At 61.2% G+C, this 112,408-nt stretch carries 107 protein-coding genes, 2 tRNA genes and 1 pseudogene (2 of these 110 only partly in view); 58 read left to right on the forward strand and 52 right to left on the reverse strand.

Going from position 1 to position 112,408, the window contains the following annotated elements; all coding sequences use genetic code 11:
* From ACFWXH_RS03470 to ACFWXH_RS03490, 5 genes are all read left to right on the forward strand, one after another.
* Positions 1-336, forward strand: partial view of a PaaI family thioesterase gene (locus ACFWXH_RS03470; RefSeq protein WP_379117544.1) — the 3' portion only. It extends 183 nt beyond the left edge of the window; 336 of the gene's 519 nt are visible here — the last part of the coding sequence; its start codon lies beyond the left edge, outside the window; it ends in the stop codon at positions 334-336.
* Between the two features lie 45 nt (positions 337-381).
* Positions 382-3,111, forward strand: coding sequence for a DUF2339 domain-containing protein (locus tag ACFWXH_RS03475; protein WP_379117546.1), 2,730 nt, complete (start codon positions 382-384; stop codon positions 3,109-3,111).
* A 239-nt stretch (positions 3,112-3,350) separates the two neighbouring features.
* The gene (locus tag ACFWXH_RS03480; protein ID WP_379117548.1) at positions 3,351-3,974 is read left to right on the forward strand and encodes an outer membrane protein; all 624 of its coding nucleotides are present in this window, start codon (positions 3,351-3,353) and stop codon (positions 3,972-3,974) included.
* 210 nt (positions 3,975-4,184) lie between these two features.
* The gene (locus ACFWXH_RS03485; protein WP_054308786.1) at positions 4,185-4,703 is read left to right on the forward strand and encodes an RNA polymerase sigma factor; all 519 of its coding nucleotides are present in this window, start codon (positions 4,185-4,187) and stop codon (positions 4,701-4,703) included.
* The gene (locus tag ACFWXH_RS03490) at positions 4,700-5,491 is read left to right on the forward strand and encodes an anti-sigma factor family protein (RefSeq protein WP_379117551.1); all 792 of its coding nucleotides are present in this window, start codon (positions 4,700-4,702) and stop codon (positions 5,489-5,491) included. Before ACFWXH_RS03485 ends, ACFWXH_RS03490 begins: the two co-directional genes overlap by 4 nt.
* Before the next feature lie 23 nt (positions 5,492-5,514).
* On the opposite strand, the gene ACFWXH_RS03495 is transcribed toward ACFWXH_RS03490, so the two are convergent.
* Positions 5,515-5,916: a hypothetical protein gene (locus ACFWXH_RS03495; RefSeq protein WP_379117553.1), complete on the reverse strand. Its 402-nt coding sequence runs from the start codon at positions 5,914-5,916 to the stop codon at positions 5,515-5,517.
* A 261-nt stretch (positions 5,917-6,177) separates the two neighbouring features.
* On the opposite strand from ACFWXH_RS03495, the gene ACFWXH_RS03500 reads away from it, so the two are divergent.
* Positions 6,178-7,284, forward strand: a complete 1,107-nt coding sequence (locus ACFWXH_RS03500; RefSeq protein WP_379117555.1) for a peptidase C39 family protein — start codon at positions 6,178-6,180, stop codon at positions 7,282-7,284.
* Positions 7,281-8,744, forward strand: coding sequence for a RimK family protein (locus tag ACFWXH_RS03505; RefSeq protein WP_379117557.1), 1,464 nt, complete (start codon positions 7,281-7,283; stop codon positions 8,742-8,744). The genes ACFWXH_RS03500 and ACFWXH_RS03505 overlap by 4 nt, the downstream gene beginning before the upstream one ends.
* Positions 8,745-8,841: 97 nt before the next feature.
* Here ACFWXH_RS03505 and ACFWXH_RS03510 read toward each other — a convergent pair whose 3' ends face one another.
* A complete protein-coding gene (locus ACFWXH_RS03510; protein WP_379117559.1) occupies positions 8,842-9,213 on the reverse strand; it encodes a winged helix-turn-helix transcriptional regulator in 372 nt (123 codons plus the stop codon).
* A gap of 92 nt (positions 9,214-9,305) precedes the next feature.
* Between ACFWXH_RS03510 and ACFWXH_RS03515 the strand changes: the two genes are divergently transcribed.
* Positions 9,306-9,623 carry a DMT family transporter gene (locus ACFWXH_RS03515; RefSeq protein WP_379117561.1) on the forward strand — a complete coding sequence of 106 codons (318 nt, stop codon included), beginning with the start codon at positions 9,306-9,308 and terminating at the stop codon, positions 9,621-9,623.
* 96 nt (positions 9,624-9,719) lie between these two features.
* Here the strand turns inward: ACFWXH_RS03515 and ACFWXH_RS03520 are convergent, their stop codons facing one another.
* Together ACFWXH_RS03520 and ACFWXH_RS03525 are read right to left on the reverse strand one after the other, a co-directional pair.
* Entirely contained in the window at positions 9,720-10,331 is a 612-nt protein-coding gene (locus ACFWXH_RS03520; protein ID WP_379118946.1) for a hydrolase, read from the reverse strand.
* On the reverse strand, positions 10,328-11,191 hold the full coding sequence (locus ACFWXH_RS03525) for a YgfZ/GcvT domain-containing protein (protein ID WP_379117563.1): 864 nt from the start codon (positions 11,189-11,191) through the stop codon (positions 10,328-10,330). The genes ACFWXH_RS03520 and ACFWXH_RS03525 overlap by 4 nt, the downstream gene beginning before the upstream one ends.
* Positions 11,192-11,261: 70 nt before the next feature.
* Here ACFWXH_RS03525 and ACFWXH_RS03530 point away from each other — a divergent pair, with 70 nt between their 5' ends.
* Positions 11,262-12,593 carry a dihydroorotase gene (locus tag ACFWXH_RS03530; protein ID WP_379117565.1) on the forward strand — a complete coding sequence of 444 codons (1,332 nt, stop codon included), beginning with the start codon at positions 11,262-11,264 and terminating at the stop codon, positions 12,591-12,593.
* 96 nt (positions 12,594-12,689) lie between these two features.
* On the opposite strand, the gene ACFWXH_RS03535 is transcribed toward ACFWXH_RS03530, so the two are convergent.
* The 4 genes from ACFWXH_RS03535 to ACFWXH_RS03550 all read right to left on the reverse strand — a co-directional run bounded on the left by ACFWXH_RS03535 (position 12,690) and on the right by ACFWXH_RS03550 (position 14,838).
* Entirely contained in the window at positions 12,690-13,499 is an 810-nt protein-coding gene (locus ACFWXH_RS03535) for a hypothetical protein (RefSeq protein ID WP_379117567.1), read from the reverse strand.
* Positions 13,500-13,590: 91 nt separating this feature from the next.
* Positions 13,591-13,848, reverse strand: a complete 258-nt coding sequence (locus ACFWXH_RS03540; RefSeq protein ID WP_379117569.1) for a hypothetical protein — start codon at positions 13,846-13,848, stop codon at positions 13,591-13,593.
* A 139-nt stretch (positions 13,849-13,987) separates the two neighbouring features.
* On the reverse strand, positions 13,988-14,365 hold the full coding sequence (locus ACFWXH_RS03545) for a TIGR02301 family protein (RefSeq protein WP_379117571.1): 378 nt from the start codon (positions 14,363-14,365) through the stop codon (positions 13,988-13,990).
* Positions 14,366-14,412: 47 nt separating this feature from the next.
* A complete protein-coding gene (locus tag ACFWXH_RS03550) occupies positions 14,413-14,838 on the reverse strand; it encodes an NUDIX hydrolase (protein WP_379117573.1) in 426 nt (141 codons plus the stop codon).
* 130 nt (positions 14,839-14,968) lie between these two features.
* Between ACFWXH_RS03550 and ACFWXH_RS03555 the strand changes: the two genes are divergently transcribed.
* Positions 14,969-15,754 (forward strand): SOS response-associated peptidase, encoded by a 786-nt coding sequence (locus tag ACFWXH_RS03555; protein WP_379117575.1) that lies wholly within the window; start codon positions 14,969-14,971, stop codon positions 15,752-15,754.
* A gap of 59 nt (positions 15,755-15,813) precedes the next feature.
* On the opposite strand, the gene ACFWXH_RS03560 is transcribed toward ACFWXH_RS03555, so the two are convergent.
* Complete coding sequence (locus ACFWXH_RS03560) at positions 15,814-15,969, reverse strand: hypothetical protein (protein ID WP_152979711.1); 156 nt, start codon at positions 15,967-15,969, stop codon at positions 15,814-15,816.
* A 387-nt stretch (positions 15,970-16,356) separates the two neighbouring features.
* On the opposite strand from ACFWXH_RS03560, the gene cysS reads away from it, so the two are divergent.
* The 7 genes from cysS (at position 16,357) to rarD (ending at position 22,747) form a co-directional block, all read left to right on the forward strand.
* Positions 16,357-17,793: a cysteine--tRNA ligase gene (gene cysS, locus ACFWXH_RS03565; protein WP_379117577.1), complete on the forward strand. Its 1,437-nt coding sequence runs from the start codon at positions 16,357-16,359 to the stop codon at positions 17,791-17,793.
* Entirely contained in the window at positions 17,790-18,173 is a 384-nt protein-coding gene (locus ACFWXH_RS03570) for a VOC family protein (protein ID WP_054308771.1), read from the forward strand. Before cysS ends, ACFWXH_RS03570 begins: the two co-directional genes overlap by 4 nt.
* A complete protein-coding gene (locus tag ACFWXH_RS03575; RefSeq protein WP_379117580.1) occupies positions 18,173-18,664 on the forward strand; it encodes a GFA family protein in 492 nt (163 codons plus the stop codon). Before ACFWXH_RS03570 ends, ACFWXH_RS03575 begins: the two co-directional genes overlap by 1 nt.
* Complete coding sequence (locus tag ACFWXH_RS03580; RefSeq protein WP_379117583.1) at positions 18,661-19,137, forward strand: GFA family protein; 477 nt, start codon at positions 18,661-18,663, stop codon at positions 19,135-19,137. Before ACFWXH_RS03575 ends, ACFWXH_RS03580 begins: the two co-directional genes overlap by 4 nt.
* The gene (pip, locus tag ACFWXH_RS03585) at positions 19,134-20,090 is read left to right on the forward strand and encodes a prolyl aminopeptidase (RefSeq protein WP_379117585.1); all 957 of its coding nucleotides are present in this window, start codon (positions 19,134-19,136) and stop codon (positions 20,088-20,090) included. The genes ACFWXH_RS03580 and pip overlap by 4 nt, the downstream gene beginning before the upstream one ends.
* On the forward strand, positions 20,087-21,709 hold the full coding sequence (gene cimA, locus ACFWXH_RS03590; protein ID WP_379117587.1) for a citramalate synthase: 1,623 nt from the start codon (positions 20,087-20,089) through the stop codon (positions 21,707-21,709). Before pip ends, cimA begins: the two co-directional genes overlap by 4 nt.
* Positions 21,710-21,838: 129 nt before the next feature.
* Positions 21,839-22,747: an EamA family transporter RarD gene (gene rarD, locus ACFWXH_RS03595; protein WP_379117589.1), complete on the forward strand. Its 909-nt coding sequence runs from the start codon at positions 21,839-21,841 to the stop codon at positions 22,745-22,747.
* 15 nt (positions 22,748-22,762) lie between these two features.
* On the opposite strand, the gene ACFWXH_RS03600 is transcribed toward rarD, so the two are convergent.
* A complete protein-coding gene (locus tag ACFWXH_RS03600) occupies positions 22,763-23,374 on the reverse strand; it encodes a TIGR00730 family Rossman fold protein (protein ID WP_054309430.1) in 612 nt (203 codons plus the stop codon).
* A 116-nt stretch (positions 23,375-23,490) separates the two neighbouring features.
* On the opposite strand from ACFWXH_RS03600, the gene ACFWXH_RS03605 reads away from it, so the two are divergent.
* The 6 genes from ACFWXH_RS03605 (at position 23,491) to pssA (ending at position 29,256) form a co-directional block, all read left to right on the forward strand.
* A complete protein-coding gene (locus tag ACFWXH_RS03605) occupies positions 23,491-24,771 on the forward strand; it encodes an Ig-like domain-containing protein (protein WP_379117592.1) in 1,281 nt (426 codons plus the stop codon).
* A 63-nt stretch (positions 24,772-24,834) separates the two neighbouring features.
* A complete protein-coding gene (locus tag ACFWXH_RS03610; protein WP_379117594.1) occupies positions 24,835-25,179 on the forward strand; it encodes an ArsR/SmtB family transcription factor in 345 nt (114 codons plus the stop codon).
* Between the two features lie 10 nt (positions 25,180-25,189).
* Positions 25,190-27,079: an ABCB family ABC transporter ATP-binding protein/permease gene (locus ACFWXH_RS03615; RefSeq protein WP_379117596.1), complete on the forward strand. Its 1,890-nt coding sequence runs from the start codon at positions 25,190-25,192 to the stop codon at positions 27,077-27,079.
* 88 nt (positions 27,080-27,167) lie between these two features.
* On the forward strand, positions 27,168-27,557 hold the full coding sequence (locus ACFWXH_RS03620) for a YciI family protein (protein WP_379117598.1): 390 nt from the start codon (positions 27,168-27,170) through the stop codon (positions 27,555-27,557).
* A 129-nt stretch (positions 27,558-27,686) separates the two neighbouring features.
* Positions 27,687-28,412 (forward strand): phosphatidylserine decarboxylase, encoded by a 726-nt coding sequence (locus tag ACFWXH_RS03625; RefSeq protein WP_379118948.1) that lies wholly within the window; start codon positions 27,687-27,689, stop codon positions 28,410-28,412.
* Positions 28,413-28,422: 10 nt separating this feature from the next.
* A complete protein-coding gene (gene pssA / locus ACFWXH_RS03630; RefSeq protein WP_379117600.1) occupies positions 28,423-29,256 on the forward strand; it encodes a CDP-diacylglycerol--serine O-phosphatidyltransferase in 834 nt (277 codons plus the stop codon).
* Positions 29,257-29,286: 30 nt separating this feature from the next.
* Here the strand turns inward: pssA and ACFWXH_RS03635 are convergent, their stop codons facing one another.
* The 6 genes from ACFWXH_RS03635 to ACFWXH_RS03660 all read right to left on the reverse strand — a co-directional run bounded on the left by ACFWXH_RS03635 (position 29,287) and on the right by ACFWXH_RS03660 (position 35,705).
* Positions 29,287-31,503, reverse strand: coding sequence for an AMP-binding protein (locus ACFWXH_RS03635; RefSeq protein WP_379117602.1), 2,217 nt, complete (start codon positions 31,501-31,503; stop codon positions 29,287-29,289).
* A 259-nt stretch (positions 31,504-31,762) separates the two neighbouring features.
* Positions 31,763-32,671 carry a DMT family transporter gene (locus ACFWXH_RS03640; protein WP_379117604.1) on the reverse strand — a complete coding sequence of 303 codons (909 nt, stop codon included), beginning with the start codon at positions 32,669-32,671 and terminating at the stop codon, positions 31,763-31,765.
* Between the two features lie 66 nt (positions 32,672-32,737).
* Positions 32,738-33,628, reverse strand: a complete 891-nt coding sequence (locus tag ACFWXH_RS03645) for a DMT family transporter (protein ID WP_379117606.1) — start codon at positions 33,626-33,628, stop codon at positions 32,738-32,740.
* A gap of 151 nt (positions 33,629-33,779) precedes the next feature.
* On the reverse strand, positions 33,780-34,031 hold the full coding sequence (locus ACFWXH_RS03650; protein ID WP_379117608.1) for a hypothetical protein: 252 nt from the start codon (positions 34,029-34,031) through the stop codon (positions 33,780-33,782).
* Positions 34,032-34,229: 198 nt separating this feature from the next.
* The gene (locus tag ACFWXH_RS03655; protein ID WP_379117610.1) at positions 34,230-34,859 is read right to left on the reverse strand and encodes a hypothetical protein; all 630 of its coding nucleotides are present in this window, start codon (positions 34,857-34,859) and stop codon (positions 34,230-34,232) included.
* Between the two features lie 84 nt (positions 34,860-34,943).
* Positions 34,944-35,705, reverse strand: a complete 762-nt coding sequence (locus ACFWXH_RS03660; RefSeq protein WP_379117612.1) for an SDR family NAD(P)-dependent oxidoreductase — start codon at positions 35,703-35,705, stop codon at positions 34,944-34,946.
* A 187-nt stretch (positions 35,706-35,892) separates the two neighbouring features.
* On the opposite strand from ACFWXH_RS03660, the gene ACFWXH_RS03665 reads away from it, so the two are divergent.
* The gene (locus ACFWXH_RS03665) at positions 35,893-36,315 is read left to right on the forward strand and encodes a DoxX family protein (protein ID WP_379117614.1); all 423 of its coding nucleotides are present in this window, start codon (positions 35,893-35,895) and stop codon (positions 36,313-36,315) included.
* 21 nt (positions 36,316-36,336) lie between these two features.
* Here ACFWXH_RS03665 and purF read toward each other — a convergent pair whose 3' ends face one another.
* The 10 genes from purF to rpsF form a co-directional block, all read right to left on the reverse strand.
* The gene (gene purF / locus ACFWXH_RS03670) at positions 36,337-37,806 is read right to left on the reverse strand and encodes an amidophosphoribosyltransferase (protein WP_054308753.1); all 1,470 of its coding nucleotides are present in this window, start codon (positions 37,804-37,806) and stop codon (positions 36,337-36,339) included.
* A gap of 86 nt (positions 37,807-37,892) precedes the next feature.
* Positions 37,893-38,579: a CvpA family protein gene (locus ACFWXH_RS03675; protein WP_379117616.1), complete on the reverse strand. Its 687-nt coding sequence runs from the start codon at positions 38,577-38,579 to the stop codon at positions 37,893-37,895.
* Between the two features lie 132 nt (positions 38,580-38,711).
* A complete protein-coding gene (gene radA / locus ACFWXH_RS03680; RefSeq protein WP_379117618.1) occupies positions 38,712-40,112 on the reverse strand; it encodes a DNA repair protein RadA in 1,401 nt (466 codons plus the stop codon).
* 38 nt (positions 40,113-40,150) lie between these two features.
* The gene (locus ACFWXH_RS03685) at positions 40,151-41,638 is read right to left on the reverse strand and encodes a replicative DNA helicase (RefSeq protein ID WP_379117620.1); all 1,488 of its coding nucleotides are present in this window, start codon (positions 41,636-41,638) and stop codon (positions 40,151-40,153) included.
* Positions 41,639-41,845: 207 nt separating this feature from the next.
* Positions 41,846-42,826: a small ribosomal subunit Rsm22 family protein gene (locus ACFWXH_RS03690; RefSeq protein WP_379117622.1), complete on the reverse strand. Its 981-nt coding sequence runs from the start codon at positions 42,824-42,826 to the stop codon at positions 41,846-41,848.
* 2 nt (positions 42,827-42,828) lie between these two features.
* Positions 42,829-43,152 (reverse strand): YnfA family protein, encoded by a 324-nt coding sequence (locus ACFWXH_RS03695; RefSeq protein ID WP_379117624.1) that lies wholly within the window; start codon positions 43,150-43,152, stop codon positions 42,829-42,831.
* Positions 43,153-43,224: 72 nt separating this feature from the next.
* A complete protein-coding gene (locus ACFWXH_RS03700; protein ID WP_054308747.1) occupies positions 43,225-44,502 on the reverse strand; it encodes a cyclopropane-fatty-acyl-phospholipid synthase family protein in 1,278 nt (425 codons plus the stop codon).
* Between the two features lie 258 nt (positions 44,503-44,760).
* Positions 44,761-45,345, reverse strand: a complete 585-nt coding sequence (gene rplI / locus ACFWXH_RS03705; RefSeq protein WP_054308746.1) for a 50S ribosomal protein L9 — start codon at positions 45,343-45,345, stop codon at positions 44,761-44,763.
* A 196-nt stretch (positions 45,346-45,541) separates the two neighbouring features.
* The gene (gene rpsR / locus ACFWXH_RS03710) at positions 45,542-45,790 is read right to left on the reverse strand and encodes a 30S ribosomal protein S18 (RefSeq protein ID WP_024923879.1); all 249 of its coding nucleotides are present in this window, start codon (positions 45,788-45,790) and stop codon (positions 45,542-45,544) included.
* Positions 45,790-46,275 carry a 30S ribosomal protein S6 gene (gene rpsF / locus ACFWXH_RS03715; RefSeq protein WP_379117627.1) on the reverse strand — a complete coding sequence of 162 codons (486 nt, stop codon included), beginning with the start codon at positions 46,273-46,275 and terminating at the stop codon, positions 45,790-45,792. Before rpsF ends, rpsR begins: the two co-directional genes overlap by 1 nt.
* 372 nt (positions 46,276-46,647) lie before the next feature.
* Here rpsF and ACFWXH_RS03720 point away from each other — a divergent pair, with 372 nt between their 5' ends.
* Both ACFWXH_RS03720 and ACFWXH_RS03725 read left to right on the forward strand, forming a co-directional pair.
* Positions 46,648-46,875 (forward strand): DUF4287 domain-containing protein, encoded by a 228-nt coding sequence (locus ACFWXH_RS03720; RefSeq protein ID WP_379117629.1) that lies wholly within the window; start codon positions 46,648-46,650, stop codon positions 46,873-46,875.
* 157 nt (positions 46,876-47,032) lie between these two features.
* Entirely contained in the window at positions 47,033-47,764 is a 732-nt protein-coding gene (locus tag ACFWXH_RS03725) for a class I SAM-dependent methyltransferase (RefSeq protein ID WP_379117631.1), read from the forward strand.
* A gap of 6 nt (positions 47,765-47,770) precedes the next feature.
* Here the strand turns inward: ACFWXH_RS03725 and ACFWXH_RS03730 are convergent, their stop codons facing one another.
* From ACFWXH_RS03730 to topA, 5 genes are all read right to left on the reverse strand, one after another.
* Positions 47,771-48,955 carry an MFS transporter gene (locus ACFWXH_RS03730; protein WP_379117634.1) on the reverse strand — a complete coding sequence of 395 codons (1,185 nt, stop codon included), beginning with the start codon at positions 48,953-48,955 and terminating at the stop codon, positions 47,771-47,773.
* Between the two features lie 25 nt (positions 48,956-48,980).
* Positions 48,981-49,718, reverse strand: coding sequence for an NUDIX hydrolase (locus ACFWXH_RS03735; protein ID WP_379117636.1), 738 nt, complete (start codon positions 49,716-49,718; stop codon positions 48,981-48,983).
* 73 nt (positions 49,719-49,791) lie between these two features.
* The gene (locus ACFWXH_RS03740; RefSeq protein WP_054308740.1) at positions 49,792-50,229 is read right to left on the reverse strand and encodes a DUF983 domain-containing protein; all 438 of its coding nucleotides are present in this window, start codon (positions 50,227-50,229) and stop codon (positions 49,792-49,794) included.
* Positions 50,229-52,529, reverse strand: coding sequence for a ribonuclease R (rnr, locus tag ACFWXH_RS03745; RefSeq protein ID WP_379117638.1), 2,301 nt, complete (start codon positions 52,527-52,529; stop codon positions 50,229-50,231). Before rnr ends, ACFWXH_RS03740 begins: the two co-directional genes overlap by 1 nt.
* A gap of 4 nt (positions 52,530-52,533) precedes the next feature.
* Complete coding sequence (gene topA, locus ACFWXH_RS03750; protein ID WP_379117640.1) at positions 52,534-55,095, reverse strand: type I DNA topoisomerase; 2,562 nt, start codon at positions 55,093-55,095, stop codon at positions 52,534-52,536.
* A 504-nt stretch (positions 55,096-55,599) separates the two neighbouring features.
* Between topA and ACFWXH_RS03755 the strand changes: the two genes are divergently transcribed.
* The 4 genes from ACFWXH_RS03755 to ACFWXH_RS03770 all read left to right on the forward strand — a co-directional run bounded on the left by ACFWXH_RS03755 (position 55,600) and on the right by ACFWXH_RS03770 (position 60,654).
* Complete coding sequence (locus tag ACFWXH_RS03755; RefSeq protein WP_379117642.1) at positions 55,600-56,346, forward strand: cytochrome c biogenesis CcdA family protein; 747 nt, start codon at positions 55,600-55,602, stop codon at positions 56,344-56,346.
* An 81-nt stretch (positions 56,347-56,427) separates the two neighbouring features.
* Complete coding sequence (gene glmU, locus ACFWXH_RS03760; RefSeq protein ID WP_379117644.1) at positions 56,428-57,777, forward strand: bifunctional UDP-N-acetylglucosamine diphosphorylase/glucosamine-1-phosphate N-acetyltransferase GlmU; 1,350 nt, start codon at positions 56,428-56,430, stop codon at positions 57,775-57,777.
* 157 nt (positions 57,778-57,934) lie between these two features.
* The gene (glmS, locus tag ACFWXH_RS03765) at positions 57,935-59,758 is read left to right on the forward strand and encodes a glutamine--fructose-6-phosphate transaminase (isomerizing) (RefSeq protein ID WP_054308735.1); all 1,824 of its coding nucleotides are present in this window, start codon (positions 57,935-57,937) and stop codon (positions 59,756-59,758) included.
* A gap of 143 nt (positions 59,759-59,901) precedes the next feature.
* Positions 59,902-60,654 (forward strand): DUF502 domain-containing protein, encoded by a 753-nt coding sequence (locus tag ACFWXH_RS03770; RefSeq protein WP_379117647.1) that lies wholly within the window; start codon positions 59,902-59,904, stop codon positions 60,652-60,654.
* Here ACFWXH_RS03770 and recG read toward each other — a convergent pair.
* Complete coding sequence (recG, locus tag ACFWXH_RS03775; RefSeq protein ID WP_379117649.1) at positions 60,606-62,714, reverse strand: ATP-dependent DNA helicase RecG; 2,109 nt, start codon at positions 62,712-62,714, stop codon at positions 60,606-60,608. The genes ACFWXH_RS03770 and recG overlap by 49 nt on opposite strands.
* Before the next feature lie 93 nt (positions 62,715-62,807).
* Between recG and ACFWXH_RS03780 the strand changes: the two genes are divergently transcribed.
* Complete coding sequence (locus tag ACFWXH_RS03780; RefSeq protein WP_379117651.1) at positions 62,808-63,125, forward strand: succinate dehydrogenase assembly factor 2; 318 nt, start codon at positions 62,808-62,810, stop codon at positions 63,123-63,125.
* 7 nt (positions 63,126-63,132) lie between these two features.
* The gene (gene mfd / locus ACFWXH_RS03785; RefSeq protein ID WP_379117653.1) at positions 63,133-66,621 is read left to right on the forward strand and encodes a transcription-repair coupling factor; all 3,489 of its coding nucleotides are present in this window, start codon (positions 63,133-63,135) and stop codon (positions 66,619-66,621) included.
* A gap of 8 nt (positions 66,622-66,629) precedes the next feature.
* On the opposite strand, the gene ACFWXH_RS03790 is transcribed toward mfd, so the two are convergent.
* Both ACFWXH_RS03790 and ACFWXH_RS03795 read right to left on the reverse strand, forming a co-directional pair.
* Positions 66,630-67,304 carry a DsbA family oxidoreductase gene (locus tag ACFWXH_RS03790; RefSeq protein WP_379117655.1) on the reverse strand — a complete coding sequence of 225 codons (675 nt, stop codon included), beginning with the start codon at positions 67,302-67,304 and terminating at the stop codon, positions 66,630-66,632.
* Positions 67,305-67,426: 122 nt separating this feature from the next.
* Positions 67,427-69,241 carry an extracellular solute-binding protein gene (locus tag ACFWXH_RS03795; protein WP_379117657.1) on the reverse strand — a complete coding sequence of 605 codons (1,815 nt, stop codon included), beginning with the start codon at positions 69,239-69,241 and terminating at the stop codon, positions 67,427-67,429.
* Positions 69,242-69,460: 219 nt separating this feature from the next.
* On the opposite strand from ACFWXH_RS03795, the gene ACFWXH_RS03800 reads away from it, so the two are divergent.
* The 3 genes from ACFWXH_RS03800 to ACFWXH_RS03810 all read left to right on the forward strand — a co-directional run bounded on the left by ACFWXH_RS03800 (position 69,461) and on the right by ACFWXH_RS03810 (position 71,890).
* Positions 69,461-70,084: an invasion associated locus B family protein gene (locus ACFWXH_RS03800; RefSeq protein WP_379117659.1), complete on the forward strand. Its 624-nt coding sequence runs from the start codon at positions 69,461-69,463 to the stop codon at positions 70,082-70,084.
* 169 nt (positions 70,085-70,253) lie between these two features.
* Entirely contained in the window at positions 70,254-70,643 is a 390-nt protein-coding gene (locus ACFWXH_RS03805; protein WP_379117662.1) for a hypothetical protein, read from the forward strand.
* A 194-nt stretch (positions 70,644-70,837) separates the two neighbouring features.
* Positions 70,838-71,890: a glycerophosphodiester phosphodiesterase family protein gene (locus tag ACFWXH_RS03810; protein WP_379117664.1), complete on the forward strand. Its 1,053-nt coding sequence runs from the start codon at positions 70,838-70,840 to the stop codon at positions 71,888-71,890.
* A 97-nt stretch (positions 71,891-71,987) separates the two neighbouring features.
* Here ACFWXH_RS03810 and rpsI read toward each other — a convergent pair whose 3' ends face one another.
* The 3 genes from rpsI to ACFWXH_RS03825 form a co-directional block, all read right to left on the reverse strand.
* Positions 71,988-72,464, reverse strand: coding sequence for a 30S ribosomal protein S9 (rpsI, locus tag ACFWXH_RS03815; RefSeq protein ID WP_054308725.1), 477 nt, complete (start codon positions 72,462-72,464; stop codon positions 71,988-71,990).
* A 2-nt stretch (positions 72,465-72,466) separates the two neighbouring features.
* A complete protein-coding gene (gene rplM / locus ACFWXH_RS03820) occupies positions 72,467-72,928 on the reverse strand; it encodes a 50S ribosomal protein L13 (RefSeq protein ID WP_054308724.1) in 462 nt (153 codons plus the stop codon).
* Positions 72,929-73,344: 416 nt separating this feature from the next.
* Complete coding sequence (locus ACFWXH_RS03825; RefSeq protein ID WP_054308723.1) at positions 73,345-73,803, reverse strand: carboxymuconolactone decarboxylase family protein; 459 nt, start codon at positions 73,801-73,803, stop codon at positions 73,345-73,347.
* A gap of 113 nt (positions 73,804-73,916) precedes the next feature.
* On the opposite strand from ACFWXH_RS03825, the gene ACFWXH_RS03830 reads away from it, so the two are divergent.
* On the forward strand, positions 73,917-74,792 hold the full coding sequence (locus ACFWXH_RS03830; protein ID WP_379117668.1) for a sigma-70 family RNA polymerase sigma factor: 876 nt from the start codon (positions 73,917-73,919) through the stop codon (positions 74,790-74,792).
* Between the two features lie 6 nt (positions 74,793-74,798).
* Here the strand turns inward: ACFWXH_RS03830 and ACFWXH_RS03835 are convergent, their stop codons facing one another.
* Entirely contained in the window at positions 74,799-75,245 is a 447-nt protein-coding gene (locus ACFWXH_RS03835; protein ID WP_379117671.1) for a PaaI family thioesterase, read from the reverse strand.
* 173 nt (positions 75,246-75,418) lie between these two features.
* Between ACFWXH_RS03835 and ACFWXH_RS03840 the strand changes: the two genes are divergently transcribed.
* From ACFWXH_RS03840 to ACFWXH_RS03860, 5 genes are all read left to right on the forward strand, one after another.
* Positions 75,419-76,240, forward strand: coding sequence for an enoyl-CoA hydratase (locus tag ACFWXH_RS03840; RefSeq protein WP_379117673.1), 822 nt, complete (start codon positions 75,419-75,421; stop codon positions 76,238-76,240).
* 52 nt (positions 76,241-76,292) lie between these two features.
* Complete coding sequence (locus ACFWXH_RS03845) at positions 76,293-77,057, forward strand: GNAT family N-acetyltransferase (RefSeq protein ID WP_379117676.1); 765 nt, start codon at positions 76,293-76,295, stop codon at positions 77,055-77,057.
* Positions 77,054-77,575: a CoA-binding protein gene (locus ACFWXH_RS03850; RefSeq protein ID WP_379117678.1), complete on the forward strand. Its 522-nt coding sequence runs from the start codon at positions 77,054-77,056 to the stop codon at positions 77,573-77,575. The genes ACFWXH_RS03845 and ACFWXH_RS03850 overlap by 4 nt, the downstream gene beginning before the upstream one ends.
* Before the next feature lie 145 nt (positions 77,576-77,720).
* Positions 77,721-79,004, forward strand: a complete 1,284-nt coding sequence (locus tag ACFWXH_RS03855; protein WP_379117680.1) for an O-acetylhomoserine aminocarboxypropyltransferase — start codon at positions 77,721-77,723, stop codon at positions 79,002-79,004.
* Positions 79,005-79,048: 44 nt separating this feature from the next.
* Positions 79,049-79,399 carry a cupin domain-containing protein gene (locus ACFWXH_RS03860; RefSeq protein WP_379117682.1) on the forward strand — a complete coding sequence of 117 codons (351 nt, stop codon included), beginning with the start codon at positions 79,049-79,051 and terminating at the stop codon, positions 79,397-79,399.
* 9 nt (positions 79,400-79,408) lie between these two features.
* Here the strand turns inward: ACFWXH_RS03860 and ACFWXH_RS03865 are convergent, their stop codons facing one another.
* The 3 genes from ACFWXH_RS03865 to ACFWXH_RS03875 form a co-directional block, all read right to left on the reverse strand.
* Entirely contained in the window at positions 79,409-80,221 is an 813-nt protein-coding gene (locus ACFWXH_RS03865; RefSeq protein WP_379117685.1) for a methyltransferase domain-containing protein, read from the reverse strand.
* 120 nt (positions 80,222-80,341) lie between these two features.
* Positions 80,342-81,589 (reverse strand): cytochrome P450, encoded by a 1,248-nt coding sequence (locus tag ACFWXH_RS03870; RefSeq protein WP_379117688.1) that lies wholly within the window; start codon positions 81,587-81,589, stop codon positions 80,342-80,344.
* Between the two features lie 9 nt (positions 81,590-81,598).
* Positions 81,599-81,928 carry a barstar family protein gene (locus ACFWXH_RS03875; RefSeq protein WP_379117690.1) on the reverse strand — a complete coding sequence of 110 codons (330 nt, stop codon included), beginning with the start codon at positions 81,926-81,928 and terminating at the stop codon, positions 81,599-81,601.
* A gap of 59 nt (positions 81,929-81,987) precedes the next feature.
* On the opposite strand from ACFWXH_RS03875, the gene ACFWXH_RS03880 reads away from it, so the two are divergent.
* Positions 81,988-83,091, forward strand: a complete 1,104-nt coding sequence (locus ACFWXH_RS03880) for an NAD(P)/FAD-dependent oxidoreductase (RefSeq protein ID WP_379117692.1) — start codon at positions 81,988-81,990, stop codon at positions 83,089-83,091.
* 177 nt (positions 83,092-83,268) lie between these two features.
* Here the strand turns inward: ACFWXH_RS03880 and ACFWXH_RS03885 are convergent, their stop codons facing one another.
* Entirely contained in the window at positions 83,269-84,024 is a 756-nt protein-coding gene (locus ACFWXH_RS03885; RefSeq protein WP_379117694.1) for an SDR family oxidoreductase, read from the reverse strand.
* A 296-nt stretch (positions 84,025-84,320) separates the two neighbouring features.
* Entirely contained in the window at positions 84,321-84,896 is a 576-nt protein-coding gene (locus ACFWXH_RS03890; RefSeq protein WP_379117695.1) for a TetR/AcrR family transcriptional regulator, read from the reverse strand.
* Between the two features lie 58 nt (positions 84,897-84,954).
* Between ACFWXH_RS03890 and ACFWXH_RS03895 the strand changes: the two genes are divergently transcribed.
* Positions 84,955-85,644 carry a DUF4336 domain-containing protein gene (locus ACFWXH_RS03895; RefSeq protein ID WP_379118950.1) on the forward strand — a complete coding sequence of 230 codons (690 nt, stop codon included), beginning with the start codon at positions 84,955-84,957 and terminating at the stop codon, positions 85,642-85,644.
* A gap of 68 nt (positions 85,645-85,712) precedes the next feature.
* Here the strand turns inward: ACFWXH_RS03895 and ACFWXH_RS03900 are convergent, their stop codons facing one another.
* Positions 85,713-86,303 (reverse strand): hypothetical protein, encoded by a 591-nt coding sequence (locus tag ACFWXH_RS03900; RefSeq protein WP_379117697.1) that lies wholly within the window; start codon positions 86,301-86,303, stop codon positions 85,713-85,715.
* Positions 86,304-86,543: 240 nt separating this feature from the next.
* Here ACFWXH_RS03900 and clpP point away from each other — a divergent pair, with 240 nt between their 5' ends.
* The 4 genes from clpP to hupB all read left to right on the forward strand — a co-directional run bounded on the left by clpP (position 86,544) and on the right by hupB (position 91,897).
* A complete protein-coding gene (gene clpP / locus ACFWXH_RS03905) occupies positions 86,544-87,173 on the forward strand; it encodes an ATP-dependent Clp endopeptidase proteolytic subunit ClpP (RefSeq protein WP_379117699.1) in 630 nt (209 codons plus the stop codon).
* Between the two features lie 303 nt (positions 87,174-87,476).
* A complete protein-coding gene (gene clpX / locus ACFWXH_RS03910; RefSeq protein ID WP_054308708.1) occupies positions 87,477-88,751 on the forward strand; it encodes an ATP-dependent Clp protease ATP-binding subunit ClpX in 1,275 nt (424 codons plus the stop codon).
* 270 nt (positions 88,752-89,021) lie between these two features.
* Positions 89,022-91,430, forward strand: coding sequence for an endopeptidase La (lon, locus tag ACFWXH_RS03915; protein ID WP_054308707.1), 2,409 nt, complete (start codon positions 89,022-89,024; stop codon positions 91,428-91,430).
* A gap of 194 nt (positions 91,431-91,624) precedes the next feature.
* Positions 91,625-91,897 carry a DNA-binding protein HupB gene (gene hupB / locus ACFWXH_RS03920; protein WP_054308706.1) on the forward strand — a complete coding sequence of 91 codons (273 nt, stop codon included), beginning with the start codon at positions 91,625-91,627 and terminating at the stop codon, positions 91,895-91,897.
* Positions 91,898-91,990: 93 nt separating this feature from the next.
* Here the strand turns inward: hupB and ACFWXH_RS03925 are convergent, their stop codons facing one another.
* Both ACFWXH_RS03925 and ACFWXH_RS03930 read right to left on the reverse strand, forming a co-directional pair.
* Positions 91,991-94,075, reverse strand: coding sequence for an O-antigen ligase family protein (locus ACFWXH_RS03925; protein WP_379117701.1), 2,085 nt, complete (start codon positions 94,073-94,075; stop codon positions 91,991-91,993).
* A 264-nt stretch (positions 94,076-94,339) separates the two neighbouring features.
* Positions 94,340-94,415 (reverse strand) — tRNA-Val (locus ACFWXH_RS03930).
* Between the two features lie 214 nt (positions 94,416-94,629).
* Between ACFWXH_RS03930 and ACFWXH_RS03935 the strand changes: the two genes are divergently transcribed.
* Positions 94,630-94,706: transfer RNA gene (locus tag ACFWXH_RS03935), tRNA-Asp, on the forward strand.
* A gap of 87 nt (positions 94,707-94,793) precedes the next feature.
* Here ACFWXH_RS03935 and ACFWXH_RS03940 read toward each other — a convergent pair.
* Together ACFWXH_RS03940 and bcp are read right to left on the reverse strand one after the other, a co-directional pair.
* Positions 94,794-96,104: a M23 family metallopeptidase gene (locus tag ACFWXH_RS03940; RefSeq protein WP_379117703.1), complete on the reverse strand. Its 1,311-nt coding sequence runs from the start codon at positions 96,102-96,104 to the stop codon at positions 94,794-94,796.
* A gap of 142 nt (positions 96,105-96,246) precedes the next feature.
* Positions 96,247-96,714, reverse strand: a complete 468-nt coding sequence (gene bcp / locus ACFWXH_RS03945) for a thioredoxin-dependent thiol peroxidase (RefSeq protein WP_054313990.1) — start codon at positions 96,712-96,714, stop codon at positions 96,247-96,249.
* 203 nt (positions 96,715-96,917) lie between these two features.
* On the opposite strand from bcp, the gene ACFWXH_RS03950 reads away from it, so the two are divergent.
* Positions 96,918-100,316 carry a DUF3971 domain-containing protein gene (locus ACFWXH_RS03950; protein ID WP_379117705.1) on the forward strand — a complete coding sequence of 1,133 codons (3,399 nt, stop codon included), beginning with the start codon at positions 96,918-96,920 and terminating at the stop codon, positions 100,314-100,316.
* 11 nt (positions 100,317-100,327) lie between these two features.
* Here the strand turns inward: ACFWXH_RS03950 and tyrS are convergent, their stop codons facing one another.
* A complete protein-coding gene (gene tyrS, locus ACFWXH_RS03955; protein WP_054313992.1) occupies positions 100,328-101,578 on the reverse strand; it encodes a tyrosine--tRNA ligase in 1,251 nt (416 codons plus the stop codon).
* Positions 101,579-101,936: 358 nt separating this feature from the next.
* Here tyrS and ACFWXH_RS03960 point away from each other — a divergent pair, with 358 nt between their 5' ends.
* From ACFWXH_RS03960 to ACFWXH_RS03975, 4 genes are all read left to right on the forward strand, one after another.
* Positions 101,937-102,671, forward strand: a complete 735-nt coding sequence (locus ACFWXH_RS03960; RefSeq protein WP_054313993.1) for a glycosyltransferase family 2 protein — start codon at positions 101,937-101,939, stop codon at positions 102,669-102,671.
* Positions 102,664-102,996, forward strand: a complete 333-nt coding sequence (locus ACFWXH_RS03965) for a lipid-A-disaccharide synthase N-terminal domain-containing protein (RefSeq protein ID WP_379117709.1) — start codon at positions 102,664-102,666, stop codon at positions 102,994-102,996. Before ACFWXH_RS03960 ends, ACFWXH_RS03965 begins: the two co-directional genes overlap by 8 nt.
* Positions 102,997-103,058: 62 nt before the next feature.
* A complete protein-coding gene (locus ACFWXH_RS03970) occupies positions 103,059-104,699 on the forward strand; it encodes an ArnT family glycosyltransferase (RefSeq protein WP_379117711.1) in 1,641 nt (546 codons plus the stop codon).
* 97 nt (positions 104,700-104,796) lie between these two features.
* Entirely contained in the window at positions 104,797-105,654 is an 858-nt protein-coding gene (locus ACFWXH_RS03975; protein ID WP_379117713.1) for a phosphatase PAP2 family protein, read from the forward strand.
* A gap of 100 nt (positions 105,655-105,754) precedes the next feature.
* On the opposite strand, the pseudogene ACFWXH_RS03980 reads toward ACFWXH_RS03975, so the two are convergent.
* The 3 genes and pseudogenes from ACFWXH_RS03980 to ACFWXH_RS03990 form a co-directional block, all read right to left on the reverse strand.
* Positions 105,755-105,868: pseudogene (locus tag ACFWXH_RS03980) on the reverse strand (FMN-binding negative transcriptional regulator); the annotation flags it as partial.
* 81 nt (positions 105,869-105,949) lie between these two features.
* On the reverse strand, positions 105,950-106,387 hold the full coding sequence (locus ACFWXH_RS03985) for an acetyltransferase (RefSeq protein WP_379117715.1): 438 nt from the start codon (positions 106,385-106,387) through the stop codon (positions 105,950-105,952).
* Between the two features lie 33 nt (positions 106,388-106,420).
* Positions 106,421-107,095: an alpha/beta hydrolase gene (locus tag ACFWXH_RS03990; protein ID WP_054313999.1), complete on the reverse strand. Its 675-nt coding sequence runs from the start codon at positions 107,093-107,095 to the stop codon at positions 106,421-106,423.
* Positions 107,096-107,339: 244 nt separating this feature from the next.
* On the opposite strand from ACFWXH_RS03990, the gene ACFWXH_RS03995 reads away from it, so the two are divergent.
* The 5 genes from ACFWXH_RS03995 to ACFWXH_RS04015 all read left to right on the forward strand — a co-directional run.
* Positions 107,340-108,500, forward strand: a complete 1,161-nt coding sequence (locus ACFWXH_RS03995; protein WP_379117717.1) for a cysteine desulfurase family protein — start codon at positions 107,340-107,342, stop codon at positions 108,498-108,500.
* Between the two features lie 178 nt (positions 108,501-108,678).
* Positions 108,679-110,208, forward strand: a complete 1,530-nt coding sequence (gene sufB, locus ACFWXH_RS04000) for a Fe-S cluster assembly protein SufB (protein ID WP_379117719.1) — start codon at positions 108,679-108,681, stop codon at positions 110,206-110,208.
* 27 nt (positions 110,209-110,235) lie between these two features.
* A complete protein-coding gene (sufC, locus tag ACFWXH_RS04005) occupies positions 110,236-110,991 on the forward strand; it encodes a Fe-S cluster assembly ATPase SufC (RefSeq protein ID WP_379117721.1) in 756 nt (251 codons plus the stop codon).
* Between the two features lie 10 nt (positions 110,992-111,001).
* Positions 111,002-112,270 carry a Fe-S cluster assembly protein SufD gene (sufD, locus tag ACFWXH_RS04010; protein ID WP_379117723.1) on the forward strand — a complete coding sequence of 423 codons (1,269 nt, stop codon included), beginning with the start codon at positions 111,002-111,004 and terminating at the stop codon, positions 112,268-112,270.
* A gap of 72 nt (positions 112,271-112,342) precedes the next feature.
* Positions 112,343-112,408, forward strand: the 5' end (the start) of a protein-coding gene (locus ACFWXH_RS04015; RefSeq protein ID WP_379117725.1) for a cysteine desulfurase. It continues 1,179 nt past the right edge of the window; the window shows 66 of its 1,245 coding nt (coding positions 1-66); the start codon lies at positions 112,343-112,345; the stop codon falls past the right edge of the window.

Consider the following 112,408-nt stretch of genomic DNA (forward strand, 5'->3'; position numbering starts at 1 on the left):
GTCGTCTTTCGCGGCATGCCCAACGAAAAGCACCTCAACCCGATGGGCGGAGTCCATGGCGGCTGGGCGGCGACCTTGCTCGATTCGGCGCTCGGCTGCGTGGTGCAGACTTTGCTTGCCAAAGGCGAGGCTTACGCGACGGCGGAATTCAAGGTCAATCTCATGCGCCCGATTACGCCGAACACCGGCGAGGTGGTATGCGAGGGCAAGATCATGCACAAGGGCCGTACACTGGCCGTATCGGAAGCGACCATGAAGGACAGCGCCGGCAGGCTGCTGGCCTTCGGTACCGAGACCTGTTCGATCTTTTCGGTGGCCAATCTGGCTGCCCGATAGGCGTATTCGAGCGACAGGATAACGCGGCCTCAGGGGGATGCCACGGTGGATATTTTCAGCATTGTCGGTTTTGTCGTGCTGCTTGTCATCGTGGCTCGCCAGCGTTCACAGCTTGCCAAGATTGAGCGCGAGCTCGGCGAGCTGCGCAAGCTGGTTGTGCCGGGGAATGCAGAATCTGCGTTGAAACCGGCCGAGACGCTTGCGGCTGAGCCATCGCCATTGACCTCGAGTGAGGCTTTGCTCGAGGGCAGGCCGGACGGTGGTCCTCAGACCTCCGAACCGGAAGATGTGCAGGAAAGTGCGGCATCTGGTCCGTGGGGAAGCCCAGCTGCAATTCGGGACGAGGAAACGGTTTCCGAGCCGACGGGAGAAGACGGCGCCGCGAACCCGGAAGAACAGACAAAGAAACCGGACATCGAAACTGCGCTCGGCACACGCTGGGCAGTATGGGTCGGTGGCGTCGCACTCGCCTTGGGCGGCCTTTTTCTGGTGCGTTACAGCATCGAGGCGGGCATATTCGGGCCGGGTGTGCGGCTCGCGATGGCAGCAATCCTTGGCCTTGTTCTGACCGGCGGCGGCGAATTCATCCGCCGCACCGGCTTCAAGGTGCCGATAGAAGGCGCCGCAGGTGCCTTTATCCCGGCGATTCTCACTGCGGCCGGTGCCTTCACACTGTTCGGCACCGTCTATGCCGCACATGGCATCTACGGCTTCATCGGCCCTGCGGCGGCTTTCATACTGCTTGGATTGATCGGCATCGCGACGATCGCTGCCGCACTCGTACATGGCCAGGCGCTTGCCGGCATCGGACTGCTCGGCGCCTTGGCGACGCCGATATTGGTCTCCTCCCAATCGCCCAACCCATGGGCTCTTTTTGGCTATCTGGCGATCGTTCTGGCTGCGACTGGCTTCATTGCGCGCGTCCGCCGGTGGTCGCTGCTGATGGCGGCCGCCTTTGCCGGTGTCGGTTTGTGGATCGTGCTCTATATGGTCGAAGCGCCGATGCCCGGCTTCGGTGTCCTCGTCTTTATCAACGTTGTTGTGCTGGCGGTTCTTGGTTTCGTCTGGCTGGGCACGGAGCCGGGCCCATCCGAGGCGCGAGTGGGCTTCGACCTGACCTCGATCGCTCCCGCGATCTTCGTCGCTGCGGCAACGTTGCTGTTGTTCGCCGAGCCTCGTTTCGCCGAAATCGGTGGCGCCTGGCCGGCAGCCATTATCGTCGCGGCGATGATCGGCACGGCTCTGTTTCGACCGCGGGCCTTGCCCGTTCTTTATGGCGCTGCGCTGGCGACTGTCTTTGCCTATCTCAAGATCACGCCATTGGCTGAGACGTCCATCGGCCTTTCGGGTTATGCGACGGTCGACACCGTGCCTGTAACCGTCGTGGCCGATGCGACGATGATCCGCATTGGCGTCGTGCTTGGTCTGCTGTTCTTAGGTGCGGGCCTGTGGAGCGCCAGGCGGCATGTCGCATCAAGCCTCGCCCAATCAGCCTCCTGGACGGCATGGACTGCAGCCGTGCCCCTCGCGATCATGCTGTCGCTTTGGGTGACGTTCGGCGATATCGACCGGGACTTCGTCTACGCGGCAGTCACTTTGCTGTTGCTGGCTGTTCTGGTGGCCGGCGGCGAATGGATCGCGCGGGCCGAAGAGCCTCCACACACCGGTGGTTTGGCTGTTTCCTTTGCATTGGCTGGCGCGGGGCTCGCTGCCGTTCTGATGCTGCACATGGCCTTCGGCTCGGGCCTGACCACCGTTCTGTTGGGCGCGGCGGCCGTCGTGCCAGCCTTGGCCACACGCTGGCGCAGCTATCCTGTTCTTGGTTGGATCGCGGCTGGTGCGGTCGTGGCCGTTCTTGCCCGCATCGCCTTCGATCCGACCATCGTCGGTGCGGAGTTTCTGTCCCGGACCCCAGTCTTCAACGGGCTGTTGCCTGGCTATGGCGTGCCGGCAGTCGCGTTCGGGTTTGCCGCGTGGCAACTGGCGCGCACCACCAATGGCCGTCCACGCCTTGTCATGGAAGCCGGAGCCGCGCTGTTTGCCTTGCTTGGCGTTGCCATGCTGGTCCGTCATGCCATGCATGGCGGCGTTATCGACGACGGTCCGGTCTCGCTCGCCGAACAGGCGATCTACACGTTGATAGCCCTCGGCGCCGGCGCCATTCTGATCAGCATCGACATGCGCTCGCCGAGTTCGGTTCTGCGCTATGGCTCGCTGATCGTGGGTGTCGTGTCGGCGCTCACCATCGTCAGCCAACACTTTGTCATCCTCAATCCGCTGTTCACCGACGAATCAACTGGCCGGATCCCGGTCTTCAATCTGCTTTTCCTGGCTTATCTATTGCCGGCCGCCGCGGCGGGAGCACTAGCTTACTATGCACGCGGCAAACGCCCGAAGTGGTATTCCTCCATGCTTGCCTTGATGGGGGCTTTGCTCGCTTTCGCCTATGCGACCCTCTCGGTGCGACGCTCCTTCAAGGGCGAGTTCATCGCCCTGTGGAGCGGCATGGAACAGGTCGAGACCTACAGCTATTCGGCGCTGTGGTTGTTGCTCGGCGTCGTGCTGCTGGTGGTCGGTGTTCGCTTCAGCTCGTATGTGCTGCGCATCGCTTCGGCGGCGTTGATCGCGATCGCCGTGCTGAAGGTCTTCCTGTTCGACATGTCGGAACTCGAAGGCGTGCTGCGTGCGCTCTCCTTCATCGGCCTTGGCGCCGTGCTCATCGGCATTGGCCTGTTTTACCAGCGACTGCTGTCGCGCGCGCCTAAACAGGGTTGACCAAATTCAGAAATGCTTAAGGAATCTTACTGAAAGATTACCCATAAATATTTGTTTTCGCTAAATTTTGCGCAATGTTGGCGTAATCCATGCCAGCCATTGTCTCCATGCAACCAGCGCGCTGGTGCACGGGGTCCGGCCGGCGGATTGCTTCCCCAGTCGCCGACCGGCCGTCAGCCCCGTCAACGGGCTGCGGAGCTAAATGCTCCGCAGCTCATTCATTTTCGGAGCTAAACACCATGTCCAAGCGAAATCTGTTTCTCGTCATGTTCGCTGGCCTTGCACCTTTCGCCATGCCGGTCATGGCGGCCGATTTCGTATCGGACCGGGCCTATTCGGACCCGGCCTACAATTGGTCGGGCAGCTATGTCGGCGGCCAGTTGGGTACGTCATCCTCGGGCTTTCCCAACCCGTTCTCCAGCAAGAGCGGCTGGCAGTTCGGTGGCCAGGTTGGCACCAACTTCCAGAGTGGTGCGTTCGTCTACGGTGCAGAACTTGACGGCTCTTACTCCAAGGGAACCAAGCACAGGCTGGACGATGGTGCCGAGCTGAAGCGCACCTGGACCGGTGCCGCCAAGGTTCGCGCCGGCGTCTCCTTCGACAAGACGCTGGTCTATGGCGCCGCCGGCTATTCGATGACCAAGGTCAAGCCGGGCGGCACCGTCGCTTCGGGAGACAAGTGGGAAGGTGGCTACCTGCTCGGCGGTGGTATCGAGCAGGCATTTGCTGGCAACATCTCGGCCAAGGTCGAATACAACTATGTGAACTATGGTGACGTCGACTATACGTTGCGCAACGGCTCCAAGCGCTCGGACGATCTGAAGAGCCACACCGTCAAGATGGGGGTCAATTACCGCTTCTGATATCGCCTGGCATTCGGTCTCTTCAACGCCGCTGGCTCCACGGGCCGGCGGCGTCATTTTTTGCAATCCTCGCAATTGGCTCGGGAATAATCCCTAAGTTGGCTTCGTTCTGCTCTTGAAGGCAACAAGCGGGTATGGCGCGGCTTGCGCTAGCCGGCGAAGGCGCGTTCAATCGCCGGGGCAACGGGAAAGATTGGCGAACCGCCACCCATGGACGACAGGAAGGCTGCGATCCTCGGCGAGATCCCGCGCTTGCGCCGCTACGCGCGTGCGCTTCTGCGCGATCGCGATTCCGCGGACGACCTCGTCCAGGATTGTCTCGAGCGTGCTCTGGCCAGGCTGGATAACTGGCAAACCGGCGAAAGCCCGAGGAAATGGCTGTTCACGATCATGCACCACCTTTTCATCGACCAGATGCGCAAGGTGAGCCGCCGCGGCGAAATGGCGATGCTGCCATTGGATGGCGATGAGGCGCTGGCGGTTCCTTCGGTCCAGGTCGAAAACATTGCCTCCCGGGAAATCCTCGATGCCTTGCAGGCGATCGCTCCCGAGCGTCGGGCGGCGATCGTGACCGTTGCCATCGAAGGCTTCTCTTATGCCGAGGCGGCCAATATTCTGGGCATCCCCGCAGGCACGCTGATGTCACGGATTTCGCGCGGCCGGGAGGATTTGCGGGCTCTGCTCGATGACCGTGCGCGGCGCCGTTCGCTGAAAGTGGTCGAGAAATGACCGCGCGCGACTTCACCGAACGGGACATCCATCTGGCACTCGACGGCGAGCTGCCCGACGAGGAGCGCGCCGCTTTCGAGGCGTGGCTCGAGGCCAACCCGGAGATGAAGGCCAGGAACAACCGTTTCGGTACCGATCGGGAAGCACTGCGCCTCGCCTTGGCAGATGCTCTTGATGAGCCGGTTCCGGCGCGTTTCACCAAGCTGGTTGTCGGCGATCCCGGCACGCGAATGCTGCAACGTTCCCGCTGGTGGCAGGCTGCTGCGGCTGCGGTTCTATTGGCGACAGGCGCTGCTGGCGGTTACGTCGCCGGCACGCGCGGCATTGGCACGGAAGATGCTGTGGCGGACAGGTTCGCCGAGGAAGCCGTTGCAGCTTACGTCGTCTATGCAGCCGAGAAGCGTCATGCCGTCGAGGTGCCGGCCTCGGATGAGGAGCATATGCGCAATTGGTTATCAGCGCGGATCGGTTTGAAGCTGGTAACGCCGGATCTGACCGCCGACGGGTTCCAATTGGTCGGAGGCAGACTGCTGCCGGCAGGCGCGGGCAAGGCGGCGATGTTGCTCTATGAAGATGCCGAGGGCAATCGCATCTCGCTCTTCGTGACTTCGGAATCAGGTAGCTATGCCAAAGGCACCTACGCCGAAAAGAACCGCCCGACCGCGGTGTACTGGCTCGACAAGGGGTATGGTTGCGCTGTTGTCGGCGCGCTGCCGCAGGAACGGCTTGCTATCGTGGCTCGCAATGCCTACCGCCAGTTGATCGAAGGTACGGAAAGCAAGGTTTGAGCGAGTCCGTCGGTCGTTCGAGCTTATCGACAGGCTTGGAGATCACGCTCCAGTTGCACTTGTTCCCCAACGGCTGCGGCGATATTGGCGACAATCAGCGCACCGACCAGCGTACAGAAGACTGCGAAGACCAGGTTCAGTCGGTTGCGAAAATAGCAGCCATTCACAATCGCCCCGGCGCTGTAGATCAGCAGGGTGGGGATCGCGAACAGAAAGACCGAGATCGGCCCGTCGCAATCGAGTGCATCCACTCCCCAGGCTTTGTATTCGTTCGCCGGCATCGTCACGGCAGCCAATGCACCCGGAATGGCGGCAACCAGAATGGCAACGCCGAACCATCCGAGCCATTTCGGCCAGGGGCGGGAGGGGGAATGTCGACCGCTGCTGATCATGGCCTTTGGTTGCATAGCTGCAGCCGACAGCAAAGTCCGGTCCTAGGATTTTCCTGTTTGGCATACTGAGCGATCGAGCGCGTACCTGTCCTGGATGGACGGCCGAATTCCGCTTTCTGTCGAGCCGCATCCAGAAAAAGGAACTATTCGACGTCTTGGCAAGCAGGTCGAATCGGTCACAATTCAGCCGAAATCGAAGCGCGAAACGCTGGCCATGCGTCGGCTTTCCTGTCGGCGTGATCGACGTTTCGATAGGCTCTTTTCCTGCCACGTACCGAGGTTTTTCAAGCCTTCATGCCTGCCGAAGTCCGCACGGCCCGCACCTCCGACGTCGATGTTCTCGCCGCCATCGAAAACGCCGTCTTTGCAACTGACCGCATATCGCGCCGATCCTTCCGCCAACTCATCGAACGGGAAACCGCCGAGACGCTGATCGCTGAAAGCGATGGCAAGATCGCAGGCTATGCGATCATCCTGTTTCGCAAGGGCAGCCGCGTGGCACGGCTCTATTCGCTGGCTACCAGCCCCGATTTCGGCGGGTTAGGCATCGGTCGCCTGCTGCTGGAAGCAGCGGAGGACACCGCCTTCGAGCACGATCGCATGATGCTGCGTCTGGAAGTGCGCGAGGACAATTCGCGCGCCATCCGCATCTATGAACAGGCGGGTTATCGCAAGATCGGTCGCGAAAGTGACTACTACGAGGATGGCGCGGCGGCGTTGCGCTACGAAAAGATGCTGCGTGGCCATCTGCAGGTGGCAACTTCCGTGCCGTTTTACGAGCAGACCTGCGATTTCACCTGTGGTCCTTGCTGTCTGATGATGACGATGGCTCATTTCGACACCGGCTTTCGGCCCGATCCGGTGATGGAAGTGCGGCTGTGGCGCGAAGCGACCACCGTCTTCATGATGTCGGGTCCCGGCGGCTGCGAGCCGTTCGGGCTGGCGGTGGCGGCTTATGAATACGGGCTTTCAGCCGAGATTTTCGTCTCGTTCGACGGGCCGCTCTTTCTGCAGTCGGTGCGCAGCGCCGAGAAGCGCCGGGTCATGGAACTGGCGCAGATCGATTTCCAGCGCCGTGCCAGGGAATACGGCATTCCGGTGCAGTACAACGCGTTTTCCATCGACGATGTCCGCGCGGCGATCGCCGCCGGCAGGTTGGTCGTGGTCCTGATCAGCGGCTTCCTGATGTTCGGCAAGAAGGTCCCTCACTGGGTTCTAGCCATTGGCGACGACGGCGATCATATCCTCATCCACGACCCATGGGTCGAAGACGAGCGGGAAGAAACGCAGGCGGACGCCGCCAACATTCCGGTGCCCTACGACATCTTCATTTCCATGGCGCAGTTCGGCCGCGACGGACTGCGGGCCGCCATCATTCTTGGAGCGCGCGAGAAACAATGACCTGGGTCATCCTCACCGGCAGGCAGAACGATCTCGACCAGGTGGCGACGCCGCACAAGGTTATCACCAACCGGGACTATCTGGCCCATCCGGCCCTGTTCCGCGGCCAGCGCCCGAAGGTCATCAACCTCTCCAACCGCTATGACTATCAGAGCCGCGGCTACTACGCCTCGCTGCTGGCAAGCTCACGCGGCCACAAGGTCATCCCAACCGTCGAGACTATGATCGATCTCTCCGAGCGCAAGCTCTATGAGCATGCGCTGCCGGAGCTGGAATTGGCATTGAACAAGTGCCGCAAGGATCTCGGCGGCGCCTTCCCGGCCAAGGTACACATCTTCTTCGGCATCGGTCCCGGCAAGGCTTGGGATCGCTTTGCCAAACTTCTTTTCGATTGGTTTCGCGCGCCGGCACTGGAGGTAGCGATAACCGACGCGGGCGAGTGGGCGACGATCCGCAAGATAGGCTTCTACCCGTTGGCGCGTATGACGGAAGAGGAGGAAAAACGCTTCCTTGAATGCCTCGATGTCTACACCGGCCGCGAATGGCGCGACAGCAAGGCACGCACTCCGGCACGCTACACTTTCGCAACGCTCGTCGATCCGCATGAGCAACTGCCGCCCTCGGCGATCTCTTCGCTGCGCTATTGGGCCCGCATCGCCGAAAAGATGGGCGTCGAGGTCGAGCCGATCACAAAGAAAGATCTGGCCAAGGTCGCCAACTACGACGCGCTGTTCATCCGCGAGACGACCTCGATTTCCAACCACACCTACCGCTTCGCGCGCCGTGCCCAGCAGGAAGGCATGCCGGTGATCGACGATCCGCTGTCGATGATCCGCTGCACCAACAAGGTCTATCTGAACGAGTTGATGGCCTTCAACGACGTGCCGGTGCCGCCCACCGTGATGATCGCGGGCCAGTCTGACCTGGAGGTGGCTGCCGACACGCTTGGTTTTCCGCTGGTCCTCAAAATACCCGACAGCGCGTTCTCGCGTGGCGTCAAGAAATGCAAGGATTTCGGTGAGTTGAAGAAGCTGGCGACGGACTGGCTGGAGGATTCCGACCTGCTCGTCGCGCAGAAGTTCATCCCGACCGACTATGACTGGCGCATTGGTGTGCTGGGCGGCGAGCCGCTGTTTGCCGTGCAATATCTGATGGCCAAGCAGCACTGGCAGATTGTCAACCATGACCGTGCCGGCAAGCCTGACGAAGGCGGTTTCAGGACTTTCACCTTGAAGGATGCGCCGACCCACGCGGTGCAGACGGCAGTCAAGGCGGCTCGGTGCATCGGCGACGGCCTTTATGGCGTCGACTTGAAGGAAACGAAGGATGGCGTCTTCGTCATCGAGGTCAACGACAACCCGAATCTCGACCATGGCTGCGAAGATACCGGCGAGAAAGACGAAGTCTGGGTGCGGCTGACCCAGTGGTTCCTTGACCGACTGGAACGGCAGGGACGCTAGAACGGTACGCCATTGGGTTGAAACGGCGTTCTGCTCTATCTCCTTGTTTTGTCACATGATCTTGTCCGAAAAGTCTGCAACTTTTCGGGATCATGCTCTAGGCACTTTCCGTTCGAGCCGCGTCGAAGCGCTCGCGAGCTGCGTCGAGATCGCCCGAATGGCGCTCAGCCCAGCGGTCAAGCGTGATCAGCGCTTCGCTGAGCGAACTGCCGAGAGCGCTCAGCCTGTATTCGACATGCGGTGGTACTGTCTGCATGTCCTGCCGGATCACCAGCCCGTTGCGCTCCAGGTCTTTCAGCGTCTGCGTCAGCATCTTCTGCGAGATGCCACCGATTTTCCTGAGCAGCGCGCTGTTGCGCATCGGCCCTCCGGATAAAGCCGGCAGGATCAGCATCGCCCATTTCGAGGCGATCAGTTCCAGCGCATCCCGCGCCGAACAGGCAGAATCATAAACATTTGGCGCAGCCATCAAAAACCTATAGGCACCAAAAGGTGCGTAATTGCTCTTTGGTTCCTATTATCACACATGAGCCCGGGTCTGAATATCAAAGGAGGGCCGGAATGGCTTGGTTGCTGCTTCTTGTCGCGAGTGTCATCGAAATCGCGATGGGTGTTTCGCTGAAATATGCCGAGGGCTGGACGCGGTTCTGGCCTAGTGTCGGCGGCATTTTCTTCGCGCTGCTCAGCGTCTTCGTGCTGACTTTTGCCATGCGCCACCTGCCGGCAGGCACTGCTTACGCCGTGTGGACAGGTATCGGTGCGGTTGGCATCGCGACCCTCGGCATGGTGCTGTTCGGCGATCCGGCCACACCACTCAGACTAGGCTGTATCGCGCTTATCATTGTCGGCGTGGTCGGCTTGCGCTTCGTGGAAGGCTAAATCTAGAGCGTTTCCGTTTTTCACGGAAACGCTCTACCTCTTTGTTTTTCCGCAATTCCGGACGGAAAACCGTTACACACTTTTCCTGGAATTGCTCTACCGCAAATCGGCTTCGATCTTGTGGAATCGGGCCATGAACGCCTTTTCCACCTGTCGCGCTGGCTTGGGTGTGAGGTCGAACTGGTCGGTGGAAAATCCGCGCGGGCGGCCGAAGAACTCCGCTGCCTCCGCCAACCCAAAGCCGGCCAGCGTTGTCGCCTCGAAATAGGCGGCGATCTGGTCGGCGCGCTTGATATCCTTCTTCAGGCCTAGACCTATCGAAGCCGGCAATCCGTAGCGCAGATGAATGGCATGCTGCAGCCGCTCCTCGCAGGTTTTGTAGCCGCCGCCCACCACGGATTTGAACGGTGAGATCATGTCGCCGATGACATATTCCGGCGCATCGTGCAGCAACGCTATCAGTTGTGCCGCTGGTGACGCTGACGGCACGATGGTGCGGAAGATCTCCTCGACCAGCAGCGAGTGCTGTGCCACCGAAAAGGCATGATCCCCGGAGGTCTGGCCATTCCAGCGCGCGACGCGGGCAAGGCCATGCGCGATATCGCCGATCTCGATGTCGAGTGGAGAAGGGTCGAGCAGGTCGAGCCTTCTCCCCGACAGCATGCGCTGCCAGGCTCGCGGCGGCGCGCCGATACGGTCCGCCATCAGGCGTCTTCCGCGCTGGCGGCCTCAGGGAAGGTGAAGCGCGCCCAACCGGGAATGGAGAGCGATACGGTGACACCGCCAGCGCTGATTTCCTGGCTGGCGTCCATCGCCGCCTTGACGCGATCGATACGGGCAATGGCCAGGCCGTGTGTGCCTGATACCGAGCCGAGCGTACCGACGGGGCGGCCGCCGGCCGTCAACTCCGTGCCCGAAGCGGGCAGGGCACCGGCAGCCTCCACCAGCAGCACGCGTCGGCGAGCTGTACCGCGATGTTGCATGCGCGAAACCACTTCCTGGCCAATGAAGCAGCCTTTCTTGAAGCCGATACCGTCCAATTGGTCGAGCAGCACGTCATGCGGAAAGGCGTCGTTCAGCGCGTAGTCCGGACCGCTTTCGGCCACACCCTGTGAAAGGCGGAAGGCATCCCAGTCAGCCAGCGTGGCATCTGCGGCGGGCAATGGCGTTTCGTAGAAGCGGATCACGGCAAGGTTGAAGCGGCGGTCGTATACGCCTGTGCTTGAATCATTTTGCGAAGCGATTGAATCAGCCTGCCACGAAACGGCAACAACGTCCTGTTCCTGCTTGGAAATATCGACCTTGGCGCGCAGCCGGTAGAACATCAGCCGCTTGATGAAATCGTCGGCGATGTCGGCCCGGCATTCCAGCCGAAAGGCATCTTCGCCGGCGCGGGAGACCAGGAAATCGAACAGGATCTTGCCTTGCGGCGCCAGCAGCGCGCCCGGTTTGGCTTCGCCTTGACCAAGCACGTCGAGATCGACGGTCAGGATATTTTGCAGGAAGTGTTCGGCTTCAAGGCCGGAAACGGAGACAAGGGCGCGGTCAGCGAGAAGGGTTGTCGGCATGGGCCTGATCTTGCATTTCGAAGAGCCATTACGTAAGCCGCAGGCAATTCCCACACAAGGGCCGGAGCGGATGGCAGTGACCTACGACCTCATCCTCAAGGGCGGTATTGTCGTCAATCATGATGGTATCGGCCAGCGCGACATTGGCGTGAATGGCGGCAGGATCGCTGCAATCGGCGACCTTGCTGCCGCTTCCGCGGGGAAGACCATTGATTGCAATGGCCTGCATGTGCTGCCGGGGGTCGTCGACAGCCAGGTGCACTTCCGTGAACCGGGCCTTGAGCACAAGGAAGATCTCGAGACCGGTTCCCGTGCTGCGGTTCTGGGTGGCGTGACCGCCGTCTTCGAAATGCCCAACACCAATCCACTGACCACCAGCGAGGCTACGCTCGCCGACAAGGTCAGGCGCGCCACGGGACGCATGCATTGCGACTTCGCCTTCTGGGTCGGCGGTACGCGCGACAATGCCGGTGACGTTGCCGAGCTGGAGCGGTTACCGGGCGCTGCCGGCATCAAGGTGTTCATGGGCTCATCCACCGGCGATTTGCTGGTTGAGGACGACGAAGGCGTGGCCTCCATCCTGCGCAATACGCGCCGCCGCGCGGCCTTCCACTCGGAAGACGAATTTCGCCTGCGCGAGCGCCTCGGCATGCGAATCGAGAACGATCCGTCTTCGCACCCGATATGGCGCGACGAAATCGCGGCCCTCCAGTGTACGGAGCGCCTGGTGCGGATCGCCCGCCAGACCCGTGCGCGCATCCATGTTCTTCACATCTCTACCGCGGAAGAGATCGCCTTCCTCGAACAGCACAAGGATGTCGCCACCTGCGAGGCGACACCGCACCATCTGACGATGAGTTCGGATGACTATGCACGCCTTGGCACCCTTTTGCAGATGAATCCGCCGGTGCGCGCCGCACGCCACCGCGACGGCGTCTGGAACGGCATAAGCCAAGGGATCGTCGATGTGCTGGGCTCCGATCATGCGCCGCATACGTTGGCCGAGAAGGCAAAACCCTATCCGGCCTCGCCGTCAGGTATGACCGGCGTACAAACGCTGGTTCCGATCATGCTGGATCACGTCAATGCCGGCCGGCTCACCTTGGAGCGCTTCGTCGATCTCTCCAGCCACGGCCCGAACCGCATCTTCGGCATGGCGCGCAAGGGGCGCATCGCCGCCGGCTACGATGCCGATTTCACGGTCGTGGACATGAAGCGGCGCGAAACCATCACCAACGCGCAGGCGGGCTCGCGCGCAGGCTGGACGCCCTACGACGGCAAGGAAGTCACCGGCTGGCCGGTAGGCACGATCATTCGCGGCACCCGCGTCATGTGGGAAGGCGAGATTGTCACGCCGTCGCAGGGCAGGGCGGTCGAATTCTCGGAAGCTGTTGTCGCCTAGCTGTGTTTGGCGGGACCGTTCGTCTCGTCTTCTGGCTGCATCGTCACCGCGTCTTGCGACGAGCGCTACAGAGAATCTTGCCCGGAGAGGCTTTGCTCAATCGCCTGCCACGAAGAATGTCCAGCGGCCCTGCGGGGTGATACCCACCCGATAGAAGATGTAGGTGCCGTACTGCTTCATGTCCTCATAGTCGCCGGCAGTGACGATCTTGAAGAGTTCCACCCGCTGCTTGGCATCGAGCTTGGCCAGCGGATAGGCGAAGAAATAAGGCCAGACATAGAGTTCCTGCGGCGTGCCCGGGTCGAGTTGCACATAACCCGCGTCTAGAACTTCCTGCAGGATAGCCAGGATTTCCTGGCCCTCGGTGTCGCCAGACAGTCCTTTGAGGAAGGCGATCGAGTCGCCCTCGATGTCGGTCAGCGAAAGCTGCGTGAGCGAATCGCCGGTACCGATCAGCGGGCGAAGCTTCTCAATATCGCCGGTCTTGCAGGCCTCGATGATCAGTTCGCGCATGCGCCGCACTGGTTCCGGCAGTTTCGCGAGATCATATTGCACCGGTGGCAAGGCCGCAGTGGGATCGATCTGGGGCCGGGCGAGATTGCCGCTGCCTTCTCCAGGCTTGGCAGGTTCGACCTGCTCGGGCTCGTCCTGCCCCGGTGGCGTTGTCTTTTGGGCTGGCGGAACAGTCTGGATCGGATCCGGCAACGGCACGACACCGGGTTTTGGTGCCTCGGGTCCCATCTGCTGACGTTTGCCGGGGACCTGAACGTCATCGCGTCTGATTTCACTGAGCGCAACGGCTGGCCGGGATGTCGTCAGCAGGACCGAAGGGATCGCAAACGTCAGCGCGAGGAAACCAGCGCCGAACGCCAGGCCACGGGGTCTGTCGAAGGACGAAAATTTCACCGGCCGCCTCTCCATGCTGCCGGGCAAGGCCCGGTCTGTATGCCGCCGCGCGGCGGAAAGGCTATTCCGCCGGTTAGCGCCGGGCGTCGGTTCAGTGCCGCACTTGGTCGGGTTCGAACGCCCCAGCAATCACCTTTTCACGCATCCTGTCGAGCAGGGCAAGGGCTGCGGTTTCGCCATTGGCGCGCAGCATCTCGCAAAAGGCTGTTTCCAGTGCTGCCTCGGCGATGATATCCGGCTCGATACCCGCAGAAAGCCCTTCGGCCCATGCTTCGCTATGGCTTTCGACGGCGGTCAGGCGCTTTTCTTCCCTGACGAGGGCATCGATATCGCTGGCTGTGTGTCCCATACGCAACTACCACCCTTATTCAAGCGGCGACCCTTCAAATGAGGATCAAACTTGACCCGTCCCTTTAATGTCCCATTAAGGTTCCTACCACAGGACTTTGGTGCTGTGCTGCCACAATGGTGAAAAAGTTAACAGCTCGCTAATTGCCGTAGCGCGACGCGATGTCGCGCGAGAGTTTCTCGCCCTCTTTCATGTACCGGCTGATGGCCTCGCTGGCCGAAGACGTGCACTGTGTGTAGGTGCTGCCGAATGAACGGTAACCCCTGTTGAATGCAGCGATGAAGCGCGCGCGCCGTTCCGGATCGGGATTTTCGGAATCCAGCAGCTTCTGCATCTCGCCTCGCCACTGGTCTCCCTTTTCGCCGCAGAGGTTGCGCAGGAAATGCAGGGATCCCAAAACCTCCGCCAGCCGCATCAGCCCAGGCTCGAACGGCGCTTCGGCAGCCGCGGCTGGTTGCGCCGGAGCGGCCACAGATAGGGCGATGCCAAGCAAAAGGGTGAGGGACGGGCGGATCATAAGGCTTTGTGAAGAAACAATTTGTCTGCTGCAAGGCGTTCTTGACCTTAGCCCAACGGCTTTTTCTCCGGCTGCAGCAGGTCCCTGGCAACGGAAAAGACGGAGCCGGCCAGCGGCATCGTTTCCATCTCGGCAAGAGTATAGAAGGCGGCCGTTTCGGCGTCGTCGTCGGCCTTGGCTTCGCCTCCGATGTAGCGGGCGCCGAACACTGTCAGACGATAATCGACCGGGTGGCCTTCGGCGGAACCGTCGATGAATATTTCGACCAGCGGGCGAAGATCGGCAGCCTCGAGGCCGGTCTCTTCAAGAAGCTCCCGTTCCGCTGCTGCTTCCAGGCTCTCGCCGGCCTCTACCTTGCCACCAGGAAAGGCATAGACCCCCTTCGAAGGCGGTCTGGCCCGCTTCACCAGAAGCACCGTGTCGCCATGGACGACCGCCACGGAAACCGACGGTATGGTTTGCCTGTGGGTCATTTCTCCGCGTCTTCCGATGTTTGCAACACCGCGCGATGGCTGTGGATCGCGCTTCCAAACCGAGCTTTAGCGGTTGCGGCGATGCGCTTCCACCACCACTTTCGGAGCCAGACAGAAATGAGATTGCGCCATGTGCGGACGTTTTGCCCTGACCGCGACGCCGGACCAGACCACGACCTTCCTGGGGTTGGATGATATCGAGCCCTTTCCGGCTCGCTATAACATCGCGCCCACGCAACCCATCACGATGGTGCTTTCCGGTGCTCCGAAGGCGCCTGGTTCGAACCGTTCCGACCGCACTTCCATGTTGGTCCGCTGGGGGCTGATACCGACTTGGGTCAAGGACACGCGTCAGTTTCCGCTTCTCATCAACGCCCGCTCCGAAAGCGCGGCTGAGAAAGCCTCCTTCCGTACCGCCATGCGCCATCGCCGTACCCTGGTGCCGGCCAGCGGTTTTTATGAATGGCGGCAGACCGGCAACAGGAAGGGACAGGCTTATTGGGTGAGGCCGAAAAACGGCGGCATCGTCGCCTTTGCCGGGCTTATGGAGACTTATGCAGAACCTGGCGGCTCGGAAATGGATACCGGCGCCATCATGACCACGACCGCAAATGCCGACATCGCCCATATTCACGACCGCATGCCGGTCGTGATCCATCCCGGGGATTTTTCGCGCTGGCTGGATTGCCGAGACCGGGAGCCACGGGATGTCGCCGATCTCCTGCGCCCGGTGGAGGAGGGGTTCTTCGAGGCGATCCCGGTTTCGGACCTCGTCAACAAGGTCGCCAATTCGGGTCCGGAAATCCAGGAGAGATCTGCTGCGTCGGCTGAGGACGTCACGACCGGGCAAAAGCCGGCCAAACCAGCGCGCAAGAAACCCGGTGGCGACGATACCGAACAGATGTCGCTATTCTAGTCTCTCGCGCCGAGCGAGCATCGCTCGTCAGCGACGGTCTGCGCCCGCAGACCGTTTGTTCAGGCCGCGCGTGGCGAAGTTATCTTGTGCGCGGGCTTTTTCTTCTTAGCCGTGTGGAGCAATGCCGCCACGATCGCCGCCGGGCCGATTGCCCGATATTGGCTGGCGAGTGTCGGTTGCTTCGCTCGACTGGCTTCCTGCTTGCTGCGTGGCATTTCGACTTCCCCAAGGTCAAGGTCACTGGAAGGCGCTGCACATGATGGCCGATTCCGACCAAATCGTGGCGTTTTCCACGTGAGCCGACGAATATTATAGCACTGAACGCACATACTTAAGAAAATGTTTCTTCGAGCCCTTTGCTGTCGCCAAAGCGACTTGCCGGCGAAAGTTGCGACTTGACGGCAACACGGGCGAGCGCGATAAAGCCGCCCATGAGAACGTCTTTCGCCATTTGTGGCATCTGCATTATTGGCTAGCGCTCGCGCTGGTCTGGACGTTTTCGCCTCAACTTTCTCTCTGAGTGGACAACGCCCCGGCCAGCAGGCTGGGGTTGGATTGTGCGCGAAAATGCGCGGCGGCCGGATCGGTCGGGAAGGGGATGAATGTCTGAGGGCTCGAAAGGCTTGCGCCTCTACAATACGTTGAACAGGGCGAAGGAGGATTTTGTCCCCATCGATCCCGCCAATGTGCGCATGTATGTCTGCGGCCCGACAGTTTACGACTTCGCCCATATTGGCAATGCCCGACCGGTGATCGTCTTTGATGTCCTGTTCAGGCTGCTTCGCCACGTCTATGGCGCCGAGCACGTCACCTATGTGCGCAACATCACCGACCTCGATGACAAGATCAACGCGCGCGCCTTGCGCGATTTCGGCAACGATATCGCTTCAGGGAAACTGTCGCTCAATGAAGCGATCCGACGGGTAACCGAGAAGACCGCGGATCAATTCCACAAGGACGTCGCCACGCTCGGTTGCCTTGCGCCGACATATGAGCCGCGTGCCACCGAATTCGTAGAGCCGCGTCCGGACGGCAGGACCGATATGATCGGACTGATCCACCAGCTGATCGATCGAGGTCATGCCTATGAGGCGGAAGGTGAGGTGCTGTTCGATACTGCGTCCATGCCGGACTATGGCGAACTGTCCAAGCGCCCGCTGGACGAGCAACAGGCCGGCGCCCGCATCGCCGTGGACGCGCACAAGAAGAACCCCGGCGATTTCGTCCTGTGGAAGCTGTCATCCGCGGAAGAGCCCGGCTGGCGCAGTCCGTGGGGCAGGGGACGCCCCGGTTGGCATATCGAATGCTCGGCCATGAGCGCGGCCTATCTCGGCGAAATCTTCGACATCCACGGCGGTGGGTTGGACCTCATCTTCCCGCACCACGAAAACGAGATCGCGCAATCGCGCTGCGCTCACGGCACCGACGTGATGGCCAAGGTGTGGATGCATAACGGTTTCCTGCAGGTCGAAGGGCAGAAGATGTCCAAGAGTCTGGGCAATTTCTACTCGATCAACGAACTCCTGGAGACGGAGACCTTCGGCGGCCGCAAATGGCCGGGCGAGGTGCTGCGCCTTGCCATGCTGATGACGCACTATCGCGAGCCGATCGATTTTTCGGTTCGCAAGCTGGAAGAGTCCGAGAACACCCTGCGCAAATGGAAGCGTGCGGCCGATCTGGCGGCCGGCGAGGCAGGCGACGTTCCGCAAGCCGTTATCGAGGCATTGGCGGATGACCTCGGCACGTATCAGGCCTTTCAGGTGCTGACGCAGCTCGCGGCGGATGCTGCCGAAGGAAACGCCGCCGCGGCAAGCCTGAAGGCGGCGTTGCAATTCCTTGGGTTCAGTCTTGCGACTGCGGTCATTGACGAGCAGGCTGTTTCGAAGACCATTGCAGAGCGCCTGGCTTTCATCGCAGCCAAGAACTGGGTCGAAGCAGACCGCATCCGTGATGCATTGCTCGTGCAGGGTATCCAGTTGAAGGATGGAAAGGATCCTGTGACGGGCGAGCGGGTGACCACCTGGGAGGTGAAGAGATGATCGACCATACCGGCATTTCCGTCGTCGATTTCGAAGTGGCGAAGACGTTCTACGACAAGGTGATGGCGCCACTTGGCGCTTCGCTGCTCTATATGGTGCCGGAGCAGTACACGGGTGGCGCCAAGGTTGGTGGATATGGCCGCGACCGGCCGGTGTTCTGGCTGCATGAGACGACCACACCGGCGCCCGGCCGCCACTATGCCTTCACCGCCGGCAGCCGTGCCGCTGTCGATGCCTTCCACCAGGCCGCACTCTTGGCGGGTGGCAAGGACAACGGAGCTCCAGGACTGCGCTCGCACTATCACGAGCACTACTATGCCGCCTTCGCGTTCGATCCCGACGGCAACAACATCGAAGCCGTCTGCCATAGGCCCGCGTGATGAGCCTCGACAACAAACCCACTTATACCGGCGGATGTCAGTGTGGCGCAGTACGTTTTCGCGTCGAGGGCGTGCTTGGCGAAGCGTCGATCTGCCATTGTCGCATGTGCCAGAAAGCGAGCGGCAATTTCTACCAGCCGCTGGTTTCCGTCGCCGGTGCCAGCTTGACGTGGACGCGCGTCGAGCCGAAGCTTTTCCAATCCTCCAGTTTCGCCAAGCGCGGCTTTTGCCCGGAATGCGGTACGCCACTGACTTTTGAGGCTCCCGATGGCATCGCGCTGGCCATCGCGGCCTTCGATCACCCGGAAGAAATTCCACCGACGATCCAGTGGGGAATCGAGGCCAAGCTGCCTTACGTCGATGCCATTCCCTCGTTGCCTGGCGGGGCAACGGAAGACGATCCCGTTTCGGTGCCATTCATCACCTCGATGGTGAACCACCAGCATCCTGATCACGACACCGCAACCTGGCCCCCGGAGGACAGATCATGACCGATGCCATCAGAACCGGCGGCTGCCAGTGCGGGGCAGTGCGATTCCGCATACGCGGTGAGCTAGGGCGCGCCTCCATCTGCCATTGCCGCATGTGCCAGAAGCAGTTCGGCTCGTTCTTCGGCGCTTTCGTCACGGTGCCATCCGAAGGTGTCGAATGGGTGCATGAGGAACCGAGCTATTTCCAGTCTTCCGTCAACATAGCACGCGGCTTCTGCAAACGCTGCGGCACGCCGATGACCTACAAGAGCCCTGATGGGCTGGAGATTTCGATCGGCAGTTTTGATGACCGCTCCGACTTGGCGCCGACGCATCAGGTCAACTACGCCTCGCGACTGCCTTGGGTCGAGAAGATCTTCGAAGCGCCGGTGCATCAGAATCCTGACTATTATGCCCGTCAGGAGCACGTCATCTCCTTCCAGCACCCCGATCGTGAAACCGAAAACTGGCCTGAGAAGGGGCTGAAACTGTGAGTTTGGAATTGCGTACGCTTTATCCCGAGATCGAACCGTTCGAGACCGGCACGCTGGATGTGGGCGACGGCCATCAGGTCTATTGGGAAAGGGTAGGCACCAAGGGTGCCAAGCCTGCCGTCTTCCTGCATGGCGGGCCTGGCGGCACGATTTCACCGAACCATCGGCGTCTGTTCGATCCGAAGCTCTACGACGTGATCCTGTTCGATCAGCGCGGCTGCGGCAAATCCACGCCCAACGCGTCGCTGGAGGCCAACACGACCTGGCATCTGGTCGCCGACATCGAGCGGCTGCGCGAGATGGCCGGCTTCGACAAATGGCTGGTCTTCGGTGGATCCTGGGGGTCGACACTGTCGCTGGCCTATGCCGAAACGCATCCTGACCGCGTCAGCGAACTCGTGGTACGCGGTATCTACACGCTCACCCGCGCCGAGCTCGAGTGGTACTACCAGTTCGGGGTCTCGGAAATGTTCCCGGACAAGTGGGAGCGGTTTCTCGCGCCGATCCCTGAAGAAGAGCGCGGCGACATGATGACGGCCTACCGCAAGCGGCTGGTGGGCAGTGATCGCCAAAAGCAGATCGAGGCGGCCAAAGCCTGGTCTATCTGGGAGGGCGAGACCATCACGCTCCTGCCTGAACCGGCGACCAGCGACCCATTCGCACAAGATGACTATGCAATCGCGTTCGCCCGCATCGAGAACCACTATTTCGTCCATGCCGGCTGGCTGGAGGAGGGGCAGCTTCTACGCGATGCCTACAAGCTGAAGGATATCCCCGGCACTATCATCCACGGCCGCTACGATATGCCGTGTCCGGCGAAATATGCCTGGTTGCTGCACAAGGCCTGGCCGAAAGCCGATTTCCACCTCATCGAAGGTGCCGGGCATGCATATTCGGAGCCGGGCATCCTCGACAGCCTGATCCGCGCAACGGACAAATACGCCGGTAAATGACCATGCAACGCGACCGCCTCTATCTCTTCGACACGACATTGCGCGACGGCCAGCAGACGCCGGGCATCGATTTTTCGGTGGAGGACAAGATTGCGATCGCGGGCTTGCTGGACGAATTCGGCGTGGACTATGTCGAGGGCGGCTATCCCGGCGCCAACCCGACCGACACCGAATTCTTCACAAAAAAACGCACGGCGCGCTCGAAATTCGTTGCCTTCGGCATGACCAAACGCGCCGGCGTCTCGACTTCCAACGATCCGGGCCTGGCCGCGCTGGTGCAGGCGCGCTCGGATGTCATCTGCTTTGTGGCCAAAAGCTGGGACTATCACGTGCGTGTTGCGCTGGGCTGCACCAACGAGGAGAATCTCGAGGCGATCCGGGCTTCCGTGGCGGCGGCGGTTGTCGCCGGCAGGGAGGCGATGGTCGATTGCGAGCATTTCTTCGATGGCTTCAAGGCCAATCCGGAATATGCCTTGGCCTGCGCCAAGTCGGCTTATGAGGCGGGTGCGCGCTGGGTGGTGCTGTGCGATACCAATGGTGGCACCCAGCCATCCGAAATTCGCGCGATCGTCGAAAAGGTGATCGCCGCCGGCATCCCGGGCCGTCATCTGGGTATCCACGCCCATGACGATACCGGGCAGGCTGTGGCCAATTCACTCGCTGCCGTTGAGGCAGGGGTGCGACAGATCCAGGGCACGCTGAACGGCATCGGTGAGCGCTGTGGCAACGCCAATCTGGTGACGCTGATACCCACGCTGATGTTGAAGCCGGCCTATCGCGACCGTTTCGAGACCGGCATCTCGCCGGAGCAGCTGGCCGGCATTTCACGCCTTTCCCGCGCTTTCGACGAGTTGCTGAATCGGGCGCCCGAAGCACAGTCGCCCTATGTCGGCTCGTCTGCCTTCGCTACCAAGGCTGGAATCCATGCTTCGGCTCTGATCAAGGAGCCGCAGACCTATGAACATGTACCGCCGGAAGCCGTTGGCAACCGTCGCCGTGTCATGGTCTCCGATCAGGGTGGCAAGGCCAATTTCCTCGCCGAGTTGAAGCGGCGTGGCATTGACGTGCCGAAAGACGACGCGCGGCTCGACGCGCTCATCGCCGTTGTGAAGGAACGTGAGGCAGAAGGTTACGCCTATGAGGGCGCCGATGCCTCGTTTGAATTGTTGGCGCGCAAGATGCTGTCCGGCCTGCCGGAGTTCTTCGCGGTGACTTCGTTTCGCTGCATGGTCGAGCGACGGTTCGATGCCAACGGCCAGTTGAAGACCGTCTCCGAAGCCATCGTCAAGGTCATGGTGGACAATGAGGAGAAGATGTCGGTGGCCGAAGGCCACGGTCCGGTCAATGCGCTGGATCTCGCGCTGCGCAAGGATCTTGGCAAGTATCAGAACGAGATCGCCGACCTCGAGCTCGCGGATTTCAAGGTGCGTATCCTCAACGGTGGTACCGAGGCGATCACCCGCGTGCTGATCGAATCGCACGATTCCACCGGCGCGCGCTGGTGGACCGTGGGCGTGTCGGAAAACATCATCGATGCCTCGTTCCAGGCCCTGATGGACTCCATCATTTACAAGCTGATGAAGAACCGGGAGATGGCGGGACTGGTCGCGGCGGAATAGGGATGTCGGCGTTCGCATACCCTTCGCCGGAGCGACACCGCGATCTCGCGTAATTCATCAGCGAAAGTCCATGATGCATCAGAATTAGTTGATGGTCTTGGCGCGGTCGCTGGCGCATAGGTTTGGGCCATGACCACCCAGACTGTGCCAATGAATGTGGATTCTGGTGCGCGCCGCGGCTTTATCCTGGCCCTGTGCGCTTATCTTTTATGGGGGCTTTTGCCCTTCTACATGAAGGCAGTGGCGCATCTGCCGCTGGCTGAAGTCGTCGCGCACCGTATCATCTGGTCGGTGCCGATCGCGGCCGCCGTGTTGATCTGGCTCGGCCGTACCGCCGATTTCAAGGTGGCGCTGCGTTCGCCGCGGATGCTGGCGATGGCGGCGCTGACGGCGACGCTGATCACAATCAACTGGAGCATCTATGTCTGGGCGATTGCCGTCGACCGCACCGTCGAGACGGCCCTGGGCTACTACATCAACCCGCTCGTCAACGTTCTGGTCGGTGCGCTGCTGCTTGGTGAGCGCTTGAACCGGCTTCAGATCGCGGCGGTGGCGCTGGCGGCAATTGCGGTGATTGTGCTCACCGTCGAAGGCGGCACGCTGCCCTGGGTTTCGCTGGCGCTGGCCTTCTCGTTTGCAGCCTACGGATTCTTCCGCAAGACACTGCCTATTGGTCCTAGCCAAGGATTTCTCCTGGAGGTGCTCATCCTCTCCATCCCGGCCCTTGCTTACGTCATTTGGCTGGCGCTGAAGGGGGAGGGGAATTTCGCGGCTGGCAATGCGACGGACACGTTGCTGTTTATGGGCAGCGGCATCGTCACTGCCGTCCCGCTGCTGCTTTTTGCTTTCGGCGCCAAACTGCTGCGCCTCTCCACCATCGGCATCATGCAGTACATCGCGCCGACGATCGTGTTCATGATCGCCGTCTTCATCTTCGGCGAGCCGTTCGACACGACGAAAGCCGTTGCTTTCGGCCTCATCTGGGCAGCACTGGCAATCTACACATGGTCCATGCTGGCCGCGAGCCGGCGCGGCTGAGCAGGCTGCCGGCCCTCACATCTTGTCGATGACGGAAGTGATGCCGCTGGTTGGCGCATCGACGGCAGCACCCGTGGCAAGGATGGTAGCGACGATTTTCTCGGGATCTTCCACCACCAGAGGCCTCACATTATGGGCCGTATGGATGAAGCCCTCAGACGCCATGTGATCGATCAATGCCAGCATCGGATCCCAGAAACCCTTGATGTTGGCGAACACGATCGGCTTGCGATGATGGCCGAGCTGCGCCCAGGTCATGATCTCGACGATTTCCTCGACTGTGCCGATGCCACCCGGCAACGCCACGAAGGCGTCGGATTCCTCGAACATCCTGTGTTTGCGCTGATGCATGTTTTCGGTGACGACCAGTTCGTGCAGCCGGTCGAGCGCGCTTTCCGTCGCTTCCCTCGTCATGAGGAAGCGCGGGATGATGCCCATGACCTTGCCGCCCGAGCGTATGGTGCCTTCGGCGACCGCGCCCATGATACCCTTGGTGCCGCCGCCATAAACCAGGCGCAGGCCCGAGCGGGCAAGGGAATGGCCGAGCTGTCGTCCGGCTTCGAGATAGACGCCATCGCGGCCGGGCGATGAGCCGCAATAAACACAGACGGATCGAATCGTGTTCATGGATGGATTGGTGATGCTGTATGCGAGCTCGGTCAAGCCTTGAGACGGGCTTTTTCTTGTCGGGTCTTCGAAAAGCAGCTAGACCAACTGTAGGTGGCTAAGGGGGCGAAGAGGATATGACAACAGCGCTTGTCAGGACATTGCTATTTGCGGGAGGCGGAGCAGCGGCGGTGGCCGGTGTGGCCTATGTTTCCGGTGCGCTCGACCCCTATCTGAAAGCCACCCCGCCCGCACAGGTCGCCACTGTGCCATCAGCCGCACCGGCAGCACAGAAGCCCGCCCAGCAGCAGGCCGCCGTGACACCGGCACCCGACAAGCCGGCCGAACCCGCGCCCGCAGCAACCGGTCCTGCCGCGCCCACCTTCGACGTGGTGCGCGCCGAAGGTGACGGCTCCGTCGTCGTTGCCGGCAAAGCGGCCCCGAATGCCAAGGTTGACGTCATGCAAGGTACAACTGTCCTCGGGTCCACGGTGGCAGGACCTGACGGGGACTTCGCGATTGTGCTGGACGATCCGCTGAAGCCAGGAAACTACCAGTTGCAGCTGCGTTCGACCTCTCCCTCCAACAATGTCGTTCCGTCGGCGCAGACGGCTGTTGTGGCGATCCCTGAAAAACCGGATGGGCAGGTCCTTGCGTTGGTTGAGGAACCCGGCAAGGCGGCAACATTGCTCTCTGTGCCGAAGGTTGAAGAAAAGGTTGAACCCGAGGCGCAGCAAGCGGCTTCCGCGGCGCCTCAAGCAACGGCCTCCGCGGCCCAACCGGCTGAACCGACAGCCCAGGCCGCACCGGGTGCGCCAAAGGTCGCGGTCGGAGCCGTCGAAATCGATGGCGGCAAGATCTTTGTTGCTGGTACCGCTGATCCTGGCCGCAAGGTGCGTGCCTACGCCAACGAAATCCTGCTCGGCGAGGCCGTGACATCCGAAAAGGGACAATTCCTGGTCGAAGCGACTCGCGATCTGCCGGTCGGCGAGTACACCGTTCGGGTAGATCTGCTGGATGCCGATGGTGTCAAGGTGATCGCCCGTGCGGCAGTGCCATTCCAGCGCGAACCCGGTGAAGCTATAGCCGCTGTCGCTCCATCTGCTTCCGATGCCAGGTCGCCGGCACCTCAGCAGGACGTGGCATCCGCTGACAAGGCTGCGACCACCGTCGCGCCGAAGCTGGAGCAGGTCGATCACGCCGTCATCATTCGTCGCGGCGACTCGCTGTGGCGCATCTCGCGCCGAGTTTACGGACACGGCATGCGTTATTCGACCATCTATCTCGCCAACCAGCAGCAGATCCGCAATCCGGACCGCATCTGGCCGGGGCAGGTCTTCAAGGTGCCGCAGAAGTCAAAGGAAGGCGAAACCGCCGACATGAAGACACTGGGCGACCAGGCAACCGTCGCCGAATAGAATTCGATTCGCCCATCCGGCTAGGTTGCGCAAAATTGGTTCATCGTCTATCGACGATGAACCATGGAATCTCCACTTGAACTGATGTGTGGCGCAGGCCACCCAATAGACACGCGCGCAGTCGCGACAAAGTTTGCCGCGCTATCTCATCCTGCGCGCATCGAAATCCTGAGGCGCCTGTCCGCCAGCCATTCCTGTTGTTGCGGCGAGGTCGTAGAGCATCTCGACCTCGCGCAGTCGACGGTTTCACAGCATTTGAAGATCCTCGTCGAGGCAGGTCTGGTCCGCTTCACGCCCGACCGGCAGCGTTCGCGCTACGAGGTCGACCATAAGGCGCTGGCTGGTGTTTCTGCATCCCTCGCAGTGCTGGTCGAAGCCTGTTGCCGCTCAGCCAAACCGATTTCATAAGGCAAGAACAGTGGCCGAAAAGACAGTTTCCGCCGCCGACACCGGCACCACTTTCCAGACGCTGCGCAATCTGTGGCCCTACATGTACCCCGCCGACCGGCCCGATCTGCGTTGGCGCGTCACCTGGGCGACACTGCTCCTGGTGGTTGCCAAACTCGTGCTGGTCGCAGGTCCTTATTTCTTCAAATGGGCGACCGACGCCCTTGCCGGCACCGGGCAATATCATCCGCCTCTGCCGGAAATCCTGCTGGCCCCGATTGCGCTGGTCATTGCCTATAATTTCCTTCGTCTCGTGCAGCTCGGTTTCAACCAGTTGCGCGATGCGTTGTTTGCGCGGGTTGGCCAGCATGCCGTGCGCCAGCTCGCCTTCCGCACCTTCGTGCACATGCACCAGCTGTCGTTGCGTTTTCACCTGGAGCGTCGCACTGGCGGGCTGTCGCGCATCATCGAACGCGGCACGAAGGGCATCGAAACCATCGTGCGCTTCATCATGCTCAACACGGCGCCGACGGTGCTCGAGTTCGCGCTGACGGCCGGCATCTTCGCCTTTACCTATGGCTGGAAATATGTCGCCGTCGTTGCGGTTACCGTCGCGCTCTATGTCTGGTTCACGGTAAGAGCCAGCGACTGGCGGATCGGCATTCGCCGCGACATGAACGACAGCGACACCGACGCCAATACCAAGGCAATCGATTCTCTGCTCAATTTCGAGACGGTCAAATATTTCGGCAACGAGGCCATGGAAGCTCAGCGCTTCGACCGCTCGATGGCACGTTATGAAACCGCCGCCACCCGTATCTGGACCTCGCTCGGCTGGCTGAACTTCGGCCAGGGCGTCATCTACGGTCTCGGCACCACCGTGGTCATGTGCATGTCTGCCTATGAGGTGATGAACAAGACACAGACCATCGGCGACTTCGTGTTCATCAACGCCATGCTGATGCAGCTCTCCGTGCCGCTCAATTTCATCGGCTTCATCTATCGCGAAATCCGCCAAGGGCTGACCGACATCGAACACATGTTCGACCTTCTCGGCGTCAAGCAGGAGGTGGTCGACAAACCGAATGCCAAACCGCTGGCGGTGGATGCCGGTCGCGTCGAATTCCGCGACGTGCATTTCTCCTACGACCCCAATCGCAAGATCCTGAAGGGCGTCAGTTTCGAGGTGCCGGCGGGCAAGACGGTCGCCATCGTCGGCCCGTCGGGCGCTGGCAAGTCGACGATTTCGCGGCTGTTGTTCCGCTTCTACGATGTGCAGTCCGGTGCGGTGCTGATCGACGGACAGAATGTGCGCGACGTTACGCAGGAAAGCTTGCGCTCAGCCATCGGCATGGTGCCGCAGGACACCGTGCTCTTCAACGATACCGTCGCCTACAACATCCGCTACGGTCGCATGGACGCCGGCGAGGAAGAGGTTCGCCGGGCGGCGGAACTGGCGCAGATCGGTCCCTTCATCGAACGCCTGCCTGAAGGCTATGCCACCATGGTCGGTGAGCGCGGCCTGAAACTCTCGGGCGGCGAAAAGCAGCGTGTGGCGATCGCCCGCACCATTCTCAAGGCGCCGCCGATTCTGATCCTCGACGAGGCGACGTCCGCGCTCGACAGCCACACCGAGCAGGAAATCCAGGCGGCTCTCGATCTTGTCTCGAAGGACCGCACCACGATCGTCATCGCGCACCGGCTCTCCACCGTCATTTCGGCGGACGAGATCATCGTGCTCAAGGATGGCCAGATCGCTGAGCGCGGCACGCATGGTGACCTGCTCCGGCAGCATGGTCTCTACGCGTCGATGTGGGATCGCCAACGCGAGGCTACGGAAGCGGAAGAACGCCTGCGTATTGCGCGTGAAACGGACGACCTTGGCGTCGTGGTGCGCAGACGCACTGAAGAGGTGTCGTAGACGGCCTGCATCTGCGCTATACCTGCCGCCGGCCAAGGCCGTGTGTCCAGGGCAGGGGATGCGCGCCACCGTGAACCCGGGGGAACCGATGCTTTATGCCATTCTCGCCTACCATGCCGCTGGCGTGGTTGAATCCTGGACGCCAGAAGAAGACGCCGTCGTCATGGCGAAGCTCGCCAGTGTTCGCGAAAGGTTGCTCGCGGAAGGCAAATTGGGTCCTGCTGCGCGCCTGAGTCCGACCGAGGGTGCCTTCACATTGCGTGGGCAAGGTGCTGGAATGGTCATCGACGGGCCATTTGCCGAGACCAAGGAGCAGCTGCTCGGCTTCTACATTGTCGATTGCGCGAACCGCGAGGAAGCGGTCGAAGCCGCGCGCAATCTCAGGCAGGCCAACCCGACCGCCATCTACGAGATCAGACCTGTCCCGGTCTATCTGCCTGGTGTAGCGTTTCCGGTCACGGAGACGAAAGAAAGCTAATTTATATCAGTCTCTTAGACCGGTTTGCGTGGGTGCGTCGAGGTCGTTCGCGGCCAACATGCCGCTACCAGACCAGGCAGCGCGGCTTTGGCGCGTTGCGATGGCAGGCGCTTTCCGGTAGAGAGGCGCATCCGAAACGGAGCCGCCCCCAGCCCGATGAACCTTGTCGACACGGTCAAGAACGCGTTCGTTCCGATTCACCGCGAAGGCTATCCGTTCATTGCGGGTTTTGCCGCGGCAACGCTGCTGCTTGGCTATTTTTCTTCGACGCTGTTCTGGATCGGCCTGATCCTCACCGCCTGGTGTGCCTATTTTTACCGCGATCCGGAACGGGTGACGCCAGTCGACGATCGCCTGGTCGTCAGCCCTGCCGATGGTGTCGTGTCGGCCGTGGGACCCGCGATACCTCCGCGCGAACTTGGGCTCGGCACAACCGAAATGACGCGCATCTCGGTGTTCATGAATGTGTTCTCCTGCCACGTGAACCGCGCTCCAGTACGCGGCCGCATCACGCGTATCGAGCATAGGCCGGGAAAATTCCTCAATGCCGAGCTCGACAAGGCGAGCCAGGAAAACGAGCGCAACGGTCTCGTCATCGAAAGTCCGAACGGCCCGGTGGCTGCGGTACAGATTGCCGGCCTGGTGGCGCGGCGCATCGTCTGCTGGGCGGATGCCGGTGGCACGCTGGCGATTGGCGAGCGTTTCGGCTTGATCCGGTTCGGCTCGCGTGTCGATGTCTTCCTGCCCGCCAACGCCGCGCCCCGTGTCGCTGTCGGCCAGACGGCGGTTGCCGGCGAGACCATCATTGCCGAATTCGGCGGTCCGCAGGCGGCGCCGCTTGTGCGCATCTCGTAGGGACGGCGCGATGGGCGCTCCCTTCAAGAAATTCGAGGCGCACGGTCACGGCGGGCCGCGCATCACCGAGATTCCGCTGCGCATGGTTCTGCCGAACCTTGTGACCGTTCTGGCGATCTGTGCCGGCCTCTCCGGCATCCGCTTCGCCTTCGAGAACCGCTTCGAGACGGCGGTGGTCATGGTGCTGATCGCGGCTTTCCTCGACGGCATAGACGGCCGTCTGGCGCGGTTGCTGAAAGCGACGTCGAAATTCGGCGCACAGATGGATTCGCTGGCCGACATCGTCAATTTTGGCGTCGCGCCGGCGCTGGTCCTCTACGCCTATCTCCTCGACCGGGCCGGCTCGCCGGGTTGGATTGCCGCGCTCCTGTTTGCCATTGCCTGCGGCATGCGTCTGGCACGCTTCAACGTGCTCGATGAGCAGACCGACCGCCCGGGTTGGCAGGTCGACTATTTCGTGGGCGTGCCGGCACCGGCGGGCGCCGTGCTGGTCCTGTTGCCGCTCTATCTGTCCTTCCTCGGCATGCAGCCGACACGGACGATCGCATTCGCCGGCGTCGCCTTCACCGTACTGATCGCTTTCCTGCTGGTCAGCCGATTGCCGGTCTACTCCGGCAAGAGCCTCAAGATCCCCGGTGACCGCGTGCTGCCGGTGATCCTTGCAGTTGTGCTCTACGTGCTGCTTCTGGTCAGCTACCCATGGCATACGCTGACCGCTTCGGTCGCAGCCTACCTCATCTTCTTGCCCTTCAGCGTTCGAGCTTATTCGCGCCGTGCCAAGAAGGAAGGCGAAGCGGTGTTGCCGCCGGATGTGGATCACAAGGGGATCGACGGCGAAGGCTGATCGCTCGGCGGTCGCTATCTGTTGAAGAAGTTAGGCGGCGAGGCCCAACTGCTCCATTGCCAGCTTTCGCGCCGCGACATAGTCGGTCTTGCCGGAGCCCAGGACCGGCAGCGCGGCCACTTTGATGATATCCTGCGGCATCGCCAGCTCAGCGGCGCCTTTTTCCTTGTTGAGTTTGCGCAGTTCTTCGAGCTCAGCGCTGTCGGCCGTGGTCACCAGCACGATGCGCTCGCCTCGCCGCTTGTCGGGGACGGCCACCACGGCATGATGGTCCTCCGGCCACAGCGATTGAACCAGCATTTCGACCGCGCCGAGCGACACCATCTCTCCGGCGACCTTGGCGAAGCGCTTGGCGCGGCCACGAATTGCGATGAAACCATCGCGGTCGACGGAGACGATGTCACCGGTATCGTGCCAGCCTTCGAGCGGCCGCAACTCACCCGGCCGGTCCTCGGTGATGTAGCCCATCATCATATTGGGGCCGTCCAGCCAGAGCCTGCCGCCATCCTTGGTGCCTTCGACAGGTTCGAGCCGCATGCGGATCGCGGGCAGCAACCTGCCAACGGTGCCTTCGCGATTGTGAATGGCGGTATTGACCGCCACCACGGGCGCGGCTTCCGTCAGCCCGAAACCCTCGATGATTTCGGCCTGGAAGCGCTCGCGGTAGATGCGTCGTGTTTCCGGCTTCACCGGTTCCGCACCCGCCACGATGAAGCGCAGGCTCGAAAAATCACCTTCGCTGGCGTTGCGCGCATAGTTGGCCAGGAAGGTATCTGTACCGAACATGATGCTCGGTCGCGCCTTGCGGGCCATTTCGGGAATGAGCTTGTAGTGCAGTGGCGAGGGATAGAGAACCGCCTTCACCCCGGTCAGCAGCGGCAGGATGGTGCCGCCGGTCAGGCCGAAGGAATGGAATGCCGGCAGCACGTTGAAGAGTGTGTCCTTTGGCGAAATCGTGATGCGTGACTCCGCCTGCATGGCATTGGCCAGCAGATTGCGGTTGGAGAGCACCGCGGCCTTCGGAGTGCCCTCTGATCCGGAAGTGAAGAGGATGACGGCCGGTTTGTCCGCATCCTGGGCCTGCAATGGCCGGCGCCAGAACAAGCCAGCAGCCAGTTTCTCGAATGCCGAGGTGTTTTCCTGGATGTCTTCCAGCCAAAGCAGTCGCGCTCCACCCTCCTCGGCGGCCATGACGACATCGGATAACGCAGCCTTCTCGACGAAGGCACGGGAGGAGATCACCGTGCGGATCACTGCGGTTCGCACGCCGGAGGTCACATTGGCGGGACCTGCGGTGTGGTTGATCATCGCCGCCACCCGATTCGCCGACCACAGCCCAAGCAGCGCGGTCGCCAGGCCGGTTGAGTTCGGCAGGAGAAGGCCTACGGCTTCGCCCGGTGCCGTGCATGCTTCCACCCGATGACCCAAGACGCGTGCGCCGGCGAAAAGGTTGCGATAGCCGAGAGCGCCGTCGACGTCTTCGACGATCGGATGCGAAGCGCCGAAGCGGTCGGAAGCATCGCGGATCGACTGGAACAGGCTGCGGCTGAGGTCGGTGGCGCCGAAACGCGCCTCCGCGGCGTAGTCGAACAGCGCATTGCCACGATTTCTGGCGGGCTCCCCATCGCGTGCGGCCAGTTCATCGAGCGTCAGTGGGGGCAGTACGCTGACCGAAAGCTTTGGAAGCAGCTTGCGCGGCGCTTGATCCGCTGGCGTCAGCGACGTCGGCAGCCAGCGCGCGCCGCCGACGAAGATCGGCACGATGCGGGCATCCGCCTGCAAGGCGATACGGGAGACCGCGCGGTACAGCCGGAAGGATTTCACCTCCGGTTCGATGGCGTCCGGGAAATAGACGGCGAGGCGCCCGCGCCCCTTCAGGACACGCACCAGCCGTCGGCTGACGAAAACGTGTTCGGCGTTGAAGGCGATGGTGCGGGCCAGTTCTCGCCAGGGTTCCAGCCAGAATGAACGTGCGGAGGCTTCATCGAGAATATGCAGCGTGTCCTCCGGCAGCAGCGACAGCATCAGTGCCGGGTCGAGCTTCGATTGGTGGACGATCGCGTAAATGACCGGCGCCTCGGCGCCGCGGGCGATCTTGAGCTTATGATCGGCCACGCGGTAGGCGAGCTTGAAAGGCGTGTAGAGAAACGCCTGCGCGAAGCTGAGGCCGAGGCGAAATTTCTCGATGGCTGCAATCAACAGCCAGGCAATCGCAACAGCGGCGAACAAGCCAACGCCGAGGATCATACCGCGTCACTCCCAATGCTATTCAGGGTGTCGCACGCCCGCATGGACGCTCCGTGCCATGTGTCGAAGCTTGCCGATCACACCGGGCAGAACCTAGCGGAAGTCCTGCCAAGGTCAATGAGGCACAGCAGATGACACGGAGCAAGAAAAAGCCGACCTGGAGGTCGGCTGGAGGGGACGGGCCGAGGGGTTGGGGGACTAGAGCATGGCCCGCACCCAAATAATGCTTGGGCTCTATGATGGTTCCATGACAGCGTGATTATTTTGCCGCCTGAGCTGTGGAAATTTCCGTCTTGTGCCGGGTGGTGAGCCAGTCATTCAGGCCATGCGAGAGCACTGCCGTGAGCACCACGCCACCGCCAAGCAAGCTGGCGGCCGGCGGTACTTCTGCCAGGAAAAGCCATGCGAACAGCACAGCGGCTGGAATTTCGGCAGCACCAAGCAGCGCTGATTCCGGGGCAGGAATCAGCCGGCTGCCTTCTGTCCACAGCACCGAGGCGAGGGCGAATGAGGTGCCGAAAACGGCAAGGAGAATGGCATCCTGACCGGTGATCGCCAGCGGGTCGGTGACGAACCACCCGAAGATGAACAAAAGCAGTGATGAGATCGCTCCGGCCCATACCACCGGTGTGTCGCGGAAAGCGCGGACCATGATAATGTAGAGTGCACTGCCGATCGTCATCACCAGCGCCAGCCCATCGCCGAACAGATTGCCGGAACCGAGGCCGGAATGCACCATAGTGGCAACGCCAACGAGCGAAAGGATAGCGGCAGCCGCCGTGGGCAATCGGAACAGCTCGCGCACCAGGGCCCAGGCGAGCAGAGCGGTCACGAAAGGGGCCGTCGCATAGATCACCGCCACATTGGCGACATAGGTGAATTTGAAAGCCGCGATGAAGGCGATGCTGGCGGCGGCGCCTTCAACGGCCAGCAGCCAGCCGCGCCAGCCAAGCCGTAGATTGGGGCGCTGGCCGATCCTGGCTGGTCGCCAGCACACATAGGCGCCAATCAATAAGAAGCCGACCAGTCCGCGCCAGCAGGTTACGGTCAATGCATCGGCCGAAATCGATTTGGTGAGTGCGCCGGTGAGGCCGAACACGACTGCCGAGGCGGACACCAGCAGTATGCCCAATGCCCTGTTTCTTTCGGCTTCATTGGTATGCGCCATAGGTCCCTCCCGCGAGATCACAATAGCGCTAGGCTCCTGACAACACTCTGACAGGAATCGGCAGTCTCAGGCTGCGGGTTTGCGGAAGCGCTCGCTGGCGACGATGACAAGACCGGCAAGCACGATGATGGCTGCTCCGACAAACACGGCGTCACGCGGCACGTCGCCCCAGATCAGGAACCCAAGCGCGAAGGCCCAGAGCAAGGCGGTGTATTCGAACGGGGCGATGATGGAGATCGGCGCCCGCTTCATGCCCTCGAACAGGAAGTACTGACCGAGCCCGCCGAGGGCGCCGACGGCGATCATCAGCAGAAGCTCCTGCCAGCCCGGTGTCTGCCAGGTCCAAAACAATGGAATTCCGGCTATCACCAGGAAGAACCCGTTGTTGAGAACGAGCTGCACTGTGGTGCGCTCCTGCGAGGCGACCTTGCTGAGGAGCACGATGGACAGACCCCAGAAGCATGCCGCCGCCAAGACCAGCAAAACGGGTAGCGAGAAGCCGAGGCTGGCGGGATCACAGGCAACGAAGACACCGCCGAAGCCCATCAGGACGGCAGCCCAACGCAGCAGCGGGACTTTTTCTCCCAGGATCACGATCGAAAGCGCTGTCACGATGATCGGGGCAGCGAAATAGATGGTGGTGAGTTCAGCGAGCTGCAGGTCTTTCGCGGCTGTATAGTAGCAAAGCCATGCCGCCAGGATGAGGAAGCTGCGCAGCAGCATGGATTTAAGGATCGGTGAGCGCGCTGAATCGGCGATCAGTTGACGGCTACCGATCGCAAGGCAGCCGACCAGGATCGTGGCACTGCGGATGAACAGGATCTGCCAGACCGTGGCAGTCGTCACCAGCAGTTTGATCGACGCGTCCTGCAGCGAGAACAGCAGATAAGCCAGGCTGGTCAGCAGGATGCCCGCCAGCACTTTTTCGCGCGTATCGGAGAGAACGACGTCTGTCATTTTGGGCTCGGCTATGGAATGCACGGCCGAACCCGAATCGTCATTGTTTCAGGCCCCTCCGCAACCGTCAGGTTACACGAGAGGCTGCCTTGGCGCTGCTGAGCCAGACAAATGCTTGCGTTGGCGCAGTTTTGCGCCGTAGCGCGGGGTTTTACTGAGCGGGTGCGGCTGGCTGCTGTTGCTGCTGCTCGGCACCAGGCTCGTCGTCACCCATATCGGCATAAGGCGAGGCGCTCGGCACGCACTGGACTGTCCAGCCGGTTGGCGCGGGCTGCTGCTTCTGGAATTCGCTGATAGCCGCCGCGCACTGCTCGCGATTGTCGAAGGTGCTGGGCAGCACAACCATGCCGCCTTGCGGGCCGGCAACGACGAGATACCAGACCAGGGCAACGGTCGATGACATGGAAAGTCCTCACTTTGGGATTGGGAATGAATGAGTTGGCGGAACCTAGCAAGTCTTGGCTGCACGCGAAAGCGTGCCCATGACACATAGCCCCGAAAGCTGAATCAACCTTCGGGGCCGACTGCCTTCAAAAGTGAAGACAGCAACCGAACTTGGATTTAAGTGTGGCTTAGATCCTGACCGTTGCTGCGGATTCTCTCATTCGGCTGCGAAACAATAAAACAGACCGTCGCCGCCCGTGCCTTTGAGCGCGTCCTGGCTGCAGCCGCCACGCGAGCCGTGAGACGAGTTCCAGGATTTGGCGGCTGCCGAATCGTCCAGACCGGTGCGGTCGGAGTGCCCCATGAGGGCAACGCCATCCGCGCCGCTCAGTGTCCAGTCGCCACAGGTCTTGTCGGCAGCCTTGGTGCCGTCCGGGTTCGAGCCGGTCAGGATATCGTGGCGGTTCGGCTTGTCGCCGCGTCCGTTGATGACCTCGCCCTTTTCGTTGAGTGCCGTCTGCTTGGTGAGGTTGTTCTTGTCGCCATGCAGTGACGCGACGTCATCGGCGATCTTCTCGCCCTTGGCGTTGACCCATGGGCCCTTGCCGATACGGTCGCGCGCGTCGGTATCCTTGGTCGACAGATAGGCATGCCAGGTCTTGCCGGTCACGCCTGCGGCCTCGGCCAGTTTGCCGCAATGGGCATCCGCGCCGGCCAGCCCGCCGAGATCGGCGCCCTTGCCGGAACCAACGCTGGTGACGAAGAAACTCATCGTCTTGTCTTGTGCGTAGGCGGTCCCTGCAGTGAGCAGGACCGCAGTCATGGACAAGAAAAGCAGTTTGCGCATGATATTCCTCCCGGTTGGACGCCCTCACCGAGAGCAACGATACCGGCGAAGGGATTCATCCCGCAACCGTAGCTTTGTTTGGCCTCAGGCCGGCATCTGGTACGACACCCAGCGGTTGGGCTTGGCCTGGAAGATCATGCCGGTTTCCGTGATGGATGGGCTGGCCAGCGGCACGATACGCGCTGCGATCTCGGAAGGATGGGGCAACGCATCGGGGTTTTCGCCGGGCACGGCCTGCGCGCGCATGGCGGTGCGGGTCGCGCCTGGATCGACGATGTTGACGCGCAGCGGCGAGTTGCGGGTTTCATCCGCCCAGGAGCGGCCCATGGCTTCGACTGCTGCCTTGGACGCGGCATAGGGAGCCCAGAAGGCACGCGCCGAATGCGCAGCCCCCGATGAGAGCAGGATGGCCCGGCCGGCATCGGAAAGCCTGAGCAGCGGGTCAACCGAGCGGATCAGGCGCCATGTCGAGGTGACGTTGACGTTGATCACCTTCTCGAAGGTCTTGGCTTCGACATGGCCGATCGGAGCAATCACGCCGAGTACGCCGGCATTGGCGACCAGGATATCAAGCTTGCCCCAGCGTTCATGGATCGCGCCGCCCAGCCGGTCGATGCCGGCCATGTCGGCGAGGTCGAGCGGCACCAGCGTCGCTTCGCCCTTGCCAGTCCTGGCGTGCTCCGCCTTGATCTCGTCATCCAGTTCCTCAAGTCCGCCAACGGTTCGCGCCACGGCGATGACATGGGCCCCGGCAGCCGCCATCTGCTTGGCGACGAAATAGCCGATGCCGCGCGAAGCGCCGGTAACGACTGCGAGGCGGCCGGTGAGGTCGGGAGTAGCGGTCATGCGGTCATCCAATACGACGAGAATGGTCAGCGCGACCAGATAGGACGAAATCCGCGCGAACGAAACCCCGCGGGTCCTTGCGGGCGGTGGCTTCGACGAATGGTCGCAGGAGTTTTGGATGGCGATGTCGGGAGAGCCGTTGCTCTACCGTCCTTGGAAATGAAACCCGGATCCAAAGGAGGGAACAATGGGTCGAACTGTCGCAATTCTCGTCGCAAGACTGATCTTCGCCGGTGCCTTCGCCATGGCTGCAACCTTCAAGTTTGCGGGAATGGCCGATACGGCTGCCTATATCGCAGGTGCGGGTTTTCCGATTCCACTGCTTCTGGCCTGGTTGGCTGCTATCTTCGAGGTCGGGCTGGTGCTGGCCTTTCTGACCGGCGCCTTCTTTTCGGAAGCAGCCCTGCTGGCGGCTGCCTACGTGATCTTCCTGGCCATCTCTTTCCATGGCCCGTCGCGCTGGCAGGCCAACCAAGCCGAATTCGGCTTCTTCGTCGACCACTTCACCTTCTTCGCCGGGCTTCTGTTCGCCGCGGTCCATGGACCGGGCGAGCGATTGGCCGCGCAGGTTGGGCTTTTGTGGAAAGATCGGATTGCTTCCGCAGATTGATGCGGAAGCAGGGTGTCCGGTTTACTGTCCGCCGCTCGCCAGCAGCGACAACGTGCGCACATTGTCGGCGCCTTCATGGTCGAGCAGGCGTGTCGGATATTGCCCGGTGAAACAGGCATCGCAGAACTGCGGCTGCTCGTCATTGCGGGTGGCCTCGCCGACGGCGCGGTAGAGTCCCTCGATGGTGAGGAAGCCGAGCGTGTCGACGCGGATGAATTCCGCCATCTCCTCGACTGACATGCGGGAAGCGAGCAGCTTCGACTTTTCCGGAGTGTCGACACCGTAGAAACAGGACGCACGCGTAGGCGGCGAAGCGATGCGCATGTGCACTTCCTTGGCGCCGGCATCCCGCACCATCTGCACGATCTTCTGCGAAGTGGTGCCGCGCACGATCGAATCGTCGACCAGCACCACGCGCTTGCCCTCGATCATGCGGCGGTTGGCGTTGTGCTTCAGCTTGACGCCCATGTGGCGAATGGAATCGCCCGGCGAAATGAAGGTGCGGCCGACATAATGATTACGGATGATGCCGAGTTCGAACGGAATACCGGCTTCCTGGGAAAAGCCGATCGCGGCTGGCGTACCGGAATCCGGCACCGGCACGACGATGTCGGCTCCCACTGGATTTTCCCGGGCAAGCTCGGCGCCGATACGTTTTCTCACATCATAGACATTGCGGCCTTCGACCGAAGAGTCCGGACGGGCAAAATAGACATATTCGAAGATGCAGAAGCGCGTCTTCTGCGGCTCGAACGGGAAATGGCTCTCGATCCCCTTGGTGGTGATCACGACCATCTCACCGGGCTTGATATCGCGCACGAAGCGGGCGCCGATAATGTCGAGGGCGCAAGTCTCGGAAGCCAGGATCCAGGCACCGTCGAGATCGCCCAGCACCAGCGGGCGGATGCCCAGCGGGTCGCGGACGCCTATCAACTTCTTCGAGGTCAGCGCCACCAGCGAGAAGGCGCCCTCCAGTTGGCGGATGGCCTCGATGAAGCGCGAATTGATGTCGCGTTCCTTGGAGGTGGCGACGAGATGCAGGATCGTCTCGGTATCGGAGGTCGAGGAAAAGATCGAACCCTGCTTCTGCAACGTGCGCTGCACGGTCAGCGCGTTGGTGATGTTGCCGTTGTGGGCGATGGCGAGGCCGCCGGTGGAAAGTTCGGCGAAGAAGGGCTGGACATTACGCAAACCAGCACCGCCGGTGGTGGCATAGCGTGTGTGGCCGATGGCACGATTGCCCTGCAGCCGGTCGATCACCGACTGTTTGGTGAAGGTGTCGCCAATCAGGCCGACATGCCGTTCGACATGGAACTGACTGCCATCATAGGAGACAATGCCCGCAGCCTCCTGGCCGCGATGCTGCAGGGCATGAAGTCCAAGTGTGACGATGGCGGCCGCATCCTGGCGGCCAAAAATACCGAAGACACCACATTCGTCGTGGAAGTGGTCATCTGCCTCGGCGCAAAGCACGTCGTTTGCGTCTGCCATGCCGGAAGCCTCTTGCCCGCTAAAACCGCGATATAGGGCCATGACGCCGCGAAAGCAATGTGCTCACGCGGCGTTTCACACGATCGTCAGTTGTTGGTAGCCGGCGCATTGCCACCGGCAGGCGGCTGGTCGGCCGGGGCCTCGTCGTCCGGTGCCGGCGCTTCGTTGTTCTCAGGCGCCGTGCCTTCAGGGGCCGGAGCCTGCGTACCGGGCGCTTCGCCGGCTGCGGGCGGCGTTGCGGTGCCGCCTTCAGGCACGACGCCACTCTTGTTGAGCTGCTTGAGGATCGTCTTTTCCGGATCTTCCGGCAGCACGCTTTCAATGTACTTGCCGATCGATTCCAGCAGCGGACGCGACTTCGATTCGGCAACCCAGTTCGGCGCCTTGTCGCCAGCCAGCCAGTTGAAGAACATCAGGCCGACCGCAACGACCAGAACGCCGCGTGCGGCGCCGTAGAGGAAGCCCAGCGTGCGATCGAGCGCGCCGACCCTGGAATCGATGATCCAGTCGGCGATCTTCATGGTGATGATCGACACGATGATCAGCGCAATGATGAAGACGATACCGGCGGCAGCGCCCATCGCGATCTTTTCATTGTCGATATAGGGCTGAACGTAGGGAATGACAGGCTTGTAGAACAGATAGGCTGCAACCGCCGCTGCCGCCCAGGATGCGATCGACAGCACCTCGCGAGAGAAGCCTCGCACCATGGCGAGCATTGCGGAAACTAGGGTGAAGCCGGCGAGAATCCCGTCCAGAAGCGTAATCGGCATGTCCTGCGCCTACTCCATATGCCCTGTCATTAGAGCGCCGCGCGTCCGAATGGATGCGCAAAGGACGCTCTAACACTTCTAAGCTACGCATCATGCTTTCCGAAAACCGAAACCGATTTTCGGGCCGATGCGCTAGTCCTCGGCGGCGCGGCTGCGGCGGGTGCCGGCAATGCGCGCCACGAGATCTGCGAGCTCGGTAGGCTGGAAAGCGCCGGCGCCTATTCCCCCGGCAATTTCCTCGCTGCCCACAGGCAGGACTGCGCTTCCGAAGCCCAGCTTTTCAGCTTCCTTGAGACGCTGTTGCGCATGTGCAACCGGCCTCACGGCGCCAGAAAGGCTGATTTCGCCGAAATAGACGCAATCGGCGGGAAGGGCAAGACCGGTGAGCGAGGACACGAGCGCCGCGGCCACCGCGAGGTCTGCGGCTGGCTCCGAAATGCGGTAGCCGCCGGCGACGTTCAGGTAGACATCGTGCTGACCGAAACGGACGCCGCAATGCGCTTCCAGAACGGCCAGGATCATCGACAGCCGCGCGCCGTCCCAGCCGACGACGGCACGGCGCGGCGTGCCGAGAGAAGAGGGCGCGACGAGAGCCTGGATTTCGACCAGCACGGGTCGAGTGCCTTCCATTCCAGCGAAAACCGCGGCGCCGGGCGACTTTGCGTGCCTTTCACCGAGGAAAAGTTCGGAAGGGTTGGCGACTTCCCGCAACCCCTTGTCCGACATTTCGAACACGCCGATCTCGTCGGTTGGACCGAAGCGATTCTTCACCGTGCGCAGAATGCGGAAGTGGTGGCCGCCTTCGCCTTCGAAATAGAGAACGGCGTCGACCATGTGCTCGACGACACGCGGTCCTGCGATCTGGCCTTCCTTGGTCACGTGCCCGACGAGCACCACCGCAGCACCTGTGGATTTCGCGTAGCGGATCATCGCCTGGGCCGCGGCACGCACCTGCGTGACGGTTCCCGGTGCCGATTCGGCTAAGTCCGTCCACAAGGTCTGGATCGAATCGATGATGACGAGATCGGGCCGTTTGCCATCGGCGATCGTGGCCAGGATATCCTCGACATTGGTCTCGGCGGCGAGTTCCACCGGTGCCGAGGCGGCACCCAGCCGCTGCGCGCGCAGCCTGATCTGCGCGACGGCTTCTTCGCCCGACACGTAGACGATGCGATGGCCCTGGCGGGCGAGCGCTGCCGCCGCCTGGGTAAGCAGCGTCGATTTGCCAATGCCCGGATCGCCTCCGACCAGCAGCGCCGAGCCGCGCACGAAGCCGCCGCCGGTAGCACGATCCAGCTCACCGATGCCGGAGGCAATGCGCGGTGCATCCTCGATGTCACCCGACAACGTCGTCAGCGCCACGGCGCGGCCCTTGCGGGCGCTCTTCAGCGATGCAGGCCCCGAGCCGATGCCGCCGGCGGTGCCTTCCTCGATCAGCGTGTTCCATTCGCCGCAGGCATCGCATTTGCCCGCCCAGCGCTGGTGCACGGTACCGCAGTTCTGGCAGATGAACTGAACGCGCGATTTAGCCATGAATATTGAACAGGGATGCCGAGACGCGGATCAAGAGGTTACTCGAACCTCTCGGGCAGCTGATGCTCCTCCGCGAGGTCGGAGAAGCGGGTGTATTGGCCCTCGAATGCAAGCTCGACCGTGCCGGTGGGGCCGTGACGCTGCTTGGCGATGATGAGTTCTGCCTTGCCTTTCACCTTGTCGAATTTGATCCGCCAGTCCTCATATTCCGGCGTGCCTTCCTCGGGCTGCTTGTTCTGCAGGTAATACTCGTCGCGATAGACGAAAAGCACCACGTCCGCGTCCTGCTCGATCGAGCCCGATTCGCGAAGGTCCGACAGCTGCGGGCGTTTGTCGTCGCGGCTTTCGACCTGACGCGACAGCTGCGACAGTGCGATGATGGGAACGTTGAGTTCCTTGGCCAGCGCCTTCAGGCCGGTGGTGATTTCGGTGATTTCCTGCACGCGGTTCTGCGATGACTTGGCACTGCCCTGCATCAGCTGCACGTAGTCGATGACGATGACTTCCAGGCCGCGCTGACGTTTCAGGCGTCGCGCACGCGCGGCGAGCTGGGCGATCGAGATGCCGCCGGTTGCGTCGATGAAGAGCGGGATCTTCTGCATGGTCTGTGCGCAGGCGACCAGCTTTTCGAAATCGGACTCGGTGATCTCGCCGCGGCGGATCTTCGACGACGAGATTTCGGTCTGCTCCGAGATGATACGGGTCGCCAGCTGTTCCGACGACATTTCCAGCGAGAAGAAGCCGACCACCCCGCCATTGGCGGCCTTGTACGACCCGTCGGCCTGCTGCGCCGGCTGGTAGGCCTCGGCGATGTTGAAGGCGATGTTGGTGACCAGCGAGGTCTTGCCCATGGCTGGGCGGCCAGCAAGGATAATCAGGTCGGAAGGCTGCAGGCCGCCGAGTTTGCGGTCGACGTCGCGCAGGCCGGTGGAGATGCCGGACAAATGGCCATCGCGCATATAGGCGGCATTGGCCATGTCGACCGCAGTTTTGACGGCATCGGTAAAGGCCTCGAAGCCACCATCGTAGCGGCCGGTCTCGGCCAGCTCGAACAGGCGCCGCTCGGCGTCCTCGATCTGCTCGGCCGGAGACATGTCGACGGGCGCATCATAGGCGATGTTGACCATGTCCTCGCCGACGGTGATCAGCGCGCGGCGGGTGGCCAGATCATAGATGGCACGGCCGTAGTCGGAGGCGTTGATGACGGTTACGGCTTCGGCGGCGAGTCTGGCGAGATATTGCGCCACGGTCATGTCGCCGACCTTTTCGTCCGCCGGCAGGAAGGTCTTGACGGTCACCGGGGTGGCCATCTTGCCCATGCGGATCAACTCCGCCGCGACCTCGAAGATCTTGCGATGCAGCGGCTCGTAGAAATGCGCGGATTTGAGGAAATCGGAGACGCGGTAGAAGGCGTCGTTATTGACGAGGATGGCGCCAAGCAGAGCCTGTTCGGCCTCGATGTTGTTGGGGGCTTCGCGATAGAGCGGTGTTTCCGCCGTGCCGAACTTGAGAGCTGCCTCTGCCATGGTATCCCCAACTTATTCCGTCGTGTCGTTAGCAGAAGGATCACGGCCGCGGTTCGTCCAGATGCCCAGAACGACCAAACATGCCCGTGATTCACAGAACGGCTTCATCGTCCACAGGACGATATTCCAGCGCCCCGAATCCGATTGACTCGATGGGGTATAAAGCCTAACCGAACAACAGGAACATATCAAGAACCAGTGGTGTGGTCAGGCGGATTCGAGGTCGAGAGCATCGCCCCAGTCCAGGCGGCGCGCCACTTTGAAGGCTTCGCCGTCACGTTTCGTGAAAAGCCTCTCTGTCACCACGCCGTCGGGCTGGCACAACTTCAGCGCGACCTTGCCCGAACCGGCTTTCGGCGGCGCCAGCACGCGCGCATGACGCGCGGCTTGCGGCGTGCGCGACGCCGCCAGATAGATGAATTTCTCGTCTTCCCAGGGCACATCTGCCTCCTTGGCCAGCCGGTGCAGGCGCGAGCGGGCGACTCGCCGTGAAAAATGGCACCAATCCGGAGAGACCAGCGGGCAGGGCGCATGATGTGGGCAGGGAGCGGCGACAAAGGCGCCGAGGGCGATCAGCTTTGCCCTTGCATCGAGAATGCGCCGCCAGCCGGCTGGTGTGCCCGGTTCGACGACGAGCAGCGTGTCGGCGGTAAGTTGCCAGAGGCGTTCGATCAGCCGGGGCAATGATGCCGGTGCGATTTCGTCCATGACATAGGCCATGGTGACGAGGTCGGCAGCCGGCATGTCGGCCAGGTCGATGGTGACGTCGCCTCCCTGCCAGCGGATTTGCGGCGGCGTGTTCATGTTGGCTGCAAGCGTCTGTCCCACCTTTCGAGCCGCATTGCTGGCTTCCAGCAACGTCGCAGAATCGATTGATGACCACAGATCGGCTGCTGCCCACAGCACCGTTCCTGGGCCTGCGCCGATGTCGAGCATCGTCCTCGGGGCGAAATCCGGCTGCGTGTCGGCGAGTACCCCAAGGCTGGTGCGGACCGCGGCATAGGTGGCGGGCAGCCGGGTGGCGAGATAGGCCCTGGCGGCGATGTCGTCGCCCATATGCAGACGTCCGTCGCGGATCTCCGCGCGATAGCGGTCGGAAAGCGTCCGGGAAGCCTGTTTCAAGGTTGCCAGCGGCACCTTGTCCAGCAATTGCTCGACGGCTTGTCGCAGTTCTGTGGGCAGTTCCATGCTCAGACGCTCCTCGGCGCGAACAGGATCACCGATGCTCCCGCCACGCAGATCACGGCGCCAACGATATCCCATCGGTCAGGTCGAACGCCTTCGGCCAGCCACAGCCAGAGCAGGGATGCGGCAATGTAGATGCCGCCATAGGCCGCATAGGCGCGTCCGGCGGCGTCGGTGGGCGCCAGCGCCAGCAGCCAGGCGAAGGCGATCAACGAGGCAAGGCCAGGCAGCAGCCACAGCGGCGATTTCTCCAGTCGCCACCAGGCCCAGAACGAAAAACAGCCTGCAATTTCGGCCACAGCCGCAACGACAAAGAGGAGGATGTTCATCCTCCTCTCTTAGTCCATCTCGATAGCCATGGCATCAGCCCGGTAAGATGCCAGGCAGGGAAATACTTGCGTCTATTCCTTCACCTTGCGGCGCCGTGGCGGCTTGGCGAACAGCGGCTTCTGCGGTGCATCGCGCACTTCGAGTGCTTTTTCGCATTTGCCGATGTAGTCGCGCGTCACCGGCAGTACGTCGTTCTTGTGCGCGAGCTGGATCTGGAAGACCACGAGATCCTGCCAGCGGAAGGAGGCTTCGGAGCCGGACAGGTAGAACTCCCACATGCGGCAGAAGCGCTCGTCATAGATCGCCTTGACCTTGTCGCGGTTGGCGAGGAAGCGCTCGCGCCAATGCTTCAACGTGTCGGCATAGTGCAGCCTCAGAATCTCGACGTCGGTGACAGCCAGGCCTGAGCGCTCGATGTGCGGCATGACCTCCGAAAGTGCGGGGATATAGCCGCCCGGGAAGATATGCTTGCGGATGAAGGCGTTGGTGGTGGTGGCGGGGCCGGTCCGGCCAATCGTGTGCAGGAGCATCACGCCGTCCGGCTTGAGCAGTTTCGCAGTCTTGTCGAAGAAGGTCTTGTAGTGGTTGATACCGACATGTTCGAACATGCCGACCGACACGATGCGGTCGAAGCGCTCGGACAGGTCACGATAGTCGCGCAGCTCGAAATGGACATGCCGGTCGAGGCCCTGGGCATGGGCTCGATCTGTCGAAACCTGATGTTGCTCGGTGGAAAGCGTCACACCGAGTACATCCGCTTCGAAGGCCTCGGCAATGTAGAGGCCGAGCCCGCCCCATCCGGAACCGATGTCGAGCACGGTCTGTCCCGGCCGCACCTTCAGTTTGGCGGCGATGTGCCGTTTCTTGGCAAGCTGCGCTTCTTCCAGTGTCATGTCTGGCCGCTCGAAATAGGCGCACGAATACTGCATGTCCTCGTCGAGGAAGAGTTTGTAGAGATCACCCGACAGGTCGTAGTGGTGCGCGACGTTCCGACGCGACTGCCGGGCGTTGTTGAGCTGCTGCAGCGGGCGGACGGTCAGCCTTGCTGAATTGAGCAACTTGCCCCAGGTCGATTCGATCCAGGAAATTCCGGTGTTCTGATAGACAAGGTGCAGGAAGGACAGCACGTCGCCTTCAACGAAATCGAGTTCCTCTTCCATGAAGGCTTCGGGAATGGCCAGGGAAGGGTGCAATGTGATGGCGCGTTCGGCGTGGCGCGTATGGATGACCATATGCACTTTCGGGCCGGTGCCGTCGCCAAAGGTCCGGGTTGCCCCATTGGGCCCGGTGATGGCCAGATTGCCTCTGCGGACAACGCGTTCGGCAATGCGTTCCAGAATAACATTCATGATGTGCCCTCAAAGAACGATAGTGACAGCACTGCTGTCCAATCCTTCAAAAAAGGCGGACGCGTCGAAAAGTTCCGATTGGCATAAAAAAACCGGGCACCAGGCCCGGTTTTTTGATCCAGCAACGAGGCTGGCTTTATGGCAGATCGCTAATGCATCGGCTCAAGGATCGTAATCGATTGCTCGGACTGATGCGTGCGGTTCAAAAGTGTTGGAATGTCCTGTGCGCGTCCGAATGGATGCGCGACGCTCCAATGATCAGGCGTTTTCTTCGTCGCCTTCGAACTCCGCATTCGGATCGAAGAAGCTGTCCGGACGGGCGTTCTCATTGATGTCGTCGCCATAGATGGCTTCGGCGGTGGTGAGCGTCTCGCCCTTGGACTGACGCTCGGCCTCTTCGGACGAACGCGCGATGTTGAGCGTCACGGTGACTTCGACTTCCGGGTGCAGTGCGATCGCCACATTGGTCAGACCGATGGTCTTGATCGGGTGGTTCAGCTCAACCTGGTTGCGGCCAACCGTGAAGCCTTCAGCGGTCAGCAGATCAGCGATATCGCGGGTCGAGACCGAACCGTAGAGCTGACCGGTTTCGCCAGCCGAACGCACGATGATGAAGCTCTTGCCGTCGAGCTTGTCGGCGACCTGCTGGGCTTCGGACTTACGCTCGAGGTTGCGGGCTTCCAACTGGGCGCGCTGACCTTCGAACTTCTTCTTGTTGGCTTCGTTGGCGCGCAGCGCCTTGCCCTGCGGCAGCAGGAAGTTGCGGGCGAAGCCGTCCTTGACCTTGACGGTGTCACCCATCTGGCCGAGGCGGGAAATGCGTTCGAGAAGAATGACTTCCATTGTTTTCTCCATCTGCGTCGCAATCGACGCCGTTCGGGAGACAGTCAGGAAGAGAAGGGTGCCTAGCACCGGTTTCGCTGTCCTGCCTGTCGAGGCAGTTAGGGCCTGTCTGCCCAACTCGGGATTTTAGAGCCGCCGGCTGTGCCCATCACTGCCGGGGAAAACCCGCGGGCGTTGCCGCCCGCGGGAAAGCTGTTTAGCGGACCACGTAGGGCAGCAGGCCGAGGAAGCGGGCGCGCTTGATCGCCTGGGCGAGTTCGCGCTGCTTCTTCTGGCTGACGGCGGTGATGCGCGACGGCACGATCTTGCCGCGCTCGGAAATGTAGCGCTGCAGCAGACGCACGTCCTTGTAGTCGATCTTCGGGGCGTTGGCGCCGGAGAACGGGCAGGTCTTGCGGCGGCGATGGAACGGGCGCCGGGTCGGGATCTGGTTGATGTCGACCATTATTCTGCACCCCCTTCAAAGCTGCGCTGCGGACGCGGACCACGATCGCCACCGTCACGGTCGCCGAATGAGCGCGGACCACGATCGCCGCGGTCGCCGAACGAACGCGGACCACGATCGCCGCGGTCACGGTCGCCGAAGCCACCACGCTCGGAACGCTCTTCGCGCTTCTGCATCATTGCCGAAGCGCCTTCCTCGTGCTTCTCGACCTTAATGGTCAGGAAGCGCAGGACGTCTTCCGACAGACCCATCTGGCGCTCCATTTCGCTGAGCGCTGCCGGCGGGCAGGTCAGGTCCATAAGCGTGTAATATGCCTTCCGGTTCTTCTTGACCCGGTAGGTGAGGGACTTCAGTCCCCAGTTCTCGACCCGGCCAACCGAGCCGCCGCCTGCGGAGATGACGCCCTTGAAACGTTCAATGAGCTCATCGACCTGCTGCTGCGACAGATCCTGCCGGGCAAGGAACACATGTTCGTAAAGAGCCATTTGTCTTGCCTTTCTTCGTTTCTCTGTCGGTTCCCGGCGGCTAAAGCCTCTGCAACTTCTCTAGATCCGCAAAGCGGAGAAGAAAGGAGCATGACGAGACGGTCGAGAGCGGAGACACGGGAGGCGGAAGCGTTTTCGCTCCACACGGCGGTTCCATAAGAAACCTCCGGCCCTCCGTTCAGCCCCCAGCTGGGACCGGCAGATTGCGCGCGTCTATACAGGAATTTGGCTGGAACACAACCCTGACAGGCTGGGCAGCGGCAATCCGTCACCGAAATCACCCCTCGCGGGAATTGGAGGTCCAAGATCATGATCATTGCGACCCGCGTCAGGGCATCTCATATTCCGCCGTCCCAATAACCGGAGACGATCATGTCTTTCCAGGCCTATCTCGATACGATCAAGAACAAGACTGACCAAGGGCCGGACGACCTGATGCGTCTGGCCGATGCAAAGGGCTTTTCGGAAGGCGGAAAGCTCAAGCCTGGCGTCAAGGCGGGACAGATCATCGAATGGCTGAAGACGGACTATGATCTCGGTCATGGCCACTCCATGGCCGTCTACGCCCTGTTGACCGGCAAGAAGAAACCCGGGGACTGACGAACAGCGACAGGGTTGTGCTTGGCGCGAGCCGGCGAGGCAGCCTTGCCAAATGGCGATGCGCGACTGCTGGAATAGCGGCGAGCCGAAGTTGGACGTTGTACGGGCTATACGAATGAGCCATCAGGGCCGTTTCGTCTCGAAACATGGAGCCCTCATGACCAACCCCAGGAAAGATCACGAACATTGGTCCGATGTCGCCTCCGAGTGGATCGAATGGGCCCGCGCGCCCAACCATGACGCGTTCTGGGCCTACCGGCCGGCCTTGCGCGAATTCATCGGCAAAGGTGCTGGCGACGCGCTGGAGGTCGGCTGCGGCGAGGGGCGCGTTTCGCGATTGCTCAAGGAATGCGGGTATCGTGTGACTGCGACGGATACAGTCGAAGCTTTTGTCGCTGCCGCAAGGGAGGCCGATTCAGCTGACCGCTACGAGGTCGCGCCGGCCACGGCTCTACCGTTCGAGCCAGCCAGCTTCGATTTCGTCATGGCCTACAACATGCTGATGGATGTCGACGATGTCCCCGCAGCGGTGAAGGAAATGCGCAGGGTTCTACGTCCGTCCGGTACGCTGTTTGTCTCGATTGTGCACCCTTTTGCCGATCGCGGCCATTTCGACCGCGAGCGTCCGGATACGCCTTTCGTGGTCGATGGCACTTATTTCGGCCGCGAGCATTTCGAAGGCGCGGAGGAGCGGGACGGCTTGCGCATGCGCTTTGCCGGTTGGTCGCAGCCGCTGCAGAACTACATCGCGGCGCTGGAAGGTGCCGGGCTGGCCGTTACTTCGCTTGTCGAGCCGACGCCTGACACTGGGCCACAATGGGCAGCCTTGCGCAACTGGGACCGTATTCCATTGTTCCTGTGGCTGAAGGCGCGGCCGCTTGCCGCCTGACAATCGTCAGCTTCGGCCTGTCTTCAGGATGAGGCGCCCGACCGCCAGCAGGATATAGGCACCGAAGAACAGGGAAAGCGCACCGCCGAAGCCGGACGGTCCGAAGGCATCCATGCCGAGGCCGATGGCCTGCGGCCCAAGCACCATGCCCACGCCGTAGCAGAGCACGAAGGCGGCATTGGCCGAAGCGAGCTCATGACCGGAAAGTTGTGATCCGAGATGGGCGAGGCCGACAGTATAGAGGGCGGCCACCACGCCGCCCCATACGAACAGCAGGGCGGCCATCAGGTGCCAGTTCGAGGCGAGATGCGGCATCACCAATGTCCCGACAAGCCCGACCGTGGCGCAAAGGAGCAGCAGATAGCGGCGGTCGCCGACACGGTCGCTGATCATGCCGATCGGGATCTGCAACAGCACGTTGCCGAGGCCGATCATGGTGAGCAGCAGCGCAGCATCCGCTTCCGAATAACCGATGCGGTTGCCATAGACCGGGAATAGCGCGAAGCCGCCGGTTTCAACCGCCCCGAACACCAGAACCGCGGCGGTGGCGGTCGGAACCAGCCAGATGTAACGCAGGAAGCCGCTGGTTTCTTCGCCCTCCGGCCGGATAGGCGGGCTTTCCTTGCGGGCTGCAAGGACCGGTATGGCTGCTACGGCAACCAGCACGATGATGACGCCGAAGGGCAGGAAGCCCGAGCTGCCGATCTGCGAGAACAGCCATGGTCCGGCGGCGAAACCCAACGAAAGCACGGTGGCATAGATGCCGAGCACCAGGCCGCGCCGGTGTGGCGGTGCCGAGGTGCTGATCCAGAACTCGGACAGGATGAAAAGAACCGTCAACGCGATATGAAGCACGACACGCAGCGGAAACCACATCCAGAACGCAGGCGCGAAGTGGAACCCTACAAAGGCCAGTGCGCCCGCCGCGATCATGATCAGCATGGCCCAGGCGACGCCAAGGCGCGTGGCGATCGGCGTCGCCAGAGGCGCGCCTGCGATCGAAGCGAGGCCGGCGACCGCCGTGTTCAGGCCGATCATCGAGGCCGAATGGCCACGTGATTCCAGGATGACGCTGAGCAGCGGCATGCCAAGGCCGATGGCAATGCCCACGACGCTGATCGAGGAAATGGCCGCGATCATCGGCAGCCAATGTACGCGCTCCTCGTCCTGCGCCATGGTTTCGTCCGTCATGCCAACCTGTTTTATGGATTTCGTCTTAGAGGACTTCACGTACGAAGCGGTTATGGAGCATCCGGTAGAAGGGGACCACTCCACCGGGCCTCAACTGCGGATCGCCGCTGAGCCGCTTCTCGAGTTCGTCCAGGATCGTGCGTGTAATCGTCGGAATGTCGGCCTTGCGCGCCTCTGCCAGCGGCAGCCAGACCAATTCCTCCAACTCGTTGGTGGGACCGTTCGGCAAGGCTACCGCTACGTCGTCGCGCCAGGCAGCGAGGAACCGGGTATCGAATCGACGCACACGTCCGGGTGGAGTGATCGCGCGGGCAATGAAACGCACGGCTTCCAGTGAGGGCTGCACGTTATGTTCGACGAACCCCTGCCAGTCGCGCTTGCCGGTGACGAGGGGACCCTTGTGGCCGATCAGCAGGCCAGCTTCCTCATAGGTTTCACGGATGGCCGACAGAGCAATGGCGCGAGCCCGGGTCGGGCCGGTGCGCCCGGCTCGAGCCGTCAGTTTAGCCTCGTCCTCGGGGTGAAGACCGGTCGCGACTGGAACACGGCTGTCGGCAGGATCGGTGCGGCCGCCGGGGAAGACGAACTTGCCGGGCATGAAGGCGTGGGCCGCATGGCGGCGGCCCATCAGCACGTGGAAGTCGTTGCCCTTGCGGTCGAGCAGAATGAGCGTCGCGGCATCGCGCGGACGTTTCGGTCCGTCCCCGAGCGTGGCTTCGTTGCGTTCGACTTTGTCGACTTCCGCCTTGGTCATCCCTTGCATGTGACCGACCTAGCGGAAACTCATGTCAAATTAAAGAGGTGGTCTGGGCTGGTGCGTTGCACCAGCCGAAAGGTCAAATCTCGGGATGACCTTCGATGTGGTCGACCTCGCCGCCGAAACCGTGCATGTAGTAGGCCCATTGCAGGCCGATCACCGCGCCCTTGATCGGCTGCAAAAGCGCCAGCGACATGATGATGGTGAGCGGCGCCCAGATCGCCAGGTGCTGCCACATGGAAAGCGTTGAGGTCGCCTCCACGCCCATGAACCCGCCGAGGATGACGTGGCCGACGATGACGATCACCAGATAGGCCGGCAGGTCGTCGGCGCGGTGATGGTGGAATTCCTCGCCGCAGGCCTCGCAATGGTCAAAGGTCTTGGTGAAGGCGCGGAACAGCTTGCCTTCTCCGCAGTTCGGGCAGCGGCACAAGAAGCCCCGCTTCATTGCCGGCCACAGCGGGCGGGTTGCCCTGCTGGACGACTGCTGCTCGCCGCCGAAAACCTGCTGTTGCATCATCGTCTCCTGCCGCGCGGTCCAGAACGCGATTGCGAGGCTCGGGCGCGGCCCTTTGCCTTGTGAAACGACCGTTTCGAGCCGGGCAGCGGTTTCGGTGCGCTCAGCATTTCGAAGCGCATCGCGCCGGCCAGCGGCGCCACTTCGACAAGGCGGACTTCGACACGATCCGCAAGCTGATAGCCCTTGCCGCTGCGTTCTCCGAAAAGCGAACGCGCCGTTTCATCGAATATATAATAATCGTCACCCAAGGATGACACCGGGATAAAGCCATCTGTGCCAAATTGTGGCAATTGGACAAAAAGTCCTGCCTTGGTGACACCGGAGATGCGCGCGTCGAATCGGTCGTCGACACGCTCGGCCAGATAGGCGGCGATGAGGCGGTCGACAGTCTCGCGTTCAGCGGCCATGGCGCGGCGCTCTGCCGTCGAAATCAGTGCGCCGGTTTCAGCCAGTCGCTCTTCCTCGCCACGTGTCAATCCGTCCGATCCCAAGGCGAGCGCCGCGATCAACCCACGATGCACGATCAGGTCGGCATAACGGCGGATCGGCGAGGTGAAATGCGCATAACGGCGCAGGTTCAACCCGAAATGGCCGATATTGTCGGGATTGTATTCGGCCTGGCTCTGCGAGCGCAGCACCACCTCATTGACCAGCGCTTCGTTGTCGGCGCCGCGCACGCGTTCGAGGATGGAGTTGAACTGGCTTGGTCGCATCTGCGCGCCACGCGCCAGCGACAGGCCAAGCGTCTGCAGGAACTCGCGCAGCGATTCCTGCTTGGCAAGCGTCGGGCCATCGTGGATGCGATAAATCAACGGCTGCTTCTTCGCTTCCAGCGTTTCGGCAGCAGCGACGTTCGCCTGGATCATGAATTCTTCGATCAGCTTGTGCGCGTCGAGCCGTTCCGGAACAACGACATGATCGACCGTGCCGTCTTCTTTCAGCAGGATCTTGCGCTCCGGCAGGTCGAGTTCCAGCGGCTGGCGGGCATCGCGGCCGCGCTTCAGCACGGCATAAGCATCCCATAGCGGTTTCAGCACGCTGTCGAGGAGGGGGCCGGTCTTGTCGTCCGGCACACCGTCGATGGCGGCCTGCGCCTGCGGATAGGCGAGCTTGGCGGCCGACTTCATCATCACACGGTGAAAGCTGTGCCGGATCTTTCGTCCGTCCGCGGAAAAGGTCATGCGCGTCGCGATAGCCGGCCGATCCTCGCCTTCGCGCAACGAGCAGAGATTGTTCGAGATGCGTTCGGGCAGCATCGGCACGACCCGGTCCGGGAAATAGACCGAATTGCCGCGTTTCAGAGCCTCACGGTCGAGCGCGGAATTTGGCCGCACATAAGCGGCGACATCGGCGATGGCCACCGTCACCACCACGCCGCCGGGATTGGCCTCGTCAGGGTCCGGCACCGCATAGACCGCGTCGTCATGATCCTTGGCGTCAGCCGGGTCGATGGTCAGCAACGGCAGGTCGCGCCAGTCTTCGCGCCCCTGCAGCGTCACCGGCTTCAAGGCCTCCGCTTCGGCCAGAACGTCGGACGGGAAGATATGCGGGATGTCATGCGTGTGGATGGCGATCATGGAGACCGCCTTTTCGCTGGTCAGCGAGCCCAATACCGCCAGCACCTTGGCGCGTGGCAGGCCATAGCGGCCGGAGCGCGAAGGCTCGACTTCCACCAGGTCGCCGTTCTTCGCGCCATTCTGGAATTCCTTGTCGACGATGAGCTCCGGCTGCCGCCGCTCCACCGGCTCGATGCGGAAGGTGCCGTCCTTCATGACACGGAAGACGCCGAGCACTGCATCCTTGCGTTTCTCGAACACCTTCATGATCCGCGCCGTATAGGCCGGGCCGGTTGGATCGTCGGTCGGGAAAGTCTTGGCAAGCACCCGGTCGCCGATGCCGGCCACGGGGCCGCCGCGTGAGACGCGGATCGAAACCAGCGGCGGCTCACCATTGCCCTGCTGCTCGGCGGGCCGGCCGAGCAGACCGCCTTCGTCGTCGCGTCCGATCACGTCGAGCACGGTGACATGGGGCAGAGCGCCTGGGCGAATGTGGCGCTTGCGCGACTTTTCCAGCAGGCCTTCATCCTGGAGGTCGCGCAGCAGGTCCTTCAGCCAGGCACGGTCATCGCCGCGCAAGGCAAAAGCCTTGGCGATCTCGCGTTTGCCTGAGCGATCGGGATTTTCGGCGATGTAGCGCAGGATTTCGTCGCGCGAGGGGCGGTACTGGTCGCGTGTCCCCCGGCGGGTATCGGCAGCGCGGGGATCGCCATGGCTTCGTCCGGAGATCCTGCGCGCCAATGCCCTATCCCTTCTTCTTGCCGCGGAACGGCTTCTTGCCGCCTCCGCCCTTGGCTTCCTTCTCGGCGATCAGCGCGACCGCCTCGTCCAGCGTCACCGTCTGCGGGTCCTTGCCCTTGGGCAGGGTCGCGTTGATCTTGCCGAAATTGACATAGGCGCCGTAGCGGCCGTCGCGAACGGTGATCTTGCCACCGCCGGCGGGATGCTCACCGAGATCCTTGAGCGCCGCCGGCGTTCCGCCATTGCGACCGCCTGGACCCTTCGACTGTTTTTCCGCCAGCACCGAGACGGCGCGGTTGAGGCCGATCGTGAATACGTCCTCGATGCTTTCGACATTGGCGTAGGTGCCGTCGTGCAATACGAACGGACCGTAACGGCCAAGGCCGGCCGAAATCATCTTGCCGGTTTCTGGATGCTGGCCGACATCGCGCGGCAACGACAACAGCGCCAGCGCCTTCTCATGGTCGATCGCTGCCGCGGCCCAGCCCTTGGGCAGGCTGGAACGCTTGGCCTCTTTACCTTCGCCGCGCTGCACATAGGGGCCGAAACGCCCGGAGCGCAGCGTGATCTCCTCTGCTGTATACGGATCCTTGCCGAGCAGCTTGGTGCCATCCTCGACCGCGCCGTTTTCGCCATTGCCGTTCTGGCCGTCGAGCTGACGCGTGTAGCCGCACTCGGGATAGTTCGAGCAACCGACGAAAGCGCCGAACTTGCCGAGCTTCAGCGACAGGTTGCCGCTACCGCACTTCGGACAGATGCGCGGATTGGAGCCGTCCTCGCGCTCGGGGAAGACCAGCGGCGCCAGTTCTTCGTTGAGTGCGTCGAGCACATCGGTGACGCGCAGTTCCTTGATGCCGTCGACAGCACCGGAGAAATCCTTCCAGAAGTCGCGCAGCACGTCCTTCCAGGCAAGCTTGCCGTCGGAAATTTCGTCCAGCTTCTCCTCGAGCGAGGCGGTGAAGTCATATTCCACATAGTGCTCGAAGAAGCCTTCCATGAAGGCGGTGACCAACCGCCCTTTGGATTGCGGCATCAGCTTGCGGTTCTCGATCTTGATGTAGTCTCGATCTTCCAGCGTCTTCAGCGTCGCGACATAGGTCGAGGGCCGACCGATGCCGAGCTCTTCCATCTTCTTGATGAACGAGGCTTCGGAGTAGCGCGGAGGCGGCTCGGTCGTGTGCTGGGTGGCGTTGATCTGTTCGCGCTTCAGCGTCTCCTCGGCGCGGATTTCGGGCAGACGGCGGTTTTCCTCGTCCTCCGAATCCTCGTCCTTCTGGTCAGTGTAGGCAGCGATGAAGCCATCGAAGCGGGTAACAGAGCCGACGGCACGCAGGCCGGCGATCTTCGAGCCATTGCGGGCTTCGATCTCCACCGTGGTGCGCTCGATCTCGGCCGGCTGCATCTGGCTGGCGATCGCCCGCTTCCAGATGACCTCGTAAAGCCGCGCCTGGTCGGCATCGAGATATTTGCGCATCTCGGCCGGTGTGCGGTTGAAGTCGGTCGGACGGATGGCCTCATGCGCTTCCTGCGCGTTCTTGGCCTTGGTCGTGTAGTGGCGGGGTTTTTCCGGCAGATACTTGGCGCCAAATTCCTTAACGATGGCATCGCGGGCCGCCGAAATCGCCTCGGGCGCCATCTGTACGCCATCGGTACGCATATAGGTGATGAGGCCGGCGGTCTCGCCGCCGATGTCCATGCCTTCGTAGAGGCGTTGGGCAACCTGCATCGTGCGCTGGGCCGAGAAGCCGAGGCGCGACGACGCGGCCTGCTGCAGGGTCGACGTGGTAAACGGCGGTCCGGGATTGCGCTTGGTCGGCTTGGCTTCCACCGACAACGCCCGGAAGGACGCACCTTCCAGCATCGCCTTGATGTCGTCGGCCATGCCTTGCGAGGAAATGTCGAGTTTCTGCAGCTTCTTGCCCTCATAGGCCGTCAGCCTCGCCTCGAAGCTCTCACTGCGCGGCGTGCCGAGGATGGCTGCGATCTGCCAGTATTCCTCGCGAACGAAGCGCTCGATCTCGGCCTCACGGTCGCAGACGAAACGCAGCGCCACCGACTGCACGCGACCGGCCGAGCGAGCACCCGGCAGCTTGCGCCACAGCACCGGCGACAAGGTGAAGCCGACCAGGTAGTCCAGAGCACGGCGCGCCAGATAGGCATCCACCAGCGGCGGATCGATCTCGCGTGGGTTGGCGATGGCATCGAGCACCGCCTGTTTGGTGATGGAGTTGAAGGCGACGCGCTTGACCGGCTTGTCCTTCAGCACCTTCTTCTGCTTCAGCACTTCCAGCACGTGCCAGGCGATGGCTTCGCCTTCGCGATCCGGGTCGGTTGCGAGAATCAGTCCGTCTGCGTCCTTCACGGCCTTGGCGATGTCGGTCAGCCGCTTGGCTGAAGACGTGTCGACCGACCAGGACATGGAAAAATCCTCGTCGGGCTTCACCGAGCCGTCCTTGGCCGGCAGATCGCGGACATGGCCGAAGGAGGCCAGAACCTTGTAGTTCCGACCGAGATATTTGTTGATACTTTTAACCTTGTTCGGCGACTCGACGACGACGATGTCCATGAGCGGCTGCGTTCCCGTGCGGCGCCAACCAGAAAGCGGGGCGCCGGAAGCTGAAAAATCCGCCCGTCAAATGGCCGTGCTTTTCAGCCCGGTCAAGAGGTTGCCGCAAATTGGATGCCTTAAGCCGGGCGCAACTCATGCATTTGAAGACGATATTCTACGGCGTGAGGTGTTTGTGGCACGGTGCTGTGGGCGCATGATTTTGGTCATGCCATCGCTGACCTGGAAGAAGCCTGGTGCCGCGAGAACAAGAACTGCAACAGGAACTGTTGTCTATTTCTAAGCCCTTGGTCCGATCCCGCCGAAAAGGGTTGCAGCTTCAGCGCCGGACAGGACCAGGACATCGTATGGGACGCCTGGAATCCGTCCTCTCCGAAATTCCCCGCCTCACAATTTCGTCACCGGCGACCAAGCCGTTCTGCGCTGACTTGCCACATAATGGTGATTGGAGACCGTGCCTCGCCAAGGCTATATCCTGCAGCGCAACGGACGGAGCATCAAAAAATGGCATTGGATGTCGGCTATGTCAGCGCGATCGGGGCAGGGGCTATTTCCTTCCTGTCGCCATGCGTGCTTCCGCTCGTGCCACCCTATCTGTGCTACATGGCCGGCGTTTCCGTTGAGGATTTCCGTGGCAATGCGGGTGTCGCCGCCAAGGCGGGCGCGCGCGGAGCTTTGATCGCGGCCTCCATTGCCTTCGTTCTTGGCTTCTCTACCGTCTTTGTTGCATTGGGTGCCGGCGCTTCGACCATCGGCCGGCTGTTGCGCGTTTACCAGGAACCGCTGGCGATGATCGCCGGCGCGCTCATCATCCTGATGGGCCTGAATTTCCTGGGTATCCTGCGCATCCCGCTTCTGTCGCGGGAGGCGCGTTTCCAGTCGCAGGGCAAGCCCGCCAGCGCACTCGCCGCCTACGTCATGGGCCTGGCCTTCGCCTTTGGCTGGACGCCCTGCATCGGCCCGGTGCTCGGGCCGATCCTGACGTTGGCAGGCGGGCGCGAGACTGTGAGCGAAGGCGCCTTGCTGCTTGCTGCTTATTCGCTCGGCCTTGGCATTCCGTTCCTGATCGCGGCTCTTTTCTCCGGCGCTTTCATGCGCTTCTTGAGCAAATTCCGCGTTCATCTCGGCCGCGTCGAGAAGGTGATCGGTGCGCTGTTGGTTGTTGCCGGTGTCTTTTTCCTGACAGGTGGCGTGCAGGTCATGGCCTATTGGCTGCTCGAAAATTTCCCTGCGCTCGGACGACTTGGATAACAGGCCCGGAATTTAACCATATTGGTACCATAACGCGCCGATGCTAGAACGCCTTCGTCTTTCCCGCATCGGTAGCTGCTCATGACATCCAGAACCTGTCTGTCCATCATCCTCGCCGCCGGCGAAGGCACGCGCATGAAAAGCGCGCTGCCGAAAGTCCTGCATCGGATTGCCGGTCTGCCGATGGTGGCGCATGTGGTGAAGGCTGCCGAAATCGCTGGTGCGACGGATGTTGCCTTGGTCATCGGCCATGGCGCCGACGAGATGCGCAAGGCGGCCGAAAAGTTCGCACCGCACGCCGGAACGTTCGTGCAGGAGCAGCGCCTGGGCACGGCGCATGCCGTGCTGGCTGCACGCGATGCCATGGCCAAGGGGTATGACGACATCCTCGTCATGTTTGGCGATACGCCGCTGATCGACGCCGCTGCTCTCGGCGCGGCGCGAGCGAAGCTTGCGGAGGGAGCCGCCGTCGTGGTCATCGGCTTCCGCCCGCCTAGCCCGGCAGGCTATGGCCGGCTCATCGAAAAGGGCGGCAAGCTCACCGCGATCCGCGAGGAAAAGGATTGCACCGACGAGGAGCGCAAGATCGGTTTCTGCAATGCCGGCATGATGGCAGTCTCCGGCAAGTATGCGCTTGATCTGCTGGACGGTGTCGGAAACGCCAATGCCAAGGGAGAGTACTATCTGACCGATATCGTCGAGATCGCAAACGCCAGGGGGCTGGAGGTTGTCGCAACCGAGGCAGGGTACGAGAACGCGCTCGGCATCAACAACCGCGCCGAGCTCGCCGAGGCCGAGGCCATCTGGCAGAAGCGCCGGCGCCGTGAGGCCATGCTTTCCGGCGTTACGCTGATCGCACCGGAGACAGTCTATTTCTCGTATGACACTGAAGTCGGCCAAGATACGGTGGTCGAACCCAATGTCTTCTTCGGTCCCGGTGTGAAGATCGCCGATGGCGTAAAAATCCACGCCTTCAGCCACCTGGAAGGCGCTACCGTCGCAGCCAATGCCGATATCGGCCCTTATGCTCGTCTGCGGCCAGGCTCCGATCTCGCGGCCAAGGCCAAGGTCGGCAATTTCGTCGAGGTCAAGAACGCCAGGATCGAGGCCGGTGCCAAGGTCAACCATCTGACCTATATCGGCGACGCGCGCATCGGCGCTGGCGCCAACATCGGTGCTGGTACCATCACCTGCAATTATGACGGCTACTCGAAATTCTTCACCGATATCGGCGCAGGTGCTTTCGTAGGCTCCAACTCGTCGCTGGTGGCGCCGATCAAGCTTGGCGATGGCGCCTACATCGCTTCGGGAAGTGTCATCACCGAAGATGTCCCGGAAGATGCTTTGGCTTTCGGTCGTGCACGCCAGAAAACCTTGCCTGGAAAAGGCAAGGAACTGCGCGAGCGGCGCGCTTCTGCTGCCAAGAAATAGAAAGTTCTTCTACTGGACTTGATGGAAAGCCTGTCATACGAGGCGCCGGACGGGTCTAAGTCAAAAGACTGGACGAAACGCAATGTGATTGTCGTGGGTGGCAGCGGTCGACTAAACAGCGGCCGGGTGATCGCCAAGAGGAATCGGGGCTGCTTTTATGTGCGGAATTGTTGGAATTGTCGGCCATTCGCCGGTTGCGCCGCTGATCGTCGATGCGCTGAAGCGGCTGGAATACCGCGGCTACGATTCAGCGGGCGTCGCCACGATCGAACATGGCGAGCTGTCGCGCCGCCGCGCCGAGGGCAAGCTGGTCAATCTGGAGCGCCGCCTGCAGGCAGAGCCGCTCGATGGTACGATCGGCATCGGCCACACCCGCTGGGCTACGCACGGCGTCCCCAACGAAACCAACGCGCATCCGCATTTCTCCAATGGCGTCGCGATCGTCCACAACGGCATCATCGAGAATTTTGCCGAGCTGCGCACCGAGCTTTCGGCTGACGGCTATGAGTTCTCCTCGCAAACCGACACCGAGGTGGTCGCTCATCTGGTTTCGCGCGAAATGGCGCGCGGCGCCAAGCCGGTGGAGGCCGCTCACAACGCACTGAAGCGCCTTGAGGGCGCTTTCGCACTCGCCATCATGTTCAAGGGTGACGAAGACCTGATCGTCGGCGCCCGCAACGGCCCGCCGCTCGCCGTCGGCCATGGCGAGGGCGAGATGTATCTGGGTTCGGATGCCATCGCGCTGGCTCCGTTCACCAATTCCATCACCTATCTCGAAGATGGCGATTGGGCGGTGGTGCGTCGCAACGAGATCACCATCTTCGACATGGATGGCAAGAAGGTAGAGCGCAAACGCCAGCAGTCGATCGGCACCTCGTTCCTGGTCGACAAGGGCAATCACCGCCACTTCATGCATAAGGAAATCCACGAGCAGCCGGAAGTCATCTCCCACACGCTCGGAAACTATATCGATTTCACCAACGGCAAGGCCAAGACGCTGGAGCTGCCTTGGGATTTCGCCAAGATCGATCGTATCGCGATCTCGGCCTGCGGCACCGCCTATCTCGCGGGTCTGGTCGGCAAATACTGGTTCGAGCGTCTCGCGCGCTTGCCGGTGGACATCGATATTGCCTCGGAATTCCGCTACCGTGAAATGCCGCTGTCAAAGAACAGCGCCGCACTCTTCATTTCCCAGTCGGGCGAGACCGCCGACACGCTGGCCTCGCTGCGCTACTGCCGCAAGGAAGGCGTGCCGATCGGCGTCGTCGTCAATGTACGTGAATCGACCATGGCGCGCGAAGCCGATGTCGTGCTGCCGATCCTGGCGGGACCGGAGATCGGTGTCGCCTCGACCAAGGCTTTCACCTGCCAGCTTTCCGTGATGGCCGCACTTGCCGTGCGCGCCGGCGTTGCTCGTGGCCATATCTCACCCGATGACGAGGCGAGACTGGTCAAGCAGCTTGCCGAAGCACCGCGTCTGGCCAGCCAGGTTATCAAGCTGGAGGAGCAGATCGAGAAGGTCTCGCGCGATCTCGCCCATCACCGTGACGTACTTTATCTCGGTCGGGACACCAATTTCCCGCTGGCGCTCGAGGGTGCGCTGAAGCTCAAGGAATTGTCCTACATCCACGCCGAAGGTTATGCGGCGGGCGAACTCAAGCATGGGCCGATCGCACTGATCGACGAAAACATGCCTGTCGTCGTCATCGCGCCGCACGACCGTATCTTCGAGAAGACCGTCTCGAACATGCAGGAAGTGGCCGCACGAGGTGGCAAGATCATCCTGATCACCGACAAGAAAGGTGCCGAGAAGTCGACCGTGAAGACCATCGATACCATCGTGCTGCCGGACGTCCCGGAGATCATTGCGCCGATCCTCTACGCGCTGCCCGTCCAGATGCTGGCCTATTTCACGGCCGTGTTCATGGGCACCGACGTCGACCAGCCGCGTAACCTGGCCAAGTCGGTCACGGTGGAGTGACAGGCAGACTGTCGCGATAGAGCATGATCCCAAAAAGTGGGAACCGGTTTTCGGAAAAGATCATGCTCCAATCGAAAGTCAGATTGTCGCCCATCCGTGTTGATGCTCTAAGGTAGGTGCGGCGCACAATCTTAGGGCTTGGAATGTCGGATATACCCAAAACGTCAGCGATAACCCGGCTGAGGAACTATTTCCTCGCCGGTTTCGTCGTCTGCGCACCTTTGGCGATCACCGCTTATATTGCTTGGTCTTTCATCGGCTGGGTCGATTCCTGGGTCAAACCCTATATTCCGTGGCGCTACAATCCCGACACCTATCTACCGTTTCCGGTTCCCGGTTTCGGTCTCATCGTGGCGCTGGTGCTGATCACGTTGATCGGCTTCCTTGCCGCCAACATCGTCGGCCGCGCCATCGTCACCTTTGGCGAGCGCCTGCTCGGGCGTATGCCGCTGGTGCGCGGCATCTACGGTTCGCTGAAGCAGATCTTCGAGACCGTGCTTTCGAACAAGAGCGAGATGTTCCGGCAGGTGGGGCTGGTCGAATATCCGCGCAAGGATGTCTGGTCGCTGGTCTTCGTCGCCGGCGAAAAGCACACTGAAATCAACGAGAAGCTCGATGTCGAGGGCGATCCGCTGATGGGCGTCTTCATGCCGTGTACGCCGAACCCGACCACCGGTTTCCTGATGTATGTCCGCAAATCCGAGATCGTCATGCTGGATATGACCATCGAGGAGGGCGCCCGCCTCATCGTCTCGGCCGGCCTTGTGGCGCCGGACCCCAGGAAAAAGGTCAAGGGACCGGATGGCAGGCTTATCGATCTCGGCAATCCGCCTGCCGGTACATTGCCTCAACCGGCCCGCAAGAGCCGTACCGCCTCGTCACGCCCGAACAAATAAAGCAGCAGCCTCAGCGCTTCGCCGCGTTCGCCCTGTAGTTCCGGATCGCGCGAAAGGATCAGCCTCGCATCGTCGCGCGCAGCCTCCAGCAGATCGGCATGAGCATCGATGCGCGCCACCTGGAAACCCGGCGTGCCTGACTGACGCGTGCCGAGAAGCTCGCCTTCGCCGCGTAGCTTCAAATCCTCTTCGGCGATGACGAAGCCATCCTCCGTCTCGCGCATCACCGAAAGCCGGCGCTTCGCCGTCTCGCCGAGCGGATCCTTGTAGAGCAGCACGCAGCTCGACGGTTTCGAGCCGCGCCCGACGCGGCCGCGCAACTGGTGCAACTGGGCGAGGCCGAAGCGTTCGGCATGCTCGATCACCATGATGGTGGCGTCCGGCACGTCGACACCCACCTCGATGACCGTGGTAGCGATCAGAACACGTGTCTCGCCGTACTTGAAGGCACGCATGGCCTCGTCTTTCTCGGCGCCTTTCATGCGGCCATGCACCAGCCCGATCTGGTCGCCGAACACCGGTTTGAGCGAGGCAAAACGATCCTCCGCCGACATCAGCTTGATCTCTTCCGATTCTTCCACCAGCGGGCATATCCAGTAGATCTTCTGGCCTTCCGCCACTGCGTCGCGGATACGGCCGACCAGTTCCTCCAGCCGTTCCAGCGGCAAGGTAACGGTGCGGATCGGCTGCCGTCCTGCCGGCTTTTCGGTGAGCTTCGACACGTCCATATCGCCGAAGGCGGTCAGCACCAGCGTGCGCGGGATCGGCGTCGCCGTCATCACCAGCATATCGGGTGCGTCGCCCTTGGCGGTAATGGCGAGCCGTTGATGCACGCCGAAACGATGCTGTTCGTCGATCACTGCGAAGACAAGGTTCTTGAACGACACGGTTTCCTGGAACAGCGCATGCGTGCCCACGACGATGTCGATCGAACCGTCGGCCAGTCCGGCCAGCGTGTCTGTCCGCTCGCGACCCTTTTCGCGGCCGGTTAGGATGGCGGTTGTGAGCCCGGCTTTTTCGGCAAGCGGCGCAATCGTGGCAAGATGCTGGCGCGCCAGGATTTCGGTTGGCGCCATCAGAGCTGCCTGGCCGCCTGCCTCGACCGCGCGCGCCATGGCCAGCAGTGCGACCACCGTTTTACCGGAGCCGACATCGCCCTGCAGCAGCCGCAGCATGCGCTCCGGTATTTCGAGATCGGCGAGGATTTCGGCGAGCGCGGTTTCCTGCGAACCTGTCAGCGAATACGGCAGTGCCGCTCGCAACCGTTCGATGATTGCGCCGTCGCCGCTTAGCGGTCGGCCCGACAGCTTGCGGATGCGCGCCCGCACGAGCGCGAGCGATACCTGGCCAGCAAGGAATTCATCATAGGCGAGCCTGCGCCAGGACGCATTTTCGGGTTGGGCGTCGAGCGGGCTTTCCGGGTTGTGCACCCTGCCGAGTGCCGCCGCGAAGGACGGGAAGGTATGACGCCGCATGAACGTGGCGTCCTGCCATTCCAAGAGTGCGGGCACACGCCCCAGTGCCTGGCCAATGGCACGGCGCAGCACTTTCGAGGACAGGCCGGCGGTGAGCGGATAGACCGGCTCGACCAGGGGAAGGTTGTCTGCTTCACTTGCAAGCGCGATATGGTCGGGGTGCACCATGCTCGGCCGGCCGTTGAACCATTCCATGCGGCCGGACACCACCACCTGCTCGCCTTCGGGCATTGCTTTTTCAAGATAGCTGGCGTGAGCATGGAAGAAGGTCAGTGTGATTTCGCCGGTATCGTCATGGGCGTAGACCCGGTAAGGCACCGATCTGTTGCCGCGTGGCGGTGGCTGGTGACGGTCGATGCGCACCTCCAGCGTGACGATTGCACCTTCCGCCGCATAGGCGATGCCTGGCCGGTTGCGCCGATCGATAACCGAATTGGGCAACACGAACAGAAGATCGCCGACGCGCGCTTCCCGGTCGCCGAGATCCACCGACAACACCCGCTCGATGAGCGCAGCGACTTTCGATCCGACGCCGGCGAGCGTGGTAATGGGCGAGAATAGCGGATCGAGCAGAGAAGGGCGCATCCTGTCAGCTTATGGACTGATCAGACTGTTGCAAGGCTGACACCGCCGGCTATCCACGCTATATGCGCCCTGCAAGTGAGGGATGCCGCCGCCATGACCGCAACGACACAATCGAACGCAAGGCTGGCGAACGCAAGATTGGCGAACAATGAGCTGGATCCGCACCGCAAGAAACTCCTGTTCCGCTCTTGGCATCGTGGCATGCGCGAGATGGATCTCATTCTTGGCAACTTCGCGGAGCGCGAGATCGGCGGCTTGACCGCCGATGAGATCGACCAATATGAAAGGCTCCTCGAAATCCCCGACACGGTGCTGATGCCCTGGCTGACCGGTGGCGAGCCGGTTCCCGGTGACATCGGCTTGCCGATCCTGCAAAAAATCCTGGCGTCGCGCCAAACGCTCGAATTCTGAAACGACAATGAGTCTGATTCCCAAAATCGGCCTGCCCAAGGGCCGCGTCGCCTCCTATATCGTCGATGGCGTTGCCGACGGCTTCGAAGCCTTCGCGTTGGTGCGGGCGGCAAGTGAAATCGCGGCGGACGGACCGTTGCTGTTCGTCGCTCGGGACGGCCAACGCCTGCCGGCCATCGTCGAGGCGCTTGCCTTTGCCGCGCCTGGCTTGCCCGTGTTGGAGCTGCCGGCCTGGGACTGCCTGCCCTATGACCGCGTTTCGCCGGGCTCCGATGCAGCCGCCCGTCGATTGGATGCGCTGGCGGCGATGATCGCACTGGCCAGGAAGCCGCACCGCGCCATCGTGCTGACCACCGTCAATGCGCTGTTGCAGCGCATGCCGCCTGCTGAATTGCTGGAAGGTCAGACTTTCCATGCCAGACCCGGCAACCAGGTCGACATGAACAAACTGATTTCGCGGCTCGAGAATTCCGCCTTCGAGCGCGTGCCGACGGTGCGCGATGTCGGGGAATTCGCCGTACGCGGTGGCATCCTCGATCTCTATGCTCCCGGCTGGAGCGAGGGCCTGCGCCTCGACTTCTTCGGCGATACGCTGGAATCGATCCGTAGCTTCGATGTCGCCAGTCAGCGCACCACCGGCCAGCGCAAGTCGATGACGCTGCAGGCGATGAGCGAAGTGGCACTGACCGCCGAAGCCATCAGCCGGTTTCGCCGCTCCTATATCGAGGCTTTCGGCGCGCCGTCGCGGGATGACGGGCTTTATGCGGCGGTCTCCGAAGGGCGCCGCTTTGCCGGTATGGAACACTGGCTGCCATTCTTCTACGAGCGGCTGGAAACGGTGTTCGATTATCTGCCGGACACGCCGGTGGTGTTCGATCACCTTGCGCATGAGGCGCTGACCGAACGGCACGATCTCATCCTCGATCACTACGAGGCGCGGCGCAAACAAGCCGATGCCGCACTCAAGGATGCAGTGCCTTACAAGCCGGTGGCTCCAGCACTGATGTATTTGACGCCCGACGATGTGAAGGCGGCGACTGGAGCGCGTGAGCAGATCGAACTCACGCCCTTTGATGCGCCGGACGCCGGCGGCCGCAAGGTCTTTCACGCCGGCTCACGCGCCGGCCGCTCCTTCGCCGAGGAACGCGCCGACCCCAATGCCAATGTCTTCGACGTGGCGGTGAAACACATCGCCGAGGAGCGTGCCGCCAAGCGCCGCGTCATCGTTGCCGGTTGGACCGAAGGTTCGCTCGATCGGCTCGGTCAGATTCTGGCTGAACACCATCTCGGCAACATCAAGCAAGTCGCGTCGCTTGCAGAGGCGGAAAAGCTGGCGCCGGGCGAGGCTGGTCTTGCTGTGCTGCCATTGGAAACCGGCTTCGAGACCGACACTCTGGTTGTCGTCGCCGAACAGGACATTCTGGGCGACCGGCTGGTACGCCGCTCCAAGCGCAAGAAGCGGGCCGCCGATTTCATTGCCGAGGCCGCCTCGTTGTCGCATGGCGACATCGTCGTCCATGCCGATCACGGCATCGGCCGTTTCGTCGGCCTGAAAACCATCGAGGCCGCAGGCGCACCGCACGATTGCCTGGAAATTCGTTATGCTGGCGACGACCGGCTGTTCCTGCCTGTCGAAAACATCGAGCTTTTGTCCCGCTACGGTTCGGATTCGGCGGAAGCCACGCTCGACAAGCTGGGCGGCGGAGCCTGGCAGGCGCGTAAGGCGCGGCTGAAGCGCCGCCTGCTCGACATGGCCGGCCAGTTGATCCGCATCGCGGCCGAGCGCCAGATGCGTGCCGCGCCGAGCATGGTGCCGGCAGACGGGCTCTATGGCGAATTCGCCGCGCGCTTCCCCTATGAGGAGACCGACGATCAGCAGTCGGCGATCGACGCGGTCACTGATGATCTTTCCGCCGGCCGGCCGATGGACCGCCTGATTTGTGGCGACGTCGGCTTCGGCAAGACCGAGGTGGCGCTGCGTGCCGCCTTCATCGCAGCCATGGAAGGTTTCCAGGTGGCTGTGGTGGTGCCGACCACACTTCTGTCGCGCCAGCATTTCAAGACCTTCTCGCATCGCTTCTCAGGCCTTCCAATCCGCGTGCGCCAGGCCTCGCGGCTTGTCGGTGCCAAGGAGCTGGCCGAAACCAAGAAGGGTGTCGCCGACGGCACGGTCGACATCGTCGTCGGTACCCATGCGCTGCTGGGTTCCTCCATCTCCTTCAAGAGCCTTGGTCTGTTGATCATCGACGAGGAGCAGCATTTCGGCGTCAAGCACAAGGAGCGGCTGAAGGAACTGAAGAGCGACGTGCATGTGCTGACGCTGTCGGCGACGCCGATCCCGCGCACGTTGCAACTGGCTCTGACGGGCGTGCGCGAGCTGTCGCTGATCGCCACGCCGCCGGTGGACCGCATGGCTGTGCGCACTTTCATTTCACCGTTCGATCCGCTGGTCATCCGCGAGACACTGCTGCGTGAGCGTTATCGTGGCGGCCATTCATTCTATGTCGTGCCGCGGATCTCGGATCTCTCCGAGATCCACGATTTCCTCAAGGCCGAGGTACCGGAGCTTAAAGTGGCCGTGGCTCATGGCCAGATGCCGCCGGGCGAACTCGACGATATCATGAACGCCTTCTATGACGGCCAGTACGACGTGCTGCTCTCCACCACGATCGTGGAGTCCGGTCTCGATATTCCGACGGCCAACACGTTGATCGTGCACCGCGCCGACATGTTCGGTCTCGCCCAGCTCTATCAGCTGCGTGGCCGCGTCGGCCGTTCCAAGGTGCGCGCCTATGCGCTGTTTTCGCTGCCGGCGAACAAGAAGCTCACCGACACGGCCGACCGTCGCCTCAAGGTGCTGCAGTCGCTCGACACGTTGGGGGCAGGATTCCAGCTCGCCAGCCACGACCTCGACATCCGAGGCGCCGGCAATCTGCTCGGCGAGGAGCAGTCCGGCCACATCAAGGAAGTCGGTTTCGAACTCTACCAGCAGATGTTGGAGGAGGCGGTTGCGGAAGTGAAGGACTCAGGCGAGGTGGCCGATACCGGCTGGTCGCCACAGATTACTGTCGGCACCGCCGTCATGATCCCCGAAGGCTACGTACCGGACCTGCAGCTCAGGCTCGCTCTTTATAGGCGTCTTGGCGATCTGGAGACGACCGAGGAGATAGACGCCTTCGGCGCCGAATTGATCGACCGCTTCGGCCCGCTGCCGGAAGAGGTGAAGCACCTGTTGAAAATCGTCTTCATCAAGGCGTTGTGTCGCAAGGCCAATGTCGAGAAGCTCGACGCCGGTCCGAAGGGTGTCGTCATCCAGTTCCGCAAGAAGGAATTCGCCAATCCCGTGGGGCTGGTCAAGTTCATCGGCGAGCAGGGCTCGTTGGCCAAGATCAGGCCGGATCAAAGCGTGGTCTTTATCCGCGACTGGCCGACTGCGGAGAAGCGCCTGGCGGGGGCAGCTGTTGTCATAACGCAGCTTGCGAAATTGGTGGCGTAGCTTCGAAGCTAATCGGCCTTTTCCAGCTCGCCGCGTGTCTTGGCTTCGGCTATTTGGCGGATCGCATCGGCGAGCGTTTCCGTATCCTGCGCGCCCATCACCGCATAACGCCCTTCGATCAGGAAGCACGGCACACCGGTGATGCCCATGCGCGAGGCAGTCGCGATCTCGGCGCGCACCGCTTCGGCGTCCGCATCGGTCGGCAGCAGTGTTTCGACGATGGCGACGTCCATGCCAGCTTCGCGCGCTGCCTCGATCAACACATCTGGATCGCCTGTGTTCTCGCCACGCTCGAAGTAGGCGCCGAACAATCGCTCGACCAACTTGTTCTGGACGGCGACGCCGGCTGTTCCCGCCCAGCGGATGACGCGATGCGCGTTCAGCGTATTGGGTGCCACTTTGATGGCGTCGAAGTCGAAGGAAATGCCTTCCACCGCGCCCAGCGAGACGAGGTTGGCATGGATCTGCTTCAAGCGGTCGCCGTCGCCGAACTTGGCCTGCATGTAGGCCTTGCGGTCCTTGCCTTCCGGCGGGATGGTCGGGTCGAGCTGAAACGGCCGCCAGCGGACCTCGACGCTCACATCCTTCAGGCTTTCGATCGCATGCTGCAACCGCTTCTGGCCAAGGAAGCACCAGGGGCAGACGACATCCGACACCACGTCGATGCTCAGGGTCTCGCTCATCGCTTCATCCTTTCGCGGTAAAGAAATTCAAGGAAAAGTGCGTTGCGGTTTTCCGTCCGGGATTGCGTAACGAAGAACTAGAGCGTTTCCGCGTGTCCGGGAAAATCGGAAACGCTCCAGGGTCAGTTCGGTTTGCGCCACCATACCGGCAACTGGTAGCCGAACAGCGGCGTTACCTTGGGATGCTCCAGATATTTCCAGTAGGCGACCCATTGATCGGGGTTGTACTGCATCGGCACCATATAGTTGCCCGAGATCAGCAGCCTGTCGAGCACGCGCACCGCGGCGACGAAATCTTCCTTGGTGCGCGCGTTGAGCATCGCATTGATCGCGGCATCCACCGCGGGTTCGGCGACGCCGGCCAGATTGAACGAGCCATCGACCTTCGCCGCTTCCGATCCCCAGCGGAACCGCTGTTCGATGCCGGGCGACAGAGAATTGTTGAAGCCGCTGGCGCCGATCAGGACGTCGAAATCGTAGCGTTGCTTGCGTGACTGGATCTGGTCGCCGTCGAGCGAACGGATCGAGACGGCGATGCCGATCTTGCCCAGCGTGCGCTGATAGAGCGAAGCGAGGCGTTCTTCGTCCTGTGAAGAGGTGAGGATTTCGAAAGCGAAAGGTTCACCTTGCGGGTCGAGCATCTGACCATTTTCAATATGGTAGCCTTGGCCCTTCAATATCTCGAAAGCCGTCTTGAGCACCTTGCGGTCTTGGCCGCTGCCGTCCGTGACCGGTGGCAGCCAGGTGCCGTCCATGACATCGGCAGGCACACGACCGGGATAAGGTGCCAAAAGCTGCTTTTCCTTGTCGCTGGCGGGATGGCCGAGCGCCGAAAGTTCCGAATCCTGCCAGAAGCTCTTCAGGCGCGCGTAGCGGTTGTTGAAAAGGTTCTTGTTGGCCCATTCGAAGTCGTAGAGCATGCCGAGTGCGTGGCGCACCTCGACATTCGCGAATTTCGGCAGGCGGGTGTTGAACAGGAAGCCAGTGACGACCGGTGGAATGCCGCTCTTGAACGTTTCTGCCACGACTTCGCCCCGCTTGAAGGCGGGGAAATCCATGTCGCGCTCGCGTTTGACCGGGTCGGTCTCCATGTTGACAGCGCAGATTCCCTTTTTGAATGCTTCAAGCTGGGCGTTGGAATTGAGGAAATATTCGATCGTGATGCGATCGAAATTGTCGAAGCCCCGTTTGGAGGGGGCATCCTTGCCCCAATAATCCGGATTGCGCTTGAAGATGATGCGTTGGCCGGGAACCACCTTGTCGACCGTATACGGGCCCGAACCGATCAACGGTTTCAAGGTCGTCCTGTCGAACGTGTCCTTGTCGAAGGCATGTTTCGGGATGATAGGCGTCATCGCGATGATCAGTGGGAATTCGCGGTCCGACAGCTCGTTGAAGGTGAAGCGCACGCTGCGCTCGCCGGTCTTTTCAAGCTTCTCCACCCGCTTCATGCGATCCGAATAGGGCGGACGGCCCTTTTCGGTGAAGACGTCATAGGTGAACAGCACGTCTTCCGGAGTCACTGGCTGTCCGTCCGACCATTTGGCCTTGGGGTCGATGTGAAACTCGATCCATTTGCGCTCCGGATCCATGTCGACGCTGTCGGCAAGCAGGCCATAAAGACCGAAGGGCTCGTCAAAATTGCGCTGCATCAGCGGTTCGAAGACGAGGTTGCCGTAGATGGTGTCGATCATTCCGCGCGCCGTCGTGCGCAAACTCTTGATGATGAACGGGTTGAGATTGTCGAAGGACCCGACCACACAATAGGTTACGTTTCCACCCTTCGGGGCGTCAGGGTTCGCGTAGGGAAAATGCGTGAAGCCGGCTGGCAATTTCGGCTCGCCCTGCATGGCGATGCCGTGCTTAGGCTCAGCCAAGGCCGATGGGCTGCTAGCCAGGAGAAGCGCGGCGGTCAGCCAGTAAAACGAGCGGCTCATGCCGTATCCTCGAACGGAATGTGTGATTCGAGACGCAACCTAGCATGAGCTGTGGCCGTACCGTGGCCATAGTCAAGAAATGCCGCGATTGGACTGGATTCAGGAACAATGCCAGTGTAACACGCCGGGCGAAGTCATTCTGTTGCCTCATTTGGGCAAGAGGTAGCACGCCAAGGTCTGAAGGCCGCTACGGGGATCAAGGTAGAGGAAGTTCATCATATGAAGAGCCTGAACAGCAAAGCTCATCGTCTTTCGCTCATGGCCGCTGGCGTTGTCGGCATCCTGGGTGCAGGCGTTCCGGCTGCTTCTGCTCAGCAGCAGATCCCGCAGGGTTGGTTCAAGGCCTGCACCAAGCAGGAAGACGTCGACATCTGCAACGTGCAGAACATCCAGACCGCAGGCAACGGCCAGTTGCTCACCGGCGTCAGCCTGATCGACCTGCGCGGCAAGGTGAACCGCAAGGTATTCCAGGTCACAGTGCCGACCGGCCGTCTGGTTCCTCCCGGCATCGGCCTGCAGGTCGACAACGGCAAGCCGCAGAAGCTCGACTATGTCATCTGCTTCCCTGACCGCTGCGTTGCCGAGGTGCCACTGACCGATCAGCTCGTCACCTCCTTCAAGAAGGGCCAGCAGATCACGCTGACCTCGATCAATTTCCAGAACCAGCCGAACCCGATCAAGATTCCGCTGACTGGCTTCGGCACCGCTTTCGACGGCCCGGCCATGCAGCAGTCGGATCTGGAGGATCGCCAGAAGAAGCTGCAGGAGTTCGTCAATAAGAACAATCAGGACTTCTCCAAGAAGCTCAAGGAAGAGCAGGAGAAGGCCAAGACGGCGCAGTAATTGCCTTATCCGCTTGGCGGACTTGGCATGATGCATTCGAAGAACCCCGGCTCAGGCCGGGGTTTTTTATTGGGCAGGATGATCACCACGCGAGGAAGCGTTCATTCCTCATCGCTCGGCCACGAAGAGCGCTTATTCTCACCCGGCCATGGCGATGGGAGGAACAGCAATGAAGCGCGAAATGGTTCTGACGGCCTTGACTATGACCAATCTCCTTTTGCTGAACGGGCTCGTGCTCGGCCGGGTGTTGCCGGCGGTGGCGCAAGGCGAGCCGGGCATCTTGCGAGGCAGCGGACTAGAGATCGTGGATGGTGAAGGGCGGTTGCGCGCTACCATCACCATCCAGCCTCCAGGCGACGGTGTGACCGAAACGGCCTTGCTGCGGTTGATGCAGCCCAACGGCCAGCCTGCGGTGAAGATCGGTGCGTCCCCGACCGGTGCCGGACTGAGCTTTGTCGGCGGCGACGACCAAAGTTATGTCATCCTCGACGCAGACGGGGCTGAAACCAGACTCAGGATGGTGGAACCCGGTGGTCGAGAGCGTCTCATCACGCCCTAGCGCATCGGCCTGAAAATCGGAATCGATTTCGGAAAGCACGATGCGTGGATTCAAAGTGTTAGAGCGTCCTTTGCGCGTCCGAAGGGCCGCGCGGCGCTCTGATCGTTGTCCTTTGCAAGCCGGCTTCGTTCACGCCGCCGTCATGCCGGACCGCTATGAGCGGCGCCGACTGATCCGGCACGGAGCGATTCTCAATGCGGATGGCACGGCTCGGCGCGGCACTGGCCGCGATGCTGACGATGACGCTCGGTGTTGCCGCGGCGCAAGATCGTACGGCACTCATCCTCGACCGTCTGCAGCACGCCAATCAATGGCGCGATCATGTCATGGTCGTCGCCCATCGCGCCGGTGGCCTGCAAGGCGCCAAATCTCGCTTCCCGGAGAATTCGCTTGCTGCGGTCGAGGATGCGATTGCGGCCGGCGCGGAGATGATCGAGGCCGATGTGCGCCGTTCCAAGGATGGCGCCCTCATCGTCATGCATGATAGCTGGCTCGACCGAACCACAATTTGCAAAGGCGAGGCTGCCGAGCGCACGTTGGTGGAACTCAGAAGCTGTCGGCTGGTGGTCGAGGCTGGTCGCATCCAAACAAGTGAAACCGTCTCGACGCTCGCCGAATTGCTCGCTGTCACCCGCGGCCGCATCCTGGTCAATGTCGACAACAAGCTTGGCACCGAGGCGCTGCCGGGGATCATCGCCGAGGCGAAGGCGCTTGGCATGGCCGAGCAGGTTGTGGTGAAGGAGAACATCTGGAACGACGCCCGCATCAGAGAAGTGGGAGCCGCGCTGAAGGCGGCGGGCAGAGGCTTTCAGTTCATGCCGATTATCGCCGACGATGCTGTCCGCGATGCGGCTTTCGTCGAGAAGGTTGCCCGTACCTTCAATTCCCATGCGATGGAACTGATCAATTGGCGCAATGGCGCTGAAACGCTGACCGAAACCGGCGGCGCGCTGTTTTCGACCCGCATGCGCGCAGCCGCCGTGCGCGGCGGCTGGCATCTATGGGCGAACACCTATGCCATCCTCAACAAGCCGGGTGGGTTCCTCGCCGGCGGCCGTGGCGATGAACTGGCCGTTGCTGCTGGCATGCCCGCTGAAAGCTGGGGCTTCTGGGCCGAACGCGGCGCCACCATCATCCAGACCGACGAGCCCCGCGCCGCGATCGAGTGGCTGGCTGCCAAGGGTTATCGCGTACCTTACGGCGAAAGGCGGCCCGAAGTGCCGACGACGACGGCAAGCATCAATTGACCAGTTAGGTGCACGAGGCGGCACTGCTCCGGTTATTGTCGACAAAAGCAAAAAGGCCGCCCGGAGGCGGCCTTTCGATTCCGATCCCGCGAAACGCTTAGCGCTTCGAGAACTGGAAGCTGCGGCGGGCCTTGGCCTTGCCGTACTTCTTGCGCTCGACGGTACGGCTGTCGCGGGTCAGGAAGCCACCCTTCTTGAGCACGGAGCGCAGCGCCGGCTCGTAGTAGGTGAGTGCCTTCGAAATGCCGTGACGCACCGCACCGGCCTGGCCGGAGAGACCACCGCCGGTAACCGTGGCGACGATGTCGTACTGGCCGGCGCGGTTGGCCGCGATGATCGGCTGGTTGAGGATCATCTGCAAGACCGGACGCGCGAAGTAAGCGCCGAATTCCTTGTCGTTGACGGTGATCTTGCCGGAGCCGGGCTTCACCCAGACGCGGGCGATGGCGTCCTTGCGCTTGCCGGTGGCATAGGCGCGGCCCGACTTGTCGAGCTTCTGGACATGGACCGGAGCGGCCGGCTGCGCGGTCTGCGCGACCGAACCGAGTTCTGCGAGCGAGGAAAGCTCAGCCATAATCAAGCCCTCTTGTTCTTGGCGTTCAGCGCGCCGACGTCGAGCGTCACAGGCTGCTGGGCGGTGTGCGGATGCTCGGCGCCTGCATAGACGCGGAGATTCTTCATCTGGCGACGGCCGAGCGGACCGCGCGGGATCATGCGTTCAACGGCCTTCTCGAGGACGCGCTCGGGAAAGCGGCCTTCGAGCAGCTGGCGCGCAGTGCGCTCCTTGATGCCGCCGGGGTGACCGGTGTGCCAGTAGTAGACCTTGTCGGTGTACTTCTTGCCGGTGAGAACGACCTTGTCGGCATTGATGATGATGACATTGTCACCGTCGTCGACATGGGGCGTGAAGGTGGGCTTGTTCTTGCCGCGGAGGATGTTGGCGACGAGCGATGCCAGACGGCCGACGACGAGACCCTCGGCGTCGATCAGCACCCACTTCTTCACCACGTCCGCAGGCTTCTGCGAAAAGGTTGCCATGGTTACATGCTTTCGTTTCGGACCTTCAGGAGAAGGCGTTTCTTGTTGCTTTCATTGCCGGCCGGCCTCGGCCCGCCGCCAATAACAAAACGGCGGCCTTTGCGGGCCGCTGCTTTGCGTGGGCTTATAGGAGAGAGGATGGATGTCGTCAAGCGATGAAAGGTGGAGTTCTCCGTGAAAATTCATTAAAAAACAATAGCTTATGCAAAAGGTATTATTTTACCACATTCCTGTGGACTGGATCAGCGGCATTTTGCGCCATTTGGGGTCACCAGGTTCTCTGCGCGAAGCCCCCGCGATTGGCGTGTTCTTGACCGCAATCACCACTCGGATATTGGCCTATGTCCAGGCAGCGTAACAAATAGCGGCTTTGAAGGCCGGAGCATTTTTGCCCGGCCTTCAAATGCGTGTCTCACTCAATTCCAGGCAGCGCCCGCCACCTGACGCACGCTGGCGTTCAGCCGGTTCCACACATTGATCTGCGCGATCTGCAGGAGCAGCCCGGATATGGCCTTTTCGTCGTAGTATTTGGCGGCTTCGTTCCAGACATTATCCGGCACAGCGTCCGAACGGTCGGCAATGCGCGTAACGGCCTCGGTCAAAGCGAGTGCTGCTCGCTCGGCGTCGTTGAAGAACGGCGTGTCGCGCCAGGCCGCAACCGCGAAGATGCGGCGGTCGGTCTCGCCAGCCTTCTTCAATTCCTGCGCATGCATGTCCACGCAAACGCTGCAGCCGTTGATCTGGCTGGCACGCAGATGGACCAGCTTGGTGGTGACCTCGGAAAGGCCGCTCTTTTCCGTGGCCTTGTTGAGCGCGGTCAGCGCCTGCATTGCCTCCGGAATAACAAAGACGGGGTTTTTCATTCTCGCCTGCATGGCTTTCATCTCCGTGTTAGATCGGGCTCACGACGATTCCGGCGCCTGTTGGTCACATCGGCCGGATTTCGTTCGTCATCGGCTTGACGCACGGCAGACAGGGAATGTGACCGATGGACGAAAAAAAGATTCTGGCAGGCCAGTTCGAGGCAAATCGCGCTCATCTGAGGGCCGTCGCCTTCCGCATGCTCGGTTCGCGCGCCGAAGCCGAGGATGCCGTGCAGGAAGCGTGGCTGCGGCTGAACCGGACCGACGTAGGTGATGTCGAGAACCTTGGCGGCTGGCTGCGAACCGTGGTGGCTCGCATCTGCCTGGACATGCTGCGCTCACGCAAATTGCGTCGCGAAGAACCTATGGGGGATGTCGGGTCCGGCCTGCCGTCCGACGCCGGAACCGCCTCCTATGATCCGGAATACCAGCTCGCCATGGCAGATTCCGTCGGACTGGCCATGTTGGTCGTCCTGGAGACGCTTGGCCCCGCCGAGCGGGTCGCCTTCGTGTTGCACGACATGTTCGATCTGCCCTTCGATGACATTGCCCCGATTGTGGGCCGCACTGCTGATGCCACGCGCAAGCTCGCCAGCCGGGCTCGCCAGCGCGTGCAGGGCACCTCCGTCTCTCCGGAAGCAGATCGCGCCCGCCAACGCAGAGTGATTGAGGCCTTTCTCGCCGCCTCGCGCGACGGCAATTTCGGAGCGCTGCTGTCCATTCTCGATCCTGACGTCGTGTTCCGGGCCGATGAAGCAGCGACGCGATTGGGGTCCGAGGCCGAGCTGCGTGGACCGGAGGCGGTCGCAGGCCACTTCCAGGGCCGAGCGCACGGTGCGAAACCGGCTACGCTCGACGGCGCCCTCGGTGTCCTGGTGGAAGCTGGCGGCAAGACGCTGCTGGTTCTGCGTGTGACGCTGAAGGGCGATCGTATCATTGGCATCGAAGCCGTGGCAGATCGCGAAAGCCTCGCCGATTTGAAAGTGGCGGTTCTCGACTGACCGCGATCAGCGCCTGGGTGGGATCGAATAGGTACCGGTTGCCTGAGCGACGGTATGGCCCGTCGCGCCGGAGACGATATCGATGTCGTAGACCATCAGGCTTTTGCCCAGTTTCAAAATGCGGCAGTGGCCTAGAACTGGGCCTGCTTCAGCCTTGCGCATGAAATTGATGTTGAGATTGGTGGTGACCGACAGTGCGTCCGGTCCGGCGTGGGAAAGCACGCAGACATAACCGCCGATGTCGGCCAATGTGAACAGGCAGGGGCCGGAGATCGTACCGCCGGGGCGCAAGTGCCGCTCGTCCGCATTGAGGCGAACCGTGCAGCCGCCGGGAAAGATGTCGATTGCCTCATAGGCGAGGTAATCGCTGTTGAGCTGTGGGTAGACCGATCTCAACAGCACGTTCGCTTCGTCGGCTGTCAGAACCGGCTCGAGATCGTCCTGTATCGGCATGGCATGGTCCGTTCACTGTCGTGGTGCTTCGGCTTTCGCCTTGCGCCTGTTATGGTCACCGTAGGTCAGAAAGCATGCTCGAAGCCTTTCCTTCAATTGGCAGCGTGCTAGTTCTTTTGTTCCATAGAGAACGAATCCGACGGCTGGATCGTCGAGCAGCGGAGATCAACGAAGTGGCCGAAATCCTCGCCATCAAGACAACCGAACCCCTTGGGCCGGTGCTGGCCGAACAGGCCAACGGCATTGCCCGCATCACGCTGGCCAGCCCGCCTGCAAATGCCCTGTCGCTGGCGGTCATGGCTGCCTTGCAGGCTGAATTCGACCGGCTGCGCCAAGACCGGTCAGTGCGCGTCATAGTGCTAGCCGCATCCGGCAAGGTGTTCTGCGCCGGACATGACCTCAAGGAACTCACCGCGCATCGCAATGATAGCGACCGGGGCAGGGCCTTTTTCGAAAAGACCTTCGCCGCGTGCTCCGCTCTTATGCAGACCATTGTGCGGCACCCCAAGCCGGTGATCGGGGTGGTCGACGGGCTCGCGACGGCCGCTGGCCTCCAACTCATTGCAAGTTGCGACTTGGCGCTGGCTTCGCACGAGGCGACATTCTGCACGCCGGGCGTCAACATCGGCCTGTTCTGCTCGACACCGATGGTGGCGCTTTCGCGCAATGTCTCGCGCAAGCAGGCCATGGAAATGCTTTTGACCGGCGAGACCATCGATGCCGCGACTGCCAAGGAATTCGGTTTGGTCAACCGCATCGTGCCGCGTGAATACCTGAATCAGGTCGTGACCAAATACGCGCAAACCATTGCTTCCAAATCGTCTTTGACGATCCGTACTGGTAAGGAGGCCTTCTACGCGCAGGCTGAGATGGGGCTTTCGGACGCTTACGACTACGCCGGCCGTGTGATGGTGGAGAACATGCTGGCGCGTGACGCCGAGGAGGGCATAGGCGCCTTCATCGGCAAACGGCAGCCGGAATGGAAGGACGAATGACGCGGCCATTTGGCCATGTCGCTTACATCGAAACTCCGGGCATTTTTAGCGCATGAGCCAGGGCCTCGTTCTCGACATCCAGCCCAACACCGTCTGGCACGTCGAGGAGGCCTGTCGTCAGGCTTGGCCCGCGGTGGTGGAACAAGTCGCCAACGGCTGGTTGCTGCGCCGGTCCGGCGGTGGCATCCGCCGGACCAATTCTGCCAATCCGCTGGCAGGCGAGCGCCATTGCAATGCAGCTCTCATCGACAGGATCGAAACGTTCTATCGCGACTTCCGCCAGGTGCCGGTCTTCCGTCTCACCGATTTCACACGCGAGATTTCGGCCGAACTTGACCGGCGCGGCTACACCACACAGGCAAATACGCTGACGTTGCTGGCTTTGTTGGCGGCCCGACCGCCCCTTTATTCCGAAGGCACTGTCGTGACGACCGAACCAACCGAGAACTGGTTCGACCTGCGCGACCGTCTGGCGAAGGATCCGTTGATCTTCCGAGACATGGTGGCCGCGATCGGCATGCCCAAGGCTTTTGCCTCGTTGCGCGCTGGCGGGCGTACGGCCTCGATCGCCTATGGTGTGCTCTGCCACGGCATGCTGGTGGTGGAATCCGTCGCTACCCATCCGGATCATCGTGGCAAGGGGCTGGCCAGACGCACGGTCGGAGCGCTGATGAATTGGGCGCGCGATGCAGGCGCCGACAAGGCCTGCCTGCAGGTTGTGGCCGACAACCATCCAGCCCTTGCCGTTTACCGGGCTTTGGGCTTCAACACCGAGCTCTACAGCTATCATTATCGTTTCGCACCGGATGCCGCATGAACCACGACGCCTACGACAATGCCTACATCGCCGGCATCCTGAATTCGGTGAAGACTATCGCCATGGTCGGTGCTTCCGCCAATGACGTCCGGCCGAGCTGGTTCGTGCTTAAATACATGCTTGCCAAAGGCTTTTCGGTGTTTCCGATCAATCCGGGTCAGGCCGGCAAGGAAATCCTCGGCCGCATGACCTATGCCAGGCTGGCCGATATTCCTGAGCCGGTGGACATGGTCGACATCTTCCGCGCGCCGGCCGCTGTGCCGGGCATCGTCGACGAGGCTCTGGCGCTTAACCCCTTGCCCAAGGTGATCTGGATGCAGCTCGGCGTGCGCCATGACGAAGCGGCAGCAAAGGCGGAGGCTGCGGGCATCAAGGTGGTGATGAATCGCTGCCCCAAGATCGAGTATGGCCGTCTCTCTGGTGAGATCGGCTGGAACGGCGTCAATTCCGGCGTGCTTTCCTCCAAGAAGCCCATCATGCGCCAAGGTTTCCAGAGTTTTGGGGTTCGCCAGAAGTAGCGAGCAACAATTTTCCACGGTTTTGCCGAAACTTTGGCTGTGGGTTTGAAAAATAGCGCTGGGCAGGCAAAATCTTCTTTGCATTCGACGCGCGGCTCGCCCAAGAATGCCCGGCGATTTTTTGGGCGATTTGAGGAGGTTTACGATGAGCCAGCGCGCACCCGGTTTCAACACGCTCGCGGTTCACGCCGGCGCCAAACCCGATCCGGCCACGGGCGCTCGCGCCACGCCGATCTATCAAACCACGTCCTATGTCTTCGACGATGCCGACCATGCTGCTTCGCTGTTCGGCCTGAAGGCTTTCGGCAACATCTACACCCGCATCATGAACCCGACCCAGGCGGTGCTGGAAGAGCGCGTCGCTGCCCTCGAAGGCGGCACGGCCGCGCTTGCCGTGGCATCAGGCCATGCCGCACAGCTTCTCATCGCGCATACGTTGCTGAAATCCGGCGAGAACTTCGTCGCCGCGCGCCGGCTCTATGGCGGCTCGATCAACCAGTTCGGCCATGCCTTCAAGAATTTCGGCTGGGAGGTGCGCTGGGGCGACACCAATGACATCTCGACCTTCGAAAAGCAGATAGACGACAACACCAAATTCATCTTCGCCGAGAGCCTGGCGAACCCGAACGGTGAATTCGTCGACATCGAAAAACTGGGCGACATCGCTCGAAAGCATGGCATTCCGCTGGTCGTCGACAACACGCTGGCCACACCTTATCTAATGCGGCCGATCGAGCATGGCGCTGATATCGTCGTGCATTCCCTGACCAAGTTCATCGGCGGTCACGGCAACTCCATCGGCGGCGTCATTGTCGATGGTGGCACCTTCGACTGGTCTAAATCCGGCAAATATCCGATGCTGTCCGAGCCGCGCCCCGAATATGGCGGCATGGTGCTGCACGAGACCTTCGGCAATTTCGCCTTTGCTATTGCAACCCGGGTGCTCGGCCTGCGTGATTTCGGTCCGGCGATCTCCCCCTTCAACGCTTTCTTGATCCTGACCGGTCTGGAAACTCTGCCACTGCGCATGCAGCGCCATTGCGACAATGCCGCCACGGTGGCGGCCTGGCTCGCGAACCATCCGAAAGTGTCCTGGGTATCCTATCCAGGCCTGCCTACGGACAAGAACAACGCACTGCAGAAGAAGTATTCGCCGCTGGGCGCCGGCGCGGCATTCACCTTCGGTCTCAAGGGCGGCTATGACGCCGGCGTGAAATTCGTCGAGGCGCTGGAGCTGTTCTCGCATCTCGCCAACATCGGCGATACCAAGTCACTGGTCATTCACCCAGCCTCGACCACTCATCGCCAGCTTTCCGACGAGCAGAAGGTTGCAGCCGGTGCCGGGCCGGACACGGTGCGTCTCTCGGTCGGCATCGAGGACGTCAATGACATCGTCGCAGATCTCGAACAGGCGCTCGCCAAAGTCTGAACGGCATGGCACAGAAGGCTCCGGATCAGACCGGAGCCTTTTTCATGAGCGAGCCGAAATTCCTCACCGTTTCCACCGATGGCATCGAGCCGGAGCATGGCGCGCCGGCACCGGATCGCCTGGTCTCGGGCGATCCGAAATTCCGCACCTGGAATGCCGAGGAACGCGACGGCATCCTCTACGCCGGCATCTGGGAATCGACGCCAGGCAAATGGCGCATCGCCTATGACGAATGGGAGTTCTGCCACATCCTCGCTGGCGTCTCCGTGATCGCGGAGGAGGGTGGCGAGGTGCGCACCGTACGTGCCGGCGACAGTTTCGTGCTCAGACCCGGCTTCAAGGGAAGCTGGGAAGTGCTTGAAACGACTCGCAAGGAATACGTCATCAAGCTCTGACGCCGTCACTTATCCCGGCACTCGGCCGGACAGCCTGAAGAAGGTGTGCGAGGTGACCAGAACGTCAGGGTTCGCCAGATGGGTCTCAAGCGCGGCCATGTCTGTTTCGAGGTCATCCTGTGCGACGAAGCCTTGGTCGATCATCTTGTCGCGCACGTTGTTGATGAATTCGTGGAGCATTGGCCGGCGGTCGTGTCCGGGCGGATAGACATGGTAGACGGCATCGACGTGTATGTTGGTGAGGCCCGTTTCGCGGAACAGGCGATGCGAGCGACGACCAATGAACAGATCGATGCCTTGCGCTTCTGAATAAGCGACGTAGGCATTCAGCAGCCGCTCCCAGGCTGGTAGCGGCGGATCGCAGAAATGGGCGACGAAATCCGCCTCGAAGCTGGCGATCCAGCCGCCCGGCCGCACCAGCGCTACCATCTCGCGTACGATGCGATGCGGCTCCGGCACATTGACCAGGACCAGTCGCATATGTGCGCCGTCAAACGAGCCGCGTTCCAATCCCGTGTCGTAGGCATTGCCCTCACGCACTTCGACTTGTGGGAGCGCATGATCGGCCACGAAGCGGCGCGCCATATCGACGAAATGCGGGCTGCGCTCGAGACCGAGTACCGAACCAGTCACACCGACCCGCTTGCCGAGCAGGTGAAGCACGCCACCCGGGCCGCAGCCGAGATCGATCACCCGCTCACCCGGCTTGATGCCGACGCGTTCGAGATGCGCGTCGGAATCCGGAGCCAGGTTGGCGATCTGCCGCTTCAGCCTTGCTTGCTCTGCCGGACCACGGCCGAGCAGATACTTGTCCTGCCGCATGGTGCACGCTCACCCTCATCGAGACGTACGATGCGAAACAATGCCTGCGAAAAGCGCAGAATAGCACGGAACGGCAGCCCCGGCGTGCGCAACTTCACACAGTGCCTATGCGAGGAGGGTTCAGGTGCGAACGCTGAGTTTCTCCAACCCGTGGAAGTGGTAGGTGTCGCGAAATTGTGGCTCCTCGGCGAACTGCAGCGTCGGCAGGCGCTCGAACAGCGTCTTCAACGAGATCTGCAGTTCCAGTCTGGCCAATGGCGCTCCGATGCAGAAATGGATGCCGGCACCAAAGGAGACATTTTTCTGGTCGCCGCGCTGTGGATCGAAGGCGCCGGGCCCCGCATAGGCGGCAGGGTCGCGATTGGCCATGCCGAGCAAAAGGCCGATCTGCTCGTTCGGCTTTATGATCACTCCCGGTACAACCTCGATCTCCTGATAGGCGTAGCGGGTGAACATGTGCAGCGGTGCGTCGTAACGCAGGCATTCCTCGACAGTTGCAGCGGTCGCCTCCGGCGACGTGAAGAAGCGGCGGGGATCGCCGCCCTGGACCAGGATCGAGCGCACGGCGTTACCGGTCTGGTGCACGGTTGCCTCATGGCCGGCATTGAGCAGCAGAATGGTTGAGGAAATCAGTTCGTCTTCCGTCAGTTTCTGGCCGTCTTCCTGGGCAGAGATCAGCAGCGACAGCAGATCGTCGCCTGGCTGCTTGCGCCGTTCGGCGACGTAGCCACGCAGGAAATCGGCGAATTCGCGCGCCGCTCGGTTGGCCGTATCCTCGGTCTCGCGGGTGCGGCCGTGCATGTACATGGCGACCATCTGGTGCGACCAGGCGAGCAATTGCGGCCCCATCTCGACTGGCACGCCGAGCATCTCGGCGATGATGGTGATCGGCAACGGCGCGGCATAGGAGGGCAAAAGGTCCACCGGTTCGCCGGGCTCGAAACGATCGATCAGTTCGTTCGCTAGCGCTTCCACGCGTGGCCGCAGCCGCTCCACCTGGCGCGAGACGAAGGCACGGTTGACCAGCGTGCGCAGCCTTGTGTGCACTGGTGGCTCCAACTCCAGCATGGAGTTGGCTTCGATGGTGTCGAAGGCGGTCAAATGGCTGCGATCCTGGTCGAGGCCACGGCTGTCTGGAATGCCGGCCGGGTTCTGACGGCCGAATCGGCGGTCGCGCAGCAGGCCGTTGACCGTGTCGTAGCCGCCTACGCACCAGAAGCCGAATTCCTTCCAGAAAAAGGCCGGGCTGTTGGCGTGCAGCCAGGCATAGGCATCATAAGGATCCTGTACAAACGCCGGCTCGTGTGGGTCGAGGCTGACATGGCGGCTGGCCCGGTCGAATGAGAGATAGGCTGGCTTGGTCGGCATAAGTCTGTCTCAGCTTGCAAAGGAAAGGCACAGTATCGGATCACCGCCGGCCTCGATGCGTCGCCAGTTCACGAAGGCCGCGCTTTCGCACAAGGCAACGAGCAAATCCGGTTGGTTGCGTTTGAGCGCCTCAGCCTGTTCCAACTGAATGACGACGATGCCGCCTTTTTCCACATGGATGGTCGAAAGGCCAGCATCTGGTTCGTCCAGATGCGACATGCAATCGATCCAGGCATCCCAGTTGTGGCCGTAAAAATCTGGGAAGCCAAAGGTTTCGGCAAAAAGACCGTGCAAATCGGTGATTTCGGAACAGTCGATGCGGACAAGACGATGTTGCAAGAAACGCCCCGGGGTTGTGAACTGATGTTACCTTCCCGCATGAGAGGACTGTTGCCAATATGAACGTCATCGTCGTCGGCGCCGGCATTGCCGGCCTCTCAACAGCATGGTCGCTGATCAAGGCCGGACACAGCGTCATCCTTCTGGAACAAGGGCCTATTCCTAATCCGTTGGCTGCTTCGGGAGATCATCATCGCATCATTCGTCGCGCCTATCGTGCGGACACAGGTTATGGCCAACTGATCAGCGAGGCCTATGCCGCCTGGGAAGAATTGTGGAGCGACGTCGGCGAAGACCATCTCGATCATCGCGGTTTCCTGTGTGTCTCGCGTGAACCGGGCGACGAGGCGGAAGAATATCGGGAAGGCATGGAGGCTGGCGGCTGGCCGATCGAACTTCTGACGCCCGACGCTGCGGTTGAGCGCTGGCCCTTCCTGGAAGCCGGCACCTTTCGTTATGCCTATTTTTCACCGGACGGTGGCGCGCTGCATTGCCGCAAGATCGCGGCGGGGCTGGCGAAATGGCTGCGTGCGCACGGCGCCGATGTGCGCGAAAATTCCAAGGTGGTCGCGGTAGACGCCGAAGCCGGACGGGTGACGCTCGCCAATGGCGAGAGCCTGCATGCAGACCGCGTGATCGTCACCGCCGGAGCCTGGGTTCTGAAGCTGTTTCCGGAACTGGGCGATGAGTTGAAGACTTATCGCACCGCGCTCGCCTATGTGGAACCACCTGCCGACCTTCGATCTGCCTGGGAAGCCGCGCCCATCATCCTCGATGTCGGCGGCAAGACCGACGGCTACATGATTCCGCTGACGCGCGGTGCCGGTATGAAGTTCGGCTCGGGTCTGCACAAGGTGCCGACCGACGATGCTGACAGGAACCGGGTGCCGATACCGGGGGAGGGCGAACAGATCCGCGATCGGTTTTCGCCGCCGATCGCCCGCATCAAGGAATACCGGGTCACCGACGTCGTGACCTGCGCCTACACCTTCACCGCCGACGAGAAATTCCTGGCGCGCGAAAAAGGCAAATGCCTGATTGTTTCGGCCTGTTCCGGTCACGGCTACAAGTTCGGTGCAGCAGTTGGCCGGCGCGTCGCCCATGCGGTGGGCGATGGCGACATCGGAGCGCTGAAGCGCTGGCTAAGAGCTGAACAAATGTGAATATTACTTTTGCGGCCTGCCTTTCTCGCGCCTGCAACCGTTGGATGGGCGCTGGTCGGCGCAGCGGCGCACGAGTGGTAATCGACAACAAGCCGGACCAACGGCCCGGCTGTATGTCGATCAGCATTCTTCCCGCTCCTGGCGTCAGGCGAGAAGGTACCTCGCACCGTCCCGCTGTTAAGTGGGATTCATGGCTGCGAAGGTTGCTTCGTAGAGGCCATCGCGTTCGGCCCACCGCCGCGCGCGGTCGCGTTCGACCAGCACTTCACCTCTGGGATGCTCCTCCTGTTCCAGCAGATGCATCACCTCCGAGACATAGACATCGACGGGCGTGGCGCGTGGATCGGTCGCTTGCCGGACGCCTGTAAGTTGCGTTTGCACATAGGGCGGCGCGAGTTCGAGCACTTCCACAGGCACATTGCGGAGCTGATGCCGCAGCGATTGCAACCAGGAGTGCAGGAATGCCTTGCTGGCACAATAGGCAGGGAAGTCGGCCCGAGGTACGAAGGCAAGGTTCGAACTGGTAGCTATGATCGTCGTGTTGGTTTGCCCCTTCAACGTCGGCAGCAGCGCGGCTGTCACACGCAAGATGCCCAGGATGTTGGTCTCGATGATCGCCTCGGCATCTGAGGCATCCCAACCGTCGGCGGTCATATCTTCTGCCCGCGAAATGCCGGCATTGGCGATGAGCATGTTGAGGTCGGGGAAATGGGCACGGATGTCAGCGGTGAGGCGAGAGAGCGAAGCTTGGTCGGTGACATCGAGCGACATGCCGAACAAACCCGGCCGGCCTGCCGTGATTTCATCGAGCAGCGACTGCCGCCGCCCTGTGATGATGACGCGGTTGCCGCGCGTGTGGAAAGCCTCGGCCAACGCGCGGCCGATACCGCTGGTGCCGCCGGTGACGAGGATTGTGTTGCCAGTCATTTTCATGGATTTTGCCTTTCAGGTGCTTGTTGAGAAAGGCGGACGGGGAGCCTGGCTGTGAGCGGCAGGACAGCATGCATCTTGGCAAGAGCGCGCTTGCCAAGGCAGTGTGTCGAGCGGACCAGCAGCCGCTGAGCAGGAAAAATGGACATACCGTTGCGCCTTCGTGATCGAGATCTCCCAGCTGGGACCTTCTCGAAAAGGCGCGTTGGATGACGGTAACGCCTACGGCAGCGCTATAAAGGCGACTGCAGGTAGACGGCTACCGCAGCCGTCCTTGACCGTCAAGCGCGGATGCAGGCCTACGATCGGTCGCCGATGCCCTCGACGACGATACGGATAAGTCGGCGCACCTGATTGTGATCGAACGCGTCTCCCGCGAGGGAGTTCAGCATCGCCTGGCCATAGATCCCAAGCAGGACCAGCGCCATGTAGTTTGCTCCCTCGTCCTTGCGGACAAGGCCCTGCTGCTGTCCAAGAGCAAGAATATCCCGGACGAGCCCCTGAAAAGAGGGGCGTTCGGACGGTGGCTCCAGGGATGGTCGTAGGGAAGGCGCAAGCGCCAGGCGTGCCAGTGATGGGTTGGCCATGCACCAGCCCGCGCTGTCCGTCAGAACCTGCTCCAGCAATTCGGTGACGTTCATGTTGCGCGTCATCAGCTCGCGGTAGCCGGCATCGTTGGCTTCTACGCGAGCGATGAGGCTGAAGGCGATGTCCTCCTTCGAGCCGAACAGATTGTAGACAGTCTTGCGGGTCAAACCGGCGCGCCCGGCGATATCCTCGACCGAGGTGTTTTCAAACCCGAATTCCCGGAACGCCCTGTCGGCTGCGTCGAGGATCAGATTTCTGGATCGCTCCGTGCGCTTCAAGCTTGGCATTTTTTATACATATGTGTAAATTTACTCATCTGTAAATATTGGTGATGTCGTGGCTTCCATCCTGACGCGGTTCGGCCCTGAAATCTGGCTTGCCGAGGGGCTGATCGTAACAGCCGCGGCCGGTTTTCACTATCCGACGCGCCAGGCTGTCATTCGTCTGTCCGGGAACCAACTGTTCATCTGGTCGCCGATTGCTCTTTCCGCTGAATTGCATGCCGCGGTCAGCGCGTTGGGCGAGGTAGGTTATCTCGTCCCACCCAATTCGCTGCATCACCTGTTTCTTGGTGACTGGCAGCGCGCCTTTCCGCAAGCGAAGACCTACGCCCCGCCTGGATTGCGCGAGAAACGACCCGATATCCTGTTTGACGGGGACCTCGCTGACATCGGCCAGCCAGCCTGGAACACGGATGTGAAGCAAGTCGTCATTGGCGGAAATCTCATCACAACCGAAATCGTGTTTTTTCACCTGGCGAGCCGTACCGCTCTCTTCTGCGATCTGATCCAGCAATTCAAACCCGGCTGGTTCTCTGGCTGGCGCGCGGTCGTGGCGGGGCTTGATCTGATGATCGGTGCCGAGGCGTCCGTGCCCCGCAAATTTCGGATCGCATTCACGGACAGGCGGGCGGCACGTGCCTCAATTCAGAAAATCCTGGCCTGGCCTGCGGACAACGTGTTGATGGCTCATGGCGACCCGATAACGCGGGACGGGCAGGCGTTCCTGCGCCGCGCGTTCCGTTGGCTGGTTTGAGCGCGGTCATTCACTTGGCTGTCGACAAAGCCGGAGCAAATGCCCCGGCTTGTCGGCAAGCTGCCTACTCAGTATTGACAGTGCCGTGGAATGTGCACGCGGCGCCAGCCGGTCTGGCCCTCGGAGACCATCACGCGGCGCGCGACCTGTCGATAGCTCGGCGGCACCTCCAGCACGCGCTCGGATCCCGGCTGGATGACGACCTGCTCGGTCTCGTACCCATATTCCGCAGGGATGACGACGCGGCGGTGGGATTCCCGCTGGATCACGACGGTTTCGGCCACCCTTTCGTAGCGCGGCTTGTATTTGATCTTGCACAGGACGCGGCGGCCGTTGATCCAGCGCCACTCCCAGCCGTAGCCTCCATCTGAGACCTGTATGGTCCGATATCTGGTATCGACAACCGCCGGGATCACTTCATAGGTGACGCGTTCCGGCCGGATCAGCACGGCGCGCTGACGCGTGCCGTAGATCGGAGGCGTCCTCACCACCCGGCTGTATCCTGGGCTGACCTGCTCTTCTCCATAGATCGTGTCGTAGACAGGACGGGTCCGATACGGTTCGTAGCATTCGACCGCGCGGCCGCCCGCCACTGTTTCGGAGGCGGTGCCGAGCATGATCAGCGCGGACACAGCCAGCAAAAGCTGCTTCTTCAACATATGCCACCCCTTTTTACGCGAACTGACGCCGCTCGCTTCAACTTTAGCGGACGGAGATGGCCGGAAAAGCGAATTCTTTAAAATTCGTTAACGGCGGGATGTATCGGAAAATGCTCTGACCGGATGGCTAGGCGCTGCGGTCTTGCGCTAGGGTGAGCGGGCATCCTATCTACGGAAACGACCGTCAGTATCGATTCCGCCCATCCGGCGCGGATATCCCATCCAGGCAAGGGACCATTTATGAAGAGCCCCATCGAAACCTACATGAACCTCGTTCCGATGGTGGTCGAACAGACCAATCGCGGTGAACGGGCTTACGATATCTTCTCGCGCCTCCTGAAGGAGCGCATCATCTTCATCACCGGTCCGGTCGAAGACGGCATGGCGACGCTGGTCTGCGCGCAGCTGCTTTTCCTGGAAGCCGAGAACCCGAAGAAGGAAATCAACCTCTACATCAACTCGCCGGGCGGCGTGGTAACCTCCGGCATGGCGATCTATGACACCATGCAGTTCATCAAGCCGCCTGTCTCGACGCTCTGCATCGGTCAGGCCGCCTCGATGGGGTCGCTGTTGCTCACCGCTGGCCACAAGGACATGCGCTTCGCCACGCCGAACGCCCGCATCATGGTGCACCAGCCTTCCGGCGGCTTCCAAGGCCAGGCTTCGGATATCGAGCGCCACGCCCAGGACATCATCAAGCTGAAGCGCCGCTTGAACGAGGTCTATGTCAAGCATACCGGCAAGGACTACGAGACCATTGAAAAGACGCTCGACCGCGACCATTTCATGACTGCCGACGAGGCCAGGGATTTCGGTCTCATCGACAAGGTCATCGAGAGCCGCGAAGCGGCGGAAACGACCGCAGGCTGATATTGGGCCAAACTAAATTGTCAGTTGTCGGCGGCAGACCACGCTTTTGGTGTGGTTTGCGGCATTTCAGCCACAATTGGCTGTTTCCTCGACGGCGACGATTGCCTACGTTAAGGCTATGTTGATTTTCGGCGGCTTAGCTTTCCGTGGGGCTGCGGGAATCATTGCCACGTTTTCTGATTTGTGTTTCGTACGGAATGCGTTGCAGGAGCCAGACCACTGGCCGGCGCGGATTCCCGCGATAGATAAGTAAGTGTGCCAAACGCCAAACCATCGGCGGGTGCCCATGAAAGGACTGGGACGATGAGTAAGGTCAGCAACAGCGGCGGTGACTCCAAGAACACCCTGTATTGCTCCTTCTGTGGCAAGAGCCAGCACGAGGTGCGCAAGCTGATTGCCGGGCCGACGGTGTTCATCTGCGACGAATGCGTCGAATTGTGCATGGACATCATCCGCGAGGAGAACAAGACCTCGATGGTGAAGTCGCGCGAAGGCGTGCCGACACCGCAGGAAATCCTGAAAGTGCTGGACGACTACGTCATCGGTCAGCCTTACGCCAAGCGCGTGCTGTCGGTGGCTGTCCACAACCACTACAAGCGCCTCGCGCATGCCGGGAAGAACAACGACGTCGAGCTGGCGAAGTCGAATATCCTTTTGATCGGCCCGACCGGTTGCGGCAAGACGTTGCTCGCCCAGACCCTCGCCCGCATCATCGACGTTCCCTTTACCATGGCTGATGCCACGACGCTGACCGAGGCCGGGTATGTCGGCGAGGATGTCGAGAACATCATCCTGAAGCTGCTGCAGTCGGCCGACTACAATGTCGAGCGCGCCCAGCGTGGCATCGTCTACATTGACGAGATCGACAAGATCAGCCGCAAGTCGGACAACCCCTCGATCACCCGCGACGTGTCGGGCGAGGGTGTCCAGCAGGCGCTGCTGAAGATCATGGAAGGCACGGTTGCCTCGGTGCCGCCGCAGGGCGGCCGCAAGCATCCGCAGCAGGAATTCCTGCAGGTCGACACCGCGAACATTTTGTTCATCTGCGGTGGCGCGTTCGCCGGGCTCGACAAGATCATTTCCGACCGTGGCCGCAAGACCTCGATCGGCTTCGGTGCGACGGTGGCCTCGCCGGAAGATCGCCGCACGGGCGATCTGTTCCGCCAGGTCGAGCCTGAGGATTTGCTGAAGTTCGGCCTGATCCCGGAATTCGTCGGTCGTTTGCCGGTGCTGGCAACGCTCGAGGATCTCGACGAACCGGCGCTGATCCAGATCCTGACTGAGCCGAAGAATGCGCTGGTCAAGCAGTATCAGCGCCTGTTCGAGATGGAGAGCGTGGATCTGACCTTCCACGAGAACGCGCTCTCGGCGATCGCCAAGCGCGCCATCGAGCGCAAGACCGGCGCACGTGGTCTGCGTTCGATCATGGAAGCCATATTGCTCGACACGATGTTCGAGCTGCCGGCTCTCGAAGGCGTCCGCGAAGTTGTGATCTCGGAAGAGGTGGTTTCGGGCAATGCCCGGCCGCTCTACATCTATTCCGAGCAGAAGGAAAAGAAGGGCAACGTCAGCGCCTGACGTGCCTTTTTTCAAGGTTGAAACGGCGCCGCTCGGCGCCGTTTCCATTTCGTGGATAAGGATACCGCAGACGGTGCTGCCTAGCACTAAAGGCAGGTGAAGATGGACCTTGATCTTTGCCGGTGTCTTATCCACTTAACAGTCGAAGGCCACGGGCCGAATTCTGTGCTGCAAAACTCCCGTCACAATCGGTGGTAGGCGGAATGGTCCGCGGTCGTTAATATGAGATTCGCGATTGGCCAAAGGCGATCGCGAAGGAAAGGTTGGACAATGGCCAAAATATCCAAGGCTACCGGCGACGGCGCCTTTGCGGTTCTTCCGCTTCGCGACATCGTGGTGTTCCCGCACATGATCGTTCCGCTCTTCGTTGGGCGTGAGAAATCGATCAAGGCGCTTGAAGAAGTGATGGGCCAGGAAAAGCAGATCCTGCTTGCCACCCAGATGAATGCCGCCGATGACGATCCCGAGCCTGATGCGATCTACGACATCGGCACGCTCGCCAACGTATTGCAGTTGCTGAAGCTTCCCGATGGCACCGTGAAGGTGCTGGTCGAGGGCGTGGCGCGTGCCAAGATCGTGACCTTCACTGATCGTACCGACTACCACGAGGCTAAGGCCAGCGTTCTGGCCGAGCCGGATGAAGAGGAAGTCGAGGTCGAAGCGCTGGCGCGTTCCGTGGTTTCGGACTTCGAGAACTACGTCAAGCTGAACAAGAAGATCTCACCTGAGGTGGTTGGCGCGGCCAGCCAGATCGACGACTATTCCAAGCTCGCCGACACGGTCGCCTCACATCTTGCCATCAAGATTCCTGAGAAGCAGGAAATGCTCGCCACGCTCTCCGTCAAGGAGCGTCTCGAGAAGGCGATGGGCTTCATGGAGGCTGAGATCTCCGTCCTGCAGGTGGAGAAGCGCATTCGCTCGCGCGTCAAGCGCCAGATGGAGAAGACGCAGCGCGAGTACTACCTCAACGAGCAGATGAAGGCGATCCAGAAGGAGCTTGGCGAGGGTGAGGACGGTCGCGATGAGGCCGCCGAGATCGAAGCGCGCATCAAGAAAACCAAGCTGACCAAGGAAGCCCGGGAAAAGGCTGAGGCGGAGCTGAAGAAGCTGCGCACCATGTCGCCGATGTCTGCCGAAGCCACGGTCGTGCGTAACTATCTGGACTGGATCCTGTCGATCCCGTGGGGCAAGAACTCCAAGGTCAAGCAGGACCTGAATTTCGCGCAGGACGTACTCGATACCGATCACTATGGCCTCGACAAGGTCAAGGATCGTATTGTCGAATACCTGGCCGTGCAGAGCCGTCAGAAGAAGTTGAAAGGGCCTATCCTGTGCCTCGTCGGTCCTCCCGGCGTTGGCAAGACGTCGCTCGGCAAGTCGATCGCCAAGGCGACCGGCCGCGAGTTCATCCGCATGGCGCTCGGCGGCGTGCGTGACGAGGCCGAGATCCGCGGTCATCGCCGCACCTATATCGGCTCGATGCCCGGCAAGGTCATCCAGTCGATGAAGAAGGCGAAAAAGTCCAATCCGCTCTTCCTGCTCGATGAAATCGACAAGATGGGTCAGGACTTCCGTGGCGATCCGTCTTCGGCGCTGCTCGAGGTGCTCGATCCGGAACAGAATGCGACGTTCATGGATCACTATCTGGAGGTCGAATACGATCTCTCGAGCGTGATGTTCGTTACGACGGCCAATACGCTGAACATCCCTGCGCCCTTGATGGACCGCATGGAGATCATCCGTATCGCCGGCTATACTGAAGACGAGAAGGTCGAGATCGCCAAGCGGCACCTGCTGCCGAAGGTCGTGCGGGACCATGCCCTGCAGCCGAAGGAATTCTCGGTTTCCGAGGATGCAATTCGCGCTGTCATCCAGACGTATACCCGTGAGGCGGGCGTGCGTTCGCTTGAGCGCGAGCTGATGAAGCTCGGTCGCAAGGCGGTGACCGAGATCCTGAAGACGAAAAAGAAGTCGGTGAAGATCACCGCTTCCAATCTGTCCGATTATCTCGGTGTCGAGCGCTATCGTTTCGGCCGCGCGGAGTCCGACGACCAGGTTGGTGTTGTCACCGGCTTGGCTTGGACTGAGGTCGGCGGTGAATTGCTGACGGTCGAAGGTGTCATGATGCCCGGCAAGGGCAAGATGACGGTCACCGGCAACCTGCGCGACGTCATGAAGGAATCGATCTCGGCGGCGGCCTCCTATGTCCGCAGCAGGGCGCTGGATTTCGGCGTCGAGCCACCGCTCTTCGACAAGCGCGACATCCATGTGCATCTGCCGGAAGGCGCCACTCCGAAAGATGGTCCGTCCGCGGGTGCCGCGATGGCCACAGCCATCGTGTCGATCCTGACCGGTATTCCGGTCCGGGCCGATGTGGCAATGACCGGTGAGATTACCTTGCGTGGCCGTATTCTGCCGATCGGCGGCCTGAAGGAGAAGCTGCTGGCTGCGCTGCGTGGTGGCATCAAGAAGGTGCTAATCCCGGAAGACAACGCCAAGGATCTGGCCGAGATTCCGGACAATGTGAAGAATGGAATGGAAATCATTCCAGTCTCGCGCATTGGCGAAGTGCTGCGGCATGCGCTGGTCCGGATGCCGGAGCCGATCGAGTGGGTCGAGCCGGTCAGCCCGCCGGCTGCAACCGATGTCGACGATGCCGGAAAGTCGCTTGCGCACTAGCATCGACGAAGAGTGCACCGCACAAACGAAAAGCCGGGCCTTGGGCCCGGCTTTTTTGTGAAAAAGCCCGGTTTTCTGGGCTTTTTTCGTTCTTTTGTCGGTCTTTTGGCTTGGTTGTCGGAACACTTCTTTCTAAAGTCCAATCCCTGCCGGATGAGTCGCAAGTTCCGGTTTTCTCATGGAAGGGATTTTTGATGAACAAGAACGAACTGGTGTCCGCTGTCGCCGATGCCGCGAAGATCTCGAAGGGTGACGCGCAGTCGGCGGTGGATGCGGTGTTTGCCGTTATCACCGGCGAGTTGAAGAAGGGTGGCGATGTCCGTCTGGTCGGCTTCGGCAATTTCTCGGTTTCGAAGCGCGCTGCGTCGACCGGCCGCAATCCGCAGACCGGTGCCGAAGTGAAGATCCCGGCCCGCACGGTGCCGAAGTTCTCCGCCGGCAAGGGCCTGAAGGACGCCGTCAACTAAGGCGCGCTGATTGTTCAGAACTGCGAAAAGCCGGGTGTTGAGCCCGGCTTTTTTGTTGGCAATTACCCGGATGGTGGAGCGTTCAGCCAGGGGCTAAAAATACGTCCTTGGTTCGACCTGTCTGGCATGCTGGCGTAGATAGTAACAATAGAAGCCGAACGCAGCGGCGAACCACATGTAAGCCTCGCCAATTGCCAGCCGGTTGTTGGAATTGCTGAGCAGGGTGATGGCGAAGAAAACCAGCGTGGAAATATAGCAGTGCCACGCAGCGGGTTCGATGAGCTTCGTTCTGGCTGCCTGCTGCACCTGTCTTGCCGCCCAACTGAACAGGAATGCATAGAACGCCAATCCAACGATGCCGTAGCGCACGGCAATTTCAAGATAGCCGTTGTGGAAGACGTCGTAGATCTGAGTTTGATAGGCCCTGTTCTGCCATTCCGTAAGCCAGGCGGAACTGGCGCCGAAAACCGGATGGTGTCTCCAAATCTCCACTGCATTGGACCAGAGCATCAGGCGCTCTTTGGCTGAAGTAGGAGTGAGCTCACTTTTGATGGCATGATCGAGGGCGTTGCCGACGCCGTTGGTTGTCACATCCGAAATCGACGTTCCGATGAAAGCGACAGTATCCCCTGCGGTCGACGACAGGATGCCGTAGGAGAAGAAAAGACCCACGAGGATCAGAACCAGCACGCCGATGCCTACGAACATATGGTGACGGCTTCCGCGTATCAAAGCCAAAACGACCAACAACAGGAGCGCGGCCGCAAGAGCAAGCCAGACGCCCTTCGAGCGCAGCGCGACAATGTTGACGACGGCAAACACCAATACGGCTGCCGAAAGCAACCAGTAAAAAACTCTATTTCCCGCTTTCAGGTCGCTGCGTTGACCGGTGTAGATCGCAAACTGGATGGCGGACAGAAAGATGAAGCCGGCCGCGATTGCGGCGTGAATGGTATTGTTGAATAGCCAGGGTTTTGGCCACTCACCCTGGAGAACTTGGATATAGCTGGTATCTGCGGCGAGAAACGCAAGACTGGCCACCATGAAGCATGCGGCCACCACTGCCGGCCGCTTGACGTAGGCTAGAAGTGCAAACCCCGTGGTCGCGTAGAACGCCGGGAATAGATAGACGCCCTCGGCCGTACCGAGTTGACCGCTCGTAAAATAGACCGCCGCCAGGCGTGCAAAGACATAAATGGCCCATCCGAAGCAAAGGTAACCGACCCCGCCGATCAGTGGCTTGCCGTATGTCCATAGATCCTTGCCCAGCCAGCGGACGATACCCGCCATGAAAAGGATGATCCCGGCATAGCGGTAGGTGTCGGCTTCCCGCCAAACCGGTGATACGAACGCCAATACGAGAAGTGTCGCCAGTATTTGCCACAGCAGATGCTGTTGGGAGGTTGGATAGTCCGGAGCCTCGCCGTACAGGGGCGGGCGCAGAAAGACATGATGCAAACGTCGAAACTGATCCTTCGTGCGGAAGGAGGCTGTCCCCAGCCGTTTCCACCAGGAGAATCTGGCCCCTTTGTAGCTTCCGGAGGGCCCCGCGATGCTGGAAACGGCACTGCGAGACGTGAAGTTCAATATGTTCCGGCGGGTGGAATAGACTTCGAGGCCGGAATCCCAGAACCGCTCCAGAGCGATGTCCCATGGCAAGGTCATCGTCGCGAGCTTGGAGATCAGCCTTTGCGCGCCTCGCCTTGTCACGAGATAGGCGGCTGCGGATCCTTGTGGACCATGGAGCGCGCGCCCGATCTCGTCGCCGCACGTCGTTGTGACGGCCCGCACGAACAACCCGGTCCTATGGGTAGTGAGCTTGATGGCATCGAAATCCGACACGGCAGTGATGATCGCTTCGATCCGGCGCACTGTGCTCTCATCGAAAGCAACATCATCTTCGATGATCAGCCCGTATGGCTTGTCTTCGTCCAGGAATGCCCGCAGCGCAGTAAGATGGCTCTGGTAGCAGGCATACTCTGTCGGCAGGATCTCCCGCCCATTCTGCGTCTTGGCAGTAGCGAAGTCGACACCGCTCCAATTCTCAGTCGACAGCGCCCTGCCATTGATCGCCGATACACGGCGCAAGGAAAGTCCAGCGGCGCCGGCATTACCCGCCAGCTCTTCCCAGCGATCGACTTCGCTGTCGAGATTGATGGCAAAAATGGGAAGGTCCATGCGGCCGTTCTATCATTTCGACTGGAGCAAGCTGTACATGCAGAATCACCCGCTTGGCCAGCGTGGCGATGCTAACATTGACACCCTCAAGATTTGGGAACCGCTAATGCCACCAGGCATCTAAGACAAGGGGCCAGATCGCGCTGTGTTCTTGCTCACACTTCCTAAATTGAAGGTGTTTCGCATAGTGCGGAAATCATGCAGCGTTTGAAAAATCGGAACCATGCAACCACGACATATCGGGTTAGCGAGTTGCGAGGGACATGGTGGGCGATGACGGACTCGAACCGCCGACATCTTCGGTGTAAACGAAGCGCTCTACCAACTGAGCTAATCGCCCTCTCGGGGCGGACCTTTAAGCAGTTCGAGGGCGCTTGCGCAAGGCAAAATACGAAGACGGGTGCTCCATTCTGCGGCACTTTCAAGGCTTTGTCGCTGCGTGTCAAAAAACCTTCGCATGAACTGCAATTAGCGCTCGTGGGCCGCTTGACACCCGACAGTGAACCCCTTATCCAGCCGCCATCGACGTCACGGCAAGTCCGCGGCGTCAGTGCGCGGGTGTAGCTCAGTCGGTTAGAGTGCCGGCCTGTCACGCCGGAGGTCGCGGGTTCGAGCCCCGTCACTCGCGCCATTTTATCCAGCTTTTTGCTGAGCATTTTAGCAGCCTCGGTGACAATGTCACGGGCAGGTGAGATGCGATCGAAGCCGCTCTGCAGTGCTAGAGATACTTCTGAACCTTCTTGCCTACTTTCAAGAACCGCAGCGGATCGATGGCGTCGCCGTCATGTCGCACTTCATAGTGTAGGTGCGGGCCCGTCGAACGGCCTGATGAGCCGGTCTGGCCGACGACATCGCCAGCTTTCACGGCTTGGCCTACGGCAACGTCCACACGACTGAGATGGGCGTAGCGCGTGGTGTAGCCCTGGCCGTGGTCGACCTCGACCATGCGGCCATAACCACCATTCCAGCCGGCCTTAGTGACCACGCCGGGCGCGGTGGCGCGGGCAGGCGAGCCCAGCGGAATGCGGAAGTCCATGCCGGAATGCAGTGCCGCAGTGCCGAGCAGGGGATCTGTGCGCACGCCAAACGGGCTGGTTACGGCGCGGCCTGGTGCCGGATTGGCGAGCGGCAATCGCCGCGCCTCCTTGCGAAGGTGATCGAGCTGATCGAGTGCCTCGTCCAGTTCCTTGACCTTGGTGTCAAACAGCGACGCGCGGTCGACCGGCACGAGCGGGCCGCCGACGTCGGTTTCGTCCTTGCCGAAATCATCGTCGACCGGGAGGCCGGCGGCCTGGAGCGCCCCCTTGATGGCGTCGGCATTCTCGTAGGTTGTATCGGCAAGTCGGGTAACGCGCTGCAACTGCTCGGTTTCGATCGCCTGCAGAGACTGGTTGATCGCCACGAACAGCTTGTCGGCGCGGTCTGCGGACGAGGCGTCCGCGGGCAGGTCAGCGCGGGTAGACCAGCGCGAAAAAGCTGGCGTTTGCGAATTGCCCAGGCTGGCCAAGGTGGCAAGTTCTGGTATCGCCTTGTCGCCGACGAGGGCTGCATGATCTTCCGACTTGGCCTGGTCAGCAGGTGCGGCGGCCGGAATCGGATTTTGCGGTTCAGGGCTGATCGTCTCAAGGGTCTCGGCGCGTTCGAGGATGGGGCCAAGCCGGCCATGACGTTGGCTGAGCTGGGTCTGTCGCGCCAGCAATTCGCCGACCTTGGTTTCCATCAATTGCTGATCGAGCAACTGCCGGCTGGTGATTCGGTCCACTTGAGCGCGTAGGGCTGAGATGCGGTCCTCATAGGCCTGCTGCATGCGGGCCTGGCGAGCGGTCGTCGCCCCAATGAGATCGTCGCGGAAAACGAGATAGGACGTGGCCAGCAAGTAGCCGATGACAACTGCGGCAACGGCTGAACCGAAGCATGCAATCATCCAGGGGCGGACTGTGAAGTGCCGGATCTCATCGCCGCGGGCAATGATGACCGTATGCGGCTCCTTACGCCTGCCGAACACCGCCGACTGACCGTTTGCGCTCACCGAACCAGGCTTTCGTTTGCTACCCCAACAATGCCCATTAGGCACTTGTTATGGTTAATAAAGCCTTGCTTCATGGGAGCTATGCAGCTTAATGGGACGAGCAGACATAGTTGGGTACTGGACGCAAGGGCGCTCAGAGAACCTAGAGAGCTTGCACCGCTTCCAGAACCGCTTCGGCATGGCCCTTTACCCGTACCTTGCGCCAAATGTGCGCGATACGGCCGTCGCGCCCGATCAAAAACGTGGCGCGTTCCACTCCCATATAGCTACGGCCATACATCTTCTTTTCCACCCATAGATGATAGGCTTCGATCACCTCGCGCTCTTCGTCGGAGGCGAGATCGACTTCCAGCGCGTGCTTGGCCTTGAACTTGTCGTGCTTCTTTACGCTATCGGGCGAAAGCCCGATCACCGCAGCGCCTGCTTTCTCGAAATCGGATTTGAGTTGCGAAAAGCTGATCGCTTCGTTTGTACAGCTCGGCGTGTCATCCTGCGGGTAGAAGTAGAGAACCACCGGTTTGCCAGCGAAATCGGAGAGCTTGAAGCTGCTGCCGCCGTCACGAGGAAGGATGAAGTCGGGCGCAACATCGCCCACATTGAGATCGGTCATAACCACGCCTTTGTTTGAACCTAAGCGCCGAGCCACGGTGTCCGCGAGAGATAACTTCGGCGGCATCGTGCGTGACCCTCAATAAATTGGCGCGCGATGGAAGGCAAAGCTGGATTCTGCTTTTGCCGTTCGCGCTTTGCATTGGCTCGATATAGTGTCGGCGAGGAATCGTCGGCCACCGAGGGCTGAAGACGGAAGACTAGGTGAATCAGGAAGTCCCGAGGCCCGAGAAGATCCGGTTCAGGCGCGATGAGATTGCCGATCTCCGCACCCTGCCATCCGCCAATGCCGTGCCGCCACTCGGGCGCGCGAAATTTCGTCGTAGTGCGCGGCTTCTGAGCCGTTTTTTATTCGGCATTGGCCTGCTGTTTGTCTTGGTCGTAGCGGGGATTTATGCGATCGGCGCCACCGGCGTTGGCTCGGAACGCTTGCGGCAGGCTGCAGAGCGCGCCATCGAAGGGATGGCTGGCGTCGATGTAAACGTAGCGGTTGGCCCGGCCAGCATCACATTGGACAAGGCAAGCTTCCTGGCGCTCCAGGTGCGGGAGGTAAAGCTGACCGCCAATGATGGCAGGCCGATGGTCGAGGCCGGCCTCATGCGCTTCGGCGTGCGGCTCGCCCCACTTCTGTCGGGTGAGGTGCAGCTAACCAGCGCCCGGATTTCCGATGCACGTATTTTCGCGGATGCGATGCCGTCGCAAGGCAATAGCGAGTGGACGGCAACGTTGCGTAACGCCGATGGGCTTATTGATCCCGACAAGGTGGTCGATGCGGTTTTCGGTGCGGTTCACCAGTCCCTCGACGCCATTCGCCTGGATTCGATCCGCTTGATCGACCTCGACAATGTTGCGGTGGTCCTGCCGAAAACGGGTGACATGCAGTTGGTGACGATCGCCGATGCGACCGTGGAACAATCCGGCTCATCCGGCGTCAAATTCTCCTCCAAGCTCGATATCGATGGACGGAATCTAACCGTCGATGCATCGGCCGGCCGCGACGCGGCGGCGCGCAAAGTGACTGCGCTTCGGGCAGACATCACCGTCGATCCCGTAAACGCCGATTCGAAGTCGGTTGGGCAGGCGAGTGGCAATGTCGGTGCGGTGGCGTTGCACTTGGAAGGCGCGGAAGGTGAGGGTGGCGTACAGCCACGGCTCAGTCTTTCTGGCTCGTTGGCGGGTGCTGTGCTTGATCTCGGTGCGCGCGGTATGCTGCCTGTCGACGCCAAGGTGAAGGCGACGTTGGTGCGCGGTTCCAACAAGATAGGCATCGATGGCCTCGATCTGCAGGTTGGTCGCTCGGACTTCGACATCGAAGGTTCGCTTGGGCCGAAGCCCCGCCAGGGTACCGCTGGTGATGAACCGTCCTATCGTTTCGACCTCGTCAGCAACAAATCGATGCTGGCGCCAGTCGACTCGTCGGAACCGGCGCTCAACTTCATCGGGCGCATTGCTGGCGAATACCAGACGGTAAGCCGCAAGCTCGTCGTTCCGACAATCGCGGTCCGATCGGGTGCGTCCGGCGAGGTGCTGGGCAATGCAGCCGTGGAATTCGTTACCGGGAAGGCGCCTGGTGTCTCGATGGCCCTCAACGTCCACGACATGCCTGTTTCGCACGTCAAGCAGCTCTGGCCCTGGTTCTCGGCGCGCGGCGCCCGCGAATGGGTATTGGAGAATCTGTTCGGCGGCAAGGTCGTCGAAGCCAGCTTGCAGTACCAGGTGGCGCCTGGGCGGGCGGGAAACGGGGTTCCGCTCGACCGCAACGAGGTGTTCGGCCGTTTCCAGCTCGAAGGGTCGCGCTTCGACACCGCTGGGCAGATTCCGCCCATTCGCGACGCGAACGGCGTGGTCGAATTCCACGGCAACGATGTCGACATCTCGCTGTCGAGTGGCACTGTTTACATGCCGAGCGGTCGTTTGGTGGCTGCAAGCAACGGCACGCTCACCGTCAAGAATGCCAACGTCCCGCCTGTCATAGGCACACTGAACATCGATGTCGCGGGCAATGCCGATGCTGTCGCCGAACTGGCTTCCTACGAGCCCATCAACGCGATGCGCCATGTCGGATTGAAGCCGGACGAGTTGTCGGGAACCGTCACCGGCAACGTCAAGGCGGATATACCGCTGCAAAAGGGCATCGACACGTCGAAGCTCGGTTGGCTGGTGTCGCTGGACTACGAAGATCTCGCTATCTCCAAGCCGATCGACGACCAGTTGGTCACCGACGCCGATGGCAGCATCGTCGTCAACCCAAAGAGTGCGACGGTGAAGGCGGACGCGCTACTCAACAATATTCCCGCCGAAATCGCTCTGGTCGAACCGCTGGAAGTCGACGGGCCGCCGCGCTCCCGTCAGGTGACGCTGACGGTCGACGACAAAATCCGTCAGACTTTGATGCCGGGCCTCTCTGCCATGCTTTCCGGCACGATGAAAATCGAGCTCGACAAGAGCGACAACGCCAACCAGGACGTTGTGGCCGACCTGACCAATGCCAAGCTCAGCATTCCCTGGGCTGGATGGAGCAAGGGGCCGGGTGTGCCGGCTACCGTTTCCTTCACCATGGAGAAATCCGGATCGATCACCCGGCTTAAAGACTTCGACCTTGATGGCAAGACTTTCGAGGCTCGCGGCGCCGTAGAGCTCTCCGACGGCGATCTGGTTTCCGCCAACCTGTCCCACGTGCAGCTTAACCGGGGCGATGACGTCGCGGTCTCCATCAAGCGTTCCGGCAAGGGCTATGTGGTGAAGGTGAACGGCGAAGCGCTGGATGCACGTGCACTGGTCAAGCAGTTCACCTCGGATACCGACAGTGCCACTAAGGGCACAGGCGGCGATGCGATCTCGGTGACTGCCAACGTGAAGGCGCTCACGGGTTTTAACGACGAAGTCGTGTCGAACTTTACCCTCGACTACAGCGGCGCGGGATCGAAGGTGAATGGGCTGGCGGTGAAGGCACAGGCCCGCTCCGGCGCGTCTATTGATGTATCCAACAACACCGCAGGTGGCCGTCATACGCTCGATATGAAGTCGGCGGATGCGGGCGCGGTGCTACGGTTTCTCGACATCTACAAACATATGGAAGGAGGCGCGATCGCCGTTGCGCTGTCTGGCGCGGCAGACGGGCCGATGCGCGGCACGGTCGATGCCCGCAACTTCCAGATCGTCAATGAACCCAAGCTGGACTCGATCGTCTCGACGACACCGGCCGGCGACAAACGTTCGCTCAATCAGGCAGTGAAGGCCGATATCGATACCTCGCGCGTGCAGTTCGAGCGCGGTTATGCGGAGATCGTCAAGGGCAACGGCTATCTCAAGGTGGCGAACGGTGTGCTGCGCGGCCCCCTGATCGGTACCACCTTCCAGGGCACGCTCTACGACCAGAACGACAATATGGACATGACCGGCACCTTCATGCCGGCCTATGGCATCAATCGCATCTTTGGCGAATTGCCACTGGTTGGCGCGCTGCTGGGCAATGGCCGAGACCGTGGCCTGATCGGCGTAACCTACCGGTTGAAGGGCAGCGCCAACAAGCCCGACCTGCAGATCAACCCGCTATCGGTGATCGCGCCCGGCATCTTCCGCTCGATCTTCGAATTCCGGTGAGGTCGGCGCGCTTAGACCGGCCGCACCAGAATGTGTTTTTTCTTGCCGAGTGAAAGCTTTAGTACCTTTTCCGGACTCAGATCTTGAAGCGTTACAGAGCGCCGGTCGTCGGTAATGGCTTCGTCGTTGAGCCGCACCGCGCCGCCCTGGACGTGGCGTCGCGCTTCGCCGTTGGATGCTGCAAGCCCGGCCCGCACCACCAATGCAAGAAGGCCTATACCGGTCTCCAGTTCAGAGCCTGCCACCTCGATCGACGGCAAATTGTCAGCGAGCGCGCCTTCCTCGAAGGTTTTGCGCGCCGTCTCGGCAGCCTCTTGCGCTGCGGTGCGCCCGTGCACGATGGCCGTCACTTCGGTGGCGAGGATCTTCTTGGCCTCGTTGAGCTCGGAGCCGCCAAGCGCCGCCAGCTTGGCGATCTCGCCAAGCGGCAGGCGCGTGAAGATCTTCAGGAAACGGCCGACATCGGCATCCTCGGTGTTGCGGAAATACTGCCAGAAATCATAGGGGCTGAAGAGATCGCCGTTCAGCCAGACCGCACCTGAAGCCGACTTGCCCATCTTCTCACCGGAGGATTTGGTAAGCAGCGGCGTTGTCAGAGCGTAGAGCTGTGGTCCTCCCATGCGGTGGCTGAGATCGACGCCGTTGATGATATTGCCCCACTGGTCGGAGCCGCCCATCTGCAGCACCGTTCCGTAGCGCCGGCTGAGTTCGGTGAAGTCGTAACCCTGCATGATCATGTAGTTGAATTCGAGGAACGACAGCGACTGCTCGCGGTCGAGCCGAAGCTTCACGCTGTCAAAGGACAGCATGCGGTTGACCGAGAAATGCCGGCCGACATCACGCAGGAATTCGACATAGTTGAGTTTCAGCAGCCAGTCGGCATTGTTGACCATGATGGCGGGGTTCGACCCGTCATAGCGCAGGATGTTGCCGTAGACCTTCTTGATGCTCTCGATATTGGTCTCGATCTGCTCGATGGTCAGCAGCTTGCGCTGCTCGTCGCGGAAGGAAGGATCGCCCACCATCGATGTGCCGCCACCCATCAGCGTGATCGCCTTGTGGCCGGTTTCCTGCAGCCAGTAGAGCATGGTGACGGTGATGAGGTTGCCGATATGGATCGAGGTCGCCGTGGCGTCGTAGCCGACATAACCGCAGATCTGGCCCTTTGCGGCCAACGCGTCGAGCCCTTCCGGATCGGAGATCTGGTGGACGAAGCCACGTTCATCGAGAACGCGCAGAAAGTCGGACTTGAAGGCGGACATGACAGGATTCCGGAAAACAACGAGAAAACAGCGCTGCCCTTGGGGGCGCTGCTTCGGGCCTTTAGCATCGCCGGGCCTGGAATCACAAGAATATAGGTCAAGAATGCCCCAATTCTGCGCAGTCGGTCTGACAAGCGGCATCTCGATGGACGGCTCGACCTCGCTGCCGGGAGGCTGTGACAGGCGGACTGATCACGCGTCCGTGAATGGTGTTGGAGCATCTCGCATGCTTGCCACGATCTGGCCGCTGGCGTAAGGAAAGCCCGCGTTCCGGTGGACGCGCCGCCGTTCCAGAGCACGCGTCGGGCCGACCGCGTCGCTCGACATCCGTGAAGCTGTTCCGGCCGATCTGATTGCCATGGCGGACGCCTTGATCTCCATCGTTATCCCAGGCCGCAACGAGGCGGCCAACCTGCCTCTGCTGATCGACGAGATCGCAGCCGCCATGAGCGGGCGTGATTTCGAGGTGATCGTCGTCGATGACGGTTCGAGCGATGACACTCAGCCGGTTCTTGCCGCACAAGCAGCCGCGCGGCCGTTTCCGGTTCGTCACATTCGCCATGAGAAGTCGTCCGGCCAGAGCCTCGCCGTGCGTTCCGGTGTCTGGGCTGCGCATGGCGACATCGTCGCCACCATCGATGGCGACGGCCAGAACGATCCGCAATACATTCCCATCCTGGTCGATGCGCTGCGCGATGCCGGGCCCGAGGTCGGCGCGGCGCAGGGCCAGCGCCTGAAGCGGCGCGACAGCAGGGCCAAGCAACTCGCCTCGCGTTTCGCCAACTGGCTGCGCAATGCCATCCTGCACGACCAGACCCGCGATACCGGCTGTGGGCTGAAGGCCGTGCGTACCGAAATCTTCCGCAAGATTCCGTTCTTCGACGGTACCCACCGCTTCGTGCCGGCGCTTGTCATCCAGGAAGGCTATGGCGTGGTGCATCGTGACGTGGTCGACCGCTCGCGCCGTCACGGCAAGTCCAACTACGGCATCTTCGATCGTGGCCTGCAGGGGGCTGCCGATCTGCTTGGGGTTTGGTGGTTGCGGCGCCGGCGTCGGCGCATGCCAAGGGCAAGGGAAATCACGCATGGATAGTGTGTTCCAGGAATTGTTGACCTGGTTGCACGAAGTCTTCGTGCAGCAGTTCGACGGCTGGGTTCTGCTCGGCTTTGTCGCCCAGATGTTTTTCACCATGCGCTTCGTGGTGCAGTGGGTAGCATCGGAGCGAGCCAAGCGTTCGGTGGTGCCGATCGCCTTCTGGTTCTTCTCCCTGGGAGGCGGAACCTTGCTTTTGATCTACGCGATAGCGCGCCGAGATCCGGTTTTCATCGCCGGGCAGGGGCTCGGCCTCTTTATCTACATCCGCAATCTCTGGCTGATCGCCAATGAGCGCAAGGCCGCCATGAGCAAGGTCGACTGACCTTGATGGGCATGGGCGTCCACGGTGGTTCAATCTTTCGATAGGGGATCAGGCGCGTGGAGATGACCCGGAGATATCTGTTTCTGTTTCTCTTCAGCCTCGTGCTTTCGGCATCGGGACTGGCCAGCCTGCCTGTCGTGGATCGTGACGAAGCACGCTTCGTGCAGGCCACCAAGCAGATGGCTGAGAGCGGCGACTACCTGGATATCCGCTTCCAGGAGGCATCGCGCTACAAGAAACCGATCGGTATCTACTGGCTGCAGTCGGCGGCAGTGGCGCTGAGCGGCGAAGGGGCCGACGCGCCGATCTGGATCTATCGCCTTGTTTCAGCTCTTGGCATCGCCATCGCCGCGGTTGCGACCGCCTGGACGGCAACCGTCCTGTTCGGGGCCAATGCGGGCATGGCGGCTGGCCTGGTGGTCGCTGCCATCTTTGCCACTGCATTCGAGGGGCGCATCGCCAAGACCGACGCCTTTCTTCTCGCCTGCTGCGTGCTCGCGCAAGGCGCATTGGCGCAGATCTATGTCGCATCGCGCCGCAACGAGCAGTCGGCGGCATATCTGCCCTGGTTGTTCTGGATCGCGCAGGGGCTGGGCATTCTCATCAAGGGGCCGATCTCGCCAGCCCTGTCCCTTCTCACCATCCTGGTCCTGCTAGCCTTTGAACGCGACGCGCGCTGGCTGTCGCGGCTGAAAGCCGGCCGGGGGCTGCTGCTGACAGCCCTCATCGTCGTACCCTGGCTTGCCGTGATCACCTGGAAGAGCGGAGGCGCCTTCTGGCAGGAAGCGGTCGGCAAGGATCTCGTTGGCAAGGTGGCCGATGGTCAGGAATCGCACGGTATGCCGCCAGGCTATTATTCGCTGACCTATTCGTTGTTCATGTGGCCATTCAGCCTCATCGCCATTGGCGCAGGGCTGGCAGCCCTCAATCACATGCGCGGTGACCCGCGCCTGCGTTTCTGTCTTGCCTGGTATATACCGTTCTGGATCCTTCTCGAACTGGTGCCGACCAAGCTGCCGCATTATGTGCTGCCGGCCTATCCGGCAGTCGCACTGCTGGTCGGTTGGCTGCTCACCCTGTCGCCGGAGCAGGCGGCCCTGAAACGCTGGCAGACATGGCTCTATTGGGCGACTGCCTTCGGTCTTGTTGTCGTCACACTCGGTATCGCGGCAATCGCCGTCGGTGCACCGCTCTACCTGACAGGGGCGTTCAATCCCTGGAGCATTCCGGCAGCCATTTTCGCACTCGCCGCGGGGTATCTAGCGTTTCCGCGCCAATCGCAGCTTTCGTTGAACCGTGTCGGTGCGGCTGCTGCGGCCGCAGGGGCGGCCTATGCCTTGTTGATCGGCCTCATCGTGCCGACCCTGACGTCGATCTGGCTGACGCCGCGCATCGTCGCTGCGATCCAGGAAAAAAAGCCCTGCGAGAATTCGGTTCTGGCATCTTCGCAATACCACGAGCCGAGCCTGATCTTCATGGCCGGCACCAAGACCAAGCTGACCGATACGCAAGGGGCTGCGGATCATCTGGCCACAGACCCGAACTGCGCGCTGGCTTTAGTCCCCGTTGCCGATGAGGCCGCGCTGCAATCGGCGCTGGCCGGTTCAGGCAAGACGGCAACGCGCCTGACGGAAATCGACGGCACCAACTACTCGTCCGGTGACAAATTGGCGCTCGGCCTCTACCGGGTCGCCAATCCTTGATCATTCATTAGCCAGACCTTGATGATCTGTCATGATAGCGTCACTCTACCGATGTGTTGCTGCCGCGATGTGGCGGAACTGGGGTAAGGGGCATATCATGAAGGATGCTGGCGCGCCGTCGGGGCCGCTCTTCCAGCGCATGCTTGCGCGCAGTTGGTCGAATACGGCCGGCACATTCGCCGTGATTGGCCGTCGCTTCCGCCAGCGGCCGGCCCGGTATGATCGCATATTCTGGCTGTCCTGGACGCTCGGCTGCAGCCTTCTGGCCGGACTGGCGGCAATCTTCCTGGATCGTGCTTCGGTTTGTGATTGGCCTCCGGCATTCAAAGCAGTGGCGGAGATGTCGACGCCTCTCGGTCTTGGCGAATGGTATCTCTGGCCAGCGGCGGGTTGGCTTCTGGTTGCCAACCAAATCGATTGGTCTCGCCTGGGACGCAAGCAGCTTATCGCGGTCTATAACCGCACCTCGGTCGCGCTTTTCGTACTTGCAGCGGTTGGATTGCCGGGGCTGCTTACCATCGTCCTGAAAATTTTGATCGGCCGCGCGCGCCCGGCACTCTACGACGAATATGGGGCGTTTTCGCTCCATCCTTTCACGGTGAAGGCGATCTTCGCCTCATTCCCGTCCGGTCACGCCACCACCATTGGATCGGTCACCGCCATCCTGGTGCTTTTGTTCCCACGCGGAAAATACGTTTTCCTGCTTCTTGGACTGTGGTTTGCCTCGACTCGGATCTTCGTCGGCGCCCACTATCCCAGCGATACCATCATCGGCTTCGGCCTTGGCTTCGGCTTTGGGGTGGTGGCAGCGATCGTCTGTGCCCGGCTGGGCTTTCTGTTCCGCTCCAATCCGATTGGGCTGCCGCGTTTGAAACGCACCGTATGGCGCACACCGAAAGCTGAGCCGATCTCGAGTTCGTATGCTGCTCATAATCAGCCGGCGGTTCAGCACTAGAGCATTTCCGGTTTTCACCGAAACGCTATAACTCTTTGTTTTTACGTGATTTCGGACGGAAAACCGTTACGCACTTTTCCTGGAATTTGCTCCAGCCGGGATCGGCAACAGGTCCGTCTGCGCCGTTGGAGATCAGCAATCCGAGCGGATGCGCGCGGATCAGCGCATGCAGAACCTCAAGACGCGTCTCGTTGAAATACGGCGGCTGATACATGAGGCAAATTCTTCTTCTTGAGGGCCACTCTGCCGCCAACATGGCCTTCCGGCAATGCGCTTGCCTCGATTTACGACTGTCTCAGCCGAGTTGCGCCAGATGCAGCAGCGGGAAGGGTTTTCCCGAACCATCGAGTTCGGAACGCCCGACCTGTGTGAAGCCGCATTTGAGATAGAAGGCCAGCGCGCCGGGGTTCTGTTCGTTGACGTCCACCTTCAATCGCCCTTTGAGGGCAACGGCATGGTCGATCAGTTGCTTGCCGATGCCGCGCCCGTGGTGGGCAGGATCAATGAACAACATTTCCAGATTCACCCCGTCCAGTCCGGAAAATCCCGTGGCCCGGCCGTCTTCGCCTTCGGCGACATACACCTCCAACGCCGGTATGTACTGGTCGCGCAGCTTCGGCAGGAAGAACTGGATGTCCTCCTCGGTCAGGAAATGATGCGTGGCACGTACGGCGGCAAGCCAGATATCGACCAGGCGCGCGGTATCGCGCTTGGTATGAGGTCTGATCTTCATGTCCGGTCCTGCTGCCGGCGCCGGCAGTATGTTCTAGCGCAACCGCTTCGGGCGCGGGTCGGCCAGTTCGCCGGCGAGACGGCGGTCGAGATAATCCGCGCATTCCTCAATCAGCAACTCAGCGTCATTGGCAAAGAAGTGGTTCGCGCCCGGAAGCGTCTTCTGAGTGATGGTGATGCCCTTCTGGGTGTGCAGCTTGTCGACCAGCCCCTGCACGTCCTTGGCTGGCGCCACCTTGTCGGCATCGCCATGGATGATCAGGCCTGACGACGGGCAGGGCGCCAGGAAGGAGAAATCGTAGGTGTTGGGCTGCGGTGCCACCGAGATGAAACCTTCGATTTCCGGGCGACGCATCAAAAGCTGCATACCGATCCAGGCGCCGAAGGAATAGCCGGCCACCCAGCAGCTTTTGGAGTCGGGATGTAGCGACTGTACCCAGTCGAGCGCGGCTGCGGCGTCTGAAAGTTCGCCTGTGCCGTGGTCGAACTCGCCTTGGCTGCGGCCGATACTGCGGAAATTGAAGCGCAGTGTGGTGAAATTGCGCTTCTGGAACATGTAGAAGAGGTCGTAGACGATCTTGTTGTTCATCGTGCCGCCGAACTGCGGATGCGGATGCAGGACGATGGCGATCGGCGCGCTCTTTTCCTTGGAAGGCTGGTAGCGACCTTCAAGGCGGCCGGCCGGACCGGCGAAAATGACCTCTGGCATGAATAACTCCTGGTGTACGCTTTATGGCGTTTGAACAATTCCCGCTTCGGCCCCAATCCAAGCTTGACGCAAGGCGAGCGTCTACCTAGAAGCTAGTTTAGAACTGTTCAAAACTGCATGGCCGAGATGTAAGGCTCTGCCATTGCTGCCGCAAGCCGCGTAATAGGACGGCTGGCCTTGGAATTTCAAGGAAATAACGCTTCTCTTTGCGAGAGCGGGTTTTGAAGGGAAAACACCGGGTAAAATGGCCGAGCCTCGCGCCTATCTCGACTACAATGCCAGTGCGCCGCTGCTACCTGCGGCGCGCGCGGCCGTGGTCGCGGCACTCGATGCGGCAAATCCCTCCTCGGTGCATGCCGAAGGCCGTGCAGCGCGGCGCCTGATCGAAGACGCGCGCCGCGATGTGGCAGCATTGGTCAATGCCAAGCCCGACCATGTCGTCTTCACCTCCGGTGCTACAGAGGCGGCGATAACACTGCTCTCTCCCGACTGGCGCATGGGTCGTGCGGCGCTGCGCATGGCGCGCCTTTATGTTTCCAAGGCTGAACATCCTTGCCTGCTCAATGGCGGTCGTTTCACTCCAGAAAAGATCTCGCGCATTGGCGTGACGTCAGACGGCATCGTCGACCTCGGTGCTTTGGCGCTGGCGCTCGCAAGTCATGACAAAGCCGCAGGCCTGCCTCTGATCGCCATCCATGCTGCCAACAACGAGACCGGTGTCATCCAGCCTATCGGCGAGATCGCTGCGATCGTGAAAGCGGCCGGCGGCGTCCTGATCGTGGATGCGGTGCAGGCGACGGGGCGCTTTCCGATCGATATGTCAGTGCCTTATGCCGATTATTTGATTCTCTCCTCGCACAAGATCGGCGGCCCGAAGGGCGTCGGTGCCATCGTCGCCGCTTCCGACCTGATGATGCCGGCCCCACTGGTTGCCGGCGGTGGCCAGGAGAAGGGCCATCGCGGCGGCACAGAGAACCTTGCCTCCATTGCCGGTTTCGGCGCGGCTGCGCGCGAGGCGCTCACTGCTCTTGGCGGTATTGAGGCGGTCCGGGAGCGACGCGATGCCATTGAGGCGATCGTGACCGAACTGGTGCCGGACGCTGAAATTTTTGGAAAGCGCGTCGAACGCCTTGCCAACACGACGTTCTTCGCTATTCCGGGCACCAAGGCCGAGACGGCGCAGATCGCCTTCGATCTGGCGGGTGTCGCGCTGTCGGCAGGTTCTGCCTGTTCGTCCGGCAAGATCGGGCCGAGCCATGTGCTGAAGGCGATGGGCCATGACGAGGACAGTGGAGCGCTGCGCGTATCGATCGGTGCCGCCACGACCGCCGAGGACGTCGAACGGTTTCGCAAGGCGCTGGCCGGGATTGCCGCCCGCCGCGCCGCGCGGGAAAGAGCCGCCTGAAGGCGGGAAGAATTCAGGCTTCGGCCTGGTAGAGCCGTGTGTTCCTGTTGGCCGGGTGTTTTCTTGGCCGGAGCGCACTATATGGAACTTACGCCGCCAAGCACGGTCCGTATCGGACCGGCGGTGCCATAGTTTGAAAACGGCCGGGCCTTGACCTCGGCATGGATGGAGAACGCTTATGCCTGCCGTGCAGGAGACGATCGATCGAGTCCGAAAGATCGACGTCGACCAATACAAGTATGGATTCGAGACAACGATTGAGACCGACAAGGCGCCAAAAGGCCTGTCGGAAGACATCATTCGTTTCATCTCCGAAAAGAAGAGCGAGCCGGAGTGGATGCTGGAATGGCGTCTGGAAGCGTATCGCCGCTGGCTGACGCTGGAAGAGCCGACCTGGGCGCGCGTCGAATATCCGAAGATCGACTTCCAGGACATTCACTACTACGCGGCGCCGAAGAACCAGTCCGGGCCGAAGTCGCTGGACGAGGTCGATCCGGAACTGCTGAAGGTCTACGAGAAGCTCGGCATTCCCCTCAAGGAGCAGGAGATCCTCGCCGGCGTGCAGAAGGAAAAAGCTCCGGTCGACGGGTTGGCCGACGAGGACGGCAGCGACAACGTCTACAAATCCGGTCGTGTCGCGGTCGACGCCGTGTTCGACTCGGTTTCTGTCGTCACCACCTTCAAGGAAGAGCTGGCCAAGGCCGGCGTCATCTTCTGCTCGATCTCGGAAGCCATCCGTGAACATCCGGAGCTGGTGAAGAAATATCTGGGCTCGGTCGTGCCGACCTCGGACAACTATTACGCCACGCTGAATTCGGCGGTTTTCACCGACGGCTCCTTCGTCTTCGTGCCGAAGGGCGTTCGTTGCCCGATGGAACTCTCGACCTATTTCCGCATCAATGAGAAGAACACCGGCCAGTTCGAGCGCACGCTGATCATCGCGGAAGAGGGAGCCTACGTTTCCTATCTTGAAGGCTGTACCGCGCCGCAGCGCGACGAGAACCAGCTTCATGCCGCAGTCGTCGAACTGGTTGCCCTCGACGATGCCGAGATCAAATATTCGACCGTGCAGAACTGGTATCCCGGCGACGCGCAGGGCAAAGGCGGCATCTACAACTTCGTCACCAAGCGCGGCGACTGCCGCGGTCATCGTTCGAAGATCTCGTGGACGCAGGTCGAGACCGGCTCGGCGATCACCTGGAAGTATCCGTCCTGCATCCTGCGTGGCGATGAGAGTCAGGGCAATTTCTACTCGATCGCTGTGTCGAACGGCTATCAGCAGATCGACAGCGGCACCAAGATGATCCATCTCGGCAAGAACACACGCAGCCGGATCATCTCCAAGGGTATCGCTGCCGGCTTCAGCCAGAACACCTATCGCGGCCAGGTCTCGGCCCATCGCAAGGCGACCAACGCGCGCAACTTCACCAACTGCGACTCGCTGCTGATCGGCGACCAGTGCGGTGCGCACACGGTTCCCTACATGGAAGCCAAGAATTCGACCGCCAAGTTTGAGCATGAGGCGACGACGTCGAAGATTTCCGAGGACCAGAAGTTCTATGTCATGCAGCGCGGCATTCCCGAAGAGGAAGCCATCGCGCTCATCGTCAACGGCTTCGTCAAGGACGTCATCCAGGAGCTGCCGATGGAGTTCGCCGTCGAGGCGCAGAAGCTCATCGGTATTTCGCTCGAAGGCTCGGTCGGCTGACCGCTCAAAAAGATTCAGGAAGAACAAATGCTTGAGATCAAGAACCTGCATGCCCGCATTGCCGACGACGGCACCGAGATCATTCGCGGGCTGAACCTGACGGTTAATAAGGGCGAAGTGGCCGCCATCATGGGCCCGAACGGCTCCGGCAAGTCGACGCTGTCCTATATCCTTGCCGGTCGCGAGGACTACGAGGTCACAGAAGGCGACATCCTCTACAACGGCGAGTCGATCCTGGAGATGGACCCGGCCGAGCGCGCCGCCGCTGGCATCTTCCTCGCTTTCCAGTATCCGATGGAGATACCGGGCGTGGCGACGATGGAATTCCTGAAAGTGGCCATGAACGCGCAGCGCAAGGCGCGCGGTGAAGAGCCGCTGAAGGTGCCGGAATTCCTGAAACTGGTGAAGGAGGCCGCCGCCTCGCTCAATATGGACATTGCCATGCTGAAGCGTCCGCTCAATGTCGGCTTCTCCGGCGGCGAGAAGAAGCGGGCCGAAATCCTGCAGATGAAGCTGCTCGAGCCGAAGTTGTGCGTGCTGGACGAAACCGATTCCGGCCTCGACATCGACGCGCTCAAGATCGTCTCTGACGGCGTCAACGCCCTGCGCTCGCCCGACCGCGCCATCGTCGTCATCACCCACTACCAGCGCCTGCTCGAGCACATCGTGCCGGACAGCGTGCACGTGCTCTACAAAGGTCAGGTCATCAAATCCGGCGACAAGTCGTTGGCGCTCGACCTCGAAGCCAATGGTTATGCCGGCGTGATCGGCGAGGCTGCTTGAGGGGGCTGTCATGAACGTACATGCTCAACCGCAGCTGACCCAGGCCGAGACAGCGCTGATCGATGCCTTCGGCGAGCGGCAGTCGCTGCTACCGGGCGACGGTGAGGTCATGGTTCGGCGCGACAACGCCGTCGAAGCGCTCAAAGCCGGCCTGCCGACCAAGCGCATCGAAAGCTGGCACTACACCAACCTGCGCACCTTGCTGCCTGCGGTGCCGGGTTTTGATCCTTCGGCAAGCGCCAAGGCGATCGCGCCGGTGATCGAGGGTTCGACCGTGGTTTCGGTGCTGAATGGCGCCTCCGCAGCCAAGTTCCCGACGGTCGAAGGTGTTTCGTTCGCCCGCCTGTCGGACAAACTGACCGACGGCAGCTTTGCACCGGCGCTGGACCTCTATGGTCCCGATGATGCCATCGGTGCGCTCAACACTGCCTTTGTTGCCGATGGCGTGTTCGTCGACGTGGCCGATGGGATCGAACTGGAAAAGCCGATTGAACTGCAGAATGTGCAGGCCGGTGGCCAGAGCCATGTGCGGTTACCGGTCCGCGTCGGCAAGGGCGCCAAGGCGATCATCGTCGAACATCAGACCGGCGAGGGTGCGGCGCTCACTTCGTCCGTCAGCCAATTGACGCTGGACGAGGGTGCGGAGGCGACATGGCTGATCGTGCAGGAGCAGCCGGAGACGGCTTCGCATCTTGCCCAGTTCAAGGCCTGGATCGGCAAGGACGCCAAGCTCACTTTGTTCTTCCTGAATGCCGGCGGCAAGCTGGTGCGCCAGGAAGTCGTCGTCGCCACCAAGGGCGAAGGCGCGGATTTCAAGCTGCGCGGCGTCAATCTCCTGGCCGGTGACACGCACACGGACGTGACCATGGTGCTCGACCATGCCGTGCCGCATACGACGTCGACGGAAGTGATCCGCAACGTCGTCACCGGCAAGGCGCGTGGCGTTTTCCAGGGTCGTATCAATGTGCATCAATACGCTCAGAAGACCGATGCCAAGATGGCCTGCAACACCTTGCTGTTGTCGGACGACGGCGAGTTCTCGACCAAGCCGGAGCTGGAAATCTTCGCCGACGACGTGCAGTGCGGCCACGGCGCAACGGTCACCGAGATCGACCACGGCCATCTTTTCTACCTGATGGCGCGCGGTATCGATGAGAAGACCGCGCGTGGCTTGCTGGTGAAAGCCTTCGTCGCGGAAGTGATCGAGGAACTGGAAGACGAGCAGATCGTCGAGACGCTGGAAGGCAAACTCGACGAATGGTTCGCGACGCATGGGTAACAGTGAGTAGCGAATAGAAGCGACAGCGCGATATTCGCTACCTCACTACTCACCATTCGCTCCGAGTAGGAAATGGACCACGTGCTGAACACCACCGCTCCCTACGACGTCGAGGCGATCCGCCGCGACTTCCCGATT

The sequence above is a fragment of the Mesorhizobium sp. NPDC059054 genome, assembly GCF_042739215.1.
Lineage (GTDB): Bacteria > Pseudomonadota > Alphaproteobacteria > Rhizobiales > Rhizobiaceae > Mesorhizobium.

Bases quoted from the DNA above. Each gene is read 5' to 3' on its own strand.
- ACFWXH_RS03900 (WP_379117697.1), bottom strand. From the start codon at position 86,303: ATGTTGAAGAAGCAGCTTTTGCTGGCTGTGTCCGCGCTGATCATGCTC.
- ACFWXH_RS03885 (WP_379117694.1), bottom strand. From the start codon at position 84,024: ATGAAAATGACTGGCAACACAATCCTCGTCACCGGCGGCACCAGCGGT.
- clpP (WP_379117699.1), top strand. From the start codon at position 86,544: ATGAAGAGCCCCATCGAAACCTACATGAACCTCGTTCCGATGGTGGTC.
- radA (WP_379117618.1), bottom strand. From the start codon at position 40,112: ATGGCTAAATCGCGCGTTCAGTTCATCTGCCAGAACTGCGGTACCGTG.
- ACFWXH_RS03580 (WP_379117583.1), top strand. From the start codon at position 18,661: ATGACCGATGCCATCAGAACCGGCGGCTGCCAGTGCGGGGCAGTGCGA.
- ACFWXH_RS03610 (WP_379117594.1), top strand. From the start codon at position 24,835: ATGGAATCTCCACTTGAACTGATGTGTGGCGCAGGCCACCCAATAGAC.
- clpX (WP_054308708.1), top strand. From the start codon at position 87,477: ATGAGTAAGGTCAGCAACAGCGGCGGTGACTCCAAGAACACCCTGTAT.
- ACFWXH_RS03525 (WP_379117563.1), bottom strand. From the start codon at position 11,191: ATGCCGACAACCCTTCTCGCTGACCGCGCCCTTGTCTCCGTTTCCGGC.
- ACFWXH_RS03855 (WP_379117680.1), top strand. From the start codon at position 77,721: ATGAGCCAGCGCGCACCCGGTTTCAACACGCTCGCGGTTCACGCCGGC.
- ACFWXH_RS03620 (WP_379117598.1), top strand. From the start codon at position 27,168: ATGCTTTATGCCATTCTCGCCTACCATGCCGCTGGCGTGGTTGAATCC.
- ACFWXH_RS03490 (WP_379117551.1), top strand. From the start codon at position 4,700: ATGACCGCGCGCGACTTCACCGAACGGGACATCCATCTGGCACTCGAC.
- ACFWXH_RS03735 (WP_379117636.1), bottom strand. From the start codon at position 49,718: ATGCAAGGGATGACCAAGGCGGAAGTCGACAAAGTCGAACGCAACGAA.
- ACFWXH_RS03555 (WP_379117575.1), top strand. From the start codon at position 14,969: ATGTGCGGACGTTTTGCCCTGACCGCGACGCCGGACCAGACCACGACC.
- ACFWXH_RS03975 (WP_379117713.1), top strand. From the start codon at position 104,797: ATGAAGGATGCTGGCGCGCCGTCGGGGCCGCTCTTCCAGCGCATGCTT.
- ACFWXH_RS03740 (WP_054308740.1), bottom strand. From the start codon at position 50,229: ATGCAACAGCAGGTTTTCGGCGGCGAGCAGCAGTCGTCCAGCAGGGCA.
- ACFWXH_RS03510 (WP_379117559.1), bottom strand. From the start codon at position 9,213: ATGGCTGCGCCAAATGTTTATGATTCTGCCTGTTCGGCGCGGGATGCG.
- ACFWXH_RS03635 (WP_379117602.1), bottom strand. From the start codon at position 31,503: ATGATCCTCGGCGTTGGCTTGTTCGCCGCTGTTGCGATTGCCTGGCTG.
- ACFWXH_RS03675 (WP_379117616.1), bottom strand. From the start codon at position 38,579: ATGCCGATTACGCTTCTGGACGGGATTCTCGCCGGCTTCACCCTAGTT.
- recG (WP_379117649.1), bottom strand. From the start codon at position 62,714: ATGCGCCCTTCTCTGCTCGATCCGCTATTCTCGCCCATTACCACGCTC.
- ACFWXH_RS03770 (WP_379117647.1), top strand. From the start codon at position 59,902: ATGTCGGATATACCCAAAACGTCAGCGATAACCCGGCTGAGGAACTAT.
- ACFWXH_RS03645 (WP_379117606.1), bottom strand. From the start codon at position 33,628: ATGACAGACGTCGTTCTCTCCGATACGCGCGAAAAAGTGCTGGCGGGC.
- ACFWXH_RS03720 (WP_379117629.1), top strand. From the start codon at position 46,648: ATGTCTTTCCAGGCCTATCTCGATACGATCAAGAACAAGACTGACCAA.
- glmS (WP_054308735.1), top strand. From the start codon at position 57,935: ATGTGCGGAATTGTTGGAATTGTCGGCCATTCGCCGGTTGCGCCGCTG.
- ACFWXH_RS03880 (WP_379117692.1), top strand. From the start codon at position 81,988: ATGAACGTCATCGTCGTCGGCGCCGGCATTGCCGGCCTCTCAACAGCA.
- purF (WP_054308753.1), bottom strand. From the start codon at position 37,806: ATGGCAGACGCAAACGACGTGCTTTGCGCCGAGGCAGATGACCACTTC.
- ACFWXH_RS03550 (WP_379117573.1), bottom strand. From the start codon at position 14,838: ATGACCCACAGGCAAACCATACCGTCGGTTTCCGTGGCGGTCGTCCAT.
- rpsF (WP_379117627.1), bottom strand. From the start codon at position 46,275: ATGGCTCTTTACGAACATGTGTTCCTTGCCCGGCAGGATCTGTCGCAG.
- lon (WP_054308707.1), top strand. From the start codon at position 89,022: ATGGCCAAAATATCCAAGGCTACCGGCGACGGCGCCTTTGCGGTTCTT.
- ACFWXH_RS03730 (WP_379117634.1), bottom strand. From the start codon at position 48,955: ATGACGGACGAAACCATGGCGCAGGACGAGGAGCGCGTACATTGGCTG.
- ACFWXH_RS03780 (WP_379117651.1), top strand. From the start codon at position 62,808: ATGACCGCAACGACACAATCGAACGCAAGGCTGGCGAACGCAAGATTG.
- bcp (WP_054313990.1), bottom strand. From the start codon at position 96,714: ATGACCGATCTCAATGTGGGCGATGTTGCGCCCGACTTCATCCTTCCT.
- ACFWXH_RS03810 (WP_379117664.1), top strand. From the start codon at position 70,838: ATGCGGATGGCACGGCTCGGCGCGGCACTGGCCGCGATGCTGACGATG.
- ACFWXH_RS03660 (WP_379117612.1), bottom strand. From the start codon at position 35,705: ATGACCGCTACTCCCGACCTCACCGGCCGCCTCGCAGTCGTTACCGGC.
- ACFWXH_RS03860 (WP_379117682.1), top strand. From the start codon at position 79,049: ATGAGCGAGCCGAAATTCCTCACCGTTTCCACCGATGGCATCGAGCCG.
- ACFWXH_RS03970 (WP_379117711.1), top strand. From the start codon at position 103,059: ATGACCCGGAGATATCTGTTTCTGTTTCTCTTCAGCCTCGTGCTTTCG.
- ACFWXH_RS03575 (WP_379117580.1), top strand. From the start codon at position 18,173: ATGAGCCTCGACAACAAACCCACTTATACCGGCGGATGTCAGTGTGGC.
- ACFWXH_RS03540 (WP_379117569.1), bottom strand. From the start codon at position 13,848: ATGGGACACACAGCCAGCGATATCGATGCCCTCGTCAGGGAAGAAAAG.
- ACFWXH_RS03515 (WP_379117561.1), top strand. From the start codon at position 9,306: ATGGCTTGGTTGCTGCTTCTTGTCGCGAGTGTCATCGAAATCGCGATG.
- ACFWXH_RS03655 (WP_379117610.1), bottom strand. From the start codon at position 34,859: ATGCGCAAACTGCTTTTCTTGTCCATGACTGCGGTCCTGCTCACTGCA.
- hupB (WP_054308706.1), top strand. From the start codon at position 91,625: ATGAACAAGAACGAACTGGTGTCCGCTGTCGCCGATGCCGCGAAGATC.
- ACFWXH_RS03695 (WP_379117624.1), bottom strand. From the start codon at position 43,152: ATGAACATCCTCCTCTTTGTCGTTGCGGCTGTGGCCGAAATTGCAGGC.
- ACFWXH_RS03830 (WP_379117668.1), top strand. From the start codon at position 73,917: ATGGACGAAAAAAAGATTCTGGCAGGCCAGTTCGAGGCAAATCGCGCT.
- rplM (WP_054308724.1), bottom strand. From the start codon at position 72,928: ATGGCAACCTTTTCGCAGAAGCCTGCGGACGTGGTGAAGAAGTGGGTG.
- ACFWXH_RS03890 (WP_379117695.1), bottom strand. From the start codon at position 84,896: ATGCCAAGCTTGAAGCGCACGGAGCGATCCAGAAATCTGATCCTCGAC.
- topA (WP_379117640.1), bottom strand. From the start codon at position 55,095: ATGGACATCGTCGTCGTCGAGTCGCCGAACAAGGTTAAAAGTATCAAC.
- ACFWXH_RS03665 (WP_379117614.1), top strand. From the start codon at position 35,893: ATGGGTCGAACTGTCGCAATTCTCGTCGCAAGACTGATCTTCGCCGGT.
- tyrS (WP_054313992.1), bottom strand. From the start codon at position 101,578: ATGTCCGCCTTCAAGTCCGACTTTCTGCGCGTTCTCGATGAACGTGGC.
- ACFWXH_RS03845 (WP_379117676.1), top strand. From the start codon at position 76,293: ATGAGCCAGGGCCTCGTTCTCGACATCCAGCCCAACACCGTCTGGCAC.
- glmU (WP_379117644.1), top strand. From the start codon at position 56,428: ATGACATCCAGAACCTGTCTGTCCATCATCCTCGCCGCCGGCGAAGGC.
- ACFWXH_RS03800 (WP_379117659.1), top strand. From the start codon at position 69,461: ATGAAGAGCCTGAACAGCAAAGCTCATCGTCTTTCGCTCATGGCCGCT.
- ACFWXH_RS03500 (WP_379117555.1), top strand. From the start codon at position 6,178: ATGCCTGCCGAAGTCCGCACGGCCCGCACCTCCGACGTCGATGTTCTC.
- ACFWXH_RS03600 (WP_054309430.1), bottom strand. From the start codon at position 23,374: ATGAACACGATTCGATCCGTCTGTGTTTATTGCGGCTCATCGCCCGGC.
- ACFWXH_RS03640 (WP_379117604.1), bottom strand. From the start codon at position 32,671: ATGGCGCATACCAATGAAGCCGAAAGAAACAGGGCATTGGGCATACTG.
- ACFWXH_RS03485 (WP_054308786.1), top strand. From the start codon at position 4,185: ATGGACGACAGGAAGGCTGCGATCCTCGGCGAGATCCCGCGCTTGCGC.
- ACFWXH_RS03650 (WP_379117608.1), bottom strand. From the start codon at position 34,031: ATGTCATCGACCGTTGCCCTGGTCTGGTATCTCGTCGTTGCCGGCCCG.
- ACFWXH_RS03795 (WP_379117657.1), bottom strand. From the start codon at position 69,241: ATGAGCCGCTCGTTTTACTGGCTGACCGCCGCGCTTCTCCTGGCTAGC.
- ACFWXH_RS03480 (WP_379117548.1), top strand. From the start codon at position 3,351: ATGTCCAAGCGAAATCTGTTTCTCGTCATGTTCGCTGGCCTTGCACCT.
- ACFWXH_RS03835 (WP_379117671.1), bottom strand. From the start codon at position 75,245: ATGCCGATACAGGACGATCTCGAGCCGGTTCTGACAGCCGACGAAGCG.
- sufC (WP_379117721.1), top strand. From the start codon at position 110,236: ATGCTTGAGATCAAGAACCTGCATGCCCGCATTGCCGACGACGGCACC.
- ACFWXH_RS03825 (WP_054308723.1), bottom strand. From the start codon at position 73,803: ATGCAGGCGAGAATGAAAAACCCCGTCTTTGTTATTCCGGAGGCAATG.
- ACFWXH_RS03755 (WP_379117642.1), top strand. From the start codon at position 55,600: ATGGCATTGGATGTCGGCTATGTCAGCGCGATCGGGGCAGGGGCTATT.
- rplI (WP_054308746.1), bottom strand. From the start codon at position 45,345: ATGGAAGTCATTCTTCTCGAACGCATTTCCCGCCTCGGCCAGATGGGT.
- cimA (WP_379117587.1), top strand. From the start codon at position 20,087: ATGACCATGCAACGCGACCGCCTCTATCTCTTCGACACGACATTGCGC.
- ACFWXH_RS03990 (WP_054313999.1), bottom strand. From the start codon at position 107,095: ATGCCAGAGGTCATTTTCGCCGGTCCGGCCGGCCGCCTTGAAGGTCGC.
- mfd (WP_379117653.1), top strand. From the start codon at position 63,133: ATGAGTCTGATTCCCAAAATCGGCCTGCCCAAGGGCCGCGTCGCCTCC.
- ACFWXH_RS03870 (WP_379117688.1), bottom strand. From the start codon at position 81,589: ATGCCGACCAAGCCAGCCTATCTCTCATTCGACCGGGCCAGCCGCCAT.
- ACFWXH_RS03995 (WP_379117717.1), top strand. From the start codon at position 107,340: ATGGCCGAGCCTCGCGCCTATCTCGACTACAATGCCAGTGCGCCGCTG.
- ACFWXH_RS03560 (WP_152979711.1), bottom strand. From the start codon at position 15,969: ATGCCACGCAGCAAGCAGGAAGCCAGTCGAGCGAAGCAACCGACACTC.
- ACFWXH_RS03725 (WP_379117631.1), top strand. From the start codon at position 47,033: ATGACCAACCCCAGGAAAGATCACGAACATTGGTCCGATGTCGCCTCC.
- ACFWXH_RS03865 (WP_379117685.1), bottom strand. From the start codon at position 80,221: ATGCGGCAGGACAAGTATCTGCTCGGCCGTGGTCCGGCAGAGCAAGCA.
- rpsR (WP_024923879.1), bottom strand. From the start codon at position 45,790: ATGGTCGACATCAACCAGATCCCGACCCGGCGCCCGTTCCATCGCCGC.
- ACFWXH_RS03805 (WP_379117662.1), top strand. From the start codon at position 70,254: ATGAAGCGCGAAATGGTTCTGACGGCCTTGACTATGACCAATCTCCTT.
- sufD (WP_379117723.1), top strand. From the start codon at position 111,002: ATGAACGTACATGCTCAACCGCAGCTGACCCAGGCCGAGACAGCGCTG.
- rarD (WP_379117589.1), top strand. From the start codon at position 21,839: ATGACCACCCAGACTGTGCCAATGAATGTGGATTCTGGTGCGCGCCGC.
- sufB (WP_379117719.1), top strand. From the start codon at position 108,679: ATGCCTGCCGTGCAGGAGACGATCGATCGAGTCCGAAAGATCGACGTC.
- ACFWXH_RS03965 (WP_379117709.1), top strand. From the start codon at position 102,664: ATGGATAGTGTGTTCCAGGAATTGTTGACCTGGTTGCACGAAGTCTTC.
- ACFWXH_RS03505 (WP_379117557.1), top strand. From the start codon at position 7,281: ATGACCTGGGTCATCCTCACCGGCAGGCAGAACGATCTCGACCAGGTG.
- rpsI (WP_054308725.1), bottom strand. From the start codon at position 72,464: ATGGCTGAGCTTTCCTCGCTCGCAGAACTCGGTTCGGTCGCGCAGACC.
- ACFWXH_RS03530 (WP_379117565.1), top strand. From the start codon at position 11,262: ATGGCAGTGACCTACGACCTCATCCTCAAGGGCGGTATTGTCGTCAAT.
- ACFWXH_RS03690 (WP_379117622.1), bottom strand. From the start codon at position 42,826: ATGGAACTGCCCACAGAACTGCGACAAGCCGTCGAGCAATTGCTGGAC.
- ACFWXH_RS03850 (WP_379117678.1), top strand. From the start codon at position 77,054: ATGAACCACGACGCCTACGACAATGCCTACATCGCCGGCATCCTGAAT.
- ACFWXH_RS03545 (WP_379117571.1), bottom strand. From the start codon at position 14,365: ATGATCCGCCCGTCCCTCACCCTTTTGCTTGGCATCGCCCTATCTGTG.
- ACFWXH_RS03925 (WP_379117701.1), bottom strand. From the start codon at position 94,075: ATGGACCTTCCCATTTTTGCCATCAATCTCGACAGCGAAGTCGATCGC.
- ACFWXH_RS03985 (WP_379117715.1), bottom strand. From the start codon at position 106,387: ATGAAGATCAGACCTCATACCAAGCGCGATACCGCGCGCCTGGTCGAT.
- ACFWXH_RS03790 (WP_379117655.1), bottom strand. From the start codon at position 67,304: ATGAGCGAGACCCTGAGCATCGACGTGGTGTCGGATGTCGTCTGCCCC.
- ACFWXH_RS03570 (WP_054308771.1), top strand. From the start codon at position 17,790: ATGATCGACCATACCGGCATTTCCGTCGTCGATTTCGAAGTGGCGAAG.
- cysS (WP_379117577.1), top strand. From the start codon at position 16,357: ATGTCTGAGGGCTCGAAAGGCTTGCGCCTCTACAATACGTTGAACAGG.
- ACFWXH_RS03700 (WP_054308747.1), bottom strand. From the start codon at position 44,502: ATGAATGTTATTCTGGAACGCATTGCCGAACGCGTTGTCCGCAGAGGC.
- ACFWXH_RS03605 (WP_379117592.1), top strand. From the start codon at position 23,491: ATGACAACAGCGCTTGTCAGGACATTGCTATTTGCGGGAGGCGGAGCA.
- pssA (WP_379117600.1), top strand. From the start codon at position 28,423: ATGGGCGCTCCCTTCAAGAAATTCGAGGCGCACGGTCACGGCGGGCCG.
- ACFWXH_RS03960 (WP_054313993.1), top strand. From the start codon at position 101,937: ATGGCGGACGCCTTGATCTCCATCGTTATCCCAGGCCGCAACGAGGCG.
- ACFWXH_RS03685 (WP_379117620.1), bottom strand. From the start codon at position 41,638: ATGGCAGAGGCAGCTCTCAAGTTCGGCACGGCGGAAACACCGCTCTAT.